This is a genomic window from Peribacillus sp. Hz7, from assembly GCF_042136355.1.
Taxonomy (GTDB): domain Bacteria; phylum Bacillota; class Bacilli; order Bacillales; family DSM-1321; genus Peribacillus; species Peribacillus asahii_A.
The window spans coordinates 1-115,343 of the sequence record NZ_JBHHJV010000007.1; the positions used below are offsets into that span (position 1 = coordinate 1).

Below are 115,343 nucleotides of genomic sequence, written 5' to 3' on the forward strand. Positions count from 1 at the left end.
TGGGCCGTGTCTCAGTCCCAGTGTGGCCGATCACCCTCTCAGGTCGGCTACGCATCGTCGCCTTGGTGAGCCGTTACCTCACCAACTAGCTAATGCGCCGCGGGTCCATCTGTAAGTGATAGCCGAAACCATCTTTCCATCTTCTCTCATGCGAGAAAAGAAACTATCCGGTATTAGCTCCGGTTTCCCGAAGTTATCCCAGTCTTACAGGCAGGTTACCCACGTGTTACTCACCCGTCCGCCGCTAATCTCAGGGAGCAAGCTCCCATTGATTCGCTCGACTTGCATGTATTAGGCACGCCGCCAGCGTTCGTCCTGAGCCAGGATCAAACTCTCCGATAGAATTTGACTTGCTCATGTTGCACTTTTTTATAGTGTGTGCTCACTTAAAAAAATTAACGTTGGCGCTTTGTTTTGTTCAGTTTTCAAAGAGCAATTTAGTATCACTTATTTCTCAAGCGACTTTTACATCTTACCACATTAACTTCTTACTCGTCAATATGTTTTTTATTTTTTAACCTTCACCTCGAAACGTGATGTTTCTCAGCGACGTTTATTAATATATCACGCTCTTTGTTTACCGTCAATATCAAACATAATTTTTTTAAAAAAATTATGTTTGATAATATCTATGAAAAACTCCCTGCCCTTTTGTTTCTACTTTAATGGATTGTATAACATGCTTTTCTATTAAGTATTCAACTAACACACTTAAGTCCACTGTATAGTGTATAAGCTCCGGATGATTCATTAGTTCAGCAATCGTCCACGGCTCTTCTTTCGTTTCCATGATTTCAAGCAAGTGCTGTGAACCAATACTTATTCGAGAATGAATCAAAAATTCACTAGCTAAAAATAAAAGCTCTAATCTTTTTTCTAGTGTTTCTTCACTGCTGACTAATTCTTTATACAATTTATAAATTTCTGGTTCAATAAGTTTTACTTGATTCCATACTGTTGCTTCCGGATAAAATCCTTGTTCAATAACTTCTAAACGTGCTAAATGATGAAGGGAATGAACAATATGATTAAACGCGTCTAGAAAATGCCCATTCTCAAACAATGCTCTACCATCTGTATAGCGACGGATTAACTTCGCAAATTCCAAACCTTTCTTTAATTTCCGACCATAAAAAGGAAACTCTCGAATTTCCGTTTTAAGTTGTTTTAAGTATTCATTACGATCAAACAATATCTTACCTTCTTGAATCCAATTCACAACTTTTCGATTCGTGCCTAAAAGAAGCCACTTTTTTAATTGCTCTTCCTGAACAACGTGCAGGGCAGCTTTTTTCTCTTTATACATATAGTGTTTAACAAATACTGAATCTTCTGCTTCATTTACAATTACAAATAGGATGTAATCAAATGTATCTGTAATCAAACTAGCGTCTTCACTTTTTTCAATTAATAAAATTCCAAGAGTGGATTGCAAACTAGCACGTTCTTGATAAATAGGGCGAAGGATATCCTCCATCTTCTCTTCCTCCAAAAGCTTTATTTAGGCACTGTTATTAAATTTAAACGTGATTTTAGCTCACTTTTCACAAAGTGAGCCGCGTCCGAAAAACTTAATTATAACAGAGCCATTTTTTAAATTTCTACAAAACTCTTCATAATCCTGCTAAATCCTAATATAGATATGATTTCTTTCTTGACCCCAAAAATATTTTTCATTTTTTTCCATAAACCATCTGTGATATAGTTATTTCAGGAGGGACTACCATGGCTAAATATTCTAGTAAAATCAATAAAATCAGAACATTTGCATTAAGTTTGATTTTCATCGGTTTCCTTGTTATGTACCTCGGTATTATCTTCAAATCACATCCGATTGTGATGACAATCTTTATGCTTCTCGGTCTTTTATGCATTATGGCAAGTACAGGTGTGTATCTTTGGATTGGAATGTTATCTACTAAAACAGTCCAAGTTCTTTGTCCAAGCTGCCAGAAGCCTACCAAAATTTTAGGAAGAGTGGACATATGTATGCACTGTAATGAAGCGCTCACACTAGACAAAAGCTTGGAAGGCAAGACATTCAACAAAAAATATAATCAAAGGCAGCTATAAAAGAAAAAAGTTCCAACCAAAAAGGTGGAACTTTTTTAATGTGCTTCTTTTTTCGAACAATCTGGACATTGTCCGTAAATTTCCATCCGGTGTTCATTCACTTTAAATCCTGTAACCTGAGCAGCAAAATGTTCAACTTCATCCAATGCAGGATAATCAAAGTCCACAATCTTTCCGCAACTTTGGCAAATAACATGATAATGATTCGTTGTCACAAAATCAAATCTTGCAGAAGAATCACCATAGGTTAGTTCTTTCACCAATCCAACTTCGCGAAATACTCTAAGATTGTTATAAACAGTAGCTACACTCATGTTCGGGAATTTCCCTTCCAACGCTTTGTAAATATCATCTGCTGTTGGATGAGACATGGAGTTTATTAAATATTCCAGTATCGCATGTCTTTGAGGAGTTATTCTAACACCGGTATCTTTCAAGGAATCTAAAGCTTCTTTTAATTGAATTTCAGACACCGCCATACACCTCTTTTTCTAATTAAGTATAAATTATTAAATTATAATATTTATAAATAGTGTACCTGTTATCGACTTATTTTGTCAATATTTCTACTACTAAATATACTCCATTATACGAGGATTCATCGCTTTTTATTAGTTTTTTATACAAAGCTTTTTAATATCCTCTGTTTATATCAATGACATTGATATATTGTTTACCATTTGATACATACTCTTGTAAATTTTTCTCGAATATCACGAAACAGCGCGGCAAATATTGATCACTTTGACTTGATACATGGGGAGTTACTATAACATTTTCCATATTCCAATAAGGATGATTCCGTGGAAGTGGCTCAGATTCAAACACATCCAAAACAGCATGTGTAATTTCCTGTTTCTCTAACGCTTGAAGTAAAACGGATTCTTTAACGAGATCCCCCCGACCGATATTGATAAATACAGCACTGCTCTTCATTGCCTGAAAATGTTTCTCCGTTAAGATATACCGTGTCTCTTTCGTGCTCGGTAACACTGAAACGATGTAATCAGCTTGAGGTAAAACAGCTTGTAATTCTTCCATTTTATAAAGAGTATCAATATGCTCAACACCCTGACCACTGCGATTAATACCTAGTGTTGTCATTCCAAACGCTTTAGCTAATCGAGCAATCTCTCCACCAATCGCCCCTGTACCAAGAATAAGCATTGATTTACCATGTAATTCTCCCATTACGATACCGCTCTGCCAATTTTCATCACGCTCTTGCTGAATTAATTGTTTTAGTCTTTTTTCATATTGCAGCATCATTCCAAATGTATACTCAGCCATAGGAATTTTATGAATGCCTCTAGCATTGGTGACAAGAATTCCACGCTCTTCAATTGACTTAAAAGGCATTTTCTCCAAACCTGCGCTCATCACCATAATCCATTTAAGCTTCTTTGCTTTTTCAATATGCTCGTCGGTTAAGTCCTCTCCATATGTAATCAGCACTTCCGCTTCAGCCAAGCTTTTGTCGTTCCATACCTCTTCATATTTGAATGTTACATTAGAAAACGCTTGCTCAATATGCTGTTGAATTTCTTCTGATGGTGTAATGGTTGAAACAATAAGCATCTTGCTCATTCTCCTTTCACTCTTCTTATTCATTTAGAGTCTTTTATACAATAAAAAAACACGGGAACCTTAGTCCCGCGCAACTAGTTTGTGAGGAGGTATTCCCTTACTACAAGCATATTCATCTACGCTTGTTTTGAATTGGACAAAAGCCTTTCCAACTGAAAATAGGCATACCTTCTCCGACTATTCACCTAAACTTCGAACATATTCAAGAGCTTCTTCTACATGCCCTTTTACTTTTACTTTCCGCCATTCTTTCACAAGTACCCCTTCTTTATCAATTAAGAAGGTAGAACGTTCAATTCCCATATATTCTTTACCGAAATTTTTCTTTAGCTTCCATACTTCATAAAGCTCTGCTACCTCATGCTGGTCATCTGCTAATAAAATAAATGGGAGACCGTGTTTTTCGATAAATTTCACATGTCTTTCAACCGGATCCGGACTTACTCCAATAATCACAGCATTTAATTGTTCAAACTGCTCATGCTGGTCGCGAAAATCACACGCTTCTGTTGTACAGCCAGGTGTCATATCTTTCGGATAAAAATATAACACAACATGCTTACCTTTAAAATCTGCTAACGAAACCATTTCTCCACGATGATCACGGACGCGAAAATCAGGGGCTTTCTCACCAATATGAACTGTCATGATATGTACCTCCATCTTTCTTTCTCATCGTAATCGTACTCAAATATGATAAGAAAGACAACTTTCATTTATCCTTTCTATCAAAATGTTCCATCTCAATCACTGTCCGAATGACAAAAGCAGCTGGTAACGTATATCCAATAAATGCTTGGATTGTTGCAATAATCCGCCCTACCCCAATGGGACTAATATCTCCATAACCAACTGAAAACATCGTCATCGCACTAAAGTAAAAAGCTGTTTTTAATTGCTCTGAAAAATTCCCATCTAATCGATTGCCCAAATCTAATATAACTGCATAATTTTGCAGCTCAAATAATAAATAAATGAGTGCAAAACCAACTAAAATTGTCGTATACAAATTACCAAGCCATAGTAAGTTTTCCACTGAAAATCGCTTTTGTTCTGAATCCGCTAAAAAAAGTGTTCGAATACTCATCGTCATACAAAAAACGACGCCAACGACCAATACATAAAACATCATAAGAAACGCCTCATTTCAAAAGCAACTCATACCCTATCTTTACTCTTTGTCCTAGCGATATATGACCTTTATGGAGTGAACTTCATCCTGAAGGCTCCTTTATTCATCCTGACGTCAAAACTCCCTCCAACATCAGTTGAAGGGAGTTGCTTAATTTCCTGCTCCACGATATTTTTTTATGCCTTGATTCCAAATCATCACAGACACCGTAAAAAAGACAAGCCCGACAACCGGTGTTAAAAATGAGAAAATGTACCACTCTTCCTTGCCAAGGAAGTATGAAGCGGGATATACGCCAACAAAAGCAAATGGCAGTACCCATGTAAGCATAAAACGAATCACTTTATTATAAATATCCACTGGATAACGACCATAGTTGCCGATATTATACATCATCGGCATAATCGATGTTTTAGAATCCGACCAAAAGCCAACACTTGCGATAACGATAAACACGGATGCATAAGCAAGTGCCCCGCCTATTGCAAATAGCACAAATAAAATCGGATCATACCAAGCAAGCTCAAGCCCTAAATTGGCTCCTGCATAAAAAATGATAATAAAGCCCGTCACTAACCCAAACAACGATTCTAGCTCCATTCTCTCAATCACAACTTGAAATAAACTATGAATCGGCCGCGTCAAAATACGGTCCATTTCTCCCTTTACAATATATCGATCATTGAAATCCCATATATTAAAAAACGCTGAAAATAACGCATATGGAATAAGGAAGAAGCCGTAAATAAAAATAATTTCATCTCTGTTCCATCCGTTCAAAAACTGTGTGTGGCCAAAAACGACGAGAATAAACACTAAATTCACCGTCTGATTGAATAAATCAGATAAAATTTCCACAATGAAATCTGAGCGGTATTCCAGTCTCGTCTTCATATATTGACTAACATATTGAAAAAAGATTCCTATATAAAACATTTTCTCAACCTCCTTGAATAATGAGCTGTTTTTTAGCTACTATCCATAAGAGTTGAATCGGGATAAGCAGAATAATTACCCAAATACATTGTTGACCTAACGCCATCAAAAGCTCACTATGACTAAAGCCGTTTGTAAAAATCATACTCGGTATATAACTAATCCCTTGAAATGGTAAGTACTGCATTACATCTTGCGCCCACAATGGGAAAAAGCTAATCGGTAAAAGTAATCCGGAGAATAAATCCACTATTACTCTTTTAGCGCGAATTAAACCGGTATTGTTATAGAAGAAAAAGGCCATAATTCCTGTTAATAAATTAATTTGAGTATTAATAATAAAACTAAATAGCAGCGAAATGGCGAAGTACCCCCAAGTTGCTCCATTATACGGAATATGTACTTGGAAAAGAAGCGTGACGAGAATCATTCCTGGTATCGAAAAAAAGAAAAAACGGAAAATTCCCTCCCCTAATCCAGCCATCGTCTTCATTCCTAAATAATGATAAGGTCGAAGCAGCTCAATGGCGACCTTGCCATCCTTAATCTCCATGGCAATTTCTCGGTCAATATTATTAAAATAAAACGCTCGCGCCATCCAAGCAATCGCAACATATGAAGTCATCTGCTCAATCGTTAATCCTTCAATGGATCCTTTATCTCCATAAATGGCACTCCATAAAAAATAATACGCCCCAATATTAATCGTATAAATTACTATTCCTGTGTAGTAATTCAATCGGTACGCCAACATCATTAAGAAGCGCATCCGAATCATCTCGATGTATTTACTCACACTCTCTCCCCTTTCATCTGTTCTGTTCACTTTAGCAAAGGTCAGACAGTGCCTGTTTCATATATATTTCGCACAATTTCCTCAATAGATGTTTCATGAATTTTAACATCCTTAATAGGAAAAGAAGTAATGACGGTCGAAATGAGCTGTGAAATGTGATCGCCCTCATCTTTAATAACAGCTAAATACGTATGATTTTTTTCATCATACTCCCATATAACCGGAAATGATAAAGGCAATGCTTCCAACTCTGCTTGTTGGACAGGCTTTACAAACTGAAAATGGACTTCCTTATCTTCTCCCCAGTTTTCTTTTAAGCTTTGCAATTCCCCGTCATAAATAATTTCTCCGCTATCAAGCATGACAACTCGTTCACAAAGCGCCTCAATATCTCCTAGATCATGAGTCGTTAATAAGATGGTCGTATTGTATTTTTCATTAATCTCTTTTAAAAATTCACGGATTTTTAATTTAACAAGTACATCTAAACCAATCGTAGGCTCATCTAAAAATAAAAGGGGCGGGTTATGAATTAAAGCAGCAGCTAACTCACAGCGCATACGTTGCCCAAGCGAAAGCTTCCGAACCGGTTTATCAAGCAACGGCTCAATATCGAGCGTTTTAATTACATGATTCATATGTTCGTTATATTGCTCATCTGATACTTTATATACTTTTTTCAACAATCGAAACGATTCTTGTACAGCAATATCCCACCAAAGTTGTGAGCGTTGTCCAAACACAACCCCAATCGTCCGGGTGAATTTTTCGCGCTCCCGATGCGGATTCATACCATTGACTACAATTTCTCCTGAGGTTGGAGTTAAGATGCCTGTTAACATTTTAATTGTTGTCGATTTGCCTGCTCCATTTTCTCCGATATAAGCGACCATTTCTCCTTGTTTCACTGTAAACGAAATATCATTGACCGCAGGCACAATTTTATAATTTCTTGTTAATAGGTCACGAAAAGCTCCCTTCAACCCAGAGCGGCTTGAATACGATTTAAACTCTTTCCGCAACCCCTTCACTTCAATTGCATTACTCATTCCATAGTCCTCCAATAAAATTCCTGTCTAATCACTTAGTTTATCCAATGACGTTTCTATAAACAATAGAAACGCTTAAATTGTCGCACACAATATCCCAGCCTTCATGTTTTTCAAAGCAAAAAGTGCTATGATGGTGTATGAATATTTGTAAGTTTATTTAGGAGGCTTTTCATAATGAAATTCACTAATTCTGAGCGTTTACATAAAGAGGCTCTCGAACATATCGTCGGTGGTGTAAACAGCCCTTCCCGTTCATATAAAGCAGTCGGCGGCGGTTCACCTGTAGTCATGGAACGTGGACAAGGCGCTTATTTTTGGGATGTCGACGGAAATAAATACATCGATTATTTAGCAGCTTACGGTCCAATCATTACAGGGCATGCTCATCCTCATATTACAAAAGCCATTACACATGCAGCAGAAACAGGTGTCTTGTATGGAACACCAACAAAACATGAAATTAAATTTGCGAAAATGCTTAAAGAAGCCATGCCAAATCTAGAAAAAGTTCGTTTTACAAACTCGGGCACAGAGGCCGTTATGACAACCATTCGTGTTGCTCGCGCTTATACAGGCCGCGATAAAATTATCAAGTTCGCTGGCTGCTATCACGGACATTTCGATCTTGTACTCGTTGCAGCTGGGTCCGGTCCTTCCACGCTCGGTACGCCTGACTCTGCTGGTGTAACAAAAAACAGTGCTCAAGAAGTCATTACCGTCCCATTTAATGATATTGAACCATTTAAAGCAGCTCTGCAAAAATGGGGTCCTGAAGTAGCTGGCGTACTCGTTGAACCGATTGTCGGCAACTTTGGAATTGTGGAACCTAACAAAGGGTTTCTTGAAGAAGTGATTCAGTTATCACATGAAGCTGGTGCTGTCGTTATTTTTGATGAAGTCATTACCGCATTTCGTTTTATGTACGGAGGCGCTCAAGATCTACTAGGAGTTCAACCAGATTTAACAGCCCTTGGAAAAATTATTGGCGGCGGACTGCCTATCGGTGCATACGGTGGAAAAAAAGAAATTATGGACACAGTTGCTCCACTCGGCCCAGCTTATCAAGCTGGGACAATGGCAGGAAATCCAGCTTCCATGTTATCAGGCATCGCTTGTTTAGAAGTCTTACAAGAAGAAGGTCTTTATAAAGAGCTTGATCGTTTAGGAAAAATATTAGAGGATGGTATTTTACAATTAGCAGAGCAATATCATGTTCCAATTACGATTAACCGTCTTAAAGGCGCCTTAACGATTTATTTCACAACTGAAAAAGTTGAAAATTACGAGCAAGCAGAAAACACAGACGGAGAAATGTTCGGTAAATTTTTCAAATTGATGCTCCAACAAGGAATCAATCTAGCTCCATCTAAATACGAAGCTTGGTTCTTAACAACCGCTCATACAGAAGAAGATATTACGTATACATTAAAATCCGTAGAGCACGCTTTCAAACATTTAATGACTAAGTAAGGAAGAAAAAACTCCTCGAAAACAGCATGCATGATTTCGAGGAGTTTTTTTTGCTCTTCTCCGCTGTTCTATAATCGTTCTTAAAAAGAGATTAGACTTTCTTAATCAATCTACTATACATTTACACGCAATTGATTTCTGAATATTTAGATGATATCATTAACTTATATTTCCATTTTCAATCCTTTATCTTATCATTCCATTTATTAAAAAGTTAAATACTTTATTTACTTTTCATATGAGTTTTCTTGCACGATTACAAGTTCTGTAGGAGGTGAAAGGCAGTTAATAAGGTGGATCCTTATTACGAGCCGAACAAATGACTCAACAATGGAACCCAGCTACTTTTAAAGAGTTTTATAAAGAAGAACATGATGCTTGTGGCATCGTTGCTTGTATTGAAAAAAAAAGAGTGCCCACAAATGAAAATATTTTCGCTTGTATTCATGCACTAGTGAAAATGAATCATCGCGCCGGATTTATTAACGGAGAAGGCGACGGTGTCGGGATTCATATTGATATTCCAAGAGCTCTTTGGAAAAAGAAATTAGCCGCAAAAAATGTAGATCCTAACCTTGTTGACAGCAACCAGTTCATTGTTGGCCACTTATTTTTAAGCACAAAAGAAAATACTCACAAACTAAAAACAGAAGTTAAAGAAAAACTCCTTCAGCATGGACTATCCTTAGTGTTCGAAACAGATCAAGCCTATAATCAAGACGCATTAGGCCCGATTGCCATTCAAGAAAACCCTGTCTTTTGGCAGTTCGCCTGTACAGCAAACACGAAACAACAGTCTGAACTATCCAGTATACTATTCGAACTCATTCTCACAATTGAAAAAAATCATCATATTCACGTCGCTTCTCTTAGCCAATATCATGCGGTATACAAAGTGATGGGCGCCGGTGATATTCTACCTAAATACTATCCAGATTTGGCAGATCCCGTGACAGCTTCAACGATGACATTAGGTCATAATCGTTTTTCAACTAATACATTATCCAGCTTCTTCCGCGTACAGCCCTTTAGTGTGCTCGGTCATAACGGAGAAATTAATACAATCGCTAAACTGCGTGATGAAGCAAGAATGATAAATACCCCGCTCGCCAAGGACGGAAGTGATTCCCAAGATTTAAACCGAACAATCGAAACATTTATTTATCGCCATAACTTCTCATTATTCGAAGCTGTAGATTTAGTCTTCCCGCCTATTATTAATGAAATAAAAGTCTATCCTGCTCATCTTCAAAATCTATATACGTATTTAAGAGAAGCTTGGGGACATTTCGCCCAAGGTCCTGCGGCCATCATTTCCCGTTTCGGCGACGAAGCTGTATTCTCTGTTGATTCATTAGGCTTACGTCCTCTTTGGCAGCTTGAAATAGAATCATCCTATTTATTTTCTTCAGAACCAGGCATCATCTCTTCTTCTGCGTACACAGGTGATCCAAAACCGCTTGGTCCAGGAGAAAAAGTCGGCTTAAAATGGGAAAAGGATTCTATTAAACTGTATAACTATAAAGCTTTTCAAGAAGAAATTTATGAACGATTTAAAAAACGATTTACTTTGGCTCATGATAGCGTGCGTCTCCAAACACCAGCCTTCAAAAAAGTGGTGACGACAACACAGCCTGAAGCCATTCATAATGGTCAGTACAAAGCATTCGGTTGGGAAAGAGAACATATTCAATTAGTCGAACAAATGGCGGAAAAAGGAGTCGAGCCGATTCGTTCCTTAGGGCATGACGCACCGCTTGCAGCTCTTAATCCACAGCGGACCAATATCGCTGACTTCATTAAAGAAAGCGTAGCCGTTGTGACAAATCCAGCAATTGACCGCGACCGGGAAACAGAACATTTTTCTACACGAACCATTATCGGCAAACGCCCGACACTGTTCGCTGCTGAACAAGCTGGAAAAGTAACGGAATTATTAACACCGTTGTTAATAGAAGGACAGCTTGGCTATGACTGTTCAAGCTTTATTCAACAGCCTAGCTATGATCAAATCGTTCACTATTATGAAACAGAAAAGCAGGCTACCTTTATTTCTACGACATTTACTGAAACAGAAAGTATTTCGGACGCACTAACTAGAATTACAGCTGAAGCAGTGACTGCTGTTAATGCAGGCAAAACCTTGCTTATTCTTGATGATCAAGAAGCTCATCAAAACGGCAAACTGTGGCTCGACCCGCATTTAATTACATCAACTGTTGATCAAGTGTTAGTCCAAACAGGCAAACGACGCGACTGTTCTATCTTGTTACGTTCTGCTGCTCTTCGATCCCTGCACGATATTATTCTTGCTTACGGTCTTGGGGCCAATTTAATTAGTCCTTATTACATGTTCTTCTCCCTCTCTACAGAAGAAACTACGCCTTCTGTTAACCTATATCAGGCTTTAACAAAAGGACTAGAAAAAGTCATTTCGACGATTGGGATTCATGAGCTGCGTGGATATGGACGCTTGTTCTCAAGCATCGGCCTGCATGAAGAAATTGTTCAATATTTAAAGATTGTCAACTTTTTCGGTTCCCATGAATTAGGCTATAATTTCGATGCGCTCAAAGCAGATGCCATTCAGCGTGCAGCAGATTATCAAAATGAAAAAGAACGTATCAGCAAAACCTTTCACCTGTTTCCACGAATTTGGAAATCGATCGGTGAAATGGCTACAACCGGAGAGTACGATGCCTATCGGGAAAAAATTTCTGAACAAGAAGGAAACAATCCAACAGCGATAAGACACTTAACGTCCTTTAAGACAACAAATACATCGCTTTCTGCCGAAGACGTGACCATTTCAATAAAGGATCATGATTTGCCATTCGTTATCGCTTCCATGTCATTTGGATCGCAAAACGAAACAGCTTTCCGCGCTTATGCAGAAGCAGCCAATCGACTGAACATGATTAGTATGAATGGAGAAGGCGGAGAAATTAAAGATATGCTCGGTAAATATCCGAAAACTCGCGGACAGCAAATCGCATCCGGCCGTTTCGGTGTCAATGCAGAGCTCCTTAACTCTTCTAACCTATTAGAAATCAAGATTGGGCAAGGTGCAAAGCCTGGTGAGGGCGGCCACCTTCCAGGCTCCAAAGTAACAGCCAAAATTGCGGAAGCACGAAATGCAACGATTGGCTCTGACTTAATCTCGCCATCTAATAATCATGACATCTATTCGATTGAAGACTTAGCGCAAATGATTCATGAGCTAAAAACGGCGAATGATAAAGCAAAAGTAGCGGTTAAAGTGCCTGTCGTTCCAAATATCGGCACCATTGCTGTCGGCATTGCAAAAGCAGGGGCGGATATTATTACGCTTTCTGGTTTTGATGGCGGTACAGGAGCCGCCCGGATTCATGCACTGGAACATGTAGGGCTTCCTGTTGAAATTGGAGTAAAAGCTGCTCACAATGCTCTTCTTGAAGCAGGACTTCGTCAACAGGTTGAAATTTGGGCAGATGGCGGGTTAAAAAGTGCCGCTGACATTTTAAAAGTAATGCTGCTCGGTGCCAATCGTGTCGGCTTCGGTACATTATCAATGATTGCCGTAGGCTGTACAACATGCCGCGGCTGCCATTTGGATACATGTCATGTTGGCATTGCGACACAGATTGAATCAGAAGCACAAGCAAAGGAACATGGTTTACGACGTTTTGTGCCGCGTAAATTCGATTTAGCCGTTCTCGGTTTAACGAATATGTTTACCGCCTTCGGAAAAGAGTTAAAGGCATTAACTGCTTCTCTCGGCGTGAAAAACCTTCAAGATATTGTCGGTCGTTCAGATTTATTAGAACAAGTAAAAGGATTTGATTCATTAAATTTAACATACTTGTTAAAAACATTAGATATTGAACCATTTTCTAATATAGAAACTGCTCCTTACTTAAATGAAAGTGCTGTACAGGTAGCCGTAGGAGCAGAATATTTAGATGCACAAGTGGAAGATTTACAACAATCTCGCTCGTATAGCTCCATCACATCTGAGCAGCGTGTGCTTGGAAGTCGAGTATCTTGTCACCGTGTTCGCGATCGACTAGATGGCTCCTATAAACAGCTTCCCCCTGTTCAGTTGTCTTATCAGGATGGATCGATTCCAGGAAACGGTTTAGGCGCTTATAATAGTGAAGGAATCTCGATTAAAGTGAACGGCGGCGCACAAGATGGTATTGGTAAGACCGCAATTGGAGGAAATATTTTCATCTTCAAATCGCAAGGGAAAGACGGCAACTTCTACAACGGCTCTGTTGGGAAAGGCTTCGGGTATGGCGCACAGCATGGATTGCTCATCGCTCAGGGTGACGCTGATGCACGCGCAGGTATTCGTCTATCTGGTGCCGATATAATTATTGGCGGTCAATTAAAACAGCCAATCCCAGATAATGAGCAAGGAAATATCGCAGTCTCTGCCAATATTAAAGGTTTTGCTTTTGAATATATGACAAATGGTAGGGGGTTAGTGTTAGGAGATCCAGGTCCATGGATTTGTGCTGGTATGACAGGTGGTGTCATTTATTTACGCCATCAACCAGAAGCTGGCTTAACAAAAGAGACTCTTAAACGGCGAATTGCCAAAGGAGCAAAGGTGTCCATCGATCCTTTAAATGACGAAGGCGTGAAAGATATCGAGGAACTACTAGGCAATTATGTGACCTTATTAAACGAACAAGGTCAACGAGAGGAAGCTGCCTCCCTCGAGATACTACTCCAAGAACCGAAGAAGCATTTCATTCAAGTTGTACCAGTCAAAGAACAAGCGGACCCATCTGTATCAACAGAGTAATTGATTAATTAAAAAGCTAATACGCATAAAAAACTGGCTTCCACATTAAAGGAGCCAGTTTTTTATGCGTAATCAGACATATACTAATTGTAACAATAGTTAAAATATTGATTTACCTATTGAAACTATAAGATAAACCTTGTATATTACAGTTGTTTACTTAATTGCTAATTAGCAAAATGTTACAAACTATAAACTTTGAAAGGATTTAAATATATGAAGTTAGGCGCCCGCATTCTTAAGACGGGAATAGCAATTGTTTTAGCACTTTACTTATCCGAACTGCTAAATCTTCCTGCCCCTATGCTTTCTGGAATCGCCGCAATCTTTGCGATTCAACCGACGATTTATCGCTCCTATCAATCCGTCTTAGAACAAGTTCAGGGAAATCTGATTGGTGCGATTGTAGCCGTCACTTTCGTTTTACTATTTGGAAATGATATTTTCATTATTGGTTTGGCTGTGATGATTGTCATCACAATCAATATTCAGTTAAAAATGGAAAATACGATTATCCTTTCTATTGTGACCGTCATTGCGATTATGGAAACACAAACTGGAGATTTTCTCGAATTTGCCTTTATTCGTTGTTCTTCCGTTTTACTTGGAATTCTCTCCTCTTTTCTCGTCAATCTTGTGTTCTTACCGCCTAAGTATGAAACAAAGCTATATAACGGGATTACAGCGACTACTGAAGATACATTAAAATGGATTCGCATTAGCACACGGCACGCTTCTGATCAAATGCTACTAAAAAAAGACATCAATCGTTTAAAAGAGGATTTATTAAAAATTGAACAAACGTATTCTATGTTCAAAGAAGAAAGAGAGTATTTTAAAAAGAATAATCTGGCCAAATCAAGAAAGTTAGTCGTCTATCGACAAATGTTGATTACCACTAAAAAAGCGTTTGAAACATTAAAACGGATTCATAAGTTTGAAAATGAAATTAATCATTTACCTGAAAATTTTCAACGCAAACTTTTACAACATCTTGATTATTTAAGCCATATGCACGAGCAGCTTCTCCTTCAACATATTGAGAAAATCAAATCAATTAGTCACCTTGAAGAATGGAGCGGTGAAGATTATTTAAGTCAACAAGAATTACTTACACTCTTTTTTGAACAACATTATAACCTAGATGCCGTACATGATGACGAGGAACATGTATCAACAAGAATTGTCCCTTTAATCTCAGCCATTATGGAATATGGCGAACAGCTCGATCATTTAGAAAAACTCATCGTCAGCTTCCAATCTTTTCATAAAGGAGTCAACGAAGTCTCTGTTGAGGAAGAGACTGATTAATAACTAAAGGCTGGCCTGAATCAGCCTCTAGTATTTAATAAACCTGCTTTAAAAAATAATTTGACTTTTTGTAAGCACGTCATTACTCTTAACTATATAACTCTAGTTAAACTTGGCTCTTAGCTGAGAGACGAAATTTTAAAAGGTTTCCTTTTTTCGTTCGTCACTTGTCGATTACGACAAGTGACGTTTTTTATTTTTACAAAGGAGTGTTAGTTCATGCAGCTATTAAAGTATTCAATTATGATGTTAATTGGAGCCATTTGTTACGGAACATTATCATCTTTAATTAAAATCGGCTATTCCAACGGCTTCAATCCAGGAGAACTAGTCGGTTCACAATATGTAATCGGGTGGGTTATTATCGCAATCGTTTTCCTTTTTTCAGGTTCTTATCGCGTTTCTTGGAAGCACACAGGATTATTGTTACTAACAGGAATGTTAGCTGCTTTGGTCGGTAAAACATATGCTGTTTCAGTACAAGAGCTTCCTGCCTCTGTCGCCGTTGTCTTTCTCTTTCAATGCATTTGGATGGGAACTGTTATTGAATGTTTATTAGTTAGAAAATGGCCAGGTAAAAATAGACTGATAGCGATTGGTCTAGTTTTTGTCGGCACATTATTAGCTGGAGCTATTTTCGGCCAATCCCTTTCTGCCCTAAGCATAAAAGGTGTTTTATTCGGGTTGCTTTCCGCCCTTATTTTTGCAATCTATATGTTCTGTAATGCTCGTTTTGCGACAAAAGTTAAGACAACTTCTAGATTATTTTATATCGGGACAGGAGGTATGCTAGCCGCTGCCGTCACAGCTAACCCTGTTCAATTAGTCACACGAATCATCACAACGGACTTGTGGCAAATCGGTATCTTACTCGGCCTGCTTGGAGTCGCCATTCCTTTCTTCCTCTTTGCCATCGCCTTGCCGAAAGTAGGAGTTGGATTAGGTGCGATTCTTTCTGCTGCGGAGCTGCCATCTGCTATGGTTACAGCTGTTCTTTTATTAGGAGAATATGTTTCTCCCCTGCAATGGTTTGGGATCAGCTTAATTGTTGTTGGAATGCTCTTACCGGATATACAGCACTATATCAAGAAATCAAAAAACACCATGAAAATAGCGTAAAAAAGGGTGCCGCCGAAACGCAGCACCCTTTTTTGTAAAGATAGGTTCTTGTTAAATAACGTGTTGATGTTTAGCTCATTTAGACCAAAATCGTCTTTCTTATGCATCCAGCTGTTGAACTTGAAAAAGCTGATAATAATGCCCCTTTTTTTTCATCAATTCATCATGTGTACCAACTTCGACAATTTCTCCATGCTCAATCAATACAATTCGATTGGCATGAGTAATCGTCGATAAACGATGAGCAACAATAAAAGTCGTTCGATCATGCGCCAATTTATCAAGCGCTTCCTGAATATAATGTTCACTTTCTAAATCAAGGGCCGAAGTCGCCTCATCCAGCACTAAAATCGGCGGGTTTTTTAAAAATACACGAGCAATCGCCACGCGTTGTCTTTGTCCGCCAGATAGCTTGATTCCTCGTTCTCCTACCTTCGTATCGTATCCGTCAGTTAAATTCATAATAAAATCATGCGCATTTGCAGCCTTTGCTGCCGCCATAACCTCATCATCTGTCGCCTCTGGATTTCCCATCAAAATATTCGCCTTTACCGATTCGCTAAACAAAATATTATCTTGAAGGACCATCCCGATTTTATCTCGAAGACTACGAACTTTTAAATCACGAATATCCTTCCCATCTAGTAAAATACGCCCTTCTGTAACATCATAAAATCGTGGAATTAAACTAACTAACGAGGACTTTCCACCTCCGCTCATCCCAACGAGTGCAATAGTTTCTCCTTGATTCACCTCTAAGTGAATCTGCTTTAAAGTCCGCTCTTCTGTTTCATCATAGGCAAAAGAAACATTTTCAAATGTAATATTCCCTGCCACCTTCTCTAACTCTACAGCTCCCGGCTTATCCGTAATATCATACTTTTCATCCACAAATTCAAACATACGATCCATAGACGCTAATGTTTGGGTTAAAGTTGTCGAAGAGTTAACTAAACGACGAAGCGGATTATACAAGCGATCAATAAATCCAATAAAAGCAACCATCTCTCCTAGTGACAGTCCTCCGTGAATCACTTGATACCCTGCATATCCAATGACAACAAGCGGAGCTAGATCCGTAATCGTATTGACAACAGCAAATGATTTAGCATTCCAGCTCGTATGTTGTAATGCTTTTTCAAGAAAGTTCTTGTTTTGTTGATTAAACTGTTCTTGCTCATACTCCTCCCTCGCAAAGCTCTTAATCACCGACATCCCTTGTACCCGTTCCTGTAAATGGCTCTGCACATCGGCGAGTGCCTGCGAACGGTTTCTCGTTAATGCTCGAAGCTTGCCAATAAAATGCTTAACCGAAAAGATATAAAACGGCAAAAGCAGTAACGAAACAATCGTTAGGGGCACATCCATCGAAAACATAATCACAATCGCAATGACAATAGTAGCAAGGTCAAGCCACAAATTCATTAAGCCTGTAATAATAAAATTCTTTGTCTGCTCTACATCTGTGATAACCCGCGAAACGACTTCACCAGCCCGATGATTCGCATAATACTTGAAGCTCAACTTTTGAATATGAGTAAACAATTGATTGCGAATATCAAATAAAATTTTAGATCCTGTCCATTGCGCAAAATATTGACGGAAATATTCAATCGGCGGCCGAAGTACAATGAAGACAAAGGCCATAATCGCCATAACCCAAAATAGTCGTTCTGTTTTTGTATCAGTCGATATTGTATGATTAGCAACAATGTCATCAATTACATACTTTGTAAGCAAGGGAAGAAGCAGTGGTATAGCAAATTTTAATAAGCCAATAATAATTGTTGCGAAAATAATCCATTTATACGGCTTTACAAATTGCAAATATCTCTTTACGCTGTCCACATAATTTCTCCTTATTATTTAAGTCTTTACAATACGTGTAGCCAAAGAAAAAGCCTGTTGATAATCCAACAGGTTTCCCCCTCATTAACGATATGTTAAATAACGTTCATACCATGTGTCAATAAACTCTGCCGAAAACGGCCCTTTTCGTTGACGTATCATATAAATCAGATAATCAACGTTTCTCTTTAAAATGTTATCAATTGCATCTGGATAACTCATCAGTTTTCGATGTCTTTCGTACTCATCCTCATCCAATAAATTAAACGTCATATCCGGGAATACTTTTATGTCTAAATCATAATCAATATATTTCAGCGCTTCCTCATCATACGTAAATGGAGAACTGATATTGCAATAATAATACACACCATCTTCTCTTAACATTCCAATTACATTAAACCAGTATTTAGAGTGAAAATAACAGATAGCCGGTTCTCTAGTAATCCACGTTCTTCCATCAGATTCTGTTACCATCGTGCGATCATTAGCTGCAATGACTAAATTTTGCGTTCCTTTTAAAACTGTTGTTTCTTCCCAGATTCGGTGGATATGTCCGTTATGCTTATAACTTTGGATTTGGATTTTCCCTCCCTCGGTAGGAACAATCCCCATGGTTTCTCTCCCTACTTTCTATAGGCACCCTATTTCACATTACTGTGCCTGATTCCTAAAACGATTCATGTGTTCAATATATTTAAACTTTTCCATTTTTCTTATATTCCTTTATTATAACGATTTATTGATAAATTTAAAACAAAAGAGACCAATCTATTAGTAAATAAGTGTAAAAAGTCGAAATATTGTGACCTTCTACAGCTCCCTTTACCTATAAATTAGCCTCTTTTATCCAAATTTTCATCTCACACTTAATGGGCAGCCGGACCCTTAAAAAAAAGGAAGATAGGTAGGGAAGCTGCCCGTAAAGATTTGATTATTTCAATGAACCATCAGCAGGGATGAAGGTACCCTCCCTGAGTGGACATTTCACTTTATCTAAACTTTTATTACAATGCCGCTTGTTCTAATTGAAAATGACGGATGACTTCTTCCGTTTGCTTTTCAAATACTTTTTGAATTTCTGCCAGTTCGCTCTTCTTCTGTTCTATTTCTTCTTGAATAGAAACGGCACCTAGTTCTTGCAATACCCGAAGCTGTCTTTCAATCTCTTGACAGCGCTCAATTTCTGATTGCAAAAATAAAAGCTTGTCCATTGTTTGTAACTGCACACCAATCAAACGGTCGAATTCCTCCATTTTATGCACCTACCTTACCTTTATTTTCTTTATTATGTATATTCTTTATTTTTTGTAAATTACCTTCAATAAATTTTGTAAAGCAAACAGAACTTTTGTCGAAAAAGAATCATGCAACATAAACAAAGCACCCTTCTACTAGAAGGATGCTTTTTGCGCTGTTTGGTTAGCGTTTTGCTCTGCTTTGAGACTGTTGGTTTTGTTGTCTTACTTCTTGAGCACTTGTTTCACTTGCGAATTCCGTACCAAACTGTCCTGCTGAAGCGTTTTGTCTTGCTCCAGCACCTTGTTGAGATTGTTGGTTTTGTTGTCTTACCTCTTGAGCATTTGTTTCACTTGCAAATTCCGTACCAAACTGTCCTGCTGAAGCATTTTGTTGTTTCACTTTAGCAACATTTGTACCTGTTTGTGTTTTTTTAGCCATTGAAATCACCTCCACGATAATAAGATAACCATCATCGCGAAGACTATTCTAGAAAAAAGAAAAAATTAAACAAGTAATGAAATACCGCCGTCAACAATAATCGTTTGACCACGAATCATGCTTGCACCGTCAGAAATTAAAAACATAATCGTATTGACCATATCATCCACTTCCACCATGCGGCCTGCCGGTGTTTCTTCGGCTGCTTCTTTAAGCAGCTGCTCTCGGTTTGGGAAATGCTTCAATGCATCTGTATCAATAGCTCCACCAGAAACTGCATTTACACAAATGTTTTTTGGAGCTAACTCCACCGCTAAATAACGTGTCAATGCTTCTAATGCTGCTTTTGAAACGCCTACAACTGTATAATTCTCTAAATAACGAATCGAACCAAGCGAACTAATACTCACGATTTTCCCGCCGCCATTTCGCTCCATTAGTTTAGCTGCTTCTTGAGCACAAAACAGAAGAGCTTTCGAATTAATATCCATGGTCCAATTCCAGTGCGATTCTTCTAACTCCATTAAAGGACGCTGAACACCGGAAGCGGCATTGCTAACGAACACATCTAATCGACCATAATATTCTTCAATTTCAGCAAACATTTTTTTCACTTTTTCAATATCGCCCACATTCGCTTTGATAACGAGTGCTCTGCGCCCCATCGCTTCAATTTCAGCGGCTACTTCCATTGCTTTTGTTTTACTGCGTGCATAATTAATGACAAGGTCATATCCTGCCTCAGCCAATTTTAATGCCGTACTTCTTCCTAATCCTTTACTACTTCCTGTTACAAGTGCAACTTTTTGTGTCATTTGTTTATTCCGCCTTTCCAAGTATAAAAGTTTATTTTTTAAAGAGAATAAGCAAAAAAGGAGTGTTTTTCAATGTATGTAGGTCGTGATATGACCGAGTTATCCATGTTACCAAAATCAAAATGGAATCAAGATGAACTCGCTTATTTCCATCACTCTCTTCAACAAATGGTACCTTATTTAAATCAAGAAGGACAGACTATTCATCGAGAAATTATCGAGGAAATTGAAAACCGAGGAGGACTGCATCGACAAGAGGCAGACTATACTCACGGTACCGAAGTAAAATTCGATTAACTCCCTCTAGCGTATGTGTCCAACCACATACGCTAGCTTTTTATTATAAAGGTTAGGAGCAGCTTGCCTAATCCATCACATAGGTTTGTTGATAGGACTTCCATATTTTTTGATGAGAAACAGGAAAAGCATATTGCTCTAGCTCTTCCTTACTCACCCATTTTAAATTCTGTTCTTTCATCACACTTTCTTCAATATCCGTTAAGAGGCTCCCTCTATAAGCGTCTATTCTCCAAACTAAATGAGAAAAGACATGGTCCAGCGTAGTAAACGAATCAGATAGTTTCACGTCCGTTCTATAACTTTCTAAAAAGCTTGCTTCAAAAAAAGCACGTTTTGGCTGAATCGACGTATGCATTTCATAATTCGGAAATTCCCATAAGTTAGCAAGAAGACCTTCTGAAGAACGTTTATGAATTAAAAACTCATCCCGTTCATTCTTCAAAACGGCAGCTACAATTGGTACATCCCGTGTTTTTTTCTTTTGAATTTTAACTGGTAATTCCGTCTGAATACCAGCAGCAAAAGCTTGACAATGTTTTTGAACAGGGCAGAGTAAGCAAGCTGGTTTTCCTGGCGTACAAATAAGAGCTCCTAGCTCCATTAAAGCTTGATTAAAGGCTGAAGGGTCTTCATGGGAGATTAAAGCCCGTACGGCTGTCTCAAAGGTTTTGCGTGTCTTCGGTTTTGCAATATCTTCATCAATAATTAAAATACGAGATAACACCCTCATTACATTTCCATCAACAGCTGGCTCCGGTTTTCCATATGCAATGCTTAAAATCGCTCCTGCCGTATAAGGACCGACACCTTTTAACTTAGAAATTTCCTCCGGGCTATCCGGAACAACACTGTTATATGTTTCTTTCACCTCTTTCACAGCACTATGCAAATTTCGAACACGTGAGTAATACCCAAGTCCTTCCCACGCTTTTAAAATTTTTTCTTCATCGGCTTCAGCAAAATCGTCTAACGTTGGAAACCATTCGATAAACCGGTTAAAATATGGAATAACCGTATCAACCCTCGTCTGCTGCAACATAATTTCCGATACCCAAACCCGATAAGGATCTTTATTTTCACGCCAAGGAAGATTTCGTTGCTCCGCTTCAAACCAATCAATTAAATCATTCTGAAATGATTCTTTGTCTATATTTAATAAAGATTGTTCAAGTTTATCGTTCACTTTCTTTCCTCCACAGATGTTAAACCCTTTTAAAAAATTGGGCATATATATAGTATAAAAACGCTCCTTTCATTGTACTATAAGCCCGTTATTTGATGCAGGATAAACAAAAATCCAATAATTGGATAGAAGTTAAACTATATTCGTTTGGTGGATGAACAAAAATAAGTTATGATGATACTATCTAAGGCTTAAGGAGGTCTCACGTTTGGATACCGGCACTCACTTTGTTATGGGAATTGCACTTGGAGGGCTCGCAACTCTAGATCCAGTTGTAATAGAAGGTTCGATTACCGCTCAAGCAGTGCTTGTAGGTACGATTTTAGGCTCCCAAGCTCCTGATCTTGATACAATTCTTAAATTACGCAATAATGCAGTCTACATAAGAAATCATCGTGGAATTACTCATTCAATCCCTGCCGTTTTGCTATGGCCAATTGTGATTAGCGCTGTCATCTTTGCCTTCCTGCCTCAAGCCAACTTTCTTCATTTATGGCTTTGGACATTTCTAGCTGTTTTTCTTCATGTTTTTGTCGATATTTTTAATGCCTATGGTACACAAGCACTTAGACCGATTTCCAAAAGGTGGGTTGCTCTTGGCGTCATTAATACGTTTGATCCCTTTATCTTTGGCATTCATGTAGTGGGGTTAATTTTATGGGGCTTCCATCTCCCTCCAGGAAGTCTATTTCTCACCATGTATGGCATTATTGTTTTGTATTATATCACCCGTTTTAGAGAACGGACTTTAGTCAAAAGAGCCGTTCGTCGACAAATTCCGAATGCTACAAAAATCGTGTTATCGCCTACTATGCGATTTCGACGTTGGAAGATTGCCGTGATGACCAATAAAAAATTCCATGTCGCTCGTGCCGAAAATGGGCACGTGACGATTCTTGATACATTTGACCGAATCCCGCTGCCAGATAGTGCGGTATTAGAAGCAGCAAAACATGATGTAAATTTAGCTGCCTTCCTTTCTTTCTCCCCTATTTATCGTTGGGAAATTGAAAAGACGGAACATTATTACGCGGTTCGTTTTATTGACTTGCGTTATCGAAGTAACGGCTACTATCCTTTCATTGCTATCGTTCATCTCGATTACAATTTAAATATTTTGAATTCCTATACAGGTTGGATTTTTAGCGAAGCCAAACTGCAAAAGAAATTGAACATTATCTTATAGCAGGTTAATCGGGCATTTGAAGTTCATCTCATTTAACCAGTAGACTATGTTATAGAATGCTGTTGATTTTTGAGCCATTTTTGATGAACAATATAGTTTATCAAAAATGATTCAAAAAAGCTGAAGGCACCAGTAATTCCGTGCCTTCAGCTTTTTAATGAAGTTGATCCGAATTTCGTAACAAATGTTGATATTTAGGGTTTTGAGCAACAAACTCATGAAACTTTTCACCATACTGATCAATCCAAGTATTTACCACTCGAAACGTCATCTCTTTTCCAGCATATTCATGCCCTGCCTTAGCATAGGTGGATTCAAAATCTTCCCATAATAATTCAACCCACGTTAACGCTTGTTCATGAGACATTTGCATATTTTTTTCTAACAGCTTCTTCGTTAGCCTTTCATGGTAATCATTCATTAATATCACCTCGTTACCAATATTTTTGCGACATTTCTCCACGAATCATGACTCATACTAGTAGTACGCGGAAACGCGTTTTTCACTTTTAACGATCTGGAGGGAACATGATTGCGAAATAAAGAAAACGGTTTTCCAAATCAAAACAGCGATAAATTCCAAGGCGAACCTCGGGCTAAACCTGAGTTTTCTTCCAAACGTGCTGATGGATCCATCAACACTCATCCGCAGGAACGTATGAGAGCATCTAACAAGCGAAATACTTAAATATGGGGAGTGATGAACAGCATGGCAAACAAGCGATTTTTAGGAAAATTTCAAAATCCACATCAAAGCCCTAAACATACATGGAGACAAATTAACGGCGAGACAAAAGAAACTCAAAAAAACGTTATTCTCCAAGCAATGACAAGAAGACAATCTTAATCAATATAGGCTGACTCCTTTACGCTTGAGTCAGCCTCTCCCTTATTTTAACATCGAAATAGGCAACGCCTCTTCTTTCCCATGACCACCTAAGCGATATCCCCATGCAAAAACACCGTTCATATAATCAATTTTAAAATAAACACCAGGGTCTCCTTCAATTTGATAAATTTCCCCCGGTTTAAAATCATCTGGATTTAATAAATAGGCTTTTGCCATAGTTGCTTTTCTTTCTAATACGGCATACTCATTTTCCATGCCTAACTGCTCTGCTTTTCGAGCCTTTTCAGTCAATGTTGCAATTTCTTGCTGCAATTCATATGGTGACATCAAGCTGTATCTTACATCATTCATCTATATGACCCCTTAATTATTGAATTCGTTCCATTCCATATTAACGAAAAAATGAACGTTTGGCTATTTTTACTCGCCTTCTAATTCGTTTAAATAACGCTCAATTAATTCAAGTGAAAACCCTTTGCGAAATAAGGCTTGCTTAACTTTTTGTTGAAATAAAAAACCTTCATAAGCGCGATAGCGACGAATGATTTTTTCCGCCTGATAGCATAAAGAATCCCACTCTTCTTGCTCATCCTTTTCAATCGTTACGCCTTCCAGGGCAATGACAATCACATCGCGCGAAAACCCTTTACGGCTTAACATATGCTCAAGCTTTTGTTGTAAAGCCCGTTCTGAAATAGCTTTTTCCTTTTTGATTGATTTATTAGCTAAATGCTTAGCATGATCAATTTGCACATCAAAGGGATATTCCAGAAGCGCTTGTTGAATCAATAGATCACTAATCCCCTTTTCCTTTAACTCACGCTGAAGCACAACCGGTCCTTTATTGCCGCCATTCACATGCGTTCGTACATAAGCTTTAGCAAAGTCTAAATCATTTAAATAATTATATTGATAGAGCCTATGAATCGTTTCATGAATAATTGGCTCTTCAATTCCTTTCTGCTTTAAATATAAACGGATCTCCGCTTCAGAGCGCATGCGGTACGATAAATATCCTAAAGCATCTGTAAACGATTTTTGAATATTATCATGAAATTGAATTTGACTTAATAATAACGCATCAATTTCTTTTCCTTTTTTTAATTGGAATTTTAACAGAACATCCTCATCAACACTAAACGAATACTTTTCATCTATAAAGATATTATAGCGATCCGTTCGCTTTGTTTGAGTGGTTATTTTCGTAATTGTTGGCATCATACACACCTCCTTTTTACTTTACCACATTCAATCGTCGCTTTCTCTTTCAAAAGGCTGCCATTCCATGATAAGGTTAGCTCAAATCCTCTTAAAAGGAAGTGTTTTCCATGAATATTGCCATTGCAGGTGGAACAGGCTTTGTTGGAACTGCCCTCGTGGATGAATTAATAAAAGCACATCACACTGTGTTTATCCTCACTAGGCATCCTGAAAAATATCACAATCAAAGTCAGGTTCACTATATTGGCTGGCTTTATGAGGGAGCCCGCCCCGAAAATGCATTGAACAATCTGGATGTATTTATTAATTTAGCTGGCGAATCTTTAAACAGCGGACGTTGGACAACCAAGCGCAAGCAGAAAATTACAGAAAGCCGCCTGACCGCCACAAAAGAAATGAATCGGATTCTGGCTGCCTGTACACATAAACCTTCTGTTGTTATTAACGCGAGTGCAATTGGTGTATATGGAGTGTCGGATCAATTAACCTTCTCTGAAACAACAGAATCTATTGGGGAGGACTTTCTAGCACAAACGGTGAAGTTGTGGGAACACGAAGCACTTCGCTCTAAGGCATACAGCAATCGAGTTGTCCTAGCTCGGTTCGGTTTAATTCTCGATCAACAAGGTGGAGCACTGCCAATGATGGTATTACCGTACAAGCTAATGGCCGGCGGCACAATGGGACGCGGAACTCAATGGCTCTCATGGATTCATATCCAAGATGTCATTCGTGGAATTCTTTTTTGCATCAATCACCCTAAAATCTCTGGTCCCGTCAATTTTACCTCTCCAGAACCAACACAAATGAAACCATTCGGGCAAATGATTAGTTCTATCACCCATCGTCCGCATTGGCTTCCTGTACCGTCGTTCGCCCTTAAACTGGCTTTAGGTGAAATGAGCATGCTTGTTTTAGAAGGACAACGTGTACAACCAACTAAATTATTGCATCATCATTTTTCATTTTCTTACCCAACTTTAAAACAAGCCTTAACTGACCTTTTAACATAATAAAGTGAAACTTCCATCAGTGGGGGTTTTCCTTCATCCCCCACCTACCTTCTTTGGTTCCTCATAAGGTTGAGGTGGGGTTCTTACTGCCCGTTAAGTGTGGGATAAAGTCAAAAGAAAAAAATTCCTGATGTATGTTTAGTTCATTTAAGGAAAAAATAGAAATATTACCAAAATAGGAGATGATTAAATGGCCAATAAAAAACATGAAAAGTTAAGAACAAATTTAACTAGTACACAAGCCGTACTATACTCACGTGAATTTAAAAGCGCAGATCGTGCAGGCGGATTCACTGATAAGAGAGCCCGTCGTTAACATCTAATCATCCTGATAGGAGGTACTTCAATGGGACAAAACCATAAACCTATTAAACGGAATAAAAACAACCAAGGACTATCACAATTCGAAAAAAACTTACAAAGTGATGGAATTGATGTGGAATACTCAGCAGAATTAGCAGATGCAGATGATTTAGAGGCACAAGCACGAGCAAATGCAGCTGATCAACGCGCTAAAAGAAATAACTAATATATAAGGCTTGCTTTCCTCAGGCCTTGCATAGAATCAATATGAGGCTGACCCAAAAGTCACGAAAAATGGCTTTCGGGTCAGCCTCTCCGTTTAGCTGAACAATCATGCTCCTCAGATCATTACGTTTTTGCCTTCGTTAAAGTGTGTTAAAGGACAAAATCTGGGAAATATTAAAGAATAGCGCTCTTCACTTTTACACACAGGTTTATCCACAGAACTGTTAATATTGTGGATATATTCTGAAAATACAGATAAATAATGAACTGTAATCTCCATTTTATTAACATCATAATTATGGAAATTATGGATAACTTTGTGGATATTGTGGATAAACTCTACCATTCATTCGTATCCCTTTATTTCTTTTGTGGATAATTTTTTAAAGTACCTTTATGGGAAATAAATTTTTAAGTTACTTGTGCAAAACAAAAAACTTCCCAAGTTCCGTTACTTGGAAAGCTTTGAACTTTAACTAATTAATTCAACTAAAGAATCAATCCTAATCCATGTTCTCCTTAAACGATACTCATGTGCTTTCTCAAAAATTAACTTATTAGCTGCTTCATAATCCGTTTCTGCCTCTACTATACTACGCCCTTCTAAAAACGTATTTTCATCAAAAAAAGCATGCCAACTAATTTTAAATAACTTATTCACCTTATTCCCCCGCTTCTACCCTCTATACTAGCACCTTATTTATAGTATTTATCGGTTGTTCCCTTCAGTATTTAAAGAAATCCACCAGATTATCTAGGAAATATAACATGGTACGAAAGACCTTTATCCTCTCGTAAATCATAAAGATATCTATATAAATCCAAATTCATTTTCTGACATGATCCTAATTTAGAAGTCTCCCCCTTTTCTACAACTCAAAAATTTACATTCCTATGACGATATGTGTACAATAAGAAATGATTGACCTAAAGAAAAGCAGGTGACGGCATTGGACATCAAACATTTACAATACTTTATTCAAGTAACACACTTCAATAGCTTTACTAAAGCCGCCGAACATTTATACATTACTCAGCCTACGATTAGTAAAATGATTAAAAACCTCGAAACCGAGTTAGGTGTGGAACTTTTTGATCGCTCACGTAAACAATTAACACTTACCGATGCCGGACGAGTCGTACTCGAACAAGCAAAATTAATTGATAAGGCATTTAGCAATTTAGAAACAGAAATGGAATATCTGTCGGGCTTGAAAAAAGGACATATTCGACTAGGATTACCCCCAATTATCGATGCTTCCTTTTTCCCAAAAATTATCGGCCGCTTTCATGAGGAGTATCCAAATATTACACTCCAATTAATAGAAGATGGTTCGAAGAAAATACAAGAGGCTGTGGAAAATGATTTACTTGATATCGGTGTAATTGCTTTCCCTACTAATACTGAACTTTTTCACTCTTTTGCATTTTTAGAAGAAGATATTCGATTAATCCTCCATCCGGAACACCCACTAGCTCAAACTGAAGAAGTTGATTTAGGAGCTCTGGCTCAAGAAGACTTTATTCTTTTTAATAAAGAATTCATACTGCGTGACCTTGTCGTCTCCTCCTGTGAGGTAGCTGGCTTTACTCCTCGTGTTATGTCAGAGAGTTCACGTTGGGACTTTCTTGAGGAGATGGTAGCCTGCAAGCTAGGGATTACACTATTACCCGAAAGTCTATGCAGTCACTTACAAAGTCACGTTTGTTCTGTAAAAGTCATTAACCCATCTATAAAGTGGAAGCTAGGAGTCATTTGGAGTAAAAATCGTCATCTATCCTTTGCAGCTAAAGAATGGCTGCGCTTTGCAAAACAAGTATTAACCGACCAAAAGCTAGATACAGATTAATCTTCCTTTCAAATCCATGAATGGACTATTCATCAAACCTCAATCATAGATAAAAGCTATAGTTATAATGAATTATAACCATTTTACTTTCTATAGAAGCAGGAGTAGACTGTTTATGAATATAAGCATTGTGAAATTGGAACCTATTTTTTCATAGTACGAAAGGAGATATTATGGTCACTTTATCAAGTGTAGATGAGTTGCAAACAACCGAAGAGGCACTGGAGAAAATTAAAGATTCTTACCCCGAGTTATTTAAGAAATTACTCCATGTCGTTGGCTTAACACGCGCTTTTCAATTTAAGTATCAATATATGGGCTGTTTGATTATGGACGAGGACGCAAGCGAATTTACCCCTGAATTTGTAATGCCCTCTGTCATTAGTCTATATAAAGAAGAAATACAAAAATTAAAAGATGATCAAAATATCCATATTTTACAAAAGACTTTCGCTGACTATGAAACAATTGGATATGCCAAGATAAGCATGTTGGTGCTTGGACAAAGCCCTGAATCGCTTCTCGGTGCTTCATACATTAAATAAATAAATTACCCCTTACTTGTTCCCAGAGCCCTCTTCTGATTTCAGAAGAGGGTTCGTTCTATATTATCCAACTGAACATAAAAACAGCAATCCCTTTAATTAGAGATTGCTGTTTTTATTTAACGAGTTGCTTTATGATTATCCTCATGAATATCTAACATATCTAATAGGAAGATAAAGATTGGAATCCCAATAATTAACCCCCAAATACCAAGGAAGTGTTCGGAAAAGATAAGTACGATAAAGGTAAAAAATGTTGGTAAATTCGTCTTAGCAGACATAAACTTCGGATTTAAAATATAACTTTCTATAGCATGGATGACAGCAATCATGATTAATACAGCAATAACCATTGAAATCCCGCCTATACTATAGGCAATCATACTAAGTGGGATAAGTGAAATAATCACACCTGCTACCGGAATTAATCCTAAAAAGAAAATCATAATACCGAGTCCTATTAACTGAGGGAAACCCATTATCCATAAGAAAGTAATAGAAAGGACCGCGTTTGTTGTCGCAATTAAAAACTGGACTTCGATTACTTTCCCAAATGAATTCACAAATTTTCTGCCAAAATGCTCGATATTTAAAAAGAAACTACTGAATTTTCCTCGTTTAAATTTAGAGGTAAAACGAATAATTTTGTCCTTTTCTAATAAGAAGAACAGGCTCAATAAGATGGAAAGGAATATTTGGAGAGTTAACTTCCCAAGGTCTGCAATATATAAATAAACAAAGTTCACTTGCGTTTGAAAATCAAGCGGTGTTTCTACATCATTCATGTATGAAATAATATACCTGATGATGCGACTATCAGGCGGATTTTGGAAGAAAAATACAATTTGCTTCACTAGTTCCGTTAATTGCATCGTAATGACCGGTAAATATTTATATAACACAATACCTAAAGAAGACAGTACAATAGAATATAAAAATGCAATGACTACTTTAGAGTTAATCCGAATTACTTTATTTACTTGAGCCGTTATAAATCTCTCTAACCTGCCCATAAGAAACGTGAAAATAAAAGTAAACAATAATAAATTAAGCATACTTCCAATACTAATTAAAAATATAACAACAACGACTAATGCAATCAGTCTTGAAAAACCTTTACTTTGTAAATATTCTTTGACCACTAACCTATCCCCTAACTTCATTTTGGCATATTCATTCCTACTATATATATCTTACACAGATTAAGACAACTGTACTACTTATAGCCTTCATACAATATTTAGAAAAACCATCTCTACTTCTTCTTTTAGTGGCCACACTTCATAACCATTCTAGAGCCTAAATAATGGTCCAAATGTTATCAAAAAAATCCCCTATATTGAGAGTGTATAGAAATATCCGCTTTACAACAAATACTAATCTTCATCCTTCACATCAATATCTTCTGGAATAGGTTCATTTAAATACTCAGCAACCTGTTTTTTATAGGTCTCCAATTGTTCAAAATGTGTGTTAAATTGGTCTTTATAAATTAAATACTGTTCACCATCATGAACAGCCCGTATTTTATTTTGTAAAATTAAGCTTTTAATATGTGATTCTGATAATGATATATACTCTGCTGTTTCTTTCACTGTTAAATACATACCCTCACTCCCTCTATTATTACTATACTAGAAAAAGCTAGGATTTTCACGTTCCTAAGAACTATTTTGCAGATAATTTTTCCGCTCAATTAGACACAAAAAAAGCCTAGTCGTGACTAAGCTTTCACCATATAAACAATCTATTCTCCTCTAATCTCTAACAGCTTTTGCTTTAACTCTGTTTCCATAGAAGCTAGTTCGTGCTCTGCTTGACGACGCTTCATACGGCCTTCCTCTTGAATCTTCAGCGTTTCTTCCAACGTAGAAATTAAACTTGCCTGCGTTTTCTTTAATGTTTCAATATCGACAAGACCTCTTTCATTTTCTCTTGCTGTTTCAATCGTATTTGTTTTTAATAGTTCTGCATTTTTCAAAAGCAAGTCATTCGTTGTTTTAGAAACTTGCTTCTGAGCTTCAAGTGCATGGCGCTGTCTTACAAGAGTGAGCGCAATAGCTACTTGATTTTTCCACAACGGAATAGCGGTCATAATAGACGATTGAATTTTCTCTACTAATGCCTGATTAGTATTCTGAATTAAGCGAATTTGAGGCGCACTTTGAATCGTAATTTCTCGACTTAATTTTAAATCATGCAAACGTTTATCAAGCCGATCCGCAAATTGAATCATATCATTGACTTCTTGAAACTTCATTTGATCATTGGATATTTGTGCCGATTGTTTCAGCTCCGGAATGGTCTTATTATACAATTCTTCAAGCTTAATTTCACCTGCAGCAATATATACATTCAATGCATGAAAGTAATCTTTATTCGCTTCATATAATTTTTCTAAAATAGCAATATCCGATAATAAGACATTTTTACTTCGATCAAGCTTAACGCTAATTCGATCAATTTGTGCACCGGTTTTTTGATACTTAGACAGCATCTCTTGAACGGATCCTGAAACCTTACCAAATAATTTCCCGAAAAACGATTGCTTCTCTGGCTTTAATTCATCAGGGCTCACTTCATTGAGTTTCTTCATTAAATCACTGATAATTTCGCCAACCTCGCCAATATCTTTCTTTTGAACATGATCCAGCATGGAATGTGAAAAGGTTAACAGTTTCGCTTGAGCGGGTGTTCCATATGAAATCATCGCCTGATGGTCTTTAGGATTAATTTGTTCAGCTAACTGATAAGCTTTTGCCCGATTCTCTTCTGGAATTACATCAATCAGTTTAACAGGTTTGGACTCTGCTGCCGGACTTTCCATAATGACCTTTTGCTCTCCAAATGGATCCGCCAATAAGTCATCTAGTAAATTGTCCTTTTTAGAAAGATTACTTTCACTCATTTAGATCTCCTACTTTCATCAGGTAATTCTAATTCCTTCTTCCTATTAATCGATTGCTTGGCCACGTCTAATTCAAAATGCAAATCCTCAATATCTTCAGCAAGCATATGATATAAATCTTTCTCCACCGTTTTTGTCAGCTCATCAAGCGTCTGACGTGTTTCGACTAAAGATTGATTTAATTCTTTACTTTTACTAAGCTGCCGTGATAAAAACGCATATTTCTCAGATAACTCAACGATCGAGTCTAAATGTGAAAAATAAAACGGCTCCCCCTTATAAAATCGCTTCGGTTCATGTTTTGTTAAGCTATATATTCTTTTTAGTAAACGCATGAGCTCAATTCTTTGTTTCAAGGAAGAGATATGGCGAATGGTTAAAAGCGTTTTATTAATACGAGATATTTTTTCTTTTGCCTCAGTTAAATTTCTTCTTATATATTGATATTCTTTGCGTGTTAAACCGTGCTTTCTTACAAAACGCTGTTGTAAAAAGAAAGACGTAGCTCCATACAAAATAGCTCCTCCAGCCATTGCAGCGACTGTCGATAACATAGAAGTTAAATCAAAAGCAAAGAAACTCGCAAGCCACACAAGAAACGCGCCCGGCAGTGCGATCAATAATTGAATGAAAACAGCTAAAAATCTGTTCATTATAAGGACACTCCTGACATATAAAGTGAAACTTCCCTCGGTGGGAGGATTTATCCCCACTGAGGGTTAGTTGAACCAATCGGACCTTTACGGGCAGTTGACCTCCACCTCATAATTTGGAGGTGGAGGTCTTACTGCCCGTTAAGTGTGGGGTAAAGTGAAACTTCCATCACCGAAATATATACTTACTTCATTATACGGATGTAACAATATGAAGTTTCATTTCTTTCTACAATTTTAACGATATACGATTCTTTACATTTCTGCAAATTTTAATTAAATACGCTCTTTCTCTCGCTTTTCCTCCTCATTTAGACGTTTACCCAATCACTATGCCCATCTCTGCATACTGTATAAGGAATTTACCTAGATATCAAAAGGAGAGCTGCAAGATGAACCCATATAGTTATTATCCTGAGTATTATACGCCTTATCAACCTACACCGCATATGTCTTATCCAAATTATCCATACGCCTCGCAACCCAATATCCCACAACCAAATCCTTATGAAGCAGAACGCATGGAATCAACGATGTATGAACTAGATCAAGTTGAACCGGATAGGTCTTATCCAAATTATCCATATGCCTCGCAACCCAATATTCCACAACCAGACCTTTATGAAACAGAACGCATGGAATCAACGATGTATGAACTAGATCAAGTTGAATCGGATATATATGAATATGAAATAGATCGTCAACCACCCCAAGCTCAAGGTATCGAAAGAAGATTACGGGAATTAGAAAGAAGAGATGAACAGCAATCACGAGAAATCAATCGCTTGAACCGAGAAATTACACGTATTAATCGTGAAGTTACTCGTCTTAGCCAGAGTGATGAGCGTCAAAATCGCCGATTAAACCGATTAAATCAACGTCTACGTGCCGTTGAAAACCGCTTGAACATTCCATTTAGTGCACAAGATGGATTCTAATACTAATTAGCAGCAAAAGTTTAATCGCTTTTGCTGCTGTTTTATTTCATGGGCTATGTTAATGAATATTGTTAATTTATACGATTTTTGGCTCATTTGTGTGAAACCGCGGTTTCACACACCTTTCAGCAGAGCTGAAAGGTTGCTTATCCTCCAAGAAACGAGAGAGAAAGCGAGCTTTCTCCTTCGTTTCTTGGAGGATAAGCTTAAATGAGCCAAAATCAACAACGCTATTTAAGAGAAGTATTTCATAAGTGATGCAAACAAAATGTATACTCAAGTAGCACTTTCCTTTAACTGCGATAGAAGCGTGTATAATTCTTCATCCGTCAGATCTCGCCATTCCCCTTCTTCTATGCCATCTACATGAATGTTCATAATTCTAATCCGCTCAAGACGAACCACTTTATAACCAAGTGCTTTACTCATTCGTCTAATTTGTCGATTTAATCCTTGCGTTAAAATAATCCGAAATTGATAATCATTTATCCGAAAAACATGACATGGCTTTGTCTTTGTTCTAAGAATCTCTACTCCATTAGACATATCTTGAATAAACTTTTCCGTAATAGGCTTATCTACTGTTACTACATATTCCTTCTCATGCCCATTCTCTGAACGCATTATCCTATTAACGATGTCCCCATCATTGGTTAATAAAATCAACCCTTCAGATGCTTTATCTAATCTGCCAATCGGAAAGATACGCGAAGGGTAATTTACAAAATCCATGATGTTGCCTTCTACATGTTTGGCTGCCGTACATGTAATTCCAACCGGTTTATTTAGAGCAATATAGACAGGTTCGGCTTTCTTAGGAATACTTTTTCCATCAATAAAAACAACATCACCAGGACTAACCGTCACTCCGGGTTCACAAATCACACCATTAATCGTAATTCTCTTCGCTTCAATCAAACGATCTGTTTCCCGCCTTGAACAGTAGCCTGTCTCGCTAATATACTTATTGATTCTCATCTGTTTTCACTTCCATTATAAATACTACAGCGACAATAAACTTCATTCATGCAACAAGCTTGTTATTAAGACGCTATCGCTTTTTCCCCCGCACTTAACGGGCAGACCCCCACTGATCGAAGTTTCACTTTATCTACATGATTATTAAACATAGATTCTGTAAAAAAGAAGTGGTGACTCCCATTCTCTCTTGAGTCACCTACTTTTCTATAAATATTTACTATCCATATAAGTCCAAATGCTTTACTATTCTCTCTTTAATTTTCTTTCTTCTAACGTACCAAATACATACGCCATACCATCTTTCGTCACAATCCAATCTCTTCCCATTTTCTTAATGGTCCCTTTAGGAAATTGATCTATCCTTTTTCTTAACGTGGAGCTATCTATTCCCCATAATTTACAGGCATCCGCTGAGCCCATAATCGGCAGCTTATCTAAATCGGGTTTTGCTAAACTAATTTTTCCCATCTGTTATCACCTAATTAATGTTGTCTTACTCTCCAGAAGCTTCATAAGCAGCTCCTCGGTAAAAGCCACCCCTCGTCCGTTTAACCACGTTACTTTCGGAGCGTTGGGCATCGTCTCAAATATTTCTCCATGTAACGGACTATAGCCAATATCGGCTTCTTTCATCATCAAATAATCCATGAAAGAATCGCCTGCCGCAACATGTACATCATAATCATCGATATACTCTTTTACTCTTTGAACAGCAAAGGCCTTATCTACTTGTTGAGGAAGGATGTATAACTTTCTTCCATGTAAAAATGTTCTCCAGCCTATCTTCTGTAATTCTACTTCAAAAGCCGCTAGCTCATCGTAAGGAACTGCTTCTTTAACAATCTGAAATACATAGAAAAGGCCGTCGACATACGACTCTCGCAACACCCATGATTCATGCCTAATGGCAGCAAAGGCTTGCAGCATATCTTCCTTTGGCAAAGAAGTCCTCACAATTCTTGCATAGAGCTCTTGATGCCAATCTTGATCAACGGCTCCGTCTATAAGGATTGTACCACCATTACTCGTTACTGCAAATGGGGGCTTAATGTCGTTCTGAAAAAGATGAATTCTTTTATACAGATGCAAGGCTCTTGTTGTAACCGGAACAAACAAATGATTCTCATGAAATGTGTTCAATAGTTTAATGGATTGATAAGACATAAAAGTAATAGAACGCTCATCCATCATTTCTACACAAGCCGTTTCGCTTTCTATAGGATACTCAGTCATCATTCTTTCAGAATAGATTAACGTTCGATCTAAATCAGAAGTAAATAGTATCATCCGATATCTCCTTATAATTCTTTAATAATGCCACAGCAAGAATATGACATGTCTGCAAATTCTTCTACCTGAACATTTTTATCTTTGGCTAACAATAAAATATGCGTTAAATCATTCGAATAATAAGGGTTGATAAGAATTTTCCAAGGCACTCTCCGAAGCAGCACCCTTGTCGTTTCTCCTACCCCCGGCTTTACGAAATTCGAATTCTTGATAGAGAATATTTCTTGAATACGTTCCACAGACTGAGCACCTTTCCAAGATGGTGTTTGGTCTTCATTCGCTAATTCTACTAACCTTTGTTGAATATCTTCTATTACATGAGCAAATTCCGCAGCAATACAATCTACATATAAGTTGGACACATCCACATCTTTCAGTTCTTGATAAAACTTCGCTCCATGAAAATCTCCTTTTTCCATAAACGACTCATTCCATACCGTTCGGCTGACAAGTCCTGATACAGTAGAATTTAAACAAGCCGAAGGGATTAAGAAATCCTCTCTTGTTCCGTATATATCGACGCAATGCCCAGGATCAGCCAACACAGCAAGACTAGCATTCAATTGGTTCGAATGTGCAGCATTATACTTCTGACATGCACCCTTCAATTCTTTTGTAATGGCCCCTTTTCCCGTCCAGCCATCTATAAATTGAATATCAGCTGCTGCATGATGAGCAAATATATAATCAATCGCTGTCTCATCAATCCCTCTCCCTCTAATAATCGAAATCGAGTAATGAGGAATCTCTACTTGATGGATAGCTTTGAAATAGCGTTTCACTAATACGCCAATAGGTGTCCCTGCTCTTGCTAAACTGACTAAAACTAAATTGTTCAATCCACGTTTTTCTTTAATTTGTTCTGCTACAACTCCAATGGCTATCGCAATCCGTTTCGAATAGTGATTCAATGTACGATGGAATAAGGAAATATACTGCTCATCCGGCTGGTACTCCATTGGCAGCATTTCAGAATAATGGGTGCCGGATTGAATAAGCGCCTCCCTTTCTTCTGTTTTTATCTCTAACTGATACTTACTAATATCTCGCAATAAAAAAACAACATCGTCTACACTATAACTCCCTATTCGATTCGGTCGAACTCCCGCTTGTACCATTCGCTTCCCTCCTTAAGCAATTACGAGCAGATGTCTGTCATCATTACCACTGTAATCGTAGTAATATTCGTTCGTTTAAGCTCTTCTACCAAGCTTCGTATATCGTCTTCGGAATGCATGCGTTCGACTAAAATGATGAGCTCATCATATTGATTTTGTTTAATATTGTATAGAAAATTCGTTGTTCCTGTATTTTCTGGACTATCAAATGTGAATTTCTGTTGAATGGTATATGATTCTATATCCCTCTGATAAATCGGACTGCGGGTTGTAGATTGAAAAAACACATCTTCCCCTAACTGAGCAGCTATTTTCATAGGAACATACATAAATTCTCCCGTGCCAATAACTAACGTGCGGCTCCCTTTCCGCTGTTTTTTCACGTATTCTGCAACGGCTTTTAACTCGTTTGAATAGAGAGATTCCTCCGCTCTCGTCAATCCGAATCTTCCTGTCGCCAATAAATAAGGGGAACGATTAACTGTTCCATCAGTGGAAATAGATGTTATTCCTTTTATCTCACTCGTTTTTACATCGTTATCAGAAGAGAGGAAGGAAGCGGTTGGTTCAAGATATGAAGAATGAATGGACTGATTCTCTTTACTTAAAACCGGTTCTCCAGAGACTGTAATCATTCCATCTAATAAAGCCACGGTATGAATCGTAATATTCAACTCTTCTTCTAATTGCTCATATCTTTCTCGATGCTCCTGTGATCTCCAATCTAAAATAGACACAACAGTAAATCGTGTTTTCTGAGGATACTGCTCTTTCATTGTTCGAATAATATTAATAGCTGTTTTTCCTGTCGTAATTTCATCATCAACGAGTACGACTTCACTATCATCATCAAAAAAGGTGGAATCCGAGGCATACACCCTATGACTCGTTGCATGTGAATGTTCTTCCTCAAAATTAATAACAGACGTTAATTCTTGAATCTGTTCTCTTGTCGTATGAATATACTTTGCCTGTTCTCCAAATGCGCTAAATACCGCATGACCTAAAGCTGTTGCAGTTTCAGCAAATCCCATCACGGTAAGCGGCTGATCTAACAAAATAGGCTGACGTTCAATATCTGCTAGTACTTCTGAAAGACGGCTTTTGGTCTGCAGAGCATGAACAACTGATTGCATGCGCGGATCCTTCACCCCATGCACAAGTTCTACATAGCGCATGGCGAGCAGCTTCCCTACCACTAATGGAATATTAGGACCCACCGCTAAATGTTTACCTAATACTTTGCTAACAAATAGAAAGCTTCTCCGTTTATTAATCCGCGTTGCCATTTGAAACAATTGAGATAATTCAAATTGATATGGATTTTGCAATACATTCACTTCAACCGTTAAACCATCCATAATATGATATACTTCTTTAGAAGCGATCGTTTCTACCATTTCTTTGCTCCTTCATTAAATTGTTTTTCTTCTTCCATTAAATGAGTAAACGTTTGGCCTTTGTTATATACACCAAATACTTTTGCTTGTAGCAAAATTCGTTTCGCCCAAGAAAAGTGCGGTTTCATTTCATTCATTTTATTAGCGTACTCACTTTTTACGACTCCTACTTGACCATCGTTATAATCTAGTATGCTGGTTGCATCAAGATAATCCTCATGACTAACAACATATAATGAATGAACTGGCTTAATATGTGTCGGATGAATGACCGTTTTACCAACAAAACCATTCAATTGATCCAGCATCACTTCATTCATTAAGCCATCTAGATACGGATTACTGCTTTGATTATTAGAAAAGAACTCCCACACTGGGCCTGAAAGAACGAATCCGCTGCCATTTCGATTAAATAGATTCATAATATCTGTTAAACAATCGCGAATGACTAGAACATCATAAATGCTTGTATTTACCTTTCTTCTAATACCGTATAATCCGCAAAAATCTGTGGCTCCAATTCGAATATTTAATATATAAGCTTGATAAGCTTCTAATAGCTCTTTAATTTTGTTTAGCGTTGAGATTCTCGTTTCTTTATACACAATGTCTGCTGTCTCTAACACTGGCATACCATACAAAACAATATCTTCTGAATTATTGTTCTTTAAAATCTCTAAATAGTCTTTCCCAGCTTCATACGAAAACTTCGGAAATACATATCCCGTCAATACACGCTGAAGCCGTCCTAATTGTTGCGTCATCCTCTTCATTTGCTGCGGGCTTCTCACTCGAATAAAAATAAGAGGCAACTCTTCTACCAATACTTTTTGTTCTTCTACAGCTCGATTAATGTTTGAAATATGCTGAATAAGCATTTGCTCCGCTTCCTCTAGTCGACTATCACCAACAGCATCTTCTAAATCAATGACGACAGAAGTAAGCTCCCTATACTTCTTTGTCACTAGCTCATCTGCAATGCTCTCTCTAAGAGCCGGCATATACAAAGTAGCACCTAGCGCATAAGCTAGCATTTCCCGTTCTGTATATTTAGTAAAGGGCTCCGGTTCTTTATAAAAGATTTCTATTTTTCTTTTGGCCGATTCAACCTCAAAATGTTTCACAATGAAATCTACTTCCTTCCTATATAAAAGGATGGCTACTGCTGAAACAGTAGCCATCTAGAAATATTCATCCCACACTTAACGGGCAATAATTTCCCATTAATGGAAGTCTTCCTTTATTCTTCTTTTGAAACAGCCGTTTCTTCTTTTACTACTCCAGCATTTTTTTTATGAATGATAATCGTAATAGCAAATGCTAGAACAATAATGGCAAAAAACACTTCATGCGGCAAATGGAAGCCAAACACGCTTGCCATCATTTTAGCAGCAATAATTCCGATCAAAATGAACGCTGTATTCTCCAGCTCAGGAATTTTATCAATTAATACTAAGAAGAATCTAGCTACTGTACGCATTAATAAAATACCAATCATTCCACCGAGAAGAAGAACCCATACTTGATCCGAAATAGCAAATGCAGCTAGAATGGAGTCTGCAGAAAAAGCAATATCCATCATTTCTACCATAATAACAGTTGCCCAAAATACGCCGAACGTACGAACTAACCAACTATTTTTATTAAACTCTTTTGCCTCACCATCGTCATTTCCTTTTTTGCGGAAATGACTATAACAAATCCAGCCTAAATATGCAGCACCTAATACTTTAATGAACCAAAACTTAACGAGATAGACGCCAATACCGATGAATAAGAATCTAAAGAAGTATGCACCAATTAGTCCATACATCAATGCTTTTTTTCTTTGTTTTTCAGGAAGATGCTTGACCATAACCGCTAGTACAAGAGCATTATCAGCAGAAAGTAACCCTTCCATAATGATCAATGTCCCAATTAATCCCCATGAAACAGGATCAGTTAAAACTTCTGCCCACATTCCCCAATCAAAAAACAAAGCATATGTGCTTAAAATCTGATTAATAATGTCCAAAAGAAATATAACCTCCGTAAAAAAATAAAATGGGATTACTCCCTATATAAATTAAGAATACTTATGCATCTAATCCGTATGCATTTACTAATGCTTGCAATCCGCCTTGGTAACCAGCACCAACTGCACTAAACTTCCACTCACCTTTGTTTCTATAAATCTCACAAAATACAACAGCTGTTTCAATGCTAAAATCTTCGCCTAAATCGAAGCGAAGCACTTCCTCGTTTGTGTCTTCATTCACAAGTCTAACAAATGCATTAGACACTTGCCCAAAGTTTTGCGAACGAACCTCTGCCTCATGAATCGTAACCGCAATCGCTACTTTCTCTACATCATTCGGCACTTTCGCCAAATCAATCTTCAGCTGCTCGTCGTCTCCATCGCCTTCACCTGTTCTATTATCACCTGTATGAATGACAGAACCATCCGGACTTTGTAAATTGTTGTAGAAAATAAAGTCATATTCATTGCGGCACTTTCCTGCTGCATTTAATAAAAAAGCCGAAGCATCAAGGTCGTATGCTTGACCTCCATCAAACTGTTTAACATCCCAGCCTAAGCCAATCACGATATTTTGTAATGTTGGATCGTTTTTTGTTAAATCAATTCGCTGACCTTTACTTAACTGAATAGCCATGATTTATACTCTCCTATCTGATAATATAGTCTTGAAAAATCACAACTAAGGAACAATGAGTGCGATGCTCATTGTTCCTCTATTCATTACCCTACCTGTAATCCAAAATCATTACATAGAGAAGCTAAACCGCCTTGGTAGCCTGAGCCGATTGCATTGAATTTCCATTCGCCGTTATGACGGTATAATTCTCCGACAACGATAGCTGTTTCAATGCTGAAATCTTCTCCAAGATCATAGCGAATAAGTTCTTCATTTGTATCTTCATTTACAATACGAATGAACGCATTTGATACCATACCGAAGTTTTGATTACGAGCTTCTGCATCATGAATCGTAACAGTGAAAGCAATTTTCTCGATATGAGCTGGAACATCTTTAATCGCTACCTTCACTTGCTCATCGTCACCTTCACCTGCTCCAGTTAAGTTATCTCCCGCATGAACAACTGATCCATTTCCACCTGTTGTATTATTATAGAATACAAAATCTTCTGGGCCTTTCACTTTACCAGTTGCATCCAATAAGAAGATAGAAGTATCTAAATCGAAATCTTGTCCGCCATCATATTTATTTGTATCCCACCCTAAACCAACTAGAACTTTAGAGATACCAGGGTTTGATTTTGTTAAATCAACTTTTTGACCTTTTTGTAAAGAAACTACTGCCATATTAAATGACCTCCTAAATGTTAATAATATTGAAAGACAATTTTATTCTACCCTTAAGTTGTGATAGATTTATGTAATTAAGTATATCGCGCGACAACTTCTGACAGATTACGGTCTTTTGTCCCGTCACCAATCGCATTAAACTTCCATTCACCATTATGGCGATAAATTTCACCCGTCACTAAAGTCGTTAACCCGCCATAGTTATCCGTTAAGTTAAAGCGAGTTAATTCCTGTTGCGTTTGTGGATTAACAATGCGAATAAAAGCGTTTTGAATCATGCCAAAATCTTGTTTTCTTCCTTCGCAATCATAAATATTCACGACAAAAACAAGCTTATTATAGCGTTCTGGAACAGATTTCAAGTCAATCATAATGACTTCATCATCTCCGCTGCCGTCGCCTGTAAGATTATCTCCAGAATGACGAACAGAGCCGCAGCTGCTTGTTTTATTCCCGAAATAAACTAAATCTCCTTTATTTACGATTCGGTCATTTTGCAGCAAAATAACAGACGCGTCACAATCGATATTCACTGTTTTTGCACCGCCTCCAAAAAGCCCGCCAAACAGACCCCCACCTTTAGGAGAAGATTGATTCACAGGGTCCCAGCCTAAACCAACCATAATTTGATTTAAACCAGCATTTCCTTTAGTTAAATCAATACGTTGACCCTTTTGTAGATTAATACTCACTAGCCACTCAACTCCTTACATATTTAGGATGCGCAACCATTCACGCTAGCGTGAACTCGGAACAATCATAACATCCAATTCATAGGCCTGCAACGAAAAGCACTTATAAAATTACATTTCTAAAAATACTTTTCCAATCCTCTATTTCCTAATTCATTAACCTATTTCATCGAAAAATTCATGCTGCCTTGCATCTTCATAACTATATACGGGGGTTAAAAAAAAAGGTTTCAAAAATTTTTCTTTTTTTACGAAAGGTCTTGCTCAACAACGTCCTATAACAGAGCCTTATCAAAAAAGCACCTCACAATGAAAGAATTTTGACACAATCAAAACTTTCTCATTGCGAGGTGCTTTTATTCCCTGTGTTATATGATACTCTAACTTTAACTCGACTCACCATTTCTAGGAATCGGAATTCTAAGTGTAACAGTTGTTTCATTTATATTAGACTGAATAGAAATATCCCCACGATATTCAGTTACTAATTCTTTCACGATAAATAATCCTTGCCCTCTTACTTTTCCCTCTTGTACCTTTTTCGTCGAAAAACCGCTTTTAAAAATCTTCTCTCGATTTTTATCCGTAATCATCGGTCCTGTGTTACTTACTTCAAATACATATTTAGAGTCACATACTTTACACGCAACATGCATAAATCGTTCATTCTCAGGAAGCTCACTTGTTGCTTCAATCGCATTATCAATCACATTGGATAACAATTTAATTAAATCCGTTGTTTTAATCCTATCAAATGAGTCATCTGCTATCTCAAATTCCGTCTCGATATTATAATTTTGGGCAGCTAGTCTCTTCACTTCCAAAAGCACAGATAATCCAGGATTATTCACATTTAGATTCATAGAAGTAATCGAGTGAATTTCTTTAGCAAGAGCACTTATATAATCTAATGCCTTTTCAGATTCTCCTAACTTAAGAAGGCCATGGATAACTTGAACATGGTTGGAAAAATCATGCCGTAAAGAACGTACAGAAGCAAGTAATGATTGAAATTCCCAATGATACGTCTCCTCTGTATCTCCTACTTTTGTTTGTACTTCATTTTGATACCATCGATGCATAATTAAAAACGCGATAAGCAGTATAACGACAAACAATCCATTAAAAACGAAGATTGACACGCTGCTTTTTATAACTTTACCGCTAATATTATTGATTTCATCCGCACTAATATCGATGGCTAAGTAACCAATAATTTTATCTTTGTCATCCTTTATTGGAGCTCCAACCGTTAAATACTCCCCATATTCAGGATCTTCTAAAATGCTCGTATAAAACGTACGTCCTTCATAAGCCATTTTAACCTGCTTTTCCGGGACTGTGCACACTCCCCCAATCGGAAACTCTAGGTTATTAGGCATCGCCGCAATCATAACTCTAGATATTTTAGGATTATCAATATCGAGTGTATATACATGCAAAGCTCCCGTTTTCTTTCTGGCATCATCTAAATAATGTTTGATTTCCGAATACTCCTGTTTTTTTACCGGATTTTCAAGAAAACGCTTATATGTATCTACATCTAAATGATCGGCTATAGATTTCGCCACTTCCAACATTTGGTTAGCACTGGATTTTTCAGCTGACTTTTTAATACTTAATATCGAAGTAAACATATTCAGCATGATGAATAATAACAATAAAAGGATAGAATATACAATTATCGATTTCAGTTTTGCACTTTTCATAGAAATAGTTCTACCTCACCTCTATCAACCATCTGATAGTTAACCTTACCTTTTCATTCAGTTTACTATATTTAAGAATACAGCAACATCCTTTTCCGAAAAAATGACACTGCTACATCAATCGCTTTTCTAATAAAACTTTCCTGTTTATTATAATCGTTTATTTCAGATAAGTATATATCCTACTTATCCTATATGTAAAATAAATTTATAACAAAAAACAGCCCCCTAATGATTAACAGATATCAAACTATCAATCATTAGAGGCTCATTCAAGTATCATTTATATCTCTCATTCAAATCTTGCTTCTCTTTTACATCAACTCGATAAGAATAATCTTCTATTCGAATAAACTCATTAGCTGCATGTGTCGCGCGTATACCATGGTAACTAATATCCAATCCTACCTCTTCCTCTTCATCTGTAGAGCGAATCGGAATCCAAATATTAATGGTTTTAAAAGCAATCCATGTTAATAAAAATCCCCAAGTACACAACACTGTTAGTCCTAGAATTTGAACCCCTAATAAGTGCCAACTACCATCTGTAAAAAGTCCGCCTTCAGTAGCAAATAGACCTACCGCTATCGTGCCCCAAATCCCTGATACTGCATGTACAGGAAATGCACCTACAGGGTCATCAATCCCTCTTGCTTCTAACCAATTCGTTGCAGCCATCATAAATAACCCCGAAACAGCACCGATGATAATAGCTGCATAATCATTTACAAAGGCACATCCAGCCGTTATTCCGACCAAACCGGCTAAAGAGCCATTAATAACAGATGGTGCATCTGAACGTCCATAACGAAATAATGTATAAAGAAGAGTGACAGCTCCTCCTGATGCAGCAGAGAGCATCGTCACAATAGCAATATGCCCAATACGTGCATCCGTAGCTTGTAATGTACTTCCAGCATTAAAACCAAACCATCCGAACCATAATAAAAATGCGCCGACCGATACTAATGGTAGATTACTAGGTAAAGCAATAGAACTAGAACCAAACTCAGAGAATTTTCCTTTTCGCGGACCGATTAGGATTGCTGCTGCCAATGCAGCAAAACCACCTAGCGCATGGATGACCGCAGAGCCGGCAAAATCCTGCATTCCTAACTCACTTAACCAGCCTCCCCCCCAAACCCAATGACCAGCAATCGGATAAATAAAGGCCGTCATGAGAACGACATATAAAAGGTAGGCCCGGAAATTAATTCTTTCTGCAACAGCTCCTGATACAATAGAAATTACCGCAATAACAAAAGCTCCCTGAAATAGCCAAAATGCATCTATTGAAATATTCAAATCTAAATGTGATAAATCTCCTTTTAATAAAAAGCCGCTCGTTCCCACAATACCTAAAAAATTAGCCCCGTACATCAAACCAAAACCAATTAAAAAATAGCAAAGTGTACCAATCGTAATATCAGCGAACACTTTCATAATAATATTCACGCTATTCTTGGATCGAACAAAGCCTGCCTCTAGTAGAGCAAAGCCCCCCTCCATCAACAGAATCATCGCTGCTGTTAACACTACCCAAATTGTGTCTAAACCTGAACTCAAGGTTTCCAGTGTCATCTCTAGTTGCCCTCCTTTTCTTGCCACTTCCTTATTTCTTCTATCAAACTAGGCGATAAGACTATTTCCCGTTTATTCGGTTCTGCTTCCAATAAAGAAAGAATGCTATTTAATGTAATAATGTTCTGCTTAATCATTTCAATCTCATTAAATCGTTCTTTTACATTCACTAAGTATTCAACTGCTTGATGATGGCCAGGCGGACGTCCAGTAAAAATCTTTCGAAACGTGGATAAAGATTGATAATAAGCTTCTTCAATTCTTTTTTTCTTCTCAAACATATGGATTTTATATTTAAGCAAATCAATGTCTATTTCTTTTTTATTCTTGATCTCTTTTAAAATTCGAATTAATTCATCTGATGAAACCTCAAAAACAACAATATTATATAGCTCATCCAAAATTAACATGATTTTGTTACATCTCCTGACATTAGATGTTATATATAATATTATATGAATAACTTTAATTTGAGTCAATGCTTTAAATATTCTGATTTTAATCTAAGCAATTATATTATTGGAATCATTGTTAATCATTAGAAAAGCCCATCCGTTTGGATGAGCTTTTCTAGCATTGCAGGTGAATCACATATACAACCCTGCTAAAAATATTCCGAGTGATTCTTGATAAATTTCTTGAAACTGTGATAATGGAAGCGGATTCGTTCCCTGTCCTAATTCCACTGTAAACCCTGGTCTTCTCCAATCCTGGATAAACCAATCTTTATATCCAGCATAACTTTCGATTGTTTGAACAGGTTCATACCCGCTCACTCGACTAAACTCATTTACCATAACTTCCGATTCAGGAGGCTCCAAATTGTCAAACCCCCAGTAAATCACTTGACCTTGGGTATGGAACGCTAATACTCTGCTAAAATCTCTTCTCCTGGTCAAATCCGCCATCGCAACAGCTTCCGGTTCTGTAAGTGGTCTTTCACCAGAATAATCTCTCGGTCCTGGCTTATCAGGATTACGCGCCTTTTCCAATTCCCATTTGGCCGGAAATTGGTCATTTAAATCGACACCCCGAATATTCGCTTTCCATCCTGAAAAATCCATACTCCCTCTATTCCATTGTATAACATTGCTTCTATAAGGCTCTGTAGACGGTGGACCTTGTAAAACGAGGTTTACTCCATCAGGATTGACCATCGGAACAATCGATAATGTAGATTGCTGATATAAAGGCAGCATCTGTACACCACGTATCGTATTCATATTCGTTAACGCCAGCAAATAATCATTAATAAAAGTCATAATAACCGGTGTTGTGATCCATTCATTGGCATGAAACGCTCCATTATAATGCACTCGCTTATTGCCTTTTCCGACTAAAATTTCAGAGATATTTCTACCAAGTACCGAATTCCCAATGGAGGATGTTTGAATAAACGGATAAACGCTGGATAATCGCCTTATATCATCCCTCAATGTTTCATAAGAATAGTTTTGCTCTCCTCGTACAAGTCTCCAGGTAATACGCAGCGGCACCTTAATGATCTGACCGATGTTCAGCGCGTTCGGATTAATAGACGGGTTCACAAGGTATAGTGCATCTAATGAAAGATTTCGGTTCGTTGCAATACTCCATAAAGAATCACCTTGCTTTATCCGATAATTTACCGTAGTAAAGCCTGGAATCTTCACTCGTTGACCAATCGAAAGCATATTAGCTTGCGTTACATTGGAGTCTTGAATAAGACGAATAGGTATCTTGAACAATTGACTGTAATACCATAAGGAGTCACCCCGCCTTACAAAAACGTCCATATTGTACCTCCCAGTGTGCTTATTTTCCTCGAAGGTTGGCACCTATTCCAATATATGCCTAATTCCACTATACATGTCGAGATTGATATGATGACATGTTGTTTTAAATTCCCTCGCTCTGCTTAGACATCATAAAGCACCGTACTACCGCTAACTTCAACCCTCACTGACTACTTCTCATCAAATTCTAATAATTATCTCATATTCACTTAATAATTCTTGTCTATGATAGAACCATCAAATAGAAAAAGGAGAGTTAAGCATGAAAAATAAATGGAAGAAAATCCTCATTGGAACAGCTCTAATGGCTGGAGTGGGCGTAGCAGGAGGAGTAGCAGGAGTAGAATCAGCCAAGGAACAAACAGCATCTTCACAAGACTTCTTCGCCAATGTTCAATCTGTGGATGAAACAGGCAATTTAGTTAAAGTAAATGAAAACCAAGCCAACGTTCACAAAACAATCGAAGCCATTGCGAATGAAAGCACAACAATCGATGAGGTACAAATTGAACAAGTATCCTCTAACACTCGCGAAGTCCAAGGGAAGGTTGTTTCTTATAACAAAAATAGCATTAAAGTATCCTTTCCTTTCGGAGGAACTGCCACATACAAAATTAATAAAAACACAGAAATTGATGATGATTCGATTCGATTAAAAAAAGGCGTTCTCGTTGAGATGGAAGTATCAAACAAAACCGCCCGCGAAATCGAAACAGAACGAACTATTGAATATTCCGCTACCATTGTTTCCGATAGCAAAAAGAAAATGACCGTCAATTTTAAAGGAAAAAAGAAAACATTCCAAAAGACAAGTGGATACGTATTAGATCGTGATGGCTACCGCGGCAGTTTAAAAGGGATTCCAGTGGAGCTTAAATTGAACAGTAGCTTTAAACTAGTTAAGGCCGAAATCGATGATGATTTCGATGATTATGATGACGATGATCGCTTTGATTAATATCATCAATAGCATTATTATTGCCAGATTAAAAGTACCGGATATTCTAGGCTCGTGATTTCCATTGGAGTTTTATTCTTTCTAACCTATAAAGTGAGGCTGAACGAATGATCGTTCAGCCTCACTCCCATATTATTTACCTTCTTCAGTTTCTGTACCTTCATCAACATTTTGATTCTCTTCTGTATTTGTTTCGTCCGTTTCTTTATCAGAATTACTGCAACCCGTGGCAATGCCGACCAACATGAAAGATGCCATGAAAACTAATAACCATTGTTTCAAGTTTTTCATATTTCTCTTGCCTCCTCGATTGTCCTATTTGTTAATACAAGACTATCATACAAGATTTTTAGAATATTAGAATCAGCTTCCATGTTTCTTAACATATTTAACCATATCTTTATATTCACTTAATAGTTCTGTTTTTCATTTCATCATTTTGAAATCGAAACTTCTCACCACTTCCCATATTCCACACATGCATAAAATTGTCCCGAACACAGTCAGAAATATACTAGGAGAAACTACTTTCATAAATGAAAGTCCAATCATAATGACTCCAACTATTAAATAGTGATTGATAGCATGTACATGATACGATCGTTGTTTAGTATGCCATGCTCGAAAGTACCCTTGTAAAAAGCCTAATACAATTTGTGTCATAAGAGCCACATAAGGGAGATATTCAATTGGAAGCTTCCAATATCCAACGACTATATACACTACTCCCATGGCTACATAAACAGATGTGATAAAAGACCGTGGTTTCTCTCCTCTGGATTGAAAAAAACGATACCCCCATGCAGCAGCAAAAGAGAATGTGGCAAATAACCAAGCAAATAAGGTATAACTAAAAGACACTTCTTTCAACCAAACAATATAATAGGGAAAAATGACCACTTGTCCAACGGTCACAATAAGAGGAATATACCGTTCACTTTTATTCTGCATGTCTTCTCCTTCTTACTTCATGTAATGATCATAGAACAAATTTACAAACACTTCATTTGGATCTCGTTCTGCCTTCTGTTTCTTGAAGCTTTTCCAATTTGGATAAGATTCTTTAAACTGTTCCTTTGTTTGGTAAGGATAATAAGGCAAATAATAGGTACCGCCATATTGCAATGTTACATCCGTCCACTTCTGAATCATCGTTTTAGCATGAGCAATCTCTTTCTCTTTTAATCCATGCTGAATCAATACGACAAGACCTAACATATCTTCCTTTGCATAAGGGAGACTTGTCATGTTATCTTTCGCTGCATATCGCACTGTAATATTATGCACTTTAAAATCCTCATCTTGATCATTATGAGGAAGCAAGTCTTTCAGGCTCTGCATATACTCTTCATATGAATCAACTGGAATAAAAAACTCTTGTAAAACCTCCACTCTACCAGGCGTAGTAAATTCCATAAATGTAGATTCTGAACGCATAGCATTATTACGTGTAATCGTTTTACCATCAATTGAATTGATATACAGCCTTTGCGATTCCCAAAATAAATCCTCCAGCTTTCCCCCTTTTCTTCCTAAATCAAGAGCAAACTTACTGACTCGAACTCCTTCTTCTTCTTTGAGCGACGTTGTATTATCCTGTTTTTTTGTTTTGTTATAATCGATCACATACATTTCATCTAAAAATGTACCCGGTGCTACACTTATTCTTGCATAGTGCATCGCAATATTTTGATTTTCTAGCACTCTATGAAGATACGACTCATACTTTTTTGTCTCTATTTCCTCTGTGTGAATGGTGTATACTTCATTTTCCGTAAGTTTTAAAGTCACATCTAAAATGACTCCGAATAAACCATAGCCCCCTAATATGTATGTCATCCATTCTTCTGAATCATCACGTGTTAAATACTTTATTTCTCCTGTTGGAGTTAATACCGTCATTTCCCGAACCGTTTCAGCCATTGGACCAAAACGAATATCTCTCCCATGAGCATTAACAGATAATGAACCTCCAATTGTAAAAATCGATTGTGATTGTGTGACTTGTAACGCTAAACCATACGGAGTGACAGCTTCCTGAACATCTTCCCAACTAGCTCCACTCTCTACTCGAACTGTTTTAGCTTGCTTATTGATTTCTACTATACGATTGAACCCTCGCATATCAAGTACAATTCCGTCCTTGTAATATGTATGTCCACCTTGGGAATGCTGTAATCCAGCGATAGAAATATGCTTGCCCTTTTTATTAGCTTCTTGAACGATTCTCTGTAATTCATTTCGATTGTGGACATTCACAACTTTTTCAATTCGTTCAGGCAGCAGACCTGTATAGTCCGTAGCTAAACCACTTTGTGAAAACCCATATTTTCTTTTCTCAATTGGTATATTCCAAATGACAATTATAGCCATGGCAAACACTAGAATACCGAGAAACCATGGTTTTTTCATAAACTTCGTTATTCCCTTCATACGCCCTCCCTTTGTTTGTAAATTCCCATAAAAAATGTATCACAATTCGGTAAAGAAGGAGAGAGAATATAAAAAAAGGCATCAGGTAATGATTATGCCTGATAACCTCGTCGCACTTTTATCGAATGCGTTCAAACTTATTTGAAAAAAACAAATCATACATCTTACAATCAATTCGTTAATTTCTCAATTTGCTCCACCAAACTTGAAACTTCATTTACGGTTGTTAAAATTTCCGAGTTCTCTAGTATAGTGGGATCCAGCTGACCATTTTCAATATTTGTTAAATATAGGTCAATCCCTTCTTCTAGCTTTTCATTGGTGCTGACAATCTGAGCATGAAGATCTTCTGCAACAGCAGGGGCTTCGATATTATTAAACTCATTTATTTCTTCTTTCATAAGAGTAAGTTCTTCTTCTAGCTGTTGTCTCGCTTCTTCGCTTGCGACTGCATTGTTAGCTAGTTCTGGTACTTCATTCGCAAAATCTTGTGCCGTATTCATATATTCTGTCGTCGCATTCGCATACTCTAAAGAATCATTTACCTCTCCAAGCAGGGAACAACCACTTAGAAACACCATTCCCATCATTCCAAAAGCTAGTATCTTTTTTTTCATTCTCTTCTCTCCTTGTACACTAGAATAAGCCTTTCTCATCGCTGATAAAATTCGGAGCTTCTTGCACGATTGACTTTAAGAAGATTTTTCTTATACAGCGCTGCAATACTATTCAACATAAATTCAGGAATTTTCTTTGGAAAATACGGCTTTTTATAATAACAATAAAATGCATTTTTTAAATCTTCCCATTGAGTACAAACTTTCACTTGTCTAAATCGAGCCACATCAATAATTTTCACTTCTTTATCCGATGTGATAAAAATGTTGCGCAAATGAACATCAGACGGATTCAACCCCTCTTTTCTAGCTAACTGTAAAGCCCTATCGGTTTCTTTTATAACATCATCTGAGATTGGAGTCCCTTTTGTTAAACATTGAAATAGCGTATTCCCCTCTAAATAATCAATGACTAAATAATTAGAACCTGCTTCATAAAGAGTTGGAAAATAGGAGAGATGTTGAAGCTCCCTATAGATATTTGCCTCTTCCTCAGCAAGGTGAGCGTAAGTCGGAAAAAATATCTTCATTGCTTTATTCGTTTGTTCGATTCTAAATACATAAGCACTTCTGCCTTGTCCAATTAACGTTAATGATTTATCGTAATCCAGCAGCATATGTTTGTGGTCATTTGCCATTTTAACACTGACAGCTAACTCATGAAATAAAAGAATAATCGTCACCTCTCTCTATTCTTAGTTATATAAGAAAAGAAAAGGCGTTATAACCAATTTTCCCGGTTATAACGCCTTTACATAAAAAGACCCTACCAAGAAATCGGTAAGGTCTCGCAAACAACTATCATTAGTTGCCAATAAAACCGAGGATTCGCATCCCGTAATGACGATTTTATTGTATAGCTACTCCCCTTATACGGAAGAATATATTCAATTTTCTTATTAATTTCATTATAAATATTTTCTTTTTAAACGTCAAACGGAAGAAATTCCACTCCCCCTGCTTTCCCATTTACTATTACACAATTTGAAGAATGACAAGCCCTAATAATCTTCCAAATTTTATCCTGAGCAGTGATATTTTGGCTTGAGCCTTCATTTACCTTATTGAATAACCAGGATAAACGCTTATACTCACTAATTGGAGCATATACACATGACTTTCCTGATATCCCTTGATAATGATTTGATACATGTTAATATAAGGTCGTTGTTAAAAAATAAGAACAAAAACACGAACATTTTGGGAGGAATGGCATGTTTATTAACAAAAAAATTGCATTTTTAGGAGCCGGTTCGATGGCAGAAGCAATGATTTCAGGTATCATAAATGCTGAAAAAGTTCCGCCAAACCATATTTTTGTATCTAATCGAAGCAACGATAAACGGTTACAACAGCTCACAAAAACATATGGAATTAACGCCGTAACTCAAGATAAATTACCCTTTAAAGACATTGACTTAATCGTCCTCGCAATGAAACCAAAAGATGCAGCATCCGCTTTACAATCCGTCAAACATGTCGTTCAGCCAAACCATCTTATTCTGTCTGTGTTAGCCGGTATTACCACCTCATTTATAGAGCAGTATTTACCAGCAGGACAACAAGTCATCCGAGTTATGCCCAATACTTCCAGCATGATCGGAGAATCCGCTACTGCCATTTCTGCTGGAACACACACTACACAACAAAACGTAACACTCACGCAAAAATTACTTGAATGTATCGGAACCGTATATGTCATACCCGAAACACAAATGGACATTTTTACAGGTATTGCTGGCAGCGGTCCTGCTTACTTTTATTACTTAATAGAACATATGGAAAAGGAAGGAATAAAAGGCGGATTAGCTGAAGATATGACACGGCAAATCATTGCCCAGACTATAATCGGAGCAGCCAAAATGATTCAAGCACAAAGCGAAACACCAGCTGTTTTAAGAGAAAAGGTTACTTCGCCGAACGGTACGACAGCCGCAGGATTAGCTGCGCTTGAACAATACGGTGGCGGTACAGCTATTTCTCAAGCCATTAAGCAAGCTGCTAATCGCTCTAGAGAAATTAGTACACAATTCAAAGTAAATGCTAGTAACTTTTCAACGATACAATAGATTGAATATTCAAAAAATAGGAGGGATTAGATGATCGTAAACACGAATAAGCAACGTGTTGTGATTAAAATAGGGAGCAGTTCACTAACTAGTCGACAAGGAGAAATTAGTCGTAAAAAACTCGAAAAACTTGTAGATGAAATTGTTTTATTAAAGGATACAGGATATGAAGTTGTACTCGTTTCATCTGGTGCCATTGCTGCTGGCTATCGAAAACTAGGCTGTCTTGAACGCCCTACTACATTGCCTGAAAAGCAAGCTGCTGCTTCAATTGGTCAAGGATTACTAATGGAGACATACTCCGAGCTATTTTTGTCTCATGGCTATGTTGCTGCGCAAATTTTAATTACGAGAGGTGATTTTTCAGATGAAAATCGCTACCAAAATATGCGTAATGCATTAAACGTCTTATTAGAAAGAGGCATTATCCCTATTGTCAATGAGAACGATACCGTAACAATTGACCGCTTAAAATTTGGAGATAATGATACCCTCTCAGCAAAGGTAGCTGTACTAGTCGATGCCCATCATTTAGCCATTTTATCAGACATAGATGGACTATATGACTCAGACCCTAGCGAAAACAGCTGCGCTAAGTTGTTATCACAAGTTCATACCATTACGCCTGAAATTGAAAAAGCAGCAGGTGGCTCAGGAAGTGAGGTCGGTACCGGCGGCATGAAATCAAAAATTCAAGCGGTTAAAATTGCGATGGCTTCTGGCATTTCAACCTTCTTAGGAAGAGCCGGCACTCCAAACATTGTCATGGATGCCGTATTAGGTACGGCTAAAGGGACGTACTTTAAAACTGCCGCACCATTAATAGAGTTAAACGAAAAGACAAAATGGATTGCTTTTAATTCAGGTCCTAAAGGAGAAATTGTCATCGACTCATCTTCAAAAAATCGCATTGTCGAAAAACGTGAAAGTGTATACTCCTCTGGCATTCTCGAAATAAAAGGACAATTTGAAAAGGAGTCCGTTATTCGGATAATCGATACTGAAGGAGCGGAAATCGGCCTTGGGATTGTTCAGTTTTCCTCCGAAGAATTACATCAACTACGTAAACAAAACATGGTAAGCAACCCGCCGTTCATTATAGATATGAACCATTTTGTTTGTCGTGTAGATGAGCCTATTACAATTGGCGTGTAATGGTAATAAAAAAGAAGCTGCTCGAAACAATCCTTTTATTTTTAAAAGTTGAACTATACTGAAGGTGTGTGAGACCGCGTCACACACACCTGATTCAAAATTTGGAGTCTTTCCATTTACTTTTTTTTTTAATTTTTATAAGTACCATACAAAAGGAGTACTTTATCATAAATCTGAAATAGCTATTAAAAAATTAAGTCTAGCCTTGTTCGGTTACTATCCCAATAAATAATCCTCACTTCCGATACCAATTTGCCCCCTCATCCATATGTACAAATGGAATATCCGTATCAACCGCTCCCGTTATTCGCTCTAGTTCTACATCTTCTCCATTAAGCCATTTTGCAAAGTCGAATACAGTAGGTTCTTGATTTCCCCCTAATGCTATCCACGCCTTCATTTCCCTTGGTAAATAAGCGGATGTGTGGATTGTTCCCGCCCAGCTTCCGTATAAATCCGAAAAAACCCCTTGGTTCGTATCATTTAATAATCGAAAAGCATCATAGGCTTCTGAAAGATTCTCGTATTGTTTCTGCATAACCTCTAGTCTTCGTTTAGAATCGATGAGATGATTACGATTTTCGTGCTTCATAATTTCAAAGTGATTCGTGCAGACATTCGACTGGCGAACCTCAACACCGCGTGGAGATGTTTCGACTACATAAGTCTCTCCGCTTTGATCATACACAACGTAAGTAAAAGAATGGCGATGCGGAATCTCCTTCAGCATCGATACCGCTTCCAAAACATTGGCACAGGACTCTATAACAAGCCTTCCAATCATACAACAAATAAATCCATCCCCTGGATTTTTCCGATTCATAAAGTTATAACCAATCGCTAATCCTTTTTCATTCATTCCATCCATTCTTCCTGTCGCCCTTTGGCTCGGACCAATGCTCGCATATCCTTGGTCAGTTGGTTGAAAAAGAACATAACGCCCCTCATACGTCTTCGGGTGATAGTCATAATTACGAATTAAATAATCACTTCCTGTTAAAATGGAGCAGCCCGACTTTACATAATCTAATCGATAGCCCCCAAATTCTTGCAGTATGCGTTTCATCGGCCATTCTAGTGCTTCTTGCATTCCAAGCAATTCCTCCCAAACACCAGGAGCAAATTGTGTAATGGCCTTTCTCACCTCTTCTACTTCTATCGTAAATCGAGGCTTTCTCACCTTCCACTGCTCTTCACGATTGATAACGGTTAAAGAATTTCGTAGCTTCTCCCCTTGCATATATCCAAAATCATAATGTGTCCCGCGAAACTGAATGATTTCACTATAAATTTGCTTCATATCATATCCCTCTTTTATATCGTGACTATTTCTTTTTAGAATACTGGATGGATAAGCGAAAGGAAAGAAGACAATTGATTACGAAGAAATTTATGGAACAATTCACCTAAATAGGCTTTCCCCCATAATCTATCATCAAGCCTATTCATGAGGGGGAAAAATTATGGGGATAGAATTAACAGCTCTCCATTGGATCTATGTAGGATTTATTGTGCTCATCATCGGGTTTATGCTGAAACGTCGAGACACTTCCCTCATTTGCATAATTGGAATTTTCACGCTAGCCATTGTCGCAACAGGTAGTGTGGCTTCGTCCATTAGCGGGATTTTTAACAGCTTTATTTTCGCCATTACGGAGCTAATGTCGACTATTTTAATCATTTCCATCATTGTTGCAATGAGCCATGTGTTAACAAAAGCAGGCATTAATGATGCCATGGTTGCTCCTTTTACTAGGTTTATGAAAAATCCAACGCTTTCCTTTTGGACTATCGGGATTCTCATGATGGTCATTTCTTGGTTTTTCTGGCCTTCTCCCGCTGTTGCCTTACTAGGAGCGGTCCTGCTTCCAGCAGCCCTGCGCGCAGGATTACCTGCACTTGGAGTAGCAATAGCGATGAACCTCTTTGGGCATGGGATTGCTTTATCGAGTGATTTTATCATTCAAGCGGCCCCTAAGCTTACAGCCGATGCGGCTTCAATCCCAGTTGGAGATGTCATTTCAGCAAGCATTCCCCTCGTCATTACAATGGGAGTGGTCACAACCGTTTCTGCCTTTATCTTTTTAAAGCGCGATATGAAGCGCGGGGTCCTCACATTAGGAGAAAATAAAGAAATTATTCAAGACCAAGCAATGAATGAACATTTACTTACCACAAAGCAGAAACATTTTTTTGCTATCCTCATTCCAATTGCCTTTTTGCTTGATGTCATCGCCATGTTTCTTTTAAAGTTACAAGGCGGAGATGCGACGGCATTAATTGGCGGTACAGCGGTCTTTATTCTGCTTATTCTATCCGTTGTAGCGCATAAACAACAAGGACTTGAAAAAACAACAAGCTATTTAATTCAAGGATTTCAATTCGGTTTTAAAGTATTTGGACCCGTGATTCCTATTGCTGCCTTCTTTTATCTAGGGGATTCTGGATTCGCTCAAATTATCGGTGACCATTTACCGAAAACATCCCACGGTATTGTGAATGACCTCGGCGTCGCTTTAGCTGCTGCCGTTCCTTTAACAAAAGAAATAGCAGCCATTACATTGACAGGTATTGGAGCCATTACTGGTTTAGATGGTTCAGGCTTTTCCGGCATTTCCTTAGCTGGTTCGGTAGCGAATCTATTCGGCACAGCCATTGGAGACGGTACTGCCACCTTAACCGCGCTTGGGCAAATTGCAGCTATTTGGGTCGGCGGTGGAACTATTATTCCTTGGGCACTCATCCCAGCTGCCGCCATCTGTAATGTCAGTCCATTCGAATTAGCGCGAAGAAACATCCTTCCGGTAACAATCGGGTTAGTCGTGACGACGATTGTTGCGATGTTTTTGATATAATACATTAGTTCTAGATTTATTCCTCGAACAATACAAAAGCTCAATCACTACAAAAGTGATTGAGCTTTTGTTTACTCGTGCATTTCACGCCCACTCTCAGTTGTTATTCTCCTAAAATAAACCATCCTCTATTATCAAAAAACTAAAAATACGATTCTTACAAAACTGTAAGCTCGTGTAAGGAAAATCGATGTTTTGAGTCCTATTAATTGACTTATAATGACCCTAGTAAAAAGATAAAGGGGAAATGAATCAATGGATTTTTCCGATTTAAATGTCGATGTTTTTAGAATAATCAATGATTTAGGTAAAGATTATACGTCTTTCAACGCCGCTGTTGTGTATGTTGCTGAATATATGGTGTACGTCTTAGCACTAGCTGTCATACTCTATTGGTTTACACGAACTACCACGAATAGAATCATGGTAATTTGTTCAATGATTTCTTTTATAGTTGCCGAGATCATCGGAAAACTAGCAGGAACCATTCATTCCAACCATCAACCGTTTGCTGAGTTGTCCAATGTCAATCAACTCATAGAGAAGGCTGTAGATAATTCATTTCCAAGCGACCATACGATTTTGTTTTTTTCCTTTTGTATGACATTCTGGCTTTTTCATAAAAAAATAGGCGTTTTCTGGATAATACTCGCTTTTTGTGTCGGTCTTTCACGTATTTGGGTTGGCGTTCATTATCCAGCAGATGTCGCAGCAGGATCCATAATCAGCATGACTTCGGCCATCATTGTGTACTTAACCGTACCTAAATTAAGTATGATATACAGATTGCTTCGCATCTATGAAAAAGGAGAACAAATCATTCTGCCCGTAAACAATAAATCGAAGAATTTTTAACTTGATAGAAAAAAACGCTGGGGTTCCAGCGTTTTTTAATGACCATTTTCATTCGTTCTGTTACTTTTGATACAATTATATAGTAGAAAATAAGAGGAGAATGATAATGTTTAAAATACTAATTATTGAAGATGATAAACAGCTTATTCATTTACTAGAAAAGCATTTGAATAAGTTTGGATTTCAAACACAATCCGTTGATGATTTCGATAAAGTACGAACCCAATTTGAACAGTATGAACCACACCTTGTTTTATTAGATGTCAATTTACCTAAATTTGACGGGTATTATTGGTGCCGTCAAATCCGAAGTATCTCTATTTGTCCGATTCTTTTTATCTCTGCACGTGATAGCAAAATGGATCAAGTAATGGCCCTTGAAAATGGAGCAGATGATTACATAACGAAGCCGTTTGATTATGAAATTGTCATTGCCAAAATTAATAGTCAACTTAGACGCGCATACGGTTCATATGCTAATGCCCATAATGGACGCACGACTACAGTTGAAGGATTAACACTCGATGTTGAACGGCTAAGTCTTTCTCTAGATGGCCAGGAAATTGAACTGAGTCATACGGAAGCAAAAATAGTAGATGAATTAATGAAAAAAGCTGAGCGGGTTGTCAGCCGAGATCGTCTTTTAGAAAAAATTTGGGATGATCAAGCATTTGTGGATGATAATACGTTGAACGTCTACATTACACGTGTTCGAAAAAAACTGGCTTCCTTACATATAATAGACGCTCTTCAAACCATTCGCGGACAAGGATATCGACTTATGCCCAATTGGAGGAAGAATGAATGAAGCTTTTCTTACGTGATCAATTCCCGCTGATTTTTATATATCTAATCCAAATCATCGTTATAACATCTATTTATTGGCTTGACGGTTATCATAATTGGACTATTAGTTTATACGCTGCCCTTCTCAGCAGCTGTTTGCTAATCATCTATCTCCTAATCCGATACATCACCAATCGCTCCTTTTATCAGCGACTAGAAAAACCGCTCACTTCATTGGATGATTTTACAAACAATACGCATCAAACACCGCTTACTGAGGGTTTACAGCAGCTCCTCACTAGCCAATTTCGCCATTATAAAACAGACCTGCATCATTATAAATACAGACTTGAAGGTCATATACAGTTTATCAATCAGTGGGTTCATCAAATGAAGACCCCCTTATCGGTTATTCATTTAATCATACAGGATGAAGATGACTCTCGCTTCACTGCCATTGGAGATGAGCTTGATCGTTTAAAAAAGGGGCTCGAGACGGTGCTTTATACCGCGCGTTTAGATTCATTTGAACATGATTTATATGTGGAGTCCCTTAATTTAGAAGCTGTTGTACGGTCTGTTACATCTAATCAAAAGCGTTTATTTATTCGAAAACGGATTTTTCCTTCCTTTCAATTCAAAGAGGATGTCATCGTTGCTTCTGATGAGAAATGGCTCTCGTTTGTCTTAACCCAGCTAGTCACAAATTCTATTCGCTATACAGTCGAGGAAAATCGAAAACTTCATTTCCATAGTTACAAGCGTGGCATACATACCGTTTTAGAAATCCGAGATGAAGGCATCGGAATTCCGCAAAGTGATATCCCTCGCGTCTTTGATGCTTATTTCACGGGTGAAAATGGCCGTAACTTTCAAGAATCGACCGGGATGGGGCTTTACCTTGTGAAACAAATCTGCGAAAAGCTTGGTCACCGTATCGAAATCGAATCGATTGTAAACGAAGGAACAACGATTCGTCTTATATTCTAGCTATCCTTACAAATCTGTAAGTAAACTGTAAGCCTGTGACATAGTAGGAGACAGCGAATTCTAGCTACAATGAAGATACAACTGAAGCAAGGAGTGGAAAGAATGCCTATTTTAGATGTGAAACATATCGAAAAAATCTACGAAGGAAAAGTGGCTCATAAAGCGTTGACCAATATTAATTTTGCAATTGAAAAAGGCGAATTTGTCGGAATTATGGGCCCATCCGGCAGTGGGAAAACAACGCTTTTAAACTTAATTGCAACAATTGATCGACCAACAGCTGGTGACATTTTCATTAGCGGTAAAAATCCACATACTTTAAACCGAAAAGAAACCGCCTTATTTAGACGCCATGAGCTTGGTTTTGTATTTCAAAACTTTAATTTGCTTGATACGCTAACAGTGGAAGAAAATATTGTGCTTCCCCTTACTCTCGATGGCGAAAATGTTCGCGAGATGGAAAGACGTCTTTACGAAGTGACAGAAAAACTAGGGATTGCTCAAATTTTAAAAAAGCGAACGTATGAAATCTCTGGCGGACAAATGCAGCGTACAGCAATCGCACGAGCTATCATTCATCGTCCATCCCTTATTTTAGCCGATGAACCGACTGGAAACTTAGATTCCAAAGCTTCCAAAGATGTAATGGAAACACTCACGACCATCAATAAGGAAGATGGCGCAACTGCCTTAATGGTCACACATGATGCTGTCGCTGCAAGCTATTGTCATAGAGTTATTTTTATTAAAGATGGGAAACTTTATAACGAAATTTATCGCGGTGATAACCGTCAAACCTTTTTCCAAAAGATTATTGATATGCTTGCTTTGTTAGGAGGAGACAGTCGTGACCTTTCGACAGTTCGTCTATAGAAACATTGTTCGTAACAAGCGAACTTATGCCGCCTATTTTTTAAGCAGCGCCTTTTCTGTTTTAATTTTCTTTGTTTATGCCCTATTTATTTTTCATCCCGATATTAAAGAAGGTGTGAACGCAGCACTCGCCGTTCAATTAATGGCAGCTGCCGAAATCATTATGTATGTGTTTGCCTTCTTATTTGTGCTTTATTCTGTCAGCACGTTTTTAAAGGCACGAAAGCGTGAATTTGGCATTCTTATGATGCATGGAATGACTAGAAGCCAATTAAATCGCATGGTGTTTTTAGAAAATATGATGATCGGTATTGGAGCAATTGCCGTCGGGATTTGTACAGGGATTGTTACAGGGAAGCTTTTTTTATTAATTGGTTCGAAGATGATTAGCATTGCTCCTCTGCCCTTTTATTTATCCGAAAAGGCAATTATCCTTACAGTAGGAGCGTTCTTACTTCTATTCTTTAGTATTTCGTTATTTACGACGATTCTTGTACGAGTCAATAAATTAATTGATTTATTCCAAGCAGGAGAAAAACCGAAAACGGAACCAAAAGTATCCACTTTTCTATCTCTTCTCTCTGCGTTCTTACTCATCATCAGTTATTATTTAGCCGCTACTGCGACGATGCAAACCTTACTTTTTCGGATGTTGCCGGTCATCGGAATGACAATTGTCGGAACGTACTTTTTTTACACACAGCTATCGGTATTTATAACGAAAATGCTGCAAAAAAACCGGATGCTTGTTTGGAAAAGAACGAATTTAATTACGATTTCTAGTTTAGCGTACCGCTTAAAAGATAATGCAAGAATGTTTTTTATGGTTACCATTTTTTCAACGGTTGCCTTTTGCGCAGTTGGATCTCTTGTTTCTGTCAATGTAATGAATAAGCAATTCGATATGGATTATCCAGCCGAAATTAGTTATATCGCGTTAAATGATGAAGCCGTTCATAAACAACAGCTACAGCAAATTGAAGGGGAATTACAAGAGAAGCGAGTAAGCTATACGACAAATCAAGTCCCCATTAAATATATAGAAGTTGCTTCCTCAACTTCTCCATATCCTTCTGATAAGCTGACGATTGTTTCCTTTTCGGATTATCAAAAAATCTCTGAACAGGCAGGATATGAGTTTACAGAAAAGCCGCTGAAAGGAATAGAAACTTTGAATATGCGAACATCCACCTTCGAAGGCGGCTTCTCTAAACCTGTGATATACACGTTAAAGCAAGATCATCTACAACTTCATCCAAAGACCTATACAAAAAATGTTGTCCTGCCTTATCAGCTTGTATGGGATGAAGGCTTAGTAGTGAGTGATGAATTATTTACAAAGCTTGCCCCCGTAACGACAGGAACATATACCGGTTTTTATACGAAAGAACTTGAGAAAACAACAGGTATGATGGAAAACCTGGTCGAAAACGGAAAAAAATCACCTTCTAGTGATACCCCCTACTTCATGACGGTAAGCGGAACTTTGTATGAAAATCAAATGAGTATGTTCAAAATGATGTTATTTGTCGCCCTACTTATTGGAGCCGTATTCTTTATTGCTGCAGGAAGCTTCTTATACTTCAGACTGTATGCTGATTTGGAATATGACAGCCGTCAATATTTAACGATTAAGAAAGTAGGGTTAACCGATCAAGAATTGAATAAAATTGTCACTCGTCAGCTTGCTTTACTGTTTTTCGTTCCTATTTTGGTTGCATTTGTGCATAGTGCTTTTGCCTTCACAGCTTTACAAAGCTTTTACGTATTATCTATCGCTACAGAAATGATGATTGTACTAGCTGGTTTTCTTATTGCTCAACTTGTTTATTTCTTCTTAATTCGTTATCGATATTTGAAAAACTTGAAAAAAACGTTAATCTAAACGTACATCCGAAGAGGCTGACTGGAAAGCATCTACTTTTCAGCAGCCTCTTCTCTTTTTCATCGAGATCATCCACATTTTTATTCACAAATTATCAATAAATAATTTTATCAGTGTGACACATAATCCACTCTACATAGGGAAATATAAGTACAGTTCCATAAAAAATATGAAAGGGGAATTATTTACGATGGCAAAAAAATGGTTTCTTACATTAATGAGTGCTTGTTTATCTATTATGATGTTAGCGGGGTGCAATAACGACAATAATAATGAAAATCCGCCTCCGCAAGAAGAACCAAATAATGTGGATCAAAATGATAATCTAAACGATACAAATGATTTAAATGATAATGACTTAAATGATGATAATGATTTAAATGACGATAATGATAACGATAACTTACCTGGTGTTGATGAAAATGATACAATGACTAAAGATGATGAAAATGATACTGATCCAGATCCAGAAGACATTGTTGAAGATCCAGAAGATATGACTGATGCAGATAATAAAGACGAATAATCGGACATCTCTATTATCTGTACCAAGACTGAATTAAATGCAAAAATGGGCTGACCACATAAGTGGTTAGCCCATTCCTGTTAAATGTTTCTCTATTTACTCCTAACCAAAGAGGAACTAACTTATTAATTAGCACGTAATACTTTAGCAGGTACTTTCTTTTTACTGTACTTTTTTCCAACACCTAATTGCCCATAATCATTAGAACCCCACGACCATACTGTCCCATCTGCAGTTATCGCGACTGTATGCTCAGATCCTGCTTCTGCTTGAATTACTTTAGTCAGCGATACTTTTACCGGTACGGCTGAATCAGCGCCATCTGACCATACATCATAAATAGAAGTTTCGGTACCGATGCCCAGCTTTCCGTATGTGTTTTCTCCCCATGTATATAAGCTTCCATCGTTAGCAACTGCAAGTGTATGTCTATATCCGCCATCAGCTTGTTTGATTTGACTCAAATAGCCTTTACCATCTTTGCCTAGAACTTTAGCTGGTTTATTTTGATAGGCACTTGTTTTAACGATCCCTAATTGATTAGCATCATTAAAGCCCCACGACCATATCGTTCCATCTGATTTCACAGCAAGACTATAATAAGTGCCTCCAGATACAGATTTTACTTTCGTTAATGATTTAACTTGATACGGTACTAAAACATTTTTCATTAAGCTAGATCCTGTTTTTCCATCTCCAATTTGATTCCGTTCATTATTCCCCCACGTCCAAATCGTCCCATCGCTCTTTACTGCAAGTGTATGATAACGCCCGCCTGCAATCGCTGTTACCTTACTAAGCTTTGTTACTTTAACAGGATTTGTAATCGTTGCTGGAGAAGTCTTTCCAATTCCACCTTGACCATATGAGTTATTTCCCCATACCCATACAGTGCCATCTTTTTTTAAGGCAATCATATGCTCTTCACCGGCTGCGATGTCTACCACATTTTTGAGCGATTTAATTTGATACGGTGTAGATCTTGGTTTAGACACACTGGCAAGCGGATTTCCCCACATCCAAACCGTCCCATCTTTTTTTAAAGCTAAAGAAAAATTATATCCGGCTGCAATATCTTTTACATTTTTAAGGCCTTTTACCTGAACAGGAGTATATTGATTCTTTGTGTTCCCATTCCCTAATTGTCCTGTTTGGTTTTTACCAAAACTCCATACCGTTCCATTCTTTTTAAGCACAAGTGTATGACTGTCACCTGCTGCAACAGCTGTCCCAGCTATTCCCTTAATTGGTTTTACTGATTTACTCTTTACACTTACCTGGATTTTTATCGTTATTCCCTCATATTCTGCTGAAATCGTTGTTTGCCCAGCAGAAACTCCTTTTATTTTCCCTTTTGTTACACTCGCAATAGAAGGTTTTTCTGACTTCCATTTAGCAGCATTTGTAACTGTTTTCTTGCTATTATTAGAGTATTTTGCTGTAAGTGAAACAGATTTTGCTTGACCGACATCCATGGATAAAGAGGATTGTGAAGAGATTAAGTCGACCACATTTACCTCTTCCTCTTCATCAGGCAGTGTCGGATCTTCATCCGGTAATGTATCTGTTTGAACGACAAAGGTAAAATTAACTTTTGAAGATGAAGCTTCATTAATATGCACTTGCGCAAAATCCCCGCTATCCAATTGAATCAAATATGTACTTCCTGATTTTACTTTTAGGCTTGTTAACGGGTAGCCCAATCCATCTGTTGGAAATGACACATCCGCTATATTTAGCGGTTCATCTAAGGGTTGTTTAGGCAGTTCAGCAATCTTTCTCGCTCCTATATCTCCATACTGATTAATGACAAAGTCGGCGATAGTTTTATCAGTTGTTATACGACCTGAATCTAGATCAAATCCTCCATTTTTTAATACATCCCCACTCCATTCTAATGTATAGGGAAGTAGAGGTTCATACACTTCCTGTGTTTCTTCAGACCAATAAGTAAGGTTTTCGGCAGCTTGAACCTTTAATGACGGAAGTAACATGTGAAAAGCAAACATACAAATAATAAAAACTAGCAAACTCTTTTTCTTCAAATACAATCCCTCCTTATAAGTAGAGCCAAAAGACTATATATGATACTTTTGGCACTTTCCAATTAAACACCTATAAATTTTATGAAGATTTTACCATGATATTCGTCGTTAGTCATTGCGAAAAAAAGATTTAAATTGGCTACACAAACAAACCAATATTTAACAAAAATTAACTCCCTCTTTACACTCTCTTAAATCTCTCCCCTTATACTGAATATAACAACCTAGAGGAGGGCATACAGCTTGTCAATACTTCATAGAGTATCATTTGGGTTCTTGCTGTTATTCTTCATTTTAGGAACGACCGATGGTTCAATAACTTCACTCCATTCGTCTATAGCCGCTGACTATACACACATTCAATTATTAGGATTGAATGATTTTCATGGCCAACTGGATAAATACCAAGATCTATCAGGAAATAAAGTAGGAGGCGCTGAATATTTAGCTGCCTATTTAAAAAAGTACAAACAAGAAAACAAACATACCCTCCTTGTTCATTCCGGTGATATGGTCGGCGGAAGCCCTCCTATCTCCTCTTTACACAAAAACGAACCAACGATTGAATATCTAAACCTTCTAAACATTGATGTCGGAACACCTGGAAATCATGAATTTGATGAAGGGGTTCATGAAATGCAGCGGTTGATTAATGGAGAGGCAGGCGCTTTCTCAGGTTCAACTACCTCTTATTGTTCCGCTAATATAATCAATAAAAAAACGGGGAATCTATTATTTCCTCCATATATAATCAAACAAATAAATGGAATAAATATTGGTTTTATCGGTGTAGTGACAACCGAAACGACGAAGTTTCTACTCCCGGAATACAAAAAAGAAATCGAAGTGACTGATGAAGTTCAAGCTATCAATCAAACAGCGGAAGTATTAAAGAAAAAAGGAATAACCTCCATTGTAGTGCTCGCTCATATATCGGCTAAATCTGGTAAGACAGGAGGAAACCCTCATGAAGATTTAGCAAAGATGGCTCCACAAATAGATGATGAAGTCGATGTAATATTCGGCGGTCATAATCATGCATATGCAAATACAATCGTAGACAATAAACTAATCGTTCAAGCTTACTCTTACGGAAAAGCTTTTTCAGAAGTAAAACTCACCATTAACCGTCACACAAAAGAGATTATTCACAAAGAAGCAACGATTATCCCCACTGTTCATCATAAAATCAAACCTGATCAAGAAACACTCACACTTTTAAAAAAATATAAAAAACGTATAGCCCCTTATATGAATAAAATAGTAGGTAAAGTACCAAAAGAAATAACGAGGAAAAAAAACGGCAACGGGGAATCTCCTTTGGCAAAAATAATCGTAGAATCTGGACGTAACACACTGGGGACCGATATCGCTTTTTATCACCACGGCGGAATTCGGGCAAGCTTAAACGAAGGAATCATTACAAAAGGAGACCTTTATACGGCCTTACCTTTTCATCATCGCTTCGTGAAGATTACCTTAACTGGAGAACAAATAAAAACAGCTTTAGAGCAACAGTGGACTAAAGATGAGGAGAACAGATTGCAAGCTGTAGGATTAACTTATACTTGGGATAATACTGCCCCTGTCGGCAGCCGTATTATCACATTAAAAGACATTCATGGTAAGGAAATTCAATCCAAAAAGGCATATACGATTGCCATTAGCAATTATCTCGCTTCAGGTGGAGATGGCTTCACCGCCTTTATAAAAGGAAAACTAGTCGAAGATGGCCCATTAGCTGTAGATGCACTTGCGAGTTATTTACAACAGAAGTACCCTGTTGAAATAGCTAACTAAATACTAAAAGAAAAAAATAGATGATTTATCAATTAGCACCTTCCAGGAATCCCCCCAAAGAAACCTATAAGTTAGAGCAAGCACCTCTCAAGGTACCCGCTCTAACTTATTTTCATTTCAACAATAAGTTATCCACAAACTTATCCACAAATTACCCACAATTCATTATGTCACTGTGACTCATCATCTTTTTTCCATGGCGGGTCAGCGTATTGATGAAAGGCCTGGTTCAATTTATATATCCCCCATGGAATGAGCGAAGATAATATAGCAAACATAATAGTAAACAATGAGGGAATTCTCTCCGCTATTGAGTGCCACATAGCCATTCGGCTCCTCTCTATTTTATCGTTTTAATAGATGATCCAATTTGCCTTACTTCAACCTTTACTTGAACGTCAATCACACTTTTTGAAAAATAATTCTCCCCCTTATCCCATTCTTTATTTACCTGTTTCCATGTCTTATAATGTTCTTGCTTTAAATGATCTCCTAGTCCAAAGACATCAGCTTTGTACTTTTTTTGTACTTTATCAATAACACGATTAGTGATACGTTCTATTTCCTTAGAGGCTTTTTCTTCAATTTCAGATAATATCGATTGATTTTGTAAACCTAAATCCCCGTATAATTCCCCCACATTGCCTTCTACGTTAATTTTCACCGTAAATTTAATTTGATCTTTGTCAGAAACATCAGCCTCGATTTTACTTTTAGCATCTTTAATTTCAAAAGCAATAAGTTGACCATTCATCAAAAATTCAACTATCGCACTCTCAACCTTTTCTGTAATAAAATTAAGTCCTAGTGTTTCACTTTCATTAAGGGTGCCAACCATTTTTTGATTTTGAGAGTTAAAAATAGCTGCTCCTACAATGCTCCCTTTGTTGTTCTTAACAACAATTCTGGGTATAGCGAAACTATTCCCCTTTAATAAGTAACTATGAATATCGCTAATATTTACAGGTGGTAAAGAAGTACTATGTTTTACTATATTTTCGTTCAGTGAAGCAATAAATAAAGCCGGCATTTTTTCATGTTGGGGATTGATTTCCAAAACCGTTCTCGCTTCCCCCTCTGCTATCATCACTTTTGCTACTCTCCTCATTTCATGATCACGCACAAAAAAATCCATAGCATCCTTGAGATATCCTTTTTTTGAAAGTTCCTCTGACAGAACAATCAGGGTAATATGTTCCAGATATGGTTTACGACTGGTTTCGGTAGATATCTTTCTAGTAATTTGATGAATGGATGTTCCTTTTGATGTAAGATTTAAGAATGCTTTTCCTTCTGATGCCCCGCCACTGCTACCACCTCCTAGAAAATTTCCCGGAATAACAAATTGATAGGTCAACTTATACTTATCGCCTCGATCTTTCTCAGACGTCCCCCCGATGGAATCATCCATTTGCTCTTCAACCATATCAATGGCTGCACCAACCACAAACCCTCTTTCTTCGATTTCATTTTGATCCCAACACCCCGTTACTAAAAAGAGTAAACAAGAAATCCATATACCTCTACAAAACTTATCCATTCCCCTTTACCCCACGTATCATGGCAATCACGAGTAGAAGCAACGGCATGAACATGCTAAACCCAATCCCTAGGTAGCTAATCCATTCTCCAAATATAGAAGTCTCAACAAAATTCTGTGGTGACATAGCGATGATATAAATAAGTGGAGAAAGGATAAAAATAAGCGTCATTCGTTTTACCTTTTTAAAAATAGAAGCAAATGCTAATAACGTTACATCAAAGGCCATCGATGCCGTACTAAAAAGAGAAACCACCCAAATTGTAAAAAACACTGATTCAAACCTCTCAAAGAATCCTCCTGGTATTTCAACACGTTTAGCTAGCTCCGCTGTTGGATAAAGTGTGTTTTCTGTAACCTCGATACCAAACACTCCAACAATAAACACAAATACGAGTAAATATAACAATACTGGAATGGACATACCTATTATGGTTGCTTTAAGCGTATTCTTAGGGTCATTTATAAGGACGTTGTAAAATAATAAAATTTCAAAACCTAAAAAGGAAAATATCGTTTCTTTTGAACCTCGTAGAATTTCAATCCAACCAGTTTGAAAGAATGGCTTTGTAGTTTTAAATTCAAAAAATCCTACATTCATTACAATTAAAAGCAAAATAATAAATAATATGACAGGCATGAACAAGAGATTAAGACGAAGTATAACTGTGCTTGGTCCAGAAACGGCATAAACAGTAACCAAGAAAAATACAAAACAGATAACTTCTACAGGTGTTCGATCAAACAAATATAGTTTTGATATTTCTGCAACGCACCTCATCTCATAACAAACAAAAAGCATCATGTATGAAGCAAACAACAACGTTAAAATCGTTGCTATCGGTTTATTAATGATTAAACTTGTGAACTCATGAAGATTCTTTTTAGGAAATCGGCTTACCAACTTGGCTAATACCCCTGCAAAAAAAATAACAACCAATCCACCAAGGCTAATTGAAATCCACCCATCTATTGAATGCGTAGCACTTGCGACTGTACGAGGGAGAGTAAGAACCCCAAATCCAATGACCATATTGGCAACACCCAATAGAACTTCTTTTCTACCTACTTCGCGGTCACCATATTCAAAGGGCTTCATGAACTCCCATCTCCTTTACCTATTCTTGTGTCATCATCTGTCTGCATATATTGCGGCCTTTTTGACATCACAGTTATTGGCGCACGAATAACCAAGTCTTTCCAATCTCTATAAAACGTTGGCGCAAATGGTGTAGAATAAGGAATCCCGAAGCTTTTTAGTCTGGTAATATGAATGTTAATCATAATGTAAATGAGAATAATTCCGTATAGTCCAAAAATCCCGGCTGCGAGCATCGTACCAAACCGTAAAATTCGAAAGGCAATCCCTGCACCATATGAAGGAATCGCAAAGGAGGAAATAGCTGTAACTGCTACAGCCACAATCATAACTGGACTCACTATTCCAGCTTGTACAGCTGCTTCCCCGATGACTAACCCACCCACAATGCCAATCGTTTGCCCAATCGGTTTGGGTAATCGAATCCCCGCCTCGCGAAGTAACTCTAATGTAGCCTCCATCATCAACGCTTCAATAATCGCTGGAAAGGGCACTCCCTCTCTCGCCCCGGCAATCGAAAAAGCTAACTTGGAAGGAATCATTCCTTGGTGAAACGATACAAGCGCAATATAAAGAGCTGGTAAAAACACAGCAAAAGAAGCTGCTACATATCTCAACATTCGAAGTAACGACCCAATAATCCAACGCTCATAATAATCTTCTGGTGATTGAAAAAGGGAAACAAATGTAATCGGTGCGATTAATGCAAAAGGTGTACCATCTAAAAGAATAGCAACTTTCCCTTGTAAAATTGCGTTCGCTACCTTATCCGGTCTTTCAGTATGCAACACCTGTGGAAAGGGAGACAAGGAACTATCCTCGATCCATTGTTCAATGGTCCCACTTTCTGCAACCTCATCAATATCTATTGTCTTCAATCTTCTGTTAACCTCTGCTACTATATCTGGATGAACAATTCCTTCAACATAACAAACAACAAGGTCTCTTTTGGATCGCCGTCCCACCTTACTTGATTCAAGCCGTAGATTAGGATCCCTTACCTGTCTACGAACAAGCATGGTATTCGTACGAATATTCTCAGTAAACCCTTCCCTCGGACCCCTTACCAATGATTCAGTTTGAGGCTCATCAATTCCGCGACTGTCCCATCCCTTACTTCCAACCAGTAATACTTTATCTGTTCCATGGATAAATAAAGCTGTATCACCAGACAAAATAGCCAGCATCACGTCATCCAATGTATCTGCCATTTTCAATTCATAAGTGGATAAAACCTCATTCTTCAACTTCTTCATTATTTCATCGCCAGAAGCAGGCACTTCCTTTTTGGCAGTCTGCATACCCAATTGAATATTTCTAATCAATTGGTCATTTATCATATCCTTATCTACTAGTCCATCTATACAAACGATAGCGCATTTTTTTTCACTATCGCCTATTGTAAAAATTCTTTGGATAAGATCAGATGGTGCATTCAATATCCTTTTTATATTGTCGAGATTAGCATGGATATCTGTATAAATCGTACTAGGTATATCATTTTGCTTATCTTCAACATGTTGTTTTTGATATTTCAATCGCTTATTGAATACATGCCTTAACATTTTACATACCTCCAGAAAACGCAACAGAAAACCCCATTAAAAAACAAATTCTTCTAATAGCTACTATTTTTACCGAAATAAATAATGTTATGTACGACCTCTCCTTGGCATTGATTAGATTAAAAATAGAGAGTTTCAAATTCATCTTGTTTTTGCATCCAAAGCAGCAAATGGTTCATCCATTAGTAATACAGTGGGATTATTTACAAGTGCTTTAGCCATAGATACACGTTGATTAAAAACTGCAGGCCTTACTAGACTTGATTAAACTATTGCTAGGAATATAGAGCGTATAATTGTTTTTTACGTTATAAATACCGTTACCAAAACTCGATTCCAACCATAACCTAATGATGAATCTATTTTGAATAGGAGTGATAGAATGTTTGATTATTCAGTGATTCAATTTATACAAACTTATGCTCATCAGCTGGACAAGCCACTTCAAATAGAGATTCTGAATCTTTATAAACGTTTTAAACGAGCCCCCAAATTTCTACAAAATCGGCTGGGACCTTTATTCATGCATACTGTGAAATTATCTGTCATTGTGGAATTTGAAGATATGGAATGCCAAAAGCAAAGTGTACAGCAGTTACAACACTCATTAACAACAAATGCTCACTGTCAATTCAAAAATCAATTTTCTTCTGTACCTTGTTGTAGTGTAGAGGTCACACTTGCCGCTTTAGCAGATTTGTTTAAAAGCCATTCGACAGTTCGAAAAGTTCATTTAAACAGACAAGTACAAGCCCTCCTCGATCATGCCATTCCTTCCGTTCAAGCAGATCATGTTGTCCGCAATAATAAACAATTAACCGGACAAGGAATCACAATCGCTGTTATCGACACAGGAGTTTATCCACATTCGGACCTTGAGGGAAGAATCGTTCATTTTGTAGACTTTATCAATCGACGATCCGCTCCTTATGATGATAATGGTCATGGAACGCATTGCGCTGGTGCCGCTGCTGGAAACGGTGCTGCTTCAGGAGGACAGTATAAAGGATCAGCTCCCAAAGCTAATATTATTGGTATTAAAGTACTAGATCGTTCAGGGGCAGGTTCACTTGAAACGGTCATGCAAGGGGTTGAATGGTGTATAGAATACAATCGTAATCATCCAAACAACCCAATCCACGTTATCAGCTTATCTTTAGGAAGTCCTCCTCAGCGATTTAGAGAGGAAAATGCGGATCCAATGGTACAGGTAGTAGAAAAGGCTTGGCAAAGTGGCATCGTCGTATGTGTAGCAGCAGGTAACTCCGGTCCTAGGGATAGAACCATTGCAAGCCCTGGAATTAGCAATGAAGTCATTACGGTAGGCGCCCTTGATGATCGAAATACGCAGTATACACGGCAAGATGATGTTGCTGCTGACTTTTCTAGTAGAGGACCAACTCTTTATGGTGAAACAAAGCCAGATCTATTAGCTCCAGGAGTCAACATCATCTCCCTTCGTGCCCCAAATTCCTATTTAGATAGATCACAAAGTTCACGTCGAGTCCAATCCAACTATTTCTCCCTTTCCGGTACGTCCATGGCCACGCCCATTTGTGCAGGGATTGTTGCCTTAATGCTTGAATATTATCCACATCTAACTCCTAATGAGGTCAAAGAGAGATTAAAAAAAGGGACCGTTCAATGGAAAGACACCAACTCCAATCTTTATGGCGCCGGTTATATAAATGCTGAGAACTCCATTTAAAGAAAATTTGATAACTATATTAAATCGATACGCTCTAGAATAAAGCCTAAATAAAAAATCAGTACCTCTCCATAATGAGGTACTGATTTTTTTGATTAGGTTCCTCCCTTAATTCTGCAAGCTATCCAATGCTTGATCTAAGTCTTCCCAAAGATCTTCCCAGTTCTCCAGGCCGACCGAAAGGCGAGTAAGCTGATCAGTAATTCCCATTGCCTCTCGCTTTTCGGAAGGCACACTGGAATGTGTCATCGTAGCTGGGTGCTGAATCAATGTTTCAGCATCTCCAAGGCTGACGGCAATCTTAATGAGCTTTAGAGCATTTAATAGCTTTTGGGCATCCTTCTTTGTTCCTTTGATTTCAAATGAAATAATCCCTCCACCTTGCCTCATTTGTTTCTTCATAATCTCGTAATCCGGATGCTCTCGATCCCCCGGATAAAAAACCTGTGCTACACTTGGATGTTGCTTCAATTTATCAAATAGCTTCGCCGCATTTTCCGAATGACGGTCCATTCTAACAGGAAGTGTCTTTAGGCCTCGCAGCAACAGCCAAGCATCAAAAGGCGAGATAATTCCACCAATATCTTTTTGAGTTGTCTTCGTTACCTTGTTAATGAATTCCTTTGAGCCAACAACAAGCCCTGCAACTACATCACCGTGCCCACAAATATACTTTGTCGCACTGTGTAAAACAACATCACAGTCTAATACGAGCGGCTGCTGAAGGTAAGGAGATGAGAAAGTATTGTCCACGACAACGGCAATCCCATATTTCTTCGCCACTTTAACAACCATCGCAAGATCTATCATTTTCATTGTCGGATTAATCGGTGTTTCCACATAGATGCAGACGGTTTCCGGTCGAATTACTGCCTCTATCTGTTCCTCCGTTCGCATTTCAGAGAAATCATGCGTAATATTGTATTTTTCCTCCATTAAATGTAAAAGGCCGAATGTACAGCCATACAAGCCTTGCGAGCAGATAATATGATCATTTGCTTTCGTGAGTGCAAGCAACACAGCAGACACAGCAGCCATTCCCGAGCCAAATGCAAGACCTGCTTCGCCTCGCTCAAGCATGGCAATTCGATCTTCGAGTATTTTCACAGTTGGGTTACCGAGCCTGGAATAGATATATCCCTCTTCCTCACCGGAAAACCGTCGCTCTCCTTGTTCAGCATGATCAAAAACAAATGTCGATGTTTGAAAAATCGGCGCAGCCAGACTCCCCATATATTGCTTCGGATCGTACCCCTCATGAATCACTGCAGTTTCAATATGCTTATAAAACTTATCCATTGCTCCCCCTCCTCTGCCTACTTCTATATATATGTTGAAATAACCAAAAGGAGAAATCCCCATAAGAGGTAGTTATACACAAAATAATCCACATTTTATCCACATATAATTATGTCACTGTGACTCAAAAAAGAAAGGATTAGATTCTTACTTTTATCCAAACTAAATATAGGAGTGTGCCAGCATGCCTAACTGATTTAGTACAACTACATTTATATTGTGAGGTACCTATTTATGAAATTTGCATGGCTTACAGCAATCTTACTATTCATTCAACCAGTGCATCCTTCAAACGATTTATTAATCACCCATCAGGGACAAACAATCGCTCATATCCCCCGCTCAGATTTTATGATTGCTTTACCGGATACACCAATGGTGGACAGAGATAAATACAACCAACTAATTGAGGAAATAGACAAACAAATATATAAAGCGCCTGTAGAAGCTGGAATTGACAATGCAGGCAACATTATCCCTGGGCAAACAGGTTATAAATTATACAAAAAAATATTTGAGGAGCAATTTTATACCTCTTTTTTCAGCAGTGGAACAGCCAATATAGAAGTGCCCTTACTCCCTATTCATCCAAGAGTAGACAGCGAGCTTCTTGCTCACATTCGCGTACAAAAAATTGGGCAATATGTGACTTACTTTAATAGTGCGAATAAAAACCGTACACAAAATATCTCACTGGCTGTAGAAGCTATTAATAATCATGTCGTTTTTCCTGGGGAGATCTTTTCATTTAACAAAGTCGTTGGTAACCGAACCGCAGAAAGAGGCTATTTACCAGCTCGCGTTATCGTCAAAGGAGAGTTTTCAGAAGGGATTGGAGGGGGGATTTGTCAAGTATCCTCCACTCTGTTCAATGCTATTGATCGCACAGGGATGGAGATTATGGAGCGTTATTCTCACAGTAGACGTGTTCCTTATGTTCCACCTGGTCGCGATGCTACAGTCAGTTGGTATGGTCCTGATTTTAGCTTTAAAAATAATTATAACCAACCGATTTTAATCCGAGCTATAAGATACGGGGGCCAAGTGATTATTACGATTTATTCCTCAGATGATATTGATTATAAGGCAAGGAACGTTCCGCAAGCCTCCCATCAATTATCTAAAGAGGTAAGCTGTTCGAGTGTTAATACTTGTGAATAGCAATTATGAGAAGTAACTTTGGCTGATAGGTCATTCAAAGGTGACTAGATTGGGCAAGAGAAGTTATCCATAAGCTCCCCCTTGCCCAAAGGTACTAACTCTTCTATCCACAGACTTATGCACACATTACCCACAACTCTTTATGTCACTGTGACTTTTCAGTAAAAAAATCATTCAACGCTAGCTGTAGAGTGCCTTTGAATTCTGCTTGATGATTTATACTGATGCCTAAATCTGTGAAGCTCCTCACAATTTCAGCCCGCATTCCTGTTATGATGAGTTTACACCCCATCATGGATATACCATCAATGATTTTTATAAAATTATTCGTTATTTCTTGTTCCATAGGGGTAATACCTGAGAGGTCGATAATTAATGTTTCTATATGATGAGTTTCGATTTCAGTGAGGACTTTATCTTGAATAGTGGAAATTCTTAAATAATCAATCATACCAATTAACGGTAAAATGCATATCTTATCATTAATAGGAATAATAGGAACAGAAAGATTCTCTACTAAATTTCGTTGCTTATCTAGTAATTCATCTTTGTACGTAGAATAACTGATAAAAAAGTAAGTAAAAAATAAATCAATCGATTTATTTATACTTTTTTCCAACATAAAAAATATGACTCGATCGACTTCCGTTTTGTTCAGTAAATCAAAATGATATAAGAAATCCCATAAAGTTCGTCGAATTGCCTGAATCCATTCTAACTTGAAGGCAAGTGTTAATGAATATTTGGCCCATGCTACCCCTTCTTGCTTAGCAAAAGAAATTAATTCATGTTCTCGTTCTTCTACAACAAATAATACAAGCTTGTGTACATTATCCAATAGGTTTATATTTCCAATTTGGTGTATTTCTTCAATTTTTCCTTTTACATTAATGGCTTCTTCTAACACTCTCTCTTCAAAGACTTTTCGATTTTCAAAGAAGAAGTTTTTAATACAATAATTTTCTTCAAATTTTAAATTCAAATTTTTAACTCCTTGGTTACATTTTTTATTAAGTTGAGGAATCTTAATTGTAAATGTTGTCCCTTGATTTTCTTCACTATCAACGACGATTCTCCCGCCATGTTGATAAATAACAGAAAACACTTGAGTCAGCCCCAAACCAGTACCTAAATCCTTGGTTGTAAAAAAAGGAGTTCCAAGTAAGTCTAATTTATCTTTTGGAATTCCAACTCCTGTATCTTGAATGGTAACGATTACCTCATTATTCACTGATTCATGCATAATCATTAATGTTCCTTCTCCATCCATTGATTCAAAGGCATTTTTAATAAGATTAAAAAATGCCTTTTTAAATTGACTTTTCTTTCCAACAATCGTTACATCATTATTTTTAAAATCTGTGATGATTGTAATATCGTACATTTTATCTTGAAATAAATTTAGAATAGATTCTAGTTCTACTGATAAATGAATGGTTTGATACTCTTCAAATTCCAAATCAGGCTTAGAAACTTGAAGCAGATTATTTAATGTTGTTAAGGCGTTATCTAATTCCGAGTGAGCAATATCTATATACTGGTTACTGCTTTCTTGCTGCAGCAATTGTAAAAAACCTTTTACTGCTGTTAATGGATTCTTAACCTCATGGGCAATTCCTGCGGCAATCTTACCTACTGATGCCAACTGCCTTAAATGAGCATTGCTCTCTGATTCCATTGGTGTAATCTGGTCCGGTTTCATTTTCATTATTACTCCCTTCTATTCACAATCAAGTTAGCAGAACAAAAATTCAAAATATTGTAAAAATTTAACCATAAACATATACTACCAAAAACTATAGTAAAAACAAATTATTAGCCATGTTTTTGGAAATAATTATGAAAAATATCCCCTCAGATTAAAAAAGTGAGTATCATTAACCATTAGCTTCTGTTCTTCACTCATGTCAAAAGTACAACCTTTATGGATACTGTAAAGACTCAAAAAGGTTTACTATATCAAAAAAAGAGACAGGAATCATTCCCTGTCTCTCATACATCTACATCTTCATTACTCGTGGAAATTCATACCATCTGTCGTTGCTTTAATGATGCCTGCGCGAATAACAAAGTCACCGAAGTGCTCTCCTTCTTGGCGCTCTTTCGCATAGCGAGGAAGCAGCACACGTAGTTCATTTAAAATTTCTTCTTCACCGATGTTTTCGCGATGCATTTTACTTAAACGGCTGCCATCAAAAGCTGCACCAAGATACATATTGTATTTGCCTGGTGCTTTACCGATAAAGCCGATTTCACCTAGCGCATGACGTGCACACCCGTTCGGGCATCCTGTCATACGGATCGTAATTTCTTCATCGCGAAGACCATTTTCATCCACGATTTCTTCAATCTTATCAATCAATCTTGGTAAATAACGTTCCGCTTCCGCCATCGCTAAACCACATGTTGGTAAAGACACGCAAGCTATGGAGCTGCGGCGTAATGCCGAATATTGTTTTCCGTCTGTTAATCCGTATTTTTCAACTAATTCGTTGATTTGTTTCTTTTTCTGACTTGATACATTTCCAATGATTAAGTTTTGATTACTTGTTAAACGGAAATCCCCTTTATGAATCTTAGCAATTTCACGTAAACCAGTTTTTAGCTTGTAATCATCAAAATCGGCAATACGGCCACCCTCAATGAACAATGTTAAATGCCATTTTCCTTGGATACCTTTCACCCAGCCATAACGATCGCCATTACGGTCAAAATGATAAGGTTTCGCTTCATCCAAGCTCCAGCCAAGGCGGTGCTCTAGCTCATCCTTAACTGTTTGTAGACCAAGGCGGTCCACTGTATACTTGAAACGAGCATTTTTACGGACAGAACGGTTTCCGTAATCACGCTGAATCGTAATCACTTTTTCTGCTACATCATAAAGTTGATTTGGCTTACAGAAACCAATTACTTTAGAAAGCTGTGGATATGTTGCTTTATCACCATGAGTCATACCCATACCACCGCCAATCGCTACGTTAAACCCGACAAGCTTGCCGTCTTCAACAATAGCAATGAAGCCAAGATCCTGTGAAAAGACATCTATGTCATTGGATGGAGGAACGGCAATCCCGATTTTAAACTTTCTCGGTAAATAAAGCGGTCCGTACATTGGCTCAACTTCTTCTACTTCCGGTGTGCCAGCTACTTTTTCTTCATCAAGCCAAATTTCATGATAAGCTCTTGTGCGTGGCAATAAATCATCACTCAATTTTTTAGACCATTCATATACTTCTGCATGGATTTCAGATTGATATGGATTTGAAGCACACATCACGTTTCGGTTCACATCGCCGCATGCTGCAATCGTGTCTAAAAGAGCCGCATTGATTTCCTGAATCGTTTTTTTCATATTCCATTTTAAAATTCCATGCATTTGAAATGTTTCTCGTGTAGTTAATTTCAATGTGCCGTTACCGTATTTATCAGCAAGCTCATCCATAACAAGCCATTGATCCGGTGTAGACACACCACCTGGCATACGAACACGCAGCATGAATTGATACGCTGGTTCAAGTTTTTGCTTTTGACGCTCATTACGAAGATCACGATCATCCTGTAAGTAACTGCCATGATGTTTCATCAAGCGGTTATCGTCTTCAGGAATTCCCGAGCTAAGTCGATCCAACATTTGTTCTTTCAGCGTACCGCGCAAATAGTCACTTCTCTCTTTAATGCCTTCTACATCACTTGGCGGTCCCTCGGGTGCTTTTAAAATTTGATTCACCATCTAGAAAAAACTCCTTTCAATAAACAATCAATATACATCGCGTTGATAACGTTTTTGTTGCTGCATATCCGTTAAATATTGTACAGCTTCTTCACGGCTGATGCCGCCTTCTTTTTCAATAATCTCGAGTAAAGTGTTATGGACGTCATGTGCCATGTTTTTCTCATCGCCGCAAATGTAAACAACTGCTCCTTCTTGAAGCCATTCGAACAATTCTTTACTATGTTCAAGCAGGCGGTGCTGTACATATACTTTTTCATCCGTATCACGCGAAAATGCGACATCCATTTTTGTCAGTACACCATCTTGCAACCATTTTTGCCATTCCGTTTGGTAAAGGAAATCTGTTACGAAGTGCTGATCTCCGAAGAACATCCATGATTTCCCTTCAGCACCAATTTCCTCACGTTCTTGCATAAAAGATCTAAACGGTGCAACACCTGTTCCTGGTCCAATCATAATAACTGGCGTATCTGGATTAGCTGGTAGCTTAAAGTTTTGATTATGCTGAACATAGATTGGCAGAGTATCTCCTGGCTGCAAACGTTCCGCACATAAAATCGAGCAAACACCATTTCGTTCACGTCCATGTGCCTCGTAACGAACCGCACCAATCGTTAAGTGCACTTCATCTGGATTCGCAGCTAAGCTGCTCGAAATGGAATACAGACGAGCTGGAATTTTTCGAAGAATCGAGATAAATTTCTGTGCAGGTATACCTGATAGATTAAAATCACGAACAACATCAAGTAAATCGCGTCCTTCAAGATACGCTTTTACTTTTTCTTCATTTCCTGGTGATACAAGCTCATGTAAATCTTCATCTGCTGAAATCTCGGCTACCTGCCCAAGAAGCGGTTTTGTTAAAACAGTAATTTCAAAGTAAGAAGTAAGTGCTTCTTTAAGCGGACGGACCTCTCCCTGTTTATTAACCGTTACCTTTTCTTCCGAATCCCACTTCATTTCCCCAAGAAGTGCTTCTACAAGAGCTGGATCATTTTCTGGATACACACCAAGGGTATCTCCCGGTTCAAATGTCAGTCCAGATCCTTCAAGTGATAATTCAAGGTGGCGTGTTTCTTTATTTGAGCCACGGCCATTTAAATTGATATTTTCAAGTACTTCCGCTTTGAACGGATTTGTTCGAGAGTAGACCGATTCACCTGTTGGAGATGCTGCTGCCTGAACAGGAGCAGCACTTCCGCCCTGCGCTTCACTTAGGCTGACCAAAACTCCTTCAAGCCATTCCGCTGCCGGCTCATCATAGTCAAGATCGCAATCAAAGCGTGGGTAAAGTCGTGTACCACCAAGCTCTGCTAAGCGTTGATCAAAATCTTTTCCTGTTTGACAAAATAATTCATAAGAACTATCTCCAAGAGCCAAAACAGAAAAGTTAAGATTGTCAAGCTTTGGAGCACGTTTACTATATAAAAATTCATGGAACGATATCGCGTTATCTGGCGGTTCTCCTTCTCCATGTGTACTTGCGACAATAAGAAGATTTTGAATTTTCTTCAAATTATTCGGCTTAAAATCACTCATCGCTGAGACAGTTACTTGGAAACCACTCTCCGTAAGTGTCTTGCCTGCATTTTTCGCAAGTCCCTGCGCGTTTCCACTTTGTGAGCCATAAAGAATGGTCACTTCTTTAGAAATTGCCGGAGCGGCACTTTGAGCTTTGGCCTCTTCTACCGGTGCTCCAGCTGTTCCTGGAACAGTAGCAGCCATATAACCGCTCAACCAATTTTTTTGTGTTTCTGTCAAAGTTGGCAGAAGACGGTTAAGGAGCTCCGCCTGCTCCTGATTAAACGGACTGTTCATTACCTGAATTTGCAACGATATCCACCTCACAAAAGAATATATGCTTTTTAGTACGTTGTTTACTGACTAGTTTTAACAAAATTCAACATTAACCTTCTAGTAAAAAATACTTACTATCATTTCCTTAATATACCAACATAATCTTTATAGGTTAAGTCGGTTTTTAGGTTATATAACCCATTATAGCATTCTTATATAACGTTTCCTATTTAATTTTTTCGTTCAATTGTCTTCCCAGCTAAAACGCTTCCTAAAAAAATCCTAATTGAAGTTTACAGCAAGATAAGGGATTAGTAAAATATATATAAATTATTGCAACTATTAAGATTATTAATAATAAGGTGGGTTTCTTGTGTATTATGATGCATTAAAAACATTTGTAACTCTTGTAGAAGTTAAAAATTTCACCAAAACAGCTGAAACCCTTCGCATGTCGCAACCAAGTGTCAGCTTACACATTAAAAATCTTGAAAAAGAATTTCAAACTAAATTATTTCTACGTTCTCCAAAATTGTTAAAAATCACCCCAACTGGTGAAATTTTGTACGACCGTGCCAAGCAAATCATCACAATTTACGAGCAAACTAAACAAGATATTCTTGAACAGCATAACTCCATCAAAGGAGAATTAAAAATAGGAGCCAGTTTTACAATCGGTGAATATATATTGCCTTCCTTACTTTTTGACCTTCAAAAAAATTATCCTGAGCTTGAACTTCATGTTGTTATTGGAAATACAAGAGAAATCATTCAATCTGTTCGCTTGTATCAAGTAGATATTGGTTTGATTGAAGGCCAAACAAATGAAAAGGAGCTTTCCGTACACGCTTTTATGCAAGATGAGCTCTTTATTGTTTCCTCCAACAATCATAAGCTCGCTTGTAAAGACGAAGTTACAGTAGCTGATCTTCAAGATCAAGCATGGATAACAAGAGAAGTTGGATCAGGGACACGTGAATATCTGAACCATGTCATTCGTTCAAATGGTTTGAAAGTTAAATCACTCCTTACAATAAGCAGCAATCAGGGAATTAAAGAAACGCTTATGAATGGCATGGGCCTCTCTCTCTTATCCCATAGTGTCATTGAAAAAGACGTCCAGCATAGGAATCTCTCCATTATTCAATTGAAAAATCAATCCTTTACTAGAACGCTTTCCTATGTGTATTCTCCTATCATACAAGATAAAAAAAATGTTAGATTATTTATCAATGCTTTAAATAATAAATGGCCTTATAAGGCCCCATCAACCAACTAAAGTGAAACGATATGGTTGATGAACTCATTTAATAACACCTTATGAAAAGAAGCTAATGAACAGCTTGTATGTAGCGATTCATTAGCCTCTTTTCATTCTAAGTGAAATACCCTTCATGGACTTTTTCGTTCAAAAAATCTGTAACCCTAACCCTTGTCACTACATTCCGCCCAGTCCAGCAAACATGCCGCTGATAACCGCCATTCCAATTTGGAAAAGAAAAAACACAATCGCAACAGTCCAAGAAAGCCCTTTAGACAAACGTGCTACCTTGTTCAAACCAATTCCGGTCAAAATAAGACTCCAAATCGCAAATACTTCGATAGCTCCTAATACGTAAGACTCTGAATTAAGCAGCCCTGCCAAACTCGTTACATAAATTTCCGGATTGCCGCCTATAAGAAAACGAACAAGTCCATTTAGTAATGCACCAAGTGCCACTATAAGACAAATATATGTATTCATCGAGAAAAGCTGTTTAAACGTAACATCTGATTGAGCAATCTTCGCAATAATTAAGATAATTACACTACTAATCAAGACAGAGATAATAGGCGTAAATAGTCCCATCACAATACCCAATACAATCGTAAAAATCTCCATTAATACTTGTCCTTCTGCCGGTATATCCTCACCAATAAGACTAGCCGTGTCCATCGCCATCATCGTCAAAACGGTTCCAACTGTAAAAATCGTTGTTATAATCAGCATAGCCAACCAAATTTTTGGATGTTGCCGGATTCTCTCCAATTGCTCTCCGGGGCTTCCAATCATTCCGAATAAGGATGGCTTCAACTGTGCCCCCTTATTCACATTTTCCAATTGCTCCTCCATATCAAACACTCCTTTATTAACCAGCTTCCTAAGTTTATACGAATCTAGCATAAAAAGGTTTCAATCCCTTTAATTTCAGTGTGTCAATCTTTAAAAGAAGAGGTTCACTCAAAAAAGTCCATTCATCATGTCCTTTTAGAGTGAACCTCTTCTTTGAATTCCCTATATGAAGTGAAACTTCCATCAGTGGGAGCTTTCCTTTATCCCCACTGATGGTTACTCACGTTCCACGGGCAGTTGTCTCCTAACTATCTTCTTTGTTTCCTCATAAGTTTGAGGTGCTAGGCTTACTGTCCGTTAAGTGTGGGATAAAATTACATGCAAAATACTTCAACTTCACAACGAGGGCTATATTGAGTTCCCTCTTCCTTCTCTACCTTGTTTAGAGTTACGATTTGCCCCTTTCATTGGATCTTCTCCAGCAGCAAATTCAACCGTATAGTCCGCTTCCTCAATGTTTTTCTTCGGTGTTTTACTATATTTCTCTACAGCGTTTCTTTCAGCTTTTCGCTTAACCATCTAATCAATCCCCTTTCTGATGTAATACATACACCAATAGTTTCTCCACTCCGTCCTAGAATATGAATCATTTCTCAATTAATACAAGACGTGATAGTTATTGATACATGCACAAGCTTGCCATATAAAAAAAACCCTTCCTTTCAAAACTCAAAAGAAGAGTAAAATGACAAAACCATCAAATATCTAAAAAATTAAGTTCTCTAACTAACCTTTATCAATGTAAAAAAATAATTGCTCCCTATTATTAGGTTTATATAAATCATTCAATAAATTATCTAATCTATGACTGAGCTCTATTGTATCAGGGTGTGTTAAGCCAAAGCCTATGCCAGTTAGTACCATATTTTTTCTTGTTACTTCAATCTCTTCTATTAGTTCTCTATTTGATAATTCCCCAATCATAGTACACCCCGCCCTTATAAATTATATAAACCATTAATTTATGTAAAGTTAATCATTTTTACCATTTTTAAACATTATATACGAAAAACAAAGTGATTTGAAAGAGTTTCTATATAAATGATAACGATAATTCAAAATATTTTGAAAATCTAGATGGCTTTCAGTGATAGAAAGGCTATATTCCGTTTTGATTGAACGACAGCTATTCGTTAAAGCACCCAATTGCACAACAAAAAAACCCTGCATATTTAACACAGGGTTTTTGATCAAACTTTATTCATGCTACAACAGTTATTTATAGTGCTTCCACAGCCAAATTCTGACCAAGTGACTAATTATCAGTAAAGACTGAGAAAAACCTTTACTAATGGAAGCTTAGTTTATTTCTAGCAAACTACTAATTCTTTTTTCTTTTTCTCTGACAATGGGAATGACCTTTTCCCCAAATGCTCTTAGGTCTTCTTCATAGTGAAGAAACCCTGTAAGTACGATATCAACGCCAATTTTTTTCAATTCAAGGATGCGGTCAGCCACTTGTTCAGCCGTTCCAATGAGTCCTGTTTTAAAACCGTCATTATATTGTACAAGATCTTCAAAAGTGGATTCCGCCCACATCCCTTTTCCTTCAGGCGAGGCTGCCCCCGCGGTTTGAACAGAGCTTCTGAATCCTTCAACTGCTTCTTTATGCGCATTTTCCACAATATCGCGTAACACTTGTCTTGCCTCTTCTTCTGTATCACGGACAATGACGAAACCATTAACCCCAAACTGGATGTCACCTTTACCGCTAGCCTTTCTCAATGCTTTTACTTCATCAATTTGTTCCTTAATTTTTTCAAGGGAGCCCCCATTCATAAAATATACATCGGAAACGCGTCCAGCCATTTCTTTGGCTGCTTTAGAATTCCCTCCTTGAAAGATTTTTGGCGAATTAATAGGTTTGGGCTTTAATGGTGCATCATTCAATCGGTAAAAATCCCCTCGATAATTCGCCTTTTCTTTTGTCCACATTTCTTGAAGAACTTCGATAAATTCTTCAGAGCGGCGATAGCGTTCATCATGATCCAACCACGGTTCTCCGTAGCCCTGAAATTCACCTTTAAACCACCCGCTGACAATATTAATAGCAGCACGACCATTGCTAATATGATCAATCGTTGAGATAATTTTCGCCATTACCCCTGGATGCCATAGACCAGGTAGAACAGCTGTAATAATGTTCAATTTTTCTGTTGAAGCGGCAAGTGCAGAAGCAAGCGCAGAGGCCTCTAATTGATTTTCAGCGCCATAGCTTGCGAAAAACCTTGTTTGCAATAGTACATAATCAAAGCCAATTTCTTCAGCAATTTGAGCGTAGCGTTTATTATCTTCAAATGACCAGCCTGTTTTTTGTGGTAATTGAGAGACGACTAGACCTCCACTAACGTTTGGCGCCCAATAAGCAAATTGTAAACTCATAATAGTTCCTCCTTCATTTTTAGAATAAAAAAGAGACTCACATCAGAATCCTTAACGAAAGGAATCAACATGAGCCTCTGGTGGTCCAGTAAGCAATATTTATTCAACTTGTTAAATAGACATAGGATTGTTGATTTTTGGCTCCTAGATGGAAGAGTGTGAGAAAATCAAATTGGATTTATATACAACCTCTAGCTTCTAGCAGGCTAATTCTATTTCATAGACCCGTTATTTAACAACGGCTGGTTTAATATCCCCACCGAATGGACTAAGGAATGTTCGTTGGTTCGACGTATCCTTTCTTTCTATTGGAAGTTTAGGGAATAATAATTCGGCTGTTGTATAGGCTTCTTCTAAATGTGGATAACCTGATAGAATAAACGTTTCAATACCTAAATCAGCGTATTCTTTTATACGTGCAGCAACCGTATCAGGATCTCCTACAAGTGCTGTACCTGCACCTGTTCGCACCAATCCTACTCCGGCCCATAGATTTGGACTCACTTCTAGTCGAGCACGGTCTCCTTCATGCAGACTCGTCATTAAGCGTTGACCTTCTGAATCCATACGCTTAAATACTTTTTGCGCTTGTGCAATGGTTCCGTCATCCACGTGTTCAATGAGCTTATTAGCTGCTTCCCATGCTTCCTCTTCCGTTGGACGTACAATGACGTGTAGTCGTATGCCAAATTTTAATGTTCTTCCTTGCGCTGCTGCGAGCTCACGCATTTTATTAATTTTTTCCTCCACCTTAGCTGGCGGCTCACCCCATGTTAAATATACATCGACATGCTCTGCAGCCACATCCATTGCAACGGGTGAAGAGCCTCCGAAGTATAATGGCGGATATGGTTTTTGAATCGTAGGGTATGGTAATTGACCCCCTTCGATTTGTAAATACTCTCCTTTTAAATTGACTTCTTCTTCTGTAAATAATTGACGCCAAATTTTTAAAAACTCATCTGTTAACTCATAGCGTTCGTCGTGATCTAAAAATACGCCTTCTCCTGCCAGTTCTATTGGGTCACCCCCAGCAACAACATTAATTAATAATCGACCATCAGAAAATCGATCTAATGTTGCAGACATACGTGCCGCAAAGCTTGGTGACATTAAACCTGGGCGTACCGCTACTAAATACTTTAGATTTTTTGTTACAGGTACGAGTGTCGAGGCGACAATAAATCCTTCTTCACACGTTTTTCCCGTTGGAATTAAAACACCTGTATAGCCTAAATCATCTACTGCTTCTGCAATTTGCCTACAATAGTTATATGTTGCAGGACGTGAACCTTCATTATTATTTAATTGACGAAAGTCACCATTCGTCGGGATAAACCAAAAGATTTCCATTAACACTTCCTCCTTATGAATACGCTGAAATTTCTGGGTATTGGTTATTTAAAGTATACTGACCAAGATCACGAATTTTATAGTCAATCGGATCATGTAATGTATGGGTACGTACATTACGCCAGTAGCGATCAAAGTTATATTGCGCTGAAGTTGCCCGAGCCCCCATCATTTGGAACACCCGACTTGTCACATCAAGCGCCGTTTGTACGACTTGCACTTTCGCAGTGGCAACAGCGATACTACATTCCCCACGCCGCTCTTCCGTAATGCTAGTTTTTAGCGCCCATGTATTTTCCAATATCTCATTAGAAATATGTACAAGAGCATCCGCGGCCTTCAATTGGACAAATAAGTCACCGTAGTGATAAATGTTATACGGATCATTTATTGCTTTATCGACATGAGATGTCACCCACGGACGCGTCTTTGTTTTTGTATAGTCTTTGGCAGCCTCAAAAGCACCTTCAGCTGTCCCGAGTAAAACGTGAATCAAAATAGACTGAGCAATATGCGTACGTACTGTAGCGAATAAGTCGCTATCAGTCGCTTCGTAAGCATCAAGTACCTCTGTATCATGTACAATTACATGTTCAAAAGTCACAGAACCACTATCCGTCTGACGCTGTCCAAAGCTATCCCAATCATGCCCCAACAAAATACCTCCGCGATTTGTCGGAATGACAGCAATTAAGACACCAGAACCATCATCCTTTTGAGCAGAAATGAGTAACCTATCTGAATCTGCTGCACCAGAGCAAAAGCTTTTTTGACCATTAATGATCCATCCGTTATCTCCCTTTGTAGCAGTTACATGAGTATCAAGAGGATTAAACGCATTCCCCCAGAAATAATTATTTTCTGCTGTTTCCTTTGTAAACTGCTCAACTTGTTCTGGTGTACCATATAGCTCAACAGAAGCAAGACATAAAAAATGATAACCAAATAAATGAGCTACCGAACTATCTACTTTAGCTATTTCACGTGTAATACGTAAAACTCTTTTCCAATTCTCTCCGTAACCACCGTATTTTTTAGGGGCTGTTAAACGGAGTAACCCACTGTGACGAATGAGGTCACGCTCCTCTTTCGCAGTACCGCCACGCTTATCTCGTTCGCTTGCTGTTTTTGCAAATTCTTCTGTTAATGATTTCACTATATCTTGTAGTTTTTGTGCTTTTTCAATTAGCACGGAAACCCCTCCCCTCTTATGCAAAAGTCCTTGCAATTTCATATCACTAGGACCTTCAATTGTCTAACCAGCTATAAAATACAAACTATCTATATGGATTAACTATGAATTATAGCTATAATAATTCCTAATTTTCTTGTAACACCTCATTTGCTTGATACCAAAAATCTTCTAGCTTTCTTGTCAAACCACCTGGTCCAAATTTTACCTTTGCTTCATCCGTACAACTAAAAATCATAAATCGCAACATAACTTTTCTTCTATTCAAAATATTAGTTAATCCTCTATTATAAAACCAAAGGTCAATCGTATTATAAATTCCTTTATTCAGAGAAAAATGTTGTTCGCAAAATTGAGTGAATTTCAAATCAGGTACATGACAAATTTTTTCAAACTTATCCATAATTTCCTCTTCCCATATGTTATTTAAGTAAATGAAATTGCTTACGAGCATAAAATTTATCAGCCTTTAATTGAGAAATTAGATCTTGTAGTTGGTTAAACTTTTTCTCCTTTCGAATATAAAACATTATTTCCACTGTTAAAATTTCATCATAAATATATTCATTAAAATCGATGATATGAACTTCGATTGTTTGATGGTTACCATCGTTAAAAGAAGGGCGACTTCCAACGTTCATCATACCTAAATATTTTTTTGACTGATAATACACGTATACACCATAAACTCCACTTTCTAAGAAGACATTGTTTGCGATATTCAAATTGGCTGTCGGAAACCCTATCGTTCTTCCGAGCTGCTTCCCTTTCTCAACCTGACCAACAATAAAATGATCAACATACTGACGTAATGCGTTCATATGAACCTCCTTGTGAAAATGTTTTATAAAAAAGACAGAGGCCTCCTAAGCAAATACTTAGAAAGCCTCTAGTTGTCTAGTCGGTCTAATATTATATTTGTTAATACTATAATACCTATTATTCCTAGTAGTCAAGTGTATTTTACAGAAAAATTTGAATTTAAAACATAAAAAAAGGATAAGCTATATAAAGTCACTAATCATATAATTGCATAAGCGGAAAACAAAAAAACTGCACCTTCAATGGTTAGTCGAGTCTAACCATTGAGGTGCAGTTCCATCGCAGATAAGAAGATTTCTTCTTTATGCTGCTTTGTTAATATCTATTGTTTTCCCTTCTTTACGCCACTCTTTAAATTCAGCCGCTGCTGTGAACAGTACGTCTGTAGATGAGTTAAGTGCCGTTTCAAAAGAGTCTTGTAAAACACCGATGATAAAGCCTACTCCAACTACCTGCATGGCAATCTCAGCTGGGATTCCAAATAAGCTACATGCTAGAGGAATCAGTAATAAAGATCCACCAGCAACCCCTGAAGCACCGCAAGCACATACAGCTGACAATACACTAAGAATAATTGCTGTAGGGATGTCCACTTGAATACCAAGTGTATGAACCGCTGCAAGTGTCAAAACAGAAATAGTAACAGCAGCACCAGCCATATTGATGGTTGCGCCTAATGGAATGGATACTGAATAACTATCCTTATTCAAACCTAGATTTTCACATAATCTCATATTGACAGGAATATTGGCAGCTGAGCTACGTGTAAAGAATGCTGTAATAGCGCTTTCCTTTAAGCACTTAAAAACAAGCGGGTAAGGATTTTGTCTTATATAGACAAACACAATGATTGGATTGATAACCAGCGCCACAAAGAGCATGCAACCAATTAAAATGGCCAGCAATTTCCCATAGCCTAGTAACGCCTCAAGTCCATTTGCAGTAATAGACTCAAATACTAGACCCATAATTCCTAATGGAGCCAACTTAATAACCCATGTAACTACTTTGGATACCGCATCTGAAAGATTAGCAATCATCGTTTTTGTCGTATCAGCGGCACTTCTTAAAGCCAAACCAAGAATTATCGCCCAAGCTAAAATACCGATATAGTTCGCATTAGAAATGGCATTAACTGGATTATCAACAACGCTCATCAATAATGATTTGAGAACCTCTGCAACACCGCTAGGAGGCGTCACACCCTCAGCACCCTTTGTAAGTGTTAACCCTACAGGAAAAATAAAACTTACAATAACGGCGATTAATCCAGCTAAAAAAGTTCCTAACAGGTATAAGAAAATAACGGATTTCATATTTGTTTTGTGACCACTCTTATGTTGAGCGATGGCCGCCATAACCAAGAAGAGTACCAACACAGGTGCAATCGCTTTCAGAGCACCTACAAATAAAGAGCCTAAAAGTGCAACAGGCTTTGCTGCTTCTGGAATCGTTATAGCCAAGATAATACCAATAACCAAACCTACAATTATTTGTTTTACCAGACCCAATTGACCCCACTTTTTCAATATGCTTTTCATAAATGTTCCCCCACTAGTCTAAGATAAAATTGTAGCGTTTTTAATATTGAACTATTCATTTCTCATAACCTTGCGATAGAATTAAACCTATTACAAAATAGATACAACCGAATATCATAAATGACTCTTATTAGATATGTACCAACTCTATTCCTAAAGTTTGGCTCTTAATCTTCTCCTTTGGTGCTCTTTCAGAGTCTCTCCAAAGGTTTATCTAATAATAGAGGTCAATTATTCATTAGGCTCTGTTATAGGACACTGTTTAACAAAGTCATTCATTAAATAAGCTTTTAGCTGATTTATTTCTTCGATGGATGACGATTTCCACCTTATTCCACGATATAAAGACAACTGTATTTCTAACAAATATTATTATACTGACTTTCTTGTTATATTACAATATTATTTTCTTTATTGGGAAATATTATAATTTTCAAAACTTTTATCTAAATGAAAAGGCATGAACCCGATACAAATACCGAGTTCATGCCTAACAAACTGTTTAACGAAATAACCTGTCTAAATGATCTTATAAAAAATCATTCTCAAAGCTTTCACAAAACGTCCTTTTCTATGGTCCATTTAACCGAATCGACCAGTAACATAATCTTTCGTTCTCTGATCCTGTGGCATAGAAAAGATATGATCTGTTTCATCATATTCAATGACTTCACCATTTAAGAAAAAAGCAGTTTTATCAGATACACGTGCTGCCTGCTGCATATTATGTGTAACAATGACGATAGTATAGTCCTTTTTCATGTGTGTAATCAATTCTTCTACCTTTAACGTTGAGATTGGATCTAATGCTGAAGTAGGCTCATCCATTAAAATGATTTCCGGTTTCATGGCAATTGCACGTGCGATACAAACACGTTGCTGCTGACCGCCTGATAGTCCGAGTGCTGATGTTTTAAGGCGATCTTTCACTTCGTCCCAGATTGCCGCACCACGTAAGCTCTCCTCAACAATCTTATTCAATTCTTTTTTATTTTTAATCCCCTGCATCCGGGGACCATACGCTACATTATCATAAATACTCATAGGAAATAGATTTGGCTTTTGAAATACCATACCTACCTTCGTTCGTAACTTAATCACATCATTGGATCGGTATATGTTTTCACTATCGACGACAATATCGCCGGTAATCTTCACACCATCAATCAAATCATTCATACGGTTTAGTGTTCGTAAAAAAGTTGATTTACCACAGCCAGAAGGACCAATTAAAGCTGTAACTTCCTTCTCTTGTATATCTAATGATACGTTATAGAGTGCCTGTTTTTCTCCATAGAACAAATTCAAGTCTGTTACACTAATTTTCGCTGCCTCTCCTGAATGCTGCTTCATTTGTGAAAGATTCCCCTTCTCTGCATTATTACGTTCAATCACTGTTGTACTCATTAACATACACCCCATTTAATAGTCAGCTTTATTTAACTTTTTTGATATAAACGTCGCCGAAAGGTTGAGAACCAAAATGATAACAATTAATACGATTCCAATGGCAGCGGCAAGTTCAATATCTCCGGACTCTTGTGTAACCAAATATGAATGCACCGTTAACGTTCTTGCCGATGAGAAAATACTTTCTGGCATCGCAGCTACCGTTCCAGCAGTTAAAAATATCGCAGCCGATTCACCAACAATCCTTCCGATTGAGAGAATAATTCCAGATAATATCCCCGGCATCGCACTTGGTAAAATCACTTTATATAAAGTTTGCAGCTTCGTTGTTCCCAAGGCTAGAGACCCTTCCCGATACGAATGAGGAACGGTTTTTAAAGCCTCCTCTGTTGTTCGGATGATGACAGGCAGTACGATAATAGTTAATGTCAATGAAGCAGCAATAATCGACATGCCCAACTTTAATGTGGTTACAAAGAAGACAGCTCCGAATAATCCATAAATAATCGAAGGTATCCCTGTTAAGCTCTCTGTAGCAAAACGAATCATTTTTACTAATCGGCCCTGCTTAGCATACTCTTGCAAATATACAGCAGCCAAAATCCCAATTGGTGTTGCTATTAATAACGAAATAGCGATTGTGTATATGGTTGTAACAATCATCGGCCAAATCCCGCCATCTCCTGCCGGTGAATAATCGCCAAAGATAAACTCGAAGTTAATTAAACGATATCCTTTATAAAAAATATATCCAACAATCGTTACGAGGACGGCAACTGTTAAGAAAGCTGAAAACCACAGAAGTCCGCGCAACAAGTTATCCTTAAACTTTCTCAACTTAATTACCGCCTTTCGAACTGATTTTTGCTAATACAAAGTTCAATAACAAGATAAAGGAGAATAAAACAATACCTGTTGCAAACAGCATTTCTTGATGCGTTCCGAATGCATATCCCATTTCTAATGCGATATTTGTAGTTAATGGACGAACACTGTCTGTTAAACTAGTAGGAATGATGAGACTGTTTCCCGCTACCAATATAACAGCCATCGTTTCTCCAATTGCTCTCCCTAAACCTAATACAATGGCTGCCATAATTCCTGATTTAGCTGCGGGTACCACTACTTTAAAAATAGTTCCGATTTGAGATGCTCCGAGTGCTAATGACCCTTCACGATACGTTTTCGGAACAGCACGAATAGCTGTTTCAGCTACAGTCACAATCGTCGGCAGCATCATAATGGCTAAAACGAGAATGATAGCTAATAAACTTTGCCCTTTCGCTAAGCCTAAATTATTTTGTAAGAAAGGGACGATAATAGCAAGGCCGAATACACCATATAAAACAGATGGAATACCTGCCAGCAGCTGCACGGCCGGTGAAATGATTTTTGCTATGCTTTTCGGTGCAATTTCCGCTAAGAAAATGGCTGTAAACAGACCAATAGGAACTCCAATAATTAATGCACCGAATGTGGCGAATATGGATGCAACAATCATTGGAAAGATCCCAAATTTATCTTCACTTGGCATCCAATCCACTCCAAAAACAAAGTCAATAAAGCTATACCCCTCTGCTACAAATGGATGTGAGCCTTTATAAAATACAAATCCAACGATTAACAATAAACTGAGTACTGAAAGAAGTGCACAAAATAGAAAAATTCTTGCTGATAACTTCTCGAGCCTATACTTCCTTTTATTTGATTTTCCGATTTCTAACGTTTGTTTTTCAGTAAGTGGGCTTGGCATGCTTCATTCCTCCAAGATTGCTTTTACGCATGATGTTTATTTCCAACGTGCGTTAGTTAAATAATACATCCATGAATGTTCATTATTTTATTGGTATAGCTCCTGTTTCTGACACAATAGCTTGCCCCTCTTGACTCAAAATATAGTCAATAAATTGTTGTCCACCATCCGTTAAATTCTCTTTCTTATAGACAAACAAGAACGGTCGTGACAAGCTGTATTTTTGCTGCAGAACATTTTCCGCTGTAGCCTCTACTCCATTAATCTTTACAGTGGAAATAGAGTCATCAATATATTCAAATGAAATAAAGCCTACTGCATGCTTATTCGTCGCAACAGTTGTTTTTATATTACCGTTACCGCTCGCAACTATGGAACTTCTTACCAACTCACCTGAAGTGTACCCTACGATTTCTTGAAATGCATCACGTGAACCTGAGCCATCTTCACGGGAAACAACCACAATTTCCATGTCATCTCCTCCAAGCTCCTTCCAGTTCGTAACCTCTCCGGTAAAAATTTGCTTCACTTGCTCCATAGTAAGATTTTTCACTTTATTGCTTGGGTGAGTGACCACCACGATTCCATCATAAGCAATGACTACTTCATTCAAACCATTAGCCTTTTCTTCTTCTTTTAAATCACGCGAAGACATCCCAATCTCTGATACACCACTTGTTGCGTTTGTTATGCCAGCAGAAGAACCTATTTGATTTACTTCTATATTCACTTTATTTTTTTCTTCATATTTAACTGCTAGTTTTTCAGCTAAAGGCCCTACAGATGTGGATCCTGAAATAGATAGGGTACCTTTACTATCATTGGACGATTCTGTTTCACTATCATTACTAATACCACATGCTGATAATACAGCAGCTAAGGATAGTACCAATAATCCTATCGTCGCTTCTCTTATAAACCTCATTTCTATACCTCCAAGATAATCTATTGGCCACTTCTCTTTGTCGTATTTTTTCTACCCTAAGAATAAACACACGATGTTAATGCTCTATGGATTCTTTGTAAAGGTTTTGTAAATTCTATTAATCGCGGGTTAAAACACAGTAAACATATAGTGAAATTATGTAAAGATATGGTAAAGATATTAGATTCTATAGCTAAATTCAAAAAAACTTAAACGGGTTAACTAACATAATTAGTAGTTAACCTGTTTAAGTTTTTTAATCGTCTTATAGAGCATAATAGAAAAAAGTATCTCATAACATTACTATTTCTCTTCTTTTTGTACAGTTAAAATTAAAACTTTCCTATGTCCACTGGCTGTGACCAGTACGCCTGTCCCCCACCACTCTACAACGTTAAAGAACTCGGGGAAAGGTACCGATTTCATTCATCCAGCAGTACTCTATTTATTGTTTTTTAAAAAATACTTAAATCATATGTCTGTGACAGCCTTTCAATAAATTTCATGCCAGCAACGCTATTACCAATATCATCGATTCCTGGACTAAAAACACCGATACCTAATTTTCCTTCAAGATGTTCTACTCTGCCTTTTGATACTGTGCATAAAACACCGCCTGATACACCACTTTTCATTGGAATCCCAATAGAAGCAGCATATTTCCCTGAAGCATTATACAGTCCGCAAGTTGTCATTAAAGCTTTTGTTACTTTTGCTGTATTACGTGTTATGAACTCTTCATCTGTTAATGGATATGCACCGTTCCCCGCAAGCATAAGTCCTATTTTTGCAATATCCTTTGTAGAAACCTCCAGTGAGCATAAACGAATATAAGCCTCTAGCGTTTCCTCTACATCACAAAGCAAATAATCATTTGCCTTTAAATAATGAGCGATTGCTCGATTCCGATGGGTTGTTTCTATTTCAGAACAATAAACTGCCTCATTTACTTGATGAGTACTGCCTGTAATACGGCTTAAAAAGTCCGCAACATATGCTACTCGATCCTTCGCCGTTTTTCCAGGTAACATCGAAACAACCGTAATAGCCCCTGCGTTAATCATTGGATTAAATGGTTTCCCTGGCGCAGTGCTTTCTAAACGAATAATCGAATTAAAGGGATCTCCTGTTGGCTCTACATCTACCTTATCAAGAACAAATTGCAGTCCATGGTATTCACAGGCAACCATAAAATTGATCACTTTTGAAATACTTTGCAATGTAAACAATTCATCTGTATTACCAACCTCAAAGTAATTTCCGTTTTCATCTACTATACATGCAGCAAATTGCTCTACAGATTGGAGTGCTAACACTGGAATGTAAAAAGCAGGTTTCCCTTCCTTCGTATATGTTTTCGCCTCGTTTGTAATTTGTTCTAGCATCCCGCTTCCCTCTCTTTATGGAATGAAAGAGATGCCCCATTGAAGGTAACATCTCTTTCACATTAGTCTATTTTTCTGGAATTAGTGAAACGTACTTTTCACCTTTTAAACGAGTTCTTAACTCCTGTTTTGCTTCTTCAATAATTGTCGGATTTTCCATACAAGTAATCGCAGTGCGGGCCATAATATCCGCTGCATAAAGCATTCCCTTATGGCCAATTGGCGTATTGCCTACAGCTACTACTTGCCAGGTATGGTATGGCGTTCCAAGTGCCCAACAAGCAGTTGTACATTGTACAGTTGGTGTTATCCAGCTAACGTCTGCAACATCGGTAGAACCATACAGAATCATCTCTGGAGATAATGGTAATACAAGCTCATTTAAACGCTTGTCACCAAGTAATTCCTTTTCCTCTGGAAGCATATTCATATAAGCTGAAGCCTTGCTTTCCTCATCCAATGATTGATAGATTTTCTCAGCAAAGGCAAAGTCCTCTTCACTAAATTGAAGGGCTGGAGCCTCGTCAAATTGCTGCTGCATTACCTTTGCAAGTGTTTTATTTGGAATTAAATCCGATGCCGCACCCTCAAAGCTTTCCTCAAATGTTGTTTCTGTCATTAAAGCCGCACCTTGTGCAATTTTTTGGACACGCTTATAGATATCCACTACTTGCTGTTTCTTTGGTGCACGAATTAAATAGGACACCTCTGCATACGGCTGGACTACATTGGGCGATGTACCACCGCTATGAAGCACCGCATAATGGATACGTGCATCTTGAATAATATGTTCACGTAAATAATTTACACCGACATTCATTAACTCCACTGCATCTAAAGCACTTCGACCTAGGTGAGGAGCTGCAGAAGCATGAGCACTCTTTCCTGTAAATTTAAAGGTCGTTGCATAGTTTGCTAGTGTAGTCATATTCATAGTTGTGTTGTTTGACATCGGATGCCAAGTAATAGCTATATCCACATCATCAAATACACCGTGTTTAGCCATGTGTGCTTTACCTGAGCCATTTTCCTCTGCTGGACAACCGTAAAAACGAATCGTGAAGGGTGCATTTGTTTTTTCAACATATTCTTTCGCTGCAACTGCTGCTGCAAGTGCACCTGAGCCAAGTAAATTGTGCCCGCAGCCATGTCCATTACCGCCCTCTTCAATCGGACAAAATTCAGCTTTCCCGCCAGCTTGACTTAAAAATGGCAAAGCATCGTATTCACCTAAAAACGCAATAACTGTTGAAGCGTTTCCAAAACTACCCATAATAGCGGTTTCAAGGTTTGCTACATTTTTTTCGACTACAAATCCTTCTGCAAGCAACGCTTCCTCCATTACTGAAACAGCATATTTTTCTTTAAAGTGTAATTCTGGTTTTGCCCAGATTTTATCACTAACTGTTGTGAATTTCCCCCCATTTTCTTGAAGGAAATCTGTTACGTTAAATAATAAATTATGCACACTCATATGAATCCTCCTTAGGAGCTTGAGTTTTCGGGGAGATTGTTAAAATTGAAGCGACACAGATAACCGAAATGACCACTAACATCCATACAGCAGCATCATATGAACCATCAAATGCGTCAACCATGAAACCAATTAATGTAGGTGTTACGAATCCTGCTAATTGACCGCCAGTGTTCGCCATCCCCATAGCTGTTCCTGCATAATTTGAAGGAATTTTCTTTAATACAAAAGACGGTAGTAACAACAACACATACGTCATTAACAACATAATGATACATTGATAAGTGATAAATAAAGTAATCGATTCTGCATTAAACATTAATAATAGGAATCCCGCTAAAAGTAATGCGCATGCCGCACCAATGATTCTATTTACTTTCAAATCCACTTTATCTATTACATAACCACTGACTAACAGTGCACCAATTGTAATGATACCTGGAATCATTTGTAACCAGCCAATGGAAACTAAATCAAGCCCGCGTACATCTGACAAGTATGTTGGCATCCAAGTATTTAATCCCCAGTTCACTGCATATATCGTGAAATAAGCGACAACTAAGCTCCACATAAGCGGCATTTTAAATAAATCACCTAATATCCCTCTTACTTGCAGTCCGTTAGCTGATTGTTGCACCACTTCATCCTTAGGTACAAATTTCCGATATAGCAATGCAATAACGATTCCTAATAAACCTGCAATAACAAAAAATGCGCGCCAACCAATTGTTACTAACAGTGCTGCAGAAATAATTGGTACTAACATCCCCATAATTCCCGACGAAGAGAGCATAATAGACATTACTTTGCTTCGCTCATTCTCCGGGAACGATGTTGAAATGATTTTTGAAGCGGAGGGCTGGAATCCACCTTCCCCAATCCCAAATAAGAAACGAATGACTAATAAAATACCTAATGTCCCAGCAACAGCTGTTAAACCTGTAAAGATTGACCATGCAATAACCGCTATTAATAAAATCCGTTTTGCACCAAATTTATCAGCCATTATTCCCCCAGGCAATTGCATTAAGGCATATCCCAGAAAAAAGGAACTTAAAATTAAACCTGTTTCGGTACTTGTGAGGGAAAGATCTTCACCGATATACACAACTGCATAGTTCATTAAATAACGGTCTAGATTACCTAATGCCCATCCTAAGAATAGTAATCCTACTAATGTTTTACGTATTTTTTTCTCAAGTATCTTTTCTGCCATAAAATGCACCCCTTTCATCTTTAACGACATTTTCGTTAAATGTACGTAAATTATATATCGAATTTTTAAGGCTTGCAATAAAACTTTTTAAATTTCAGGCTAGTCTGAGAACTCACTAAATTACGAAGTAAGCTGAGCCATTGATATAACAAGCAATAAAAAAAGCATTTCTTTATTAAAAAATAAAAAAATGCTTTCACTCACACAGGTTATCACCTACAATTATTCACTTAATTTATATAATTTGGCAGGTCTTCCCCGCGTTTTGCGGCTTTCCTCTCCACAGTATTCAACCAATTCAACTTTTACTAATTCAGCAATAATTCGCTGTGCATTTCGTTCTGTCATGCTTAACTCTTTCGCTAACATTTTTGCACTAAATGCCTCTATTTTTAACTCATTTAATATCGCTTCAATTTTCGCAAACATTCTTACACTGATAGACGTTAGCTGTAGCTTTTCAATCAGTTTTATATCCTGAACACGACTTGTATACGTAATTTGCGATGTTGCTTGAAAAAATTCCTTCGTCGTCCCATCTTCCTGCATAACAATAATACCCTTGTTATCCTTTTCCATTAAATGCTGCAATGCCTGACGCGCATAATTTTCTGCATAATAAACCGTAGAGGCATGGCCAATTCCAACAACAACAGGCTGATTAGTTTCGGCCGATAATCGATCAATCATTTCAAATATCGCATTAATATTTCGTTCAACAATGCCTCGTGAGCTAAATAGGACAAAGCGGCCATTACTTTCTTCAATTAAGTATCCGTCAATTTTTTCACAAATATGCAGAACAATTCTTTTCATATTTAGCTGTAAAAAATGTATACTATATCCATTTTCGTTCGCCATTTTTATAAGGTCAAAATTCTTAACTTGCACAACTAAAGCAGTTGTTTGAGTTTCTTTATAGTAAAATGTTTGAATTTTTTCGTTAAATAGCTGCAGTGTATGGAAAATGTCCTGATTAAGTGGACCAACCCAATAGACAGGAATTCCCTTTTCCTTTAATTTTTCTTCCACTGTTGGATAAACCGTAAGGACAAGATCAATTTTTTTTTCATTCCAAAGTTCTATATGATGATCAATAATTTCATCGATAGATGTTACAGCATTAAATCGTTTAATATATAGGTGATCTAGCATCTTATCTAATTCTTTAAGTTCCCCTACATAGTTTTCTTCCGGAACATGCAACACATCGACGCTAACATTTTTCGCTAATTTCCCAATTTCGTGGCTTATCTCTAATAGACCACGATAAAAAGTATTCTCTGTAATAAAAATATACTCCATTCGTTCCTTTGAAAAATATTTTGACTGTTGTGCTATCTTATAAGGAATATAACCTGAAAATAACCAAAAATCGACATCACCATGATACTTTTCTATGATATCCGTTGTTTCATATACAATATTATAAGAATATCCGATAAAAGATAGATTTGATTCAAACTCTGTTGCGTAGTGTAGAATTCTTTCAACAGAGCGTTCAGGCCCTATAATTCCAATCTTATACATGAGTAATTCTCGCTTTCTAGCTTATTTTTATTTTTTAAATAGCTCCCTCTCGATAACCCCTTATATACCACCAAAACCCATAATGGTCAAGGGGAGCTTAACAATGAATATATAGGAAATCCCCCCTTCAACAACTAATTACTAAACAAAGTACTCTCTTAGATATGTTGAACGATGGCCAATTCACTAAAGACGAATGGCAAACTCAAAATGAAATGATACGTTATGAATACCTAGCATTAAACGATCGCAAAGTTGATTAGGAAAAAAGAAACACAGGAACTTACTGTTATGGTCGATACATTCAGACCGCTGTATTCGTAAAAAAGGCACATGAGTTAGTATAAGCAGCTGGCTATCAAAATAAATTCAATAATAGTTTAATTACTGTCACAATAATTAAACTACAAAACAAAAAGTCTTAATCCCTATAATTTGGAGGAATTAAGACTTTTATTTCATTATATACATAAGCAATAGTCTCTTAGACAATTTCTGATAGCTTTTCATTCGCCTGATCAATATGTAATTCTTTAACCTTAACATGTGATGGCAGCAGCGGATGATTGCGGATGGTGTTGACCGTTTTTTGTACCCTATCCGTTAAAGTGGTGCCTCCATCTAGCCATGTACTTACCGTACCCTCAGGAAATTCCGGCATGCAATTTTTAAAAAGATAATCTAATGTTTGAATCTTGTCCTGCAATTCTTTGTTTTTATATATTTTGTTCAGTATATCCTCAGTATTCTTTTGATCATCGTTTGTGGAGACCACAACGATTTCCTCAACATTATCCTGGTACACAGCAATAATGATGTCCCTCATTAAATCGTCGAAGGGGTATGAAACGACTGGCTGATATGTTTGTAAGATGATCATGTTTTCCGGATTGACGTTGGTTTCTTCTTTAATGAATCGTTCTAATTTCTGCTCTGTTCCAATCACAAATAGTACTTTTTTCTCTTCAGCTCTAGACATCCAATTCACCCCATAATTTCTTTAATTTTGTTCTAAATAAGTTTGCTGACTCTTTCTTATATGAAAAACGTGTGAGTCCGAACATATCTTTGTTTTAACATAATTTGCTTTGCAGATCACTGGAAAGCTTAAAAACCATTACTCGTTCTCCAGTTTGTGTACTAAGATCGGTGTGAAAACCTACTACTTCTTCCCCTGTTATCGTTAAGATAATTTCTTTTAAACCATCTAGACCAGATTCCACTAAACTGTTGCGATGTTCTTTTACCGATAACAATCCTTCTTTATCCAGACATACTGTATATTCAGCAGCAGTTAGTATACCGCGAAGTGTTACAATCACCATATCCCGTAAGATATCCGATTTAACAGATACGGAGCCTCGTCCAAGATAATTTTTCTCCCAATGTGTTAAAGCTTTGCTTATTTCAGCTTCAATTGTTCCTTTTGTTTTTTCCATACCGATCCCTTTTCCTTTTTTCAAAGTTACATTCATAGATGGCCAAATATTGCCTATATTATTCTAAAAAACAAATTCCCCCACCCATGTGACGACTTTCTCTCGGAAAGCTTTGTACCATTTACAAAAGCGCCGGAAAGGAAAGCAGCCTCACACAAGAATATATAAACCGGGAAAGAGGTTAAGACCAACTCTCCCAGTGTCCTTCCGGATCAATGGACGCAAGCCGAATCCATCCGTTTTTCACTTTTTGATGAAAGTCATGATTGTGGTCCAGCATCCGCTTCACATAGCTCTTTGGTGATTGGATGACCACCAGCAAACGCAGCGGCTCATGATATGCCTCTTCATCTGATTTCATAACAGACTGCCAAGGAAGTCCGGATAATAAGTCGCTGGCGTTCCCCTGCATGACCCCGAGACCAGCTGTCACGGTTTGGGTTGTTTTATTCCCGCTGCCATAATAATGAGGGGCAACAGTAGATGCATAATATTGCAGGTTAATCCATTGAGTTACCGTTGCCGGCCCAGCAATAATGTTGGCGAGAATAACACCGTTTTTATCCTTCCTCCAGTTATAATTGTGAAGGAAAGCTCTTCCTTCCAGATTGCAGTCTTGGGTCAGCTGACGTTCCCCAATGATAAATGCAGCGTTACGTGCCAAGCCCCATTCCGGACGGACCTCACTCCAATCTTCTGAAAGGCGCTGCGCCTCAGCCTTCGGATTCTTGAGATCGGTTCCGAGATTTGGCAATTGCGGAATTCGCTCGGCATTGGCTTCCTCACTCACCTTTGGCAACTCGACTTGGACACGTTTAAATGCTTCCTTCGCTTTAACTGATAGTTCCGGAACATAAAGCCAACGTAATTCATCAAGTGTGGTAATATGCTCGGCAGCTGCAAAAACAGTATCTTCCGGAATGATAATCCCCTCTGTTTCGAGGCTCTTCCTTACGTTCGGAAGATTACACAAAGCTGCCAGCACCCGTGCATTGAATCCGCTTGATGCTCCTCCGCATGCACCGCAGTCGAGTGCGGAACGATACGGATTGTTCGTGCTGTGACTTCCATGTCCGCAAATCACTACTAGTGGTGCAAAGTGATTGGTAAGTCCCATCGTTTTTAGTGCTTGCCGTACATAGTGTACTTGTTCTTCCGCGGAAAATCCAATTGGCAAATCTGTTTCCGATTGTTGCGTATAGTCAAGTGTGAGTTCCGTGTCTGGTTTATGCAGCCATGTTTCGAGCAATTTATTTAATGTCCGGCCTGCACTCCGAGGCATAAAGCTGCGGGCCAACGTTTGCAGGCTGAGCCAGGGACCGCTAATTTCCGGAAGCACCATGCTGGAAACCAAATTACGTTTCATCGTTTTAAATGTAGAACCGAGTGAGTTGACTGCCTGATTCCGTTGTTCAAAGGATTCAAGCTCTGGTGCAAACTCTTGTACTTTGTATTGCGGTTTAAACATGACCGGCAAAGAGTTGTGCGTGTGGTTACTGCCAAGCTCGCAAGTTTCAATCGGCAATCCGAAAAATCCTGCTGTTCCAAAGGTCTCAAAATCTCCTGCTTTTTCAAGTTTGCGGCGAAAAGGCTCTGAACGCACATCAATACAAAATACGAATTGAGCGAGTGCCGGCTTCACATTTTCTGCCGCTATAGCAGGCTGTTGGGATGTAATCATCGTCTTCAATTGGTCTTCATATGTTTTTTCCCATGCTTCAAGCAAAAGCCGATTGCGTACAACCTTATCAAAACGATACGCAAGGGCCAAACGTGCCTTTATTTCTGTAGAGGATAACTGTGACCAAGCATTGATTGGCAAGTCCCCCCATTCCGCCCAAGCTGCAATGAATGGTTCTAGATTTACTTTCTCATTTCTTTGTTCAGGCAAAGGAAGATAGGAGTTAACTAAAGCCCATTCCATCGAAATTCGTACAGCTAAATAGTCAAGCAGCAGTGAAGCTTCTTCGGCTGATTGCTGCGAGCGCCAAAGCATCATTCCCCCCCAACCCGGCAAAGCAAGAAAATGCGCTTCTAAATAGGCTTGGATTTCTGAGGAAGGAATTTCGAGTAGAAGCAAAACTTCCCTTAAAGCAGCTTCTGCTTCTACCGGCAATTCACTTAGTTGTTTACGTACCTTACGGCTAAGTACCGAGTCATGCTGGACTAGCTTCCGCCACGCATGATAGAACCCTTCTTCCCGATTAGGCATCGACCAGACAGCCTGGGACTTATCCAAGAACAATTTACACCACTTAATCATATGGCGGTTTAACTCGTGTGCTGCATTCACCCTTCCCAGCTGCTCCAAGCGCTGACTATAGGTTTTGACCGAATGTTTTTCTGTCATTTGGGATGTAAAACGGGTTAGTTTTCTTGCCATGCTTTTTAACTCAGGTGCTTCTAACGTACTTGAATATGGTTGATTCTGTAAAAGTGCAGCCCGGCAAAATTGTTCTGCGACCTCACGCGGCAACTCCAAAGATTGTGAGTTTAGCCAATGTTGCAATCCCTTTTCTAACAAATCCTGATGAATCTCCCCTCGATCCCGTGCAGACTGAAATACGGAATCATTGGGGTAGATATCTACATCACAAGTATCTTTGAGCCAGCGTGCCGTTTTTTCAAACGATTGTCCCTCCAAGCCTACCCAGGGGTTGCGTGCTGCAAATGTATTAATAGGCCCGAGCGGTACAATGACATTGCTGGCCGATTTCACCAAGTCATTAAGATCAAAATCGAGGGTATCCGGAACACTTTCCCAATGTAATGTTTTTTCTAATGGTATATTCATCGTAAATGACCTCCTCTAAAGAATGATTGTGTCAAATGCTTAGGGTGACTTTCGACCAAATCATTTTGGGGCTCACCTAATCGTACAAGCCAAAGATAAATGAGAGCATAGGCACTTGATGAACGATGACGAGCCAGCCATACACCTGCAGCACTTCCGGCCAATAAGATAATCAGCAGCAAAACAGCTGCTGGTGCCGGTGTTTGAATTCCTTGCGGGATTGTATCTTGTAACACACTATAAAACGCATCATGTACCAAACTGTATACAATTGCCGCTCCTGCAAGCAAAGAAAATCCCGCTATGCGCCCGATACGTCCGGATCCAAAAGCCACGAGCTGGGCCCAGGCAAATGAAACGGACCATCCTAAAGTAAGAGCGCTTATCAATTGATAACCCTCTCCAGGAGAAGACATCCAAAGACCAATTGCCACCAGGAGGCCTAAAATCCCGCCAGTAATTGTCCATAATAATGGTGTTGACTGGTTTCCCCTGGAGGTTGGCTCCTCCTGGTGATGAAGCACAGAGCCAGCCTGTAAGAAAAGGGTTGATTTGAATAGACCATGTAAGACAGCGTGGATAATGGCTGCCAAATAAGCACCTAATGCACATTGGATTAACATGAACCCCATCTGCGCAATCGTAGACCCGACCAGCTGCCGTTTATAATCAACGTGAACCAGCATAATCCCCGTCCCTATCATGACTGAAACACTGGACAATAGAAGTAAAACAATTTGGGCTATATCTCCGCTAAAAAGCGGTGAAAATCGAGTCAAGATAATTCCGCCTGCATTCACTAATCCCGCATGCATGACCGCGGAGACAGGCGTTGGAGCCACTACTGAATCTAACAGCCAACGTTGGAAAGGCCATTGTGCTGCCGGAATTACGACAGCCAAGATTAGCAGCAGATTAATACACGTCTTTTCCCATGAATCAAGCTGTGCAAGACTGCTTTCGGTGAGAACGAGAGACAGCTGCCAATGCCCCGTAGCTTGGGTAATCCAGATGATAGCTCCCAACAGGATAAGCCAGCCTAGTGCAAACAGACGTCCGGATTGCTTAGCAGCGTTTCTAGCAACATTCCACTCTTTTTTTAATCTTATAAGCAAAGTCAGTCCTAGGAGTGTAACCCCCCAGCAAACTAGTAGCAGGCGGAGGTCATTACTTAGCCAGACACCTGAATCAGCAGTAGTAGTAATCGTCAGCAGAGCAAAATATTTTCGATAAGAACGATCACCGAGTAAGTAACGAACAGAATAGCGCTGCACGATAAAACCGATGGTAAGGACAAACAAAGCCAGTAGCCATGATAAGGAATCAAGCCGCCAAGGGCCATAAATCATGGTCTCATGGTTCGTAACAAGGGCCAGCAGAGCAGCAATTGGGGGCAGCAATGTGACACCGACGTGAAGCCGAACAAAAGACAGCGGAACCCTTGGGTGTAACAGGAATAGTCCGCTAAGCACCGATATGGCAAGCAATCCAAAGAATATTTCTGGCAGAGGACTTAACATTTTACTTCCCCCCATCGATGTATAGAAGAAACTATCATTCTGAAAATATGACTTTGACCGATTCCCTTCATTACGCTACATTCCTTTCTGTTTTATCTTTAAAAACAAAAAAACCGACAATTTTTTAAGCATAATGGTTACATCCATTAAGCTTTGAAAATTGTCGGTTTACTTTTAACGGGCCCAGCTAGGCCTTTTAATAGTCTACCTAATTATGTGATTTTCTTTCTTCCAATAAGGAAGTACAATTACGGTTATTCTCTTTGTTATAGATTTACTTTTTCATATAGCCAATAGAAAGTTATTAACCTCATGCTAAAGTAATCTATTTATTTAGAGAAATCAATTAAACAATTAATTTATGGTATATATATTACTATTTATTAAACATTCTGTCAAGTTAGAATTTGGGCCAAACTTACTTATGGCGGATTTCCAGGAACGAGAACCTCATTTCCATTCAATCCTAGAACTGCGCATCCCTTTTAATTCAAAAAAATGGCTCTAACCATGAAGAAAAAGCACAATTCTTACTGCAGAATCGCGCCCGTTTGAATGAAAATAAGCATTCATCCTTGTTCCAAGAAAGCGCACTTGGAATAAATAGGTTTTGATAGCATTTTCCCTATAATATTAGAGAAAATAAATGTATGACAATTTTTATAAAAGCTATTATTATTTTGAAGCAGAAAGGCAAAGTGGCAATATTTTAATAAAAAATTGATATAAAAGGCTATGCAGCTTATATTTAGAAAAAAGTTTCCATTAATAATATCTCTAATATTCCCCATCCTATAAAGGATAAATATATTTGGAGGTAAATTCATGGCACAATTAAGAGATATCATGACATCAAATGTTGTTACAGTTAACGAAACACAGACCGTAAAGGAAGCTGCGGCGTTAATGAGCCAATATAATATCGGAGCTATACCCGTAGTAAATAACAGTGAACAACTGGTTGGAATTGTAACGGATCGTGATATTACCCTTCGTACGACAGCACAAGGAGAAAATGCACAAACACCAGTATCTCAAGTCATGACTGCACAGCAAATCGTACAAGGTACACCCGATATGGATGTTCATCAAGCAGCAAACTTGATGGCACAGCAGCAAATTCGTCGATTACCGGTAATCGAAAATGGACAAATAGTAGGAATGGTTGCTTTAGGTGATCTAGCAGTACAAAATCAATATGCAAACGAGGCAGAACAGGCATTACAAAGTATTTCAACTCCTTCCGCACCTCAACAATAGTAAGGGGTTACTTTTATTATCTAAAAAATCATTAGCACAGACCCAGGCATGAGTCTGTGCTAATAATTTTTATAATAGAAGTGAATCACAGGTTTTTACTCAATCAAGAAAAGGTCTGTCATGATTGGTCAATTTACTTTTAAGTTGTCGGAAACATTTAGCTTCTGCAACTCCAAATAGAAAATTTACTATACAAAAAACCGGAAATAGGAAAAGCCTGTTTTGAAAAAAAGATTGGCCAAAACACGATTTTTCTATAATCAATTGAATCATCCCTTTATAAAAAAGTTTGATAATTTTTGTGATCCTTGCTCAATTAAAGCGCCCTTTTGTTGAGGCAGGAGTTTATTATTGGGTTACAACTTCTGTGCAGTTAAAATAAACTCTTTCCTTTTTCCCCCGCTCCAACCCGCATTCCACCGTTCGCAGTTAAAATAAAGTCTTTCCTTTTCTCACGCTTTTTCATCATTTCTGCAAGAAAAAAACCCATTTTTCCGGGCTTTTTTCACGCTTTTTTTCACATTTTTTATCGAGTTAAAAAAGAGATTTTCACTCACGCTTTTTTCACGATTGTTGATATGTCGGGGATAACAGGCGTTTTGCTCCCACTTTTTTGTACAAACTTTATTCCAACTGTGGATGAATTGTGGAAAAAGTTTATTTTAACGTGTAGGATTTCTATTTTTTAGTTACACTTCAATTTCAGCGATACTACCACCTCAACATGACTCGTCTGCGGAAACATATCCACAGGCTGCATATATTCCACTTTATACAGCTTGCTTAATTCATGTATGTCCTTCGCTAAGGTTGATGGATTACAGGATACATAAACAATTTTCTTCGGTTTGACTTTTAAAATCGTGTTCAGTAAGTTTTGGTCACAGCCTGTTCTCGGTGGGTCGACGACTAAAACGTCTGGTTTCCAACCCTCTTTAATCCAGCGCGGCATCACATTTTCCGCTTTTCCGACTTCGTAACGAACGTTGTTTCGGTTATGACGTTTCGCATTCTTCTTGGCATCATCAATTGATTCTTTGATGACATCCATGCCGCGTACTTCTTTTGCTTCTTCAGATAGCCACAGTCCGATTGTTCCAACTCCACAATACGCATCGACCACTTTTTCTTCGCCTGTCAGTGCTGCTGCTTTTTTGACTTCATCATAGAGCTTCACAGTTTGAATTGGGTTCAGTTGGAAAAATGTACGTGCTGATAGTTCATAGGATAAATCGCCAAGTATTTCATTGATGACCTTTTCACCAGCTAAGTGGATTGTTTTGTCTCCAAAAATGAGCGATGTTTTCTTATTGTTAATGTTTTGAACAATGGATTTCACTTCAGGAAGTTGATCACGAATTTGTTTAATCAGCTTGTCTTTTTGCGGAATGTCTTCTGTTCCCGTTACAAGGACAACTTGAACCTCTCCTGTTTCAAAACCTACACGAGTGATAACCGTCCTAATGACCCCTTTATTCTTTCGTTCGTTATAAATAGGGATGTTTAGGTTTTTTAAAATTTTCTTAACGGTACGCGTTACTTTATTTGTTGCTGAATGCTGCACGAGACAGTTTGGAATATCGATTAAAGAATGTGAGTTTACTCCATACAAGCCAGCAATGAGCTTGCCTTCTTTTAACCCAACTTGATATTGGCTTTTGTTGCGATAGTTCCACGGGTCTTCCATGCCAATTGTATCTTTAATATTTAAAGCAGAAATTGAATTTTTCGTATATCGTTCCATCGCCTGAACGACGATATCACGTTTTTCAACCAGCTGTTGGCTATAGCTTAGATGTTGCAGCTGGCAGCCGCCGCACTCCGCATAAATCGGACATGGTGCCTGAATGCGATGTGGGGATGATTTACGAATCGTTTTAATTTTTGCTTCAGAAAATTTAGGTTGAACTTTCGTTGCAACCGCAACTATTTCTTCTCCTGGCAACGCACCTGGAACGAAGACGACTTTCTTTTTAAAATAACCGACTCCTTCTCCGTTAATACCGAGTCGTTTGATTGTTAAGGGAAACGTTTGATTTATTTCTAATTGATCGTTTGTCATTTCTTTTCACTCCGTTTTTCCATGCTTCAAAAGCATATACGTCTCTTTGACAGTTTGCAACGTATTATATCATGTTTTTATCCAGAATAGAAAAACAGAGCCCAAAATGAGGGCTCCACTTTATCATTAATACAGCATGCGATTCGGCAATTGCTGCTCAATCATTAAATCATCCAAACTTTTAAATACATACCCTTGTTTTTTCAAATCCGTTAAAATAGAATCAAGTGCATCAGCATTGTCTTTTGAAACCGTATGGATAAGCATGATAGCCCCTGGGTGAATTTGTTTCATCACTTCACCGTGAGCATAGGCTGCTCCTTTTTGTTCATCAACAACCCAATCTTTATAAGCAAGTGACCAAAATATATGGTAATACCCTTCTTCTTTAGCTATTTTCATCGTTCTTTCATTAAACACTCCACGCGGCGGACGCAAATAATTCATCATTTGCTGACCTGTTAACTCTGCTGTTTTTTCTTTGACTTGACGTAATTCTGACCGAATCTGTTCATCCGTCATAGCCGTCATATCCGGATGTGTCCAAGAATGGTTTCCTACGATATGACCTTCGTTTACCATTCTTTTCACAAGGTCCGGTACTGTTTTTAAATAATGACCTGTTACAAAAAAAGTAGCTGGTACGTTTTGTTTTTTAAGTACATCTAAAATTTGGCCTGTGTAGCCGTTTTCATAACCATTATCAAACGTTAAATAGATCTCTTTTTTCGAGGTATCTCCTAAATAAACCGCTTCATATTTCGGAAGCATTTCGTCGAATTTCTGTCCTGCTTCAGCTGGTTTTCCATTGCTTCCTTTCTTCATTCCCCAATTATATGATTCGGCAAAAGCCGGAGTTGCTAATGCCCATAATACACTCCAAATCGTCAATAAACAGATTAGTTTCTTCATCTTTATTTAATCCCCCAAAATGCTTTTCTCTTAGTGTTGGGCATAAAAACATTTATATGTAAGGAGAAGGAATTGGCATGATTCCAATAAAAAACCACCCCTCCAATATAAAAGAAGGATGGTCCCAATCTATATTGATTTATCGTTTAAACAATGATTCTAATGCTTTCCAAACAATAATGACAGCGAAAAGCAAGACAACAACAATGCCAATTACAGCCAAAATAGGTTCGAGTCCAGCAAAAATTGTACCAGCGACAGGAAGAAGGATAAAAGCAAAACCGGCTAATAGAGCAAAGAAGTATAACCAATAATTATTTTGCATACCATTCCCTCCTTTCTGCTACTATTATATGCTCGTCATTTTCAAATATTTGGACATTTCGGAAATAATTTTTTCTCTTGAGCATATATTTTTGCTAAAAGGAGGCGCTTTCATGGCTGAATGGTGGATCATTTCGATGGGGTTTATTTTTTGTCTCGGCTTAGTAGGCGGCGGCTTTGTCTATGTCCTCAAAAAAGCATTGAATTCGAAAGATGCCACAACCATTGATCCTTTGCCAAGTGAAGAAAATGAAAGCTAAGAAAAGCGCAAGGTTTCTAGAGCTAGACATCAAGACATGTCTGAAATTTTACACCTTCAATCATCTTATAAAAAACGGGTGCTCTCTCTATTGGAGAGGCACCCGCTTCTTTCTTATTTAAATACTGTTTCTTTAAACTTAGCTAATTTTTCTAATGATGTTTGTTGAACGTCTTTGTGTAAGCTGTTTCCGTGTGAGTCCATCGTAACAACCGCCGTGAAACCTTCAACACTTAAGTGCCACATTGCTTCAGGGATACCGAACTCTGTAAAGTTCACACCGTCAACAGATTTGATACAATCTGCATAGTACTGAGCCGCTCCACCGATTGCGTTTAAGTAAACACCGCCGTGCTCTTCAAGCGCCGCCAATGTTTTTGGTCCCATTCCGCCCTTACCGATAACAGCACGGATTCCGAATCTCTTCATGATATCCCCTTGGTATGGTTCTTCACGGATACTTGTTGTTGGACCAGCTGCTTTTACATGCCATTTACCTTCGTCATCTTTCAGCATAACTGGACCACAGTGATAAATAATTTGACCATCTAAATCGATTGGTGAATCATTTTCAGATAAGTGCTTGTGGATTGCATCACGGCCTGTGTACATTCTACCGTTAATATGAACAACGTCACCGACTTTAAGTTCACGGATTTTCTCTTCTGTAATTGGTGCTTCTAGAACAACCTCACGAGGTCCTTCTACAGCTGCTTCAGATGCTGCTGCTGTTTCTTGCTCTGCTTGCTTATCTTCAAGTGCGAAGTCGATTTTTTCGCCTTCTTGATATAACCATTCGTTAATTTCACCTGTTTCAGGGTTTACTTTCACACCTAAGCGACGGAATGCCCAACAGTTGTACGCAACAGAAACGAAGAAACTTGCTGGAAGACGGTGCATAACACCAATTTTACAACCTAATAATGTTGTTTCACCGCCAAAGCCCATTGTTCCGATTCCTAATTCATTTGCATGCTCCATTACGTATTCTTCTAATTTACGAAGATCTTCGTTTGGATTTACATCATCATTGCTGCGGAAAAGTTGCGCTTTTGCTAAATCGTATCCTGAAGAGCGATCTCCACCAATTCCAACACCGATGAATCCAGCACTACATCCTTGCCCTTGTGCTTGGTACACAGAGTGCATGATACATTTACGAATACCATCTAGGTCACGACCTGCTTTGCCAAGCCCTTCAAGCTCACATGGAAGGCTGTATTGAATATTTTTATTTTCACAACCGCCACCTTTAAGAATTAGGCGCGCATCGATATAATCTTTACCCCATTGTTCAAATTTGATAACCGGAAGACCTTCTCCTAAGTTATCACCACTATTTTCCCCTGTTAAAGAGTCAACTGCATTTGGACGAAGCTTTCCTGCTTTTGTCGCAAGAACTAACGCATTGCGAACTGCTTCTGCAATTTCAAGTTGATTTACGCCAACTGGTGTTTTAATTTTGAATGTTGGTAGTCCTGTATCTTGACAGATTGGAGATACATTATCATCCGCCATTGTAATGTTATTTGTAATCGTTGCCAAACTCATTGCTGAACGTGTACCAGCATTTTCGCGTGCTTTTGCACCTTTAATTGCACGACGCACGTCTTTTGGTAAATTTGTAGATGTTTCTACAATTAGACTGTACATACTTTCTTGAAATTTAAACATATCCATCTTGCAGTCCCCCTCAATCCCCTATATTTAATTGCGATGTCTATGTTTCTCTGGACGTAGACATCACTAAATGAATTTAATACCTGTTTCATTATACATCTATCCCTATATTTCGAAAAGACAGACTTTTTATTTCATTAGAAAACTTGTCTCTGACATGCTTGTAGAAAAAGACATAGCAACCCTTATACAACAGCTTTAGACATTGCCATTACGTCAAAACCAATCGCCTGCACCCAATTTATCCCAATGTTATTTTCCAAAATAAAACCTTGTTTTTTAAAAAACAAGGTTTTATTGAATATTCAACGAAAAGGACTCATACTATCGTACAAATCCTACTCTTATCCGCGGCTCTTGAATTGTTCGACTTTCTCTTCTAATTCGTCAATCATATTAATTAAACGATCAATATCTTCTAACTCTGTATGTTCAGGTTCAATGCTATCTAGAACCTCCATAAATATCGTTAAACGTTCCTTCAAATACTTAACTTGATCATCTTTACTGTGAATGGTTTTTCCCATGAAAACATTCTCCTTCCGTCTTCGTCTATTTATCGTATCGAATCTATATATAAAGTGCAATTGAAATCTCGCCCGAAGCGTCCCATTATTGACATTAATTATTCGGTTTGTTCATAATGGGTTAGTGCATTAATACGTAAGGAGCCTTAGACTATGACAATGAAAGAAACGATACTAACACCAATCACTCCCGAGCATGATCCTTGGGAAGCCTATATGGATATTGAGCAATACGGAAAAATGACGCTAACCAACGTCGAGTTTACGACAACAACCCTTTGTAATATGCGTTGTGAGCATTGTGCTGTAGGCTATACATTACAGCCAAAAGACCCTGATGCCCTTCCATTAGAGCTACTGATTCAGCGCCTCGATGAGATTACAACATTACGTTCCCTTAGCATTACCGGCGGCGAGCCGATGCTATCTAAAAAATCCGTAAAAAATTATGTGTTGCCTTTATTGAAATATGCACATAGTCGTGGGGTACGCACACAAATCAATTCTAACTTAACCCTTGATTTAGAACGTTATGAAGACATTATTCCTTATTTAGATGTTCTACATATTTCCCACAATTGGGGGACGATCGATGAATTTATCGACACAGGTTTCGCAATGATGGATCGAAAACCAACACGTGAGCAACGTAAAAAATTATTCGATCAAATGATCACGAATTCCCGTGCTTTATCGAATGCTGGGGTACTGGTTTCTGCTGAAACAATGTTAAATAAACGAACCTTACCCTATTTAGATCATATTCATAAGCAAGTTGTGGAAGAAATGGGCTGTAAACGCCATGAAGTGCATCCTATGTATCCCAGCGATTTTGCTTCAGCATTAGAAACGCTTCCTTTAAATCAAATGCGTGAAGCTATTCATCACTTACTGGATATTCGCGATGAAAATGTATGGATGCTATTTGGGACCCTTCCTTTTTATCCATGCAGCAATAATAAAGAAGATTTAGAGCTGCTAAAACGTTTGTACAATTCGAAAAAAGTAACCGTCCGAAATGACCCAGACGGACGCTCCCGCTTAAATATAAATATTTTCACGGGCGAAGTAATTGTCACTGATTTTGGCGATGCACCGTCGCTTGGGAACATTGTCGATCAACCACTTACCAAATCCTATGAAACGTGGATGAACTCTAAGCTGGCCGCTCAACTCAATTGCCACTGTCCAGCTGTAAAATGTCTCGGACCAAATGTGTTAGTGAAAAATGCTTATTATCCGAAAACAGACTTTCAAAGTCGTACGTCTCGTATTTAAGAAATATGCGAAAAATCAACTGTACTCTAATGATAAAGCCTTGTAAAAAACTCGCCAATTGCTGGCGAGTTTTTTATTTGAATGCATTCTTCCTTACCTCGGTTGTTGTGAAGCTGTAAAACTAAATGAGAGATGATCTTGAATAGGAATCCATGCCCCGATTCCTTGCGAAGTTATATTTTTAATCGTTAAAGTGCGCTTGCTGCCTTTTAAATTCAAATATACCTCACCATATGTGACTTTTCCTTTTTCATTGACAGCAGAAGCATAACCGTACAAATAACCAAGTCGTTTAGCTGGAATATTATATACGTGATCTTTTTTCGTTCCTGCTCCGATAATTGTCTCGAAAGCAAGTGGTAGTTTCGTTTTTTCTGTTGCTTTTAACAGCATCATTTTTTGTACATCTTCCGCTTTAGGAATCTTTGCTGTTAATCCACCATGTACAGTTTTTTGCGCTTCTTGAACATAGTGAATACTGTACGGGAGATTACCTCCGCGATTATCATAATAATTCGTATTCACCTTTTGATATTCCCAGTTAGGCGCTGTCTCAGTTGATTGATAATTTAATGCCCAATGCCCAAGATAAATCGTGGCACGATAGCCAAAGGCAAGGGGAGCTTTAGCAATGGTTGATTCATTTAACATACGAATCAATTCAGGGTTTTCAATGGGTACATCTGAAGAATCAAGCAATTGCTGTGCTAATTCACTAGGTTGTAAACGTGGCAAGTCTTGAGTTGGATTCGGATACGTATTTTCCTTCGTAATATTTAAAAC

General features: G+C 38.0%; 109 protein-coding genes, 1 rRNA gene and 1 pseudogene (1 of these 111 running past the window's edge). 32 read left to right on the forward strand and 79 right to left on the reverse strand.

The annotated features are described in order from the left end of the window. Together ACE199_RS11295 and ACE199_RS11300 are read right to left on the reverse strand one after the other, a co-directional pair. Positions 1-342: ribosomal RNA gene (locus ACE199_RS11295) — 16S ribosomal RNA — on the reverse strand; the annotation flags it as partial. Between the two features lie 271 nt (positions 343-613). Next, complete coding sequence (locus ACE199_RS11300) at positions 614-1,477, reverse strand: nucleotidyltransferase-like protein (protein WP_375349871.1); 864 nt, start codon at positions 1,475-1,477, stop codon at positions 614-616. Positions 1,478-1,725: 248 nt separating this feature from the next. Between ACE199_RS11300 and ACE199_RS11305 the strand changes: the two genes are divergently transcribed. Further along, entirely contained in the window at positions 1,726-2,073 is a 348-nt protein-coding gene (locus ACE199_RS11305) for a YgzB family protein (protein ID WP_127759099.1), read from the forward strand. Between the two features lie 35 nt (positions 2,074-2,108). Here the strand turns inward: ACE199_RS11305 and perR are convergent, their stop codons facing one another. From perR to ACE199_RS11340, 7 genes are all read right to left on the reverse strand, one after another. After that, a complete protein-coding gene (gene perR, locus ACE199_RS11310) occupies positions 2,109-2,552 on the reverse strand; it encodes a peroxide-responsive transcriptional repressor PerR (protein ID WP_127759098.1) in 444 nt (147 codons plus the stop codon). Between the two features lie 154 nt (positions 2,553-2,706). After that, complete coding sequence (locus ACE199_RS11315; protein WP_375349872.1) at positions 2,707-3,651, reverse strand: D-2-hydroxyacid dehydrogenase; 945 nt, start codon at positions 3,649-3,651, stop codon at positions 2,707-2,709. Positions 3,652-3,837: 186 nt separating this feature from the next. After that, positions 3,838-4,308: a thioredoxin-dependent thiol peroxidase gene (gene bcp / locus ACE199_RS11320; RefSeq protein ID WP_127759096.1), complete on the reverse strand. Its 471-nt coding sequence runs from the start codon at positions 4,306-4,308 to the stop codon at positions 3,838-3,840. A 64-nt stretch (positions 4,309-4,372) separates the two neighbouring features. Beyond that, positions 4,373-4,792 (reverse strand): potassium channel family protein, encoded by a 420-nt coding sequence (locus tag ACE199_RS11325; RefSeq protein ID WP_119118811.1) that lies wholly within the window; start codon positions 4,790-4,792, stop codon positions 4,373-4,375. Between the two features lie 150 nt (positions 4,793-4,942). Next, a complete protein-coding gene (locus tag ACE199_RS11330; RefSeq protein WP_119118812.1) occupies positions 4,943-5,728 on the reverse strand; it encodes an ABC transporter permease in 786 nt (261 codons plus the stop codon). 4 nt (positions 5,729-5,732) lie between these two features. Continuing rightward, entirely contained in the window at positions 5,733-6,524 is a 792-nt protein-coding gene (locus ACE199_RS11335) for an ABC transporter permease (RefSeq protein ID WP_375349873.1), read from the reverse strand. A gap of 41 nt (positions 6,525-6,565) precedes the next feature. Beyond that, entirely contained in the window at positions 6,566-7,573 is a 1,008-nt protein-coding gene (locus ACE199_RS11340) for an ABC transporter ATP-binding protein (RefSeq protein WP_375349875.1), read from the reverse strand. Between the two features lie 177 nt (positions 7,574-7,750). Here ACE199_RS11340 and ACE199_RS11345 point away from each other — a divergent pair, with 177 nt between their 5' ends. The 4 genes from ACE199_RS11345 (at position 7,751) to ACE199_RS11360 (ending at position 16,268) form a co-directional block, all read left to right on the forward strand. Continuing rightward, positions 7,751-9,046 carry a glutamate-1-semialdehyde 2,1-aminomutase gene (locus ACE199_RS11345; protein WP_375349877.1) on the forward strand — a complete coding sequence of 432 codons (1,296 nt, stop codon included), beginning with the start codon at positions 7,751-7,753 and terminating at the stop codon, positions 9,044-9,046. A gap of 319 nt (positions 9,047-9,365) precedes the next feature. Then, complete coding sequence (locus tag ACE199_RS11350; RefSeq protein ID WP_375349878.1) at positions 9,366-13,838, forward strand: glutamate synthase-related protein; 4,473 nt, start codon at positions 9,366-9,368, stop codon at positions 13,836-13,838. Between the two features lie 216 nt (positions 13,839-14,054). Next, positions 14,055-15,149 (forward strand): FUSC family protein, encoded by a 1,095-nt coding sequence (locus tag ACE199_RS11355; protein ID WP_375349879.1) that lies wholly within the window; start codon positions 14,055-14,057, stop codon positions 15,147-15,149. A gap of 219 nt (positions 15,150-15,368) precedes the next feature. After that, positions 15,369-16,268, forward strand: coding sequence for an EamA family transporter (locus tag ACE199_RS11360; protein WP_252292978.1), 900 nt, complete (start codon positions 15,369-15,371; stop codon positions 16,266-16,268). Between the two features lie 99 nt (positions 16,269-16,367). Here ACE199_RS11360 and ACE199_RS11365 read toward each other — a convergent pair whose 3' ends face one another. From ACE199_RS11365 to fabL, 5 genes are all read right to left on the reverse strand, one after another. Continuing rightward, on the reverse strand, positions 16,368-18,116 hold the full coding sequence (locus tag ACE199_RS11365; RefSeq protein ID WP_375349881.1) for an ABC transporter ATP-binding protein: 1,749 nt from the start codon (positions 18,114-18,116) through the stop codon (positions 16,368-16,370). A gap of 84 nt (positions 18,117-18,200) precedes the next feature. Further along, entirely contained in the window at positions 18,201-18,731 is a 531-nt protein-coding gene (ntdP, locus tag ACE199_RS11370) for a nucleoside tri-diphosphate phosphatase (protein ID WP_252292972.1), read from the reverse strand. A gap of 392 nt (positions 18,732-19,123) precedes the next feature. Further along, the gene (locus ACE199_RS11375) at positions 19,124-19,372 is read right to left on the reverse strand and encodes a YgaB family protein (RefSeq protein WP_127759087.1); all 249 of its coding nucleotides are present in this window, start codon (positions 19,370-19,372) and stop codon (positions 19,124-19,126) included. 166 nt (positions 19,373-19,538) lie between these two features. Continuing rightward, positions 19,539-19,796, reverse strand: a complete 258-nt coding sequence (locus tag ACE199_RS11380; RefSeq protein WP_375349883.1) for a gamma-type small acid-soluble spore protein — start codon at positions 19,794-19,796, stop codon at positions 19,539-19,541. A gap of 65 nt (positions 19,797-19,861) precedes the next feature. After that, positions 19,862-20,611, reverse strand: coding sequence for an enoyl-[acyl-carrier-protein] reductase FabL (fabL, locus tag ACE199_RS11385; RefSeq protein WP_127759085.1), 750 nt, complete (start codon positions 20,609-20,611; stop codon positions 19,862-19,864). 72 nt (positions 20,612-20,683) lie between these two features. Between fabL and ACE199_RS11390 the strand changes: the two genes are divergently transcribed. Continuing rightward, positions 20,684-20,908 (forward strand): hypothetical protein, encoded by a 225-nt coding sequence (locus ACE199_RS11390; protein ID WP_119118824.1) that lies wholly within the window; start codon positions 20,684-20,686, stop codon positions 20,906-20,908. A 67-nt stretch (positions 20,909-20,975) separates the two neighbouring features. Here ACE199_RS11390 and mutY read toward each other — a convergent pair whose 3' ends face one another. After that, complete coding sequence (gene mutY / locus ACE199_RS11395; RefSeq protein WP_375349885.1) at positions 20,976-22,094, reverse strand: A/G-specific adenine glycosylase; 1,119 nt, start codon at positions 22,092-22,094, stop codon at positions 20,976-20,978. Positions 22,095-22,302: 208 nt separating this feature from the next. On the opposite strand from mutY, the gene ACE199_RS11400 reads away from it, so the two are divergent. Beyond that, positions 22,303-23,280, forward strand: a complete 978-nt coding sequence (locus ACE199_RS11400) for a metal-dependent hydrolase (protein ID WP_375349887.1) — start codon at positions 22,303-22,305, stop codon at positions 23,278-23,280. Positions 23,281-23,434: 154 nt separating this feature from the next. Here the strand turns inward: ACE199_RS11400 and ACE199_RS11405 are convergent, their stop codons facing one another. Further along, positions 23,435-23,701, reverse strand: coding sequence for a YfhJ family protein (locus ACE199_RS11405; protein WP_375349888.1), 267 nt, complete (start codon positions 23,699-23,701; stop codon positions 23,435-23,437). A 111-nt stretch (positions 23,702-23,812) separates the two neighbouring features. On the opposite strand from ACE199_RS11405, the gene ACE199_RS11410 reads away from it, so the two are divergent. Both ACE199_RS11410 and ACE199_RS11415 read left to right on the forward strand, forming a co-directional pair. Continuing rightward, the gene (locus tag ACE199_RS11410) at positions 23,813-23,968 is read left to right on the forward strand and encodes a small, acid-soluble spore protein K (RefSeq protein ID WP_127759080.1); all 156 of its coding nucleotides are present in this window, start codon (positions 23,813-23,815) and stop codon (positions 23,966-23,968) included. A 21-nt stretch (positions 23,969-23,989) separates the two neighbouring features. Continuing rightward, complete coding sequence (locus ACE199_RS11415; RefSeq protein WP_375349890.1) at positions 23,990-24,127, forward strand: YpzG family protein; 138 nt, start codon at positions 23,990-23,992, stop codon at positions 24,125-24,127. 42 nt (positions 24,128-24,169) lie between these two features. Here the strand turns inward: ACE199_RS11415 and ACE199_RS11420 are convergent, their stop codons facing one another. Together ACE199_RS11420 and recX are read right to left on the reverse strand one after the other, a co-directional pair. Then, the gene (locus ACE199_RS11420; protein WP_127759078.1) at positions 24,170-24,481 is read right to left on the reverse strand and encodes a YfhH family protein; all 312 of its coding nucleotides are present in this window, start codon (positions 24,479-24,481) and stop codon (positions 24,170-24,172) included. 69 nt (positions 24,482-24,550) lie between these two features. After that, positions 24,551-25,348 (reverse strand): recombination regulator RecX, encoded by a 798-nt coding sequence (gene recX, locus ACE199_RS11425; RefSeq protein ID WP_375350047.1) that lies wholly within the window; start codon positions 25,346-25,348, stop codon positions 24,551-24,553. 110 nt (positions 25,349-25,458) lie between these two features. On the opposite strand from recX, the gene ACE199_RS11430 reads away from it, so the two are divergent. The 3 genes from ACE199_RS11430 (at position 25,459) to ACE199_RS11440 (ending at position 26,893) form a co-directional block, all read left to right on the forward strand. Beyond that, positions 25,459-26,364 (forward strand): TIGR01777 family oxidoreductase, encoded by a 906-nt coding sequence (locus tag ACE199_RS11430; protein WP_375349893.1) that lies wholly within the window; start codon positions 25,459-25,461, stop codon positions 26,362-26,364. 190 nt (positions 26,365-26,554) lie between these two features. Further along, on the forward strand, positions 26,555-26,680 hold the full coding sequence (locus tag ACE199_RS11435; protein ID WP_127759076.1) for a YfhE family protein: 126 nt from the start codon (positions 26,555-26,557) through the stop codon (positions 26,678-26,680). Between the two features lie 30 nt (positions 26,681-26,710). After that, positions 26,711-26,893: a YfhD family protein gene (locus ACE199_RS11440; protein WP_252288974.1), complete on the forward strand. Its 183-nt coding sequence runs from the start codon at positions 26,711-26,713 to the stop codon at positions 26,891-26,893. Positions 26,894-27,364: 471 nt separating this feature from the next. Here ACE199_RS11440 and ACE199_RS11445 read toward each other — a convergent pair whose 3' ends face one another. Then, a complete protein-coding gene (locus ACE199_RS11445; protein ID WP_375349894.1) occupies positions 27,365-27,553 on the reverse strand; it encodes a hypothetical protein in 189 nt (62 codons plus the stop codon). Positions 27,554-27,842: 289 nt separating this feature from the next. On the opposite strand from ACE199_RS11445, the gene cidR reads away from it, so the two are divergent. Both cidR and ACE199_RS11455 read left to right on the forward strand, forming a co-directional pair. Next, on the forward strand, positions 27,843-28,742 hold the full coding sequence (gene cidR / locus ACE199_RS11450) for a cidABC operon transcriptional activator CidR (RefSeq protein WP_252288972.1): 900 nt from the start codon (positions 27,843-27,845) through the stop codon (positions 28,740-28,742). Between the two features lie 173 nt (positions 28,743-28,915). Continuing rightward, positions 28,916-29,287: a hypothetical protein gene (locus ACE199_RS11455; protein WP_252288971.1), complete on the forward strand. Its 372-nt coding sequence runs from the start codon at positions 28,916-28,918 to the stop codon at positions 29,285-29,287. 119 nt (positions 29,288-29,406) lie between these two features. Here the strand turns inward: ACE199_RS11455 and ACE199_RS11460 are convergent, their stop codons facing one another. The 4 genes from ACE199_RS11460 to ACE199_RS11475 form a co-directional block, all read right to left on the reverse strand. Beyond that, positions 29,407-30,450 (reverse strand): AI-2E family transporter, encoded by a 1,044-nt coding sequence (locus tag ACE199_RS11460; RefSeq protein ID WP_375349896.1) that lies wholly within the window; start codon positions 30,448-30,450, stop codon positions 29,407-29,409. 213 nt (positions 30,451-30,663) lie between these two features. Further along, complete coding sequence (locus tag ACE199_RS11465; protein ID WP_119118837.1) at positions 30,664-30,894, reverse strand: excisionase family DNA-binding protein; 231 nt, start codon at positions 30,892-30,894, stop codon at positions 30,664-30,666. Between the two features lie 140 nt (positions 30,895-31,034). After that, the gene (locus ACE199_RS11470; RefSeq protein WP_375349897.1) at positions 31,035-32,195 is read right to left on the reverse strand and encodes a toxic anion resistance protein; all 1,161 of its coding nucleotides are present in this window, start codon (positions 32,193-32,195) and stop codon (positions 31,035-31,037) included. Continuing rightward, positions 32,192-32,848, reverse strand: coding sequence for a 5-bromo-4-chloroindolyl phosphate hydrolysis family protein (locus ACE199_RS11475; protein WP_252292949.1), 657 nt, complete (start codon positions 32,846-32,848; stop codon positions 32,192-32,194). The genes ACE199_RS11470 and ACE199_RS11475 overlap by 4 nt, the downstream gene beginning before the upstream one ends. A gap of 533 nt (positions 32,849-33,381) precedes the next feature. Between ACE199_RS11475 and ACE199_RS11480 the strand changes: the two genes are divergently transcribed. Then, on the forward strand, positions 33,382-33,786 hold the full coding sequence (locus tag ACE199_RS11480; protein ID WP_375350048.1) for a hypothetical protein: 405 nt from the start codon (positions 33,382-33,384) through the stop codon (positions 33,784-33,786). 276 nt (positions 33,787-34,062) lie between these two features. Here ACE199_RS11480 and ACE199_RS11485 read toward each other — a convergent pair whose 3' ends face one another. The 14 genes from ACE199_RS11485 to ACE199_RS11550 all read right to left on the reverse strand — a co-directional run bounded on the left by ACE199_RS11485 (position 34,063) and on the right by ACE199_RS11550 (position 47,660). After that, positions 34,063-34,764, reverse strand: a complete 702-nt coding sequence (locus ACE199_RS11485; protein ID WP_375349900.1) for a pseudouridine synthase — start codon at positions 34,762-34,764, stop codon at positions 34,063-34,065. A 246-nt stretch (positions 34,765-35,010) separates the two neighbouring features. Continuing rightward, positions 35,011-35,235 (reverse strand): helix-turn-helix domain-containing protein, encoded by a 225-nt coding sequence (locus ACE199_RS11490; RefSeq protein ID WP_127759067.1) that lies wholly within the window; start codon positions 35,233-35,235, stop codon positions 35,011-35,013. 6 nt (positions 35,236-35,241) lie between these two features. Continuing rightward, the gene (locus ACE199_RS11495; protein WP_375349902.1) at positions 35,242-36,054 is read right to left on the reverse strand and encodes an HAD family hydrolase; all 813 of its coding nucleotides are present in this window, start codon (positions 36,052-36,054) and stop codon (positions 35,242-35,244) included. Between the two features lie 11 nt (positions 36,055-36,065). Continuing rightward, complete coding sequence (locus tag ACE199_RS11500; protein WP_375349904.1) at positions 36,066-37,175, reverse strand: cysteine protease StiP family protein; 1,110 nt, start codon at positions 37,173-37,175, stop codon at positions 36,066-36,068. 20 nt (positions 37,176-37,195) lie between these two features. Further along, complete coding sequence (locus tag ACE199_RS11505) at positions 37,196-38,575, reverse strand: phosphoribosyltransferase family protein (RefSeq protein ID WP_375349906.1); 1,380 nt, start codon at positions 38,573-38,575, stop codon at positions 37,196-37,198. Then, positions 38,569-39,756, reverse strand: coding sequence for an HpcH/HpaI aldolase/citrate lyase family protein (locus ACE199_RS11510; protein WP_375349908.1), 1,188 nt, complete (start codon positions 39,754-39,756; stop codon positions 38,569-38,571). Before ACE199_RS11510 ends, ACE199_RS11505 begins: the two co-directional genes overlap by 7 nt. 59 nt (positions 39,757-39,815) lie before the next feature. Then, a complete protein-coding gene (locus tag ACE199_RS11515; protein ID WP_375349910.1) occupies positions 39,816-40,589 on the reverse strand; it encodes a TerC family protein in 774 nt (257 codons plus the stop codon). 61 nt (positions 40,590-40,650) lie between these two features. Continuing rightward, a complete protein-coding gene (locus ACE199_RS11520; RefSeq protein WP_375349912.1) occupies positions 40,651-41,229 on the reverse strand; it encodes a TerD family protein in 579 nt (192 codons plus the stop codon). A gap of 86 nt (positions 41,230-41,315) precedes the next feature. Continuing rightward, positions 41,316-41,900 carry a TerD family protein gene (locus ACE199_RS11525; RefSeq protein WP_127759060.1) on the reverse strand — a complete coding sequence of 195 codons (585 nt, stop codon included), beginning with the start codon at positions 41,898-41,900 and terminating at the stop codon, positions 41,316-41,318. Between the two features lie 77 nt (positions 41,901-41,977). Beyond that, positions 41,978-42,595: a TerD family protein gene (locus ACE199_RS11530; RefSeq protein WP_375349914.1), complete on the reverse strand. Its 618-nt coding sequence runs from the start codon at positions 42,593-42,595 to the stop codon at positions 41,978-41,980. A gap of 386 nt (positions 42,596-42,981) precedes the next feature. Next, positions 42,982-44,304 (reverse strand): sensor histidine kinase, encoded by a 1,323-nt coding sequence (locus ACE199_RS11535; RefSeq protein WP_375349916.1) that lies wholly within the window; start codon positions 44,302-44,304, stop codon positions 42,982-42,984. A gap of 279 nt (positions 44,305-44,583) precedes the next feature. Further along, positions 44,584-45,885, reverse strand: a complete 1,302-nt coding sequence (locus ACE199_RS11540; RefSeq protein WP_375349918.1) for an ammonium transporter — start codon at positions 45,883-45,885, stop codon at positions 44,584-44,586. A 2-nt stretch (positions 45,886-45,887) separates the two neighbouring features. Beyond that, positions 45,888-46,295 carry a hypothetical protein gene (locus ACE199_RS11545; protein WP_375349920.1) on the reverse strand — a complete coding sequence of 136 codons (408 nt, stop codon included), beginning with the start codon at positions 46,293-46,295 and terminating at the stop codon, positions 45,888-45,890. A 177-nt stretch (positions 46,296-46,472) separates the two neighbouring features. Continuing rightward, positions 46,473-47,660, reverse strand: coding sequence for a M14 family metallopeptidase (locus ACE199_RS11550; protein ID WP_375349921.1), 1,188 nt, complete (start codon positions 47,658-47,660; stop codon positions 46,473-46,475). A 262-nt stretch (positions 47,661-47,922) separates the two neighbouring features. Here ACE199_RS11550 and ACE199_RS11555 point away from each other — a divergent pair, with 262 nt between their 5' ends. Beyond that, positions 47,923-48,618, forward strand: coding sequence for a hypothetical protein (locus ACE199_RS11555; RefSeq protein ID WP_375349923.1), 696 nt, complete (start codon positions 47,923-47,925; stop codon positions 48,616-48,618). Between the two features lie 132 nt (positions 48,619-48,750). Here ACE199_RS11555 and ACE199_RS11560 read toward each other — a convergent pair whose 3' ends face one another. From ACE199_RS11560 to ACE199_RS11580, 5 genes are all read right to left on the reverse strand, one after another. Further along, the gene (locus tag ACE199_RS11560) at positions 48,751-48,909 is read right to left on the reverse strand and encodes a hypothetical protein (RefSeq protein ID WP_375349925.1); all 159 of its coding nucleotides are present in this window, start codon (positions 48,907-48,909) and stop codon (positions 48,751-48,753) included. 135 nt (positions 48,910-49,044) lie between these two features. Next, positions 49,045-49,569, reverse strand: coding sequence for a hypothetical protein (locus ACE199_RS11565; RefSeq protein WP_375349926.1), 525 nt, complete (start codon positions 49,567-49,569; stop codon positions 49,045-49,047). Positions 49,570-49,581: 12 nt separating this feature from the next. Continuing rightward, a complete protein-coding gene (locus ACE199_RS11570) occupies positions 49,582-51,051 on the reverse strand; it encodes an FAD-binding oxidoreductase (RefSeq protein ID WP_375349928.1) in 1,470 nt (489 codons plus the stop codon). Between the two features lie 170 nt (positions 51,052-51,221). Next, positions 51,222-51,668, reverse strand: coding sequence for a DUF6376 family protein (locus tag ACE199_RS11575; RefSeq protein ID WP_252292932.1), 447 nt, complete (start codon positions 51,666-51,668; stop codon positions 51,222-51,224). 35 nt (positions 51,669-51,703) lie between these two features. Beyond that, positions 51,704-52,351: a serine/threonine-protein kinase gene (locus tag ACE199_RS11580; RefSeq protein WP_375349930.1), complete on the reverse strand. Its 648-nt coding sequence runs from the start codon at positions 52,349-52,351 to the stop codon at positions 51,704-51,706. Positions 52,352-52,882: 531 nt separating this feature from the next. Between ACE199_RS11580 and proC the strand changes: the two genes are divergently transcribed. Both proC and proB read left to right on the forward strand, forming a co-directional pair. Continuing rightward, positions 52,883-53,737, forward strand: a complete 855-nt coding sequence (gene proC / locus ACE199_RS11585) for a pyrroline-5-carboxylate reductase (RefSeq protein WP_375349932.1) — start codon at positions 52,883-52,885, stop codon at positions 53,735-53,737. Between the two features lie 30 nt (positions 53,738-53,767). Then, the gene (gene proB / locus ACE199_RS11590; RefSeq protein ID WP_375349934.1) at positions 53,768-54,892 is read left to right on the forward strand and encodes a glutamate 5-kinase; all 1,125 of its coding nucleotides are present in this window, start codon (positions 53,768-53,770) and stop codon (positions 54,890-54,892) included. 235 nt (positions 54,893-55,127) lie between these two features. Here proB and ACE199_RS11595 read toward each other — a convergent pair whose 3' ends face one another. After that, on the reverse strand, positions 55,128-56,192 hold the full coding sequence (locus ACE199_RS11595; RefSeq protein WP_375349936.1) for a C45 family autoproteolytic acyltransferase/hydrolase: 1,065 nt from the start codon (positions 56,190-56,192) through the stop codon (positions 55,128-55,130). Between the two features lie 163 nt (positions 56,193-56,355). Here ACE199_RS11595 and ACE199_RS11600 point away from each other — a divergent pair, with 163 nt between their 5' ends. The 7 genes from ACE199_RS11600 to ACE199_RS11630 all read left to right on the forward strand — a co-directional run bounded on the left by ACE199_RS11600 (position 56,356) and on the right by ACE199_RS11630 (position 63,662). Continuing rightward, positions 56,356-57,747 carry a hypothetical protein gene (locus tag ACE199_RS11600; RefSeq protein ID WP_375349938.1) on the forward strand — a complete coding sequence of 464 codons (1,392 nt, stop codon included), beginning with the start codon at positions 56,356-56,358 and terminating at the stop codon, positions 57,745-57,747. Between the two features lie 255 nt (positions 57,748-58,002). Continuing rightward, positions 58,003-58,602, forward strand: coding sequence for an undecaprenyl-diphosphatase (locus tag ACE199_RS11605; RefSeq protein ID WP_375349940.1), 600 nt, complete (start codon positions 58,003-58,005; stop codon positions 58,600-58,602). Between the two features lie 106 nt (positions 58,603-58,708). Further along, complete coding sequence (locus ACE199_RS11610; protein ID WP_375349941.1) at positions 58,709-59,410, forward strand: response regulator transcription factor; 702 nt, start codon at positions 58,709-58,711, stop codon at positions 59,408-59,410. Beyond that, positions 59,407-60,378, forward strand: a complete 972-nt coding sequence (locus tag ACE199_RS11615; protein WP_375349942.1) for a sensor histidine kinase — start codon at positions 59,407-59,409, stop codon at positions 60,376-60,378. The genes ACE199_RS11610 and ACE199_RS11615 overlap by 4 nt, the downstream gene beginning before the upstream one ends. A 102-nt stretch (positions 60,379-60,480) precedes the next feature. After that, a complete protein-coding gene (locus tag ACE199_RS11620) occupies positions 60,481-61,251 on the forward strand; it encodes an ABC transporter ATP-binding protein (RefSeq protein WP_127759043.1) in 771 nt (256 codons plus the stop codon). Further along, positions 61,226-63,136, forward strand: a complete 1,911-nt coding sequence (locus ACE199_RS11625) for an FtsX-like permease family protein (protein WP_375349943.1) — start codon at positions 61,226-61,228, stop codon at positions 63,134-63,136. Before ACE199_RS11620 ends, ACE199_RS11625 begins: the two co-directional genes overlap by 26 nt. 190 nt (positions 63,137-63,326) lie before the next feature. Then, positions 63,327-63,662 carry a hypothetical protein gene (locus tag ACE199_RS11630; protein WP_375349944.1) on the forward strand — a complete coding sequence of 112 codons (336 nt, stop codon included), beginning with the start codon at positions 63,327-63,329 and terminating at the stop codon, positions 63,660-63,662. A 125-nt stretch (positions 63,663-63,787) separates the two neighbouring features. On the opposite strand, the gene ACE199_RS11635 is transcribed toward ACE199_RS11630, so the two are convergent. Beyond that, positions 63,788-65,707, reverse strand: coding sequence for an RCC1 domain-containing protein (locus tag ACE199_RS11635; protein ID WP_375349945.1), 1,920 nt, complete (start codon positions 65,705-65,707; stop codon positions 63,788-63,790). Between the two features lie 243 nt (positions 65,708-65,950). On the opposite strand from ACE199_RS11635, the gene ACE199_RS11640 reads away from it, so the two are divergent. Continuing rightward, positions 65,951-67,507: a bifunctional metallophosphatase/5'-nucleotidase gene (locus ACE199_RS11640; RefSeq protein WP_375349947.1), complete on the forward strand. Its 1,557-nt coding sequence runs from the start codon at positions 65,951-65,953 to the stop codon at positions 67,505-67,507. Between the two features lie 340 nt (positions 67,508-67,847). On the opposite strand, the gene ACE199_RS11645 is transcribed toward ACE199_RS11640, so the two are convergent. The 4 genes and pseudogenes from ACE199_RS11645 to ACE199_RS11660 form a co-directional block, all read right to left on the reverse strand. Beyond that, positions 67,848-69,047, reverse strand: a complete 1,200-nt coding sequence (locus tag ACE199_RS11645) for a Ger(x)C family spore germination protein (RefSeq protein WP_375349948.1) — start codon at positions 69,045-69,047, stop codon at positions 67,848-67,850. Continuing rightward, positions 69,040-70,146, reverse strand: a complete 1,107-nt coding sequence (locus tag ACE199_RS11650; protein WP_375349949.1) for a GerAB/ArcD/ProY family transporter — start codon at positions 70,144-70,146, stop codon at positions 69,040-69,042. The genes ACE199_RS11645 and ACE199_RS11650 overlap by 8 nt, the downstream gene beginning before the upstream one ends. Beyond that, on the reverse strand, positions 70,143-71,711 hold the full coding sequence (locus ACE199_RS11655; RefSeq protein ID WP_375349950.1) for a spore germination protein: 1,569 nt from the start codon (positions 71,709-71,711) through the stop codon (positions 70,143-70,145). The genes ACE199_RS11650 and ACE199_RS11655 overlap by 4 nt, the downstream gene beginning before the upstream one ends. A gap of 144 nt (positions 71,712-71,855) precedes the next feature. Beyond that, positions 71,856-71,945 (reverse strand): annotated as a pseudogene (locus tag ACE199_RS11660) (ABC transporter ATP-binding protein); the annotation flags it as partial. Positions 71,946-72,093: 148 nt separating this feature from the next. On the opposite strand from ACE199_RS11660, the gene ACE199_RS11665 reads away from it, so the two are divergent. Then, the gene (locus tag ACE199_RS11665; protein ID WP_375349951.1) at positions 72,094-73,419 is read left to right on the forward strand and encodes a S8 family peptidase; all 1,326 of its coding nucleotides are present in this window, start codon (positions 72,094-72,096) and stop codon (positions 73,417-73,419) included. Between the two features lie 108 nt (positions 73,420-73,527). Here ACE199_RS11665 and megL read toward each other — a convergent pair whose 3' ends face one another. Beyond that, positions 73,528-74,718 (reverse strand): methionine gamma-lyase, encoded by a 1,191-nt coding sequence (gene megL / locus ACE199_RS11670; protein ID WP_375349952.1) that lies wholly within the window; start codon positions 74,716-74,718, stop codon positions 73,528-73,530. A 234-nt stretch (positions 74,719-74,952) separates the two neighbouring features. Between megL and ACE199_RS11675 the strand changes: the two genes are divergently transcribed. Next, entirely contained in the window at positions 74,953-75,879 is a 927-nt protein-coding gene (locus ACE199_RS11675; RefSeq protein WP_375349953.1) for a VanW family protein, read from the forward strand. Between the two features lie 145 nt (positions 75,880-76,024). Here ACE199_RS11675 and ACE199_RS11680 read toward each other — a convergent pair whose 3' ends face one another. From ACE199_RS11680 to ACE199_RS11690, 3 genes are all read right to left on the reverse strand, one after another. Beyond that, positions 76,025-77,587: an ATP-binding protein gene (locus ACE199_RS11680; protein ID WP_375349954.1), complete on the reverse strand. Its 1,563-nt coding sequence runs from the start codon at positions 77,585-77,587 to the stop codon at positions 76,025-76,027. Positions 77,588-77,890: 303 nt separating this feature from the next. Then, on the reverse strand, positions 77,891-79,609 hold the full coding sequence (gene cysI, locus ACE199_RS11685) for an assimilatory sulfite reductase (NADPH) hemoprotein subunit (RefSeq protein ID WP_375349955.1): 1,719 nt from the start codon (positions 79,607-79,609) through the stop codon (positions 77,891-77,893). 27 nt (positions 79,610-79,636) lie between these two features. After that, positions 79,637-81,445, reverse strand: a complete 1,809-nt coding sequence (locus ACE199_RS11690) for an assimilatory sulfite reductase (NADPH) flavoprotein subunit (RefSeq protein WP_375349956.1) — start codon at positions 81,443-81,445, stop codon at positions 79,637-79,639. A gap of 337 nt (positions 81,446-81,782) precedes the next feature. Between ACE199_RS11690 and ACE199_RS11695 the strand changes: the two genes are divergently transcribed. After that, positions 81,783-82,688, forward strand: coding sequence for a LysR family transcriptional regulator (locus tag ACE199_RS11695; protein WP_375349957.1), 906 nt, complete (start codon positions 81,783-81,785; stop codon positions 82,686-82,688). Positions 82,689-82,847: 159 nt separating this feature from the next. On the opposite strand, the gene yknW is transcribed toward ACE199_RS11695, so the two are convergent. The 21 genes from yknW to ACE199_RS11800 form a co-directional block, all read right to left on the reverse strand. Further along, positions 82,848-83,522, reverse strand: a complete 675-nt coding sequence (yknW, locus tag ACE199_RS11700; RefSeq protein ID WP_375349958.1) for a YknW family membrane protein — start codon at positions 83,520-83,522, stop codon at positions 82,848-82,850. A gap of 348 nt (positions 83,523-83,870) precedes the next feature. Then, positions 83,871-84,041, reverse strand: coding sequence for a hypothetical protein (locus ACE199_RS11705; RefSeq protein ID WP_164853119.1), 171 nt, complete (start codon positions 84,039-84,041; stop codon positions 83,871-83,873). Between the two features lie 207 nt (positions 84,042-84,248). Further along, on the reverse strand, positions 84,249-84,446 hold the full coding sequence (locus tag ACE199_RS11710) for an aspartyl-phosphate phosphatase Spo0E family protein (RefSeq protein ID WP_127759027.1): 198 nt from the start codon (positions 84,444-84,446) through the stop codon (positions 84,249-84,251). A 375-nt stretch (positions 84,447-84,821) separates the two neighbouring features. Beyond that, the gene (gene sfnG, locus ACE199_RS11715; protein WP_375349960.1) at positions 84,822-85,904 is read right to left on the reverse strand and encodes a dimethylsulfone monooxygenase SfnG; all 1,083 of its coding nucleotides are present in this window, start codon (positions 85,902-85,904) and stop codon (positions 84,822-84,824) included. A gap of 228 nt (positions 85,905-86,132) precedes the next feature. Then, the gene (gene ssuD, locus ACE199_RS11720) at positions 86,133-87,257 is read right to left on the reverse strand and encodes an FMNH2-dependent alkanesulfonate monooxygenase (protein WP_375349962.1); all 1,125 of its coding nucleotides are present in this window, start codon (positions 87,255-87,257) and stop codon (positions 86,133-86,135) included. Between the two features lie 13 nt (positions 87,258-87,270). Then, positions 87,271-88,449, reverse strand: coding sequence for an acyl-CoA dehydrogenase family protein (locus ACE199_RS11725; RefSeq protein ID WP_375349963.1), 1,179 nt, complete (start codon positions 88,447-88,449; stop codon positions 87,271-87,273). A 127-nt stretch (positions 88,450-88,576) separates the two neighbouring features. Then, complete coding sequence (locus ACE199_RS11730) at positions 88,577-88,852, reverse strand: hypothetical protein (RefSeq protein WP_375349964.1); 276 nt, start codon at positions 88,850-88,852, stop codon at positions 88,577-88,579. Between the two features lie 19 nt (positions 88,853-88,871). Then, positions 88,872-89,270, reverse strand: coding sequence for a riboflavin kinase (locus ACE199_RS11735; protein ID WP_375349965.1), 399 nt, complete (start codon positions 89,268-89,270; stop codon positions 88,872-88,874). Between the two features lie 303 nt (positions 89,271-89,573). Then, entirely contained in the window at positions 89,574-90,812 is a 1,239-nt protein-coding gene (gene sstT, locus ACE199_RS11740) for a serine/threonine transporter SstT (RefSeq protein WP_375349966.1), read from the reverse strand. A gap of 582 nt (positions 90,813-91,394) precedes the next feature. Continuing rightward, positions 91,395-92,165: a phosphate ABC transporter ATP-binding protein PstB gene (gene pstB, locus ACE199_RS11745; RefSeq protein WP_375350049.1), complete on the reverse strand. Its 771-nt coding sequence runs from the start codon at positions 92,163-92,165 to the stop codon at positions 91,395-91,397. Between the two features lie 69 nt (positions 92,166-92,234). Further along, entirely contained in the window at positions 92,235-93,059 is an 825-nt protein-coding gene (gene pstA, locus ACE199_RS11750) for a phosphate ABC transporter permease PstA (protein ID WP_375349967.1), read from the reverse strand. A 1-nt stretch (position 93,060) separates the two neighbouring features. Further along, positions 93,061-93,975: a phosphate ABC transporter permease subunit PstC gene (gene pstC, locus ACE199_RS11755; RefSeq protein WP_375349968.1), complete on the reverse strand. Its 915-nt coding sequence runs from the start codon at positions 93,973-93,975 to the stop codon at positions 93,061-93,063. An 82-nt stretch (positions 93,976-94,057) separates the two neighbouring features. Then, positions 94,058-94,900: a phosphate ABC transporter substrate-binding protein gene (locus ACE199_RS11760; RefSeq protein WP_127759017.1), complete on the reverse strand. Its 843-nt coding sequence runs from the start codon at positions 94,898-94,900 to the stop codon at positions 94,058-94,060. Between the two features lie 455 nt (positions 94,901-95,355). Next, positions 95,356-96,285 (reverse strand): glutaminase A, encoded by a 930-nt coding sequence (gene glsA, locus ACE199_RS11765; RefSeq protein WP_375349969.1) that lies wholly within the window; start codon positions 96,283-96,285, stop codon positions 95,356-95,358. A 67-nt stretch (positions 96,286-96,352) separates the two neighbouring features. After that, entirely contained in the window at positions 96,353-97,759 is a 1,407-nt protein-coding gene (locus ACE199_RS11770) for an amidohydrolase (protein ID WP_375349970.1), read from the reverse strand. Beyond that, positions 97,746-98,975 (reverse strand): MFS transporter, encoded by a 1,230-nt coding sequence (locus ACE199_RS11775; protein ID WP_375349971.1) that lies wholly within the window; start codon positions 98,973-98,975, stop codon positions 97,746-97,748. The genes ACE199_RS11770 and ACE199_RS11775 overlap by 14 nt, the downstream gene beginning before the upstream one ends. A 222-nt stretch (positions 98,976-99,197) precedes the next feature. After that, positions 99,198-100,505, reverse strand: coding sequence for a helix-turn-helix domain-containing protein (locus ACE199_RS11780; RefSeq protein ID WP_375349972.1), 1,308 nt, complete (start codon positions 100,503-100,505; stop codon positions 99,198-99,200). A gap of 484 nt (positions 100,506-100,989) precedes the next feature. Beyond that, the gene (locus ACE199_RS11785) at positions 100,990-101,484 is read right to left on the reverse strand and encodes a carbonic anhydrase (protein ID WP_375349973.1); all 495 of its coding nucleotides are present in this window, start codon (positions 101,482-101,484) and stop codon (positions 100,990-100,992) included. A 94-nt stretch (positions 101,485-101,578) separates the two neighbouring features. After that, complete coding sequence (locus ACE199_RS11790; protein ID WP_375350050.1) at positions 101,579-101,944, reverse strand: Na-translocating system protein MpsC family protein; 366 nt, start codon at positions 101,942-101,944, stop codon at positions 101,579-101,581. A gap of 181 nt (positions 101,945-102,125) precedes the next feature. After that, positions 102,126-104,738: a DUF2309 domain-containing protein gene (locus ACE199_RS11795; protein ID WP_375349974.1), complete on the reverse strand. Its 2,613-nt coding sequence runs from the start codon at positions 104,736-104,738 to the stop codon at positions 102,126-102,128. After that, complete coding sequence (locus ACE199_RS11800) at positions 104,735-106,273, reverse strand: NADH dehydrogenase subunit 5 (RefSeq protein WP_375349975.1); 1,539 nt, start codon at positions 106,271-106,273, stop codon at positions 104,735-104,737. Before ACE199_RS11800 ends, ACE199_RS11795 begins: the two co-directional genes overlap by 4 nt. 810 nt (positions 106,274-107,083) lie before the next feature. Here ACE199_RS11800 and ACE199_RS11805 point away from each other — a divergent pair. Then, positions 107,084-107,518, forward strand: coding sequence for a CBS domain-containing protein (locus tag ACE199_RS11805; RefSeq protein WP_252295003.1), 435 nt, complete (start codon positions 107,084-107,086; stop codon positions 107,516-107,518). Between the two features lie 685 nt (positions 107,519-108,203). Here the strand turns inward: ACE199_RS11805 and rlmD are convergent. From rlmD to ACE199_RS11820, 3 genes are all read right to left on the reverse strand, one after another. After that, on the reverse strand, positions 108,204-109,580 hold the full coding sequence (gene rlmD, locus ACE199_RS11810; RefSeq protein WP_375349976.1) for a 23S rRNA (uracil(1939)-C(5))-methyltransferase RlmD: 1,377 nt from the start codon (positions 109,578-109,580) through the stop codon (positions 108,204-108,206). A 126-nt stretch (positions 109,581-109,706) separates the two neighbouring features. Further along, a complete protein-coding gene (pdaA, locus tag ACE199_RS11815) occupies positions 109,707-110,492 on the reverse strand; it encodes a delta-lactam-biosynthetic de-N-acetylase (RefSeq protein ID WP_375349977.1) in 786 nt (261 codons plus the stop codon). Positions 110,493-110,631: 139 nt separating this feature from the next. Then, entirely contained in the window at positions 110,632-110,817 is a 186-nt protein-coding gene (locus tag ACE199_RS11820) for a hypothetical protein (protein ID WP_127759008.1), read from the reverse strand. Between the two features lie 112 nt (positions 110,818-110,929). Between ACE199_RS11820 and ACE199_RS11825 the strand changes: the two genes are divergently transcribed. After that, positions 110,930-111,076, forward strand: a complete 147-nt coding sequence (locus ACE199_RS11825) for a hypothetical protein (RefSeq protein WP_164853118.1) — start codon at positions 110,930-110,932, stop codon at positions 111,074-111,076. A 113-nt stretch (positions 111,077-111,189) separates the two neighbouring features. On the opposite strand, the gene ACE199_RS11830 is transcribed toward ACE199_RS11825, so the two are convergent. Then, positions 111,190-112,755, reverse strand: a complete 1,566-nt coding sequence (locus ACE199_RS11830; RefSeq protein WP_375349978.1) for a fumarate hydratase — start codon at positions 112,753-112,755, stop codon at positions 111,190-111,192. Positions 112,756-113,099: 344 nt separating this feature from the next. Beyond that, positions 113,100-113,282: an SE1561 family protein gene (locus ACE199_RS11835; RefSeq protein WP_252282951.1), complete on the reverse strand. Its 183-nt coding sequence runs from the start codon at positions 113,280-113,282 to the stop codon at positions 113,100-113,102. 159 nt (positions 113,283-113,441) lie between these two features. On the opposite strand from ACE199_RS11835, the gene yfkAB reads away from it, so the two are divergent. Beyond that, a complete protein-coding gene (gene yfkAB, locus ACE199_RS11840) occupies positions 113,442-114,560 on the forward strand; it encodes a radical SAM/CxCxxxxC motif protein YfkAB (protein WP_375350051.1) in 1,119 nt (372 codons plus the stop codon). Positions 114,561-114,653: 93 nt separating this feature from the next. Here yfkAB and ACE199_RS11845 read toward each other — a convergent pair whose 3' ends face one another. After that, positions 114,654-115,343, reverse strand: the 3' portion of a protein-coding gene (locus ACE199_RS11845; protein WP_375349980.1) for a YfkD famly protein. Its footprint extends 126 nt past the window's final position; 690 of the gene's 816 nt are visible here — the last part of the coding sequence; its start codon lies off the right edge, out of view; its stop codon occupies positions 114,654-114,656.

Excerpts from the sequence above, each read along its gene's own strand:
- ACE199_RS11300 (WP_375349871.1), bottom strand. The coding sequence starts at position 1,477 with ATGGAGGATATCCTTCGCCCTATTTATCAAGAACGTGCTAGTTTGCAA.
- ACE199_RS11305 (WP_127759099.1), top strand. The coding sequence starts at position 1,726 with ATGGCTAAATATTCTAGTAAAATCAATAAAATCAGAACATTTGCATTA.
- perR (WP_127759098.1), bottom strand. The coding sequence starts at position 2,552 with ATGGCGGTGTCTGAAATTCAATTAAAAGAAGCTTTAGATTCCTTGAAA.
- ACE199_RS11315 (WP_375349872.1), bottom strand. The coding sequence starts at position 3,651 with ATGCTTATTGTTTCAACCATTACACCATCAGAAGAAATTCAACAGCAT.
- bcp (WP_127759096.1), bottom strand. The coding sequence starts at position 4,308 with ATGACAGTTCATATTGGTGAGAAAGCCCCTGATTTTCGCGTCCGTGAT.
- ACE199_RS11325 (WP_119118811.1), bottom strand. The coding sequence starts at position 4,792 with ATGATGTTTTATGTATTGGTCGTTGGCGTCGTTTTTTGTATGACGATG.
- ACE199_RS11330 (WP_119118812.1), bottom strand. The coding sequence starts at position 5,728 with ATGTTTTATATAGGAATCTTTTTTCAATATGTTAGTCAATATATGAAG.
- ACE199_RS11340 (WP_375349875.1), bottom strand. The coding sequence starts at position 7,573 with ATGAGTAATGCAATTGAAGTGAAGGGGTTGCGGAAAGAGTTTAAATCG.
- ACE199_RS11345 (WP_375349877.1), top strand. The coding sequence starts at position 7,751 with ATGAAATTCACTAATTCTGAGCGTTTACATAAAGAGGCTCTCGAACAT.
- ACE199_RS11350 (WP_375349878.1), top strand. The coding sequence starts at position 9,366 with ATGACTCAACAATGGAACCCAGCTACTTTTAAAGAGTTTTATAAAGAA.
- ACE199_RS11355 (WP_375349879.1), top strand. The coding sequence starts at position 14,055 with ATGAAGTTAGGCGCCCGCATTCTTAAGACGGGAATAGCAATTGTTTTA.
- ACE199_RS11360 (WP_252292978.1), top strand. The coding sequence starts at position 15,369 with ATGCAGCTATTAAAGTATTCAATTATGATGTTAATTGGAGCCATTTGT.
- ntdP (WP_252292972.1), bottom strand. The coding sequence starts at position 18,731 with ATGGGGATTGTTCCTACCGAGGGAGGGAAAATCCAAATCCAAAGTTAT.
- ACE199_RS11375 (WP_127759087.1), bottom strand. The coding sequence starts at position 19,372 with ATGGAGGAATTCGACCGTTTGATTGGTGTGCAGTTACAAACAATGGAC.
- ACE199_RS11380 (WP_375349883.1), bottom strand. The coding sequence starts at position 19,796 with ATGGCTAAAAAAACACAAACAGGTACAAATGTTGCTAAAGTGAAACAA.
- fabL (WP_127759085.1), bottom strand. The coding sequence starts at position 20,611 with ATGACACAAAAAGTTGCACTTGTAACAGGAAGTAGTAAAGGATTAGGA.
- ACE199_RS11390 (WP_119118824.1), top strand. The coding sequence starts at position 20,684 with ATGTATGTAGGTCGTGATATGACCGAGTTATCCATGTTACCAAAATCA.
- ACE199_RS11405 (WP_375349888.1), bottom strand. The coding sequence starts at position 23,701 with ATGAATGATTACCATGAAAGGCTAACGAAGAAGCTGTTAGAAAAAAAT.
- ACE199_RS11415 (WP_375349890.1), top strand. The coding sequence starts at position 23,990 with ATGGCAAACAAGCGATTTTTAGGAAAATTTCAAAATCCACATCAAAGC.
- ACE199_RS11420 (WP_127759078.1), bottom strand. The coding sequence starts at position 24,481 with ATGAATGATGTAAGATACAGCTTGATGTCACCATATGAATTGCAGCAA.
- recX (WP_375350047.1), bottom strand. The coding sequence starts at position 25,348 with ATGCCAACAATTACGAAAATAACCACTCAAACAAAGCGAACGGATCGC.
- ACE199_RS11430 (WP_375349893.1), top strand. The coding sequence starts at position 25,459 with ATGAATATTGCCATTGCAGGTGGAACAGGCTTTGTTGGAACTGCCCTC.
- ACE199_RS11435 (WP_127759076.1), top strand. The coding sequence starts at position 26,555 with ATGGCCAATAAAAAACATGAAAAGTTAAGAACAAATTTAACTAGTACA.
- ACE199_RS11440 (WP_252288974.1), top strand. The coding sequence starts at position 26,711 with ATGGGACAAAACCATAAACCTATTAAACGGAATAAAAACAACCAAGGA.
- ACE199_RS11455 (WP_252288971.1), top strand. The coding sequence starts at position 28,916 with ATGGTCACTTTATCAAGTGTAGATGAGTTGCAAACAACCGAAGAGGCA.
- ACE199_RS11460 (WP_375349896.1), bottom strand. The coding sequence starts at position 30,450 with ATGAAGTTAGGGGATAGGTTAGTGGTCAAAGAATATTTACAAAGTAAA.
- ACE199_RS11465 (WP_119118837.1), bottom strand. The coding sequence starts at position 30,894 with ATGTATTTAACAGTGAAAGAAACAGCAGAGTATATATCATTATCAGAA.
- ACE199_RS11470 (WP_375349897.1), bottom strand. The coding sequence starts at position 32,195 with ATGAGTGAAAGTAATCTTTCTAAAAAGGACAATTTACTAGATGACTTA.
- ACE199_RS11475 (WP_252292949.1), bottom strand. The coding sequence starts at position 32,848 with ATGAACAGATTTTTAGCTGTTTTCATTCAATTATTGATCGCACTGCCG.
- ACE199_RS11480 (WP_375350048.1), top strand. The coding sequence starts at position 33,382 with ATGTATGAACTAGATCAAGTTGAACCGGATAGGTCTTATCCAAATTAT.
- ACE199_RS11485 (WP_375349900.1), bottom strand. The coding sequence starts at position 34,764 with ATGAGAATCAATAAGTATATTAGCGAGACAGGCTACTGTTCAAGGCGG.
- ACE199_RS11490 (WP_127759067.1), bottom strand. The coding sequence starts at position 35,235 with ATGGGAAAAATTAGTTTAGCAAAACCCGATTTAGATAAGCTGCCGATT.
- ACE199_RS11495 (WP_375349902.1), bottom strand. The coding sequence starts at position 36,054 with ATGATACTATTTACTTCTGATTTAGATCGAACGTTAATCTATTCTGAA.
- ACE199_RS11500 (WP_375349904.1), bottom strand. The coding sequence starts at position 37,175 with ATGGTACAAGCGGGAGTTCGACCGAATCGAATAGGGAGTTATAGTGTA.
- ACE199_RS11505 (WP_375349906.1), bottom strand. The coding sequence starts at position 38,575 with ATGGTAGAAACGATCGCTTCTAAAGAAGTATATCATATTATGGATGGT.
- ACE199_RS11510 (WP_375349908.1), bottom strand. The coding sequence starts at position 39,756 with ATGGCTACTGTTTCAGCAGTAGCCATCCTTTTATATAGGAAGGAAGTA.
- ACE199_RS11520 (WP_375349912.1), bottom strand. The coding sequence starts at position 41,229 with ATGGCTATTCAGTTAAGTAAAGGTCAGCGAATTGATTTAACAAAAAAC.
- ACE199_RS11525 (WP_127759060.1), bottom strand. The coding sequence starts at position 41,900 with ATGGCAGTAGTTTCTTTACAAAAAGGTCAAAAAGTTGATTTAACAAAA.
- ACE199_RS11535 (WP_375349916.1), bottom strand. The coding sequence starts at position 44,304 with ATGAAAAGTGCAAAACTGAAATCGATAATTGTATATTCTATCCTTTTA.
- ACE199_RS11540 (WP_375349918.1), bottom strand. The coding sequence starts at position 45,885 with ATGACACTGGAAACCTTGAGTTCAGGTTTAGACACAATTTGGGTAGTG.
- ACE199_RS11545 (WP_375349920.1), bottom strand. The coding sequence starts at position 46,295 with ATGTTAATTTTGGATGAGCTATATAATATTGTTGTTTTTGAGGTTTCA.
- ACE199_RS11550 (WP_375349921.1), bottom strand. The coding sequence starts at position 47,660 with ATGGACGTTTTTGTAAGGCGGGGTGACTCCTTATGGTATTACAGTCAA.
- ACE199_RS11555 (WP_375349923.1), top strand. The coding sequence starts at position 47,923 with ATGAAAAATAAATGGAAGAAAATCCTCATTGGAACAGCTCTAATGGCT.
- ACE199_RS11560 (WP_375349925.1), bottom strand. The coding sequence starts at position 48,909 with ATGAAAAACTTGAAACAATGGTTATTAGTTTTCATGGCATCTTTCATG.
- ACE199_RS11565 (WP_375349926.1), bottom strand. The coding sequence starts at position 49,569 with ATGCAGAATAAAAGTGAACGGTATATTCCTCTTATTGTGACCGTTGGA.
- ACE199_RS11570 (WP_375349928.1), bottom strand. The coding sequence starts at position 51,051 with ATGAAGGGAATAACGAAGTTTATGAAAAAACCATGGTTTCTCGGTATT.
- ACE199_RS11575 (WP_252292932.1), bottom strand. The coding sequence starts at position 51,668 with ATGAAAAAAAAGATACTAGCTTTTGGAATGATGGGAATGGTGTTTCTA.
- proC (WP_375349932.1), top strand. The coding sequence starts at position 52,883 with ATGTTTATTAACAAAAAAATTGCATTTTTAGGAGCCGGTTCGATGGCA.
- proB (WP_375349934.1), top strand. The coding sequence starts at position 53,768 with ATGATCGTAAACACGAATAAGCAACGTGTTGTGATTAAAATAGGGAGC.
- ACE199_RS11595 (WP_375349936.1), bottom strand. The coding sequence starts at position 56,192 with ATGAAGCAAATTTATAGTGAAATCATTCAGTTTCGCGGGACACATTAT.
- ACE199_RS11600 (WP_375349938.1), top strand. The coding sequence starts at position 56,356 with ATGGGGATAGAATTAACAGCTCTCCATTGGATCTATGTAGGATTTATT.
- ACE199_RS11605 (WP_375349940.1), top strand. The coding sequence starts at position 58,003 with ATGGATTTTTCCGATTTAAATGTCGATGTTTTTAGAATAATCAATGAT.
- ACE199_RS11610 (WP_375349941.1), top strand. The coding sequence starts at position 58,709 with ATGTTTAAAATACTAATTATTGAAGATGATAAACAGCTTATTCATTTA.
- ACE199_RS11615 (WP_375349942.1), top strand. The coding sequence starts at position 59,407 with ATGAAGCTTTTCTTACGTGATCAATTCCCGCTGATTTTTATATATCTA.
- ACE199_RS11620 (WP_127759043.1), top strand. The coding sequence starts at position 60,481 with ATGCCTATTTTAGATGTGAAACATATCGAAAAAATCTACGAAGGAAAA.
- ACE199_RS11630 (WP_375349944.1), top strand. The coding sequence starts at position 63,327 with ATGGCAAAAAAATGGTTTCTTACATTAATGAGTGCTTGTTTATCTATT.
- ACE199_RS11645 (WP_375349948.1), bottom strand. The coding sequence starts at position 69,047 with ATGGATAAGTTTTGTAGAGGTATATGGATTTCTTGTTTACTCTTTTTA.
- ACE199_RS11650 (WP_375349949.1), bottom strand. The coding sequence starts at position 70,146 with ATGAAGCCCTTTGAATATGGTGACCGCGAAGTAGGTAGAAAAGAAGTT.
- ACE199_RS11655 (WP_375349950.1), bottom strand. The coding sequence starts at position 71,711 with ATGTTAAGGCATGTATTCAATAAGCGATTGAAATATCAAAAACAACAT.
- ACE199_RS11665 (WP_375349951.1), top strand. The coding sequence starts at position 72,094 with ATGTTTGATTATTCAGTGATTCAATTTATACAAACTTATGCTCATCAG.
- megL (WP_375349952.1), bottom strand. The coding sequence starts at position 74,718 with ATGGATAAGTTTTATAAGCATATTGAAACTGCAGTGATTCATGAGGGG.
- ACE199_RS11675 (WP_375349953.1), top strand. The coding sequence starts at position 74,953 with ATGAAATTTGCATGGCTTACAGCAATCTTACTATTCATTCAACCAGTG.
- ACE199_RS11680 (WP_375349954.1), bottom strand. The coding sequence starts at position 77,587 with ATGAAAATGAAACCGGACCAGATTACACCAATGGAATCAGAGAGCAAT.
- cysI (WP_375349955.1), bottom strand. The coding sequence starts at position 79,609 with ATGGTGAATCAAATTTTAAAAGCACCCGAGGGACCGCCAAGTGATGTA.
- yknW (WP_375349958.1), bottom strand. The coding sequence starts at position 83,522 with ATGGAGGAGCAATTGGAAAATGTGAATAAGGGGGCACAGTTGAAGCCA.
- ACE199_RS11705 (WP_164853119.1), bottom strand. The coding sequence starts at position 84,041 with ATGGTTAAGCGAAAAGCTGAAAGAAACGCTGTAGAGAAATATAGTAAA.
- ACE199_RS11710 (WP_127759027.1), bottom strand. The coding sequence starts at position 84,446 with ATGATTGGGGAATTATCAAATAGAGAACTAATAGAAGAGATTGAAGTA.
- sfnG (WP_375349960.1), bottom strand. The coding sequence starts at position 85,904 with ATGAGTTTACAATTTGCTTATTGGGCGCCAAACGTTAGTGGAGGTCTA.
- ssuD (WP_375349962.1), bottom strand. The coding sequence starts at position 87,257 with ATGGAAATCTTTTGGTTTATCCCGACGAATGGTGACTTTCGTCAATTA.
- ACE199_RS11730 (WP_375349964.1), bottom strand. The coding sequence starts at position 88,852 with ATGGATAAGTTTGAAAAAATTTGTCATGTACCTGATTTGAAATTCACT.
- ACE199_RS11735 (WP_375349965.1), bottom strand. The coding sequence starts at position 89,270 with ATGAACGCATTACGTCAGTATGTTGATCATTTTATTGTTGGTCAGGTT.
- sstT (WP_375349966.1), bottom strand. The coding sequence starts at position 90,812 with ATGAAAAGCATATTGAAAAAGTGGGGTCAATTGGGTCTGGTAAAACAA.
- pstB (WP_375350049.1), bottom strand. The coding sequence starts at position 92,165 with ATGAAGCAGCATTCAGGAGAGGCAGCGAAAATTAGTGTAACAGACTTG.
- pstC (WP_375349968.1), bottom strand. The coding sequence starts at position 93,975 with ATGCCAAGCCCACTTACTGAAAAACAAACGTTAGAAATCGGAAAATCA.
- ACE199_RS11760 (WP_127759017.1), bottom strand. The coding sequence starts at position 94,900 with ATGAGGTTTATAAGAGAAGCGACGATAGGATTATTGGTACTATCCTTA.
- glsA (WP_375349969.1), bottom strand. The coding sequence starts at position 96,285 with ATGCTAGAACAAATTACAAACGAGGCGAAAACATATACGAAGGAAGGG.
- ACE199_RS11770 (WP_375349970.1), bottom strand. The coding sequence starts at position 97,759 with ATGAGTGTGCATAATTTATTATTTAACGTAACAGATTTCCTTCAAGAA.
- ACE199_RS11775 (WP_375349971.1), bottom strand. The coding sequence starts at position 98,975 with ATGGCAGAAAAGATACTTGAGAAAAAAATACGTAAAACATTAGTAGGA.
- ACE199_RS11780 (WP_375349972.1), bottom strand. The coding sequence starts at position 100,505 with ATGTATAAGATTGGAATTATAGGGCCTGAACGCTCTGTTGAAAGAATT.
- ACE199_RS11785 (WP_375349973.1), bottom strand. The coding sequence starts at position 101,484 with ATGTCTAGAGCTGAAGAGAAAAAAGTACTATTTGTGATTGGAACAGAG.
- ACE199_RS11790 (WP_375350050.1), bottom strand. The coding sequence starts at position 101,944 with ATGGAAAAAACAAAAGGAACAATTGAAGCTGAAATAAGCAAAGCTTTA.
- ACE199_RS11795 (WP_375349974.1), bottom strand. The coding sequence starts at position 104,738 with ATGAATATACCATTAGAAAAAACATTACATTGGGAAAGTGTTCCGGAT.
- ACE199_RS11800 (WP_375349975.1), bottom strand. The coding sequence starts at position 106,273 with ATGGGGGGAAGTAAAATGTTAAGTCCTCTGCCAGAAATATTCTTTGGA.
- ACE199_RS11805 (WP_252295003.1), top strand. The coding sequence starts at position 107,084 with ATGGCACAATTAAGAGATATCATGACATCAAATGTTGTTACAGTTAAC.
- rlmD (WP_375349976.1), bottom strand. The coding sequence starts at position 109,580 with ATGACAAACGATCAATTAGAAATAAATCAAACGTTTCCCTTAACAATC.
- pdaA (WP_375349977.1), bottom strand. The coding sequence starts at position 110,492 with ATGAAGAAACTAATCTGTTTATTGACGATTTGGAGTGTATTATGGGCA.
- ACE199_RS11820 (WP_127759008.1), bottom strand. The coding sequence starts at position 110,817 with ATGCAAAATAATTATTGGTTATACTTCTTTGCTCTATTAGCCGGTTTT.
- ACE199_RS11825 (WP_164853118.1), top strand. The coding sequence starts at position 110,930 with ATGGCTGAATGGTGGATCATTTCGATGGGGTTTATTTTTTGTCTCGGC.
- ACE199_RS11830 (WP_375349978.1), bottom strand. The coding sequence starts at position 112,755 with ATGGATATGTTTAAATTTCAAGAAAGTATGTACAGTCTAATTGTAGAA.
- ACE199_RS11835 (WP_252282951.1), bottom strand. The coding sequence starts at position 113,282 with ATGGGAAAAACCATTCACAGTAAAGATGATCAAGTTAAGTATTTGAAG.
- yfkAB (WP_375350051.1), top strand. The coding sequence starts at position 113,442 with ATGAAAGAAACGATACTAACACCAATCACTCCCGAGCATGATCCTTGG.